General features: G+C 32.5%; 103 protein-coding genes, 1 tRNA gene and 2 pseudogenes (2 of these 106 running past the window's edge). 47 read left to right on the forward strand and 59 right to left on the reverse strand.

What is annotated here, in order from left to right; translation table 11 throughout:
• The 3 genes from ABD941_RS10090 to ABD941_RS10100 form a co-directional block, all read right to left on the reverse strand.
• Positions 1-1,741 carry the 5' portion of a ribonucleoside-diphosphate reductase subunit alpha gene (locus tag ABD941_RS10090; protein ID WP_345274008.1) on the reverse strand. Its footprint begins 749 nt before the window's first position, so only the first 1,741 of its 2,490 coding nucleotides appear in the window; the start codon lies at positions 1,739-1,741; its stop codon lies off the left edge, out of view.
• Between the two features lie 219 nt (positions 1,742-1,960).
• Positions 1,961-2,941, reverse strand: a complete 981-nt coding sequence (locus ABD941_RS10095) for a ribonucleotide-diphosphate reductase subunit beta (RefSeq protein WP_345274009.1) — start codon at positions 2,939-2,941, stop codon at positions 1,961-1,963.
• A 283-nt stretch (positions 2,942-3,224) separates the two neighbouring features.
• Positions 3,225-3,788, reverse strand: a complete 564-nt coding sequence (locus ABD941_RS10100) for a DUF3109 family protein (protein ID WP_345274010.1) — start codon at positions 3,786-3,788, stop codon at positions 3,225-3,227.
• A gap of 175 nt (positions 3,789-3,963) precedes the next feature.
• Between ABD941_RS10100 and ABD941_RS10105 the strand changes: the two genes are divergently transcribed.
• From ABD941_RS10105 to ABD941_RS10115, 3 genes are all read left to right on the forward strand, one after another.
• Entirely contained in the window at positions 3,964-4,551 is a 588-nt protein-coding gene (locus ABD941_RS10105; RefSeq protein WP_345274011.1) for a MarC family protein, read from the forward strand.
• Positions 4,552-4,614: 63 nt separating this feature from the next.
• Positions 4,615-4,818 carry a hypothetical protein gene (locus ABD941_RS10110; RefSeq protein WP_345274012.1) on the forward strand — a complete coding sequence of 68 codons (204 nt, stop codon included), beginning with the start codon at positions 4,615-4,617 and terminating at the stop codon, positions 4,816-4,818.
• An 18-nt stretch (positions 4,819-4,836) separates the two neighbouring features.
• The gene (locus tag ABD941_RS10115) at positions 4,837-5,445 is read left to right on the forward strand and encodes an NAD(P)-binding domain-containing protein (protein WP_345274013.1); all 609 of its coding nucleotides are present in this window, start codon (positions 4,837-4,839) and stop codon (positions 5,443-5,445) included.
• An 8-nt stretch (positions 5,446-5,453) separates the two neighbouring features.
• Here ABD941_RS10115 and ABD941_RS10120 read toward each other — a convergent pair whose 3' ends face one another.
• The 4 genes from ABD941_RS10120 to ABD941_RS10135 form a co-directional block, all read right to left on the reverse strand.
• A complete protein-coding gene (locus tag ABD941_RS10120; protein WP_345274014.1) occupies positions 5,454-7,043 on the reverse strand; it encodes a S41 family peptidase in 1,590 nt (529 codons plus the stop codon).
• Positions 7,044-7,475, reverse strand: a complete 432-nt coding sequence (locus ABD941_RS10125) for a deoxycytidylate deaminase (RefSeq protein ID WP_345274015.1) — start codon at positions 7,473-7,475, stop codon at positions 7,044-7,046. It lies immediately after the preceding gene.
• 294 nt (positions 7,476-7,769) lie between these two features.
• Positions 7,770-8,360, reverse strand: coding sequence for a HupE/UreJ family protein (locus ABD941_RS10130; protein WP_345274016.1), 591 nt, complete (start codon positions 8,358-8,360; stop codon positions 7,770-7,772).
• Between the two features lie 33 nt (positions 8,361-8,393).
• The gene (locus ABD941_RS10135; RefSeq protein WP_345274017.1) at positions 8,394-9,365 is read right to left on the reverse strand and encodes an NAD-dependent epimerase/dehydratase family protein; all 972 of its coding nucleotides are present in this window, start codon (positions 9,363-9,365) and stop codon (positions 8,394-8,396) included.
• 170 nt (positions 9,366-9,535) lie between these two features.
• Between ABD941_RS10135 and ABD941_RS10140 the strand changes: the two genes are divergently transcribed.
• Complete coding sequence (locus ABD941_RS10140; RefSeq protein ID WP_345274018.1) at positions 9,536-10,054, forward strand: hypothetical protein; 519 nt, start codon at positions 9,536-9,538, stop codon at positions 10,052-10,054.
• A gap of 12 nt (positions 10,055-10,066) precedes the next feature.
• On the opposite strand, the gene ABD941_RS10145 is transcribed toward ABD941_RS10140, so the two are convergent.
• Positions 10,067-10,780: a hypothetical protein gene (locus tag ABD941_RS10145; protein ID WP_345274019.1), complete on the reverse strand. Its 714-nt coding sequence runs from the start codon at positions 10,778-10,780 to the stop codon at positions 10,067-10,069.
• A 271-nt stretch (positions 10,781-11,051) separates the two neighbouring features.
• Between ABD941_RS10145 and ABD941_RS10150 the strand changes: the two genes are divergently transcribed.
• Positions 11,052-11,516, forward strand: a complete 465-nt coding sequence (locus tag ABD941_RS10150; RefSeq protein WP_345274020.1) for a CBS domain-containing protein — start codon at positions 11,052-11,054, stop codon at positions 11,514-11,516.
• 1 nt (position 11,517) lies between these two features.
• Here ABD941_RS10150 and ABD941_RS10155 read toward each other — a convergent pair whose 3' ends face one another.
• Genes ABD941_RS10155 through ABD941_RS10165 form a run of 3 tightly spaced genes read right to left on the reverse strand, consistent with a single transcriptional unit; the run spans position 11,518 to position 13,106 of the window.
• Positions 11,518-12,231, reverse strand: coding sequence for a hypothetical protein (locus tag ABD941_RS10155; RefSeq protein ID WP_345274021.1), 714 nt, complete (start codon positions 12,229-12,231; stop codon positions 11,518-11,520).
• 1 nt (position 12,232) lies between these two features.
• Entirely contained in the window at positions 12,233-12,583 is a 351-nt protein-coding gene (locus ABD941_RS10160; RefSeq protein ID WP_345274022.1) for a hypothetical protein, read from the reverse strand.
• 13 nt (positions 12,584-12,596) lie between these two features.
• Positions 12,597-13,106 carry a DinB family protein gene (locus ABD941_RS10165; RefSeq protein ID WP_345274023.1) on the reverse strand — a complete coding sequence of 170 codons (510 nt, stop codon included), beginning with the start codon at positions 13,104-13,106 and terminating at the stop codon, positions 12,597-12,599.
• Positions 13,107-13,308: 202 nt separating this feature from the next.
• On the opposite strand from ABD941_RS10165, the gene ABD941_RS10170 reads away from it, so the two are divergent.
• On the forward strand, positions 13,309-13,641 hold the full coding sequence (locus ABD941_RS10170) for a single-stranded DNA-binding protein (protein ID WP_345274024.1): 333 nt from the start codon (positions 13,309-13,311) through the stop codon (positions 13,639-13,641).
• A gap of 99 nt (positions 13,642-13,740) precedes the next feature.
• Here the strand turns inward: ABD941_RS10170 and ABD941_RS10175 are convergent, their stop codons facing one another.
• Positions 13,741-15,555: a hypothetical protein gene (locus ABD941_RS10175; protein ID WP_345274025.1), complete on the reverse strand. Its 1,815-nt coding sequence runs from the start codon at positions 15,553-15,555 to the stop codon at positions 13,741-13,743.
• Positions 15,556-15,852: 297 nt separating this feature from the next.
• Between ABD941_RS10175 and ABD941_RS10180 the strand changes: the two genes are divergently transcribed.
• Positions 15,853-18,444 (forward strand): phosphoenolpyruvate carboxylase, encoded by a 2,592-nt coding sequence (locus ABD941_RS10180; protein WP_345274026.1) that lies wholly within the window; start codon positions 15,853-15,855, stop codon positions 18,442-18,444.
• 156 nt (positions 18,445-18,600) lie between these two features.
• Positions 18,601-19,227, forward strand: coding sequence for an aminoacyl-tRNA hydrolase (gene pth, locus ABD941_RS10185; RefSeq protein ID WP_345274027.1), 627 nt, complete (start codon positions 18,601-18,603; stop codon positions 19,225-19,227).
• Between the two features lie 58 nt (positions 19,228-19,285).
• Here pth and ABD941_RS10190 read toward each other — a convergent pair whose 3' ends face one another.
• The gene (locus ABD941_RS10190; protein WP_345274028.1) at positions 19,286-22,321 is read right to left on the reverse strand and encodes a zinc-dependent metalloprotease; all 3,036 of its coding nucleotides are present in this window, start codon (positions 22,319-22,321) and stop codon (positions 19,286-19,288) included.
• A gap of 84 nt (positions 22,322-22,405) precedes the next feature.
• On the opposite strand from ABD941_RS10190, the gene ABD941_RS10195 reads away from it, so the two are divergent.
• The 21 genes and pseudogenes from ABD941_RS10195 (at position 22,406) to ABD941_RS10295 (ending at position 38,646) form a co-directional block, all read left to right on the forward strand.
• Positions 22,406-23,341 (forward strand): bifunctional riboflavin kinase/FAD synthetase, encoded by a 936-nt coding sequence (locus tag ABD941_RS10195; RefSeq protein WP_345274029.1) that lies wholly within the window; start codon positions 22,406-22,408, stop codon positions 23,339-23,341.
• Positions 23,334-24,650, forward strand: a complete 1,317-nt coding sequence (locus ABD941_RS10200; RefSeq protein WP_345274030.1) for an HTTM domain-containing protein — start codon at positions 23,334-23,336, stop codon at positions 24,648-24,650. The genes ABD941_RS10195 and ABD941_RS10200 overlap by 8 nt, the downstream gene beginning before the upstream one ends.
• A gap of 44 nt (positions 24,651-24,694) precedes the next feature.
• Complete coding sequence (gene serS / locus ABD941_RS10205; protein WP_345274031.1) at positions 24,695-25,966, forward strand: serine--tRNA ligase; 1,272 nt, start codon at positions 24,695-24,697, stop codon at positions 25,964-25,966.
• A gap of 553 nt (positions 25,967-26,519) precedes the next feature.
• Entirely contained in the window at positions 26,520-28,295 is a 1,776-nt protein-coding gene (locus ABD941_RS10210; RefSeq protein ID WP_345274032.1) for a tetratricopeptide repeat protein, read from the forward strand.
• Positions 28,296-28,299: 4 nt separating this feature from the next.
• Positions 28,300-28,812, forward strand: coding sequence for a GNAT family N-acetyltransferase (locus ABD941_RS10215; protein ID WP_345274033.1), 513 nt, complete (start codon positions 28,300-28,302; stop codon positions 28,810-28,812).
• Positions 28,813-28,814: 2 nt separating this feature from the next.
• Positions 28,815-29,138 (forward strand): DUF4286 family protein, encoded by a 324-nt coding sequence (locus ABD941_RS10220; RefSeq protein ID WP_345274034.1) that lies wholly within the window; start codon positions 28,815-28,817, stop codon positions 29,136-29,138.
• A 35-nt stretch (positions 29,139-29,173) separates the two neighbouring features.
• Entirely contained in the window at positions 29,174-29,968 is a 795-nt protein-coding gene (rsmA, locus tag ABD941_RS10225) for a 16S rRNA (adenine(1518)-N(6)/adenine(1519)-N(6))-dimethyltransferase RsmA (protein WP_345274035.1), read from the forward strand.
• 11 nt (positions 29,969-29,979) lie between these two features.
• A complete protein-coding gene (gene mgtE / locus ABD941_RS10230; RefSeq protein WP_345274036.1) occupies positions 29,980-31,353 on the forward strand; it encodes a magnesium transporter in 1,374 nt (457 codons plus the stop codon).
• 122 nt (positions 31,354-31,475) lie between these two features.
• A complete protein-coding gene (locus ABD941_RS10235; RefSeq protein ID WP_345274037.1) occupies positions 31,476-31,841 on the forward strand; it encodes a cupin domain-containing protein in 366 nt (121 codons plus the stop codon).
• A complete protein-coding gene (locus ABD941_RS10240; protein WP_345274038.1) occupies positions 31,842-32,777 on the forward strand; it encodes a 2-hydroxyacid dehydrogenase in 936 nt (311 codons plus the stop codon).
• A gap of 9 nt (positions 32,778-32,786) precedes the next feature.
• A complete protein-coding gene (locus tag ABD941_RS10245) occupies positions 32,787-33,197 on the forward strand; it encodes a response regulator transcription factor (RefSeq protein WP_345274039.1) in 411 nt (136 codons plus the stop codon).
• A 186-nt stretch (positions 33,198-33,383) separates the two neighbouring features.
• Positions 33,384-33,755, forward strand: a complete 372-nt coding sequence (locus ABD941_RS10250) for a VOC family protein (RefSeq protein ID WP_345274040.1) — start codon at positions 33,384-33,386, stop codon at positions 33,753-33,755.
• 17 nt (positions 33,756-33,772) lie between these two features.
• Positions 33,773-34,279 (forward strand): DUF4199 domain-containing protein, encoded by a 507-nt coding sequence (locus tag ABD941_RS10255; RefSeq protein ID WP_345274041.1) that lies wholly within the window; start codon positions 33,773-33,775, stop codon positions 34,277-34,279.
• A 7-nt stretch (positions 34,280-34,286) separates the two neighbouring features.
• A complete protein-coding gene (locus ABD941_RS10260) occupies positions 34,287-34,745 on the forward strand; it encodes a DUF1801 domain-containing protein (RefSeq protein ID WP_345274042.1) in 459 nt (152 codons plus the stop codon).
• Positions 34,746-34,748: 3 nt separating this feature from the next.
• Positions 34,749-35,134: pseudogene (locus tag ABD941_RS10265) on the forward strand (VOC family protein).
• Between the two features lie 33 nt (positions 35,135-35,167).
• The gene (locus ABD941_RS10270) at positions 35,168-35,932 is read left to right on the forward strand and encodes a sulfite exporter TauE/SafE family protein (RefSeq protein WP_345274043.1); all 765 of its coding nucleotides are present in this window, start codon (positions 35,168-35,170) and stop codon (positions 35,930-35,932) included.
• A 56-nt stretch (positions 35,933-35,988) separates the two neighbouring features.
• Positions 35,989-36,444, forward strand: coding sequence for a hypothetical protein (locus tag ABD941_RS10275; protein WP_345274044.1), 456 nt, complete (start codon positions 35,989-35,991; stop codon positions 36,442-36,444).
• An 85-nt stretch (positions 36,445-36,529) separates the two neighbouring features.
• Complete coding sequence (locus ABD941_RS10280) at positions 36,530-37,000, forward strand: NINE protein (RefSeq protein ID WP_345274045.1); 471 nt, start codon at positions 36,530-36,532, stop codon at positions 36,998-37,000.
• Positions 37,001-37,144: 144 nt separating this feature from the next.
• The gene (locus ABD941_RS10285; RefSeq protein ID WP_345274046.1) at positions 37,145-37,468 is read left to right on the forward strand and encodes an ArsR/SmtB family transcription factor; all 324 of its coding nucleotides are present in this window, start codon (positions 37,145-37,147) and stop codon (positions 37,466-37,468) included.
• A 52-nt stretch (positions 37,469-37,520) separates the two neighbouring features.
• The gene (locus ABD941_RS10290; protein WP_345274047.1) at positions 37,521-38,009 is read left to right on the forward strand and encodes a DUF6428 family protein; all 489 of its coding nucleotides are present in this window, start codon (positions 37,521-37,523) and stop codon (positions 38,007-38,009) included.
• A 28-nt stretch (positions 38,010-38,037) separates the two neighbouring features.
• The gene (locus ABD941_RS10295; RefSeq protein ID WP_345274048.1) at positions 38,038-38,646 is read left to right on the forward strand and encodes an arsenate-mycothiol transferase ArsC; all 609 of its coding nucleotides are present in this window, start codon (positions 38,038-38,040) and stop codon (positions 38,644-38,646) included.
• Positions 38,647-38,710: 64 nt separating this feature from the next.
• Here the strand turns inward: ABD941_RS10295 and ABD941_RS10300 are convergent, their stop codons facing one another.
• From ABD941_RS10300 to ABD941_RS10320, 5 genes are all read right to left on the reverse strand, one after another.
• Positions 38,711-40,309 (reverse strand): T9SS type A sorting domain-containing protein, encoded by a 1,599-nt coding sequence (locus ABD941_RS10300; protein WP_345274049.1) that lies wholly within the window; start codon positions 40,307-40,309, stop codon positions 38,711-38,713.
• Positions 40,310-40,336: 27 nt separating this feature from the next.
• Positions 40,337-40,906 carry a hypothetical protein gene (locus tag ABD941_RS10305; protein ID WP_345274050.1) on the reverse strand — a complete coding sequence of 190 codons (570 nt, stop codon included), beginning with the start codon at positions 40,904-40,906 and terminating at the stop codon, positions 40,337-40,339.
• Positions 40,907-41,598: 692 nt separating this feature from the next.
• Positions 41,599-43,428 (reverse strand): GNAT family N-acyltransferase, encoded by a 1,830-nt coding sequence (locus ABD941_RS10310; RefSeq protein WP_345274051.1) that lies wholly within the window; start codon positions 43,426-43,428, stop codon positions 41,599-41,601.
• A 26-nt stretch (positions 43,429-43,454) separates the two neighbouring features.
• Positions 43,455-44,726 (reverse strand): aspartate kinase, encoded by a 1,272-nt coding sequence (locus ABD941_RS10315; protein WP_345274052.1) that lies wholly within the window; start codon positions 44,724-44,726, stop codon positions 43,455-43,457.
• Position 44,727: 1 nt separating this feature from the next.
• Positions 44,728-45,207: a GNAT family N-acetyltransferase gene (locus ABD941_RS10320; protein ID WP_345274053.1), complete on the reverse strand. Its 480-nt coding sequence runs from the start codon at positions 45,205-45,207 to the stop codon at positions 44,728-44,730.
• A 123-nt stretch (positions 45,208-45,330) separates the two neighbouring features.
• Here ABD941_RS10320 and fbp point away from each other — a divergent pair, with 123 nt between their 5' ends.
• Positions 45,331-46,335: a class 1 fructose-bisphosphatase gene (gene fbp / locus ABD941_RS10325; RefSeq protein ID WP_345274054.1), complete on the forward strand. Its 1,005-nt coding sequence runs from the start codon at positions 45,331-45,333 to the stop codon at positions 46,333-46,335.
• 98 nt (positions 46,336-46,433) lie between these two features.
• Here the strand turns inward: fbp and ABD941_RS10330 are convergent, their stop codons facing one another.
• From ABD941_RS10330 to ABD941_RS10355, 6 genes are all read right to left on the reverse strand, one after another.
• Complete coding sequence (locus ABD941_RS10330) at positions 46,434-47,426, reverse strand: T9SS type A sorting domain-containing protein (protein WP_345274055.1); 993 nt, start codon at positions 47,424-47,426, stop codon at positions 46,434-46,436.
• Positions 47,427-47,433: 7 nt separating this feature from the next.
• Positions 47,434-48,567 carry a hypothetical protein gene (locus ABD941_RS10335; RefSeq protein WP_345274056.1) on the reverse strand — a complete coding sequence of 378 codons (1,134 nt, stop codon included), beginning with the start codon at positions 48,565-48,567 and terminating at the stop codon, positions 47,434-47,436.
• Positions 48,568-48,641: 74 nt separating this feature from the next.
• Entirely contained in the window at positions 48,642-49,580 is a 939-nt protein-coding gene (locus tag ABD941_RS10340; protein WP_345274057.1) for a hypothetical protein, read from the reverse strand.
• A gap of 16 nt (positions 49,581-49,596) precedes the next feature.
• A complete protein-coding gene (locus tag ABD941_RS10345; RefSeq protein WP_345274058.1) occupies positions 49,597-50,559 on the reverse strand; it encodes a DUF6175 family protein in 963 nt (320 codons plus the stop codon).
• Between the two features lie 21 nt (positions 50,560-50,580).
• Positions 50,581-51,102, reverse strand: a complete 522-nt coding sequence (locus ABD941_RS10350) for a hypothetical protein (protein WP_345274059.1) — start codon at positions 51,100-51,102, stop codon at positions 50,581-50,583.
• A gap of 22 nt (positions 51,103-51,124) precedes the next feature.
• Positions 51,125-52,429: a hypothetical protein gene (locus ABD941_RS10355; RefSeq protein WP_345274060.1), complete on the reverse strand. Its 1,305-nt coding sequence runs from the start codon at positions 52,427-52,429 to the stop codon at positions 51,125-51,127.
• Between the two features lie 304 nt (positions 52,430-52,733).
• On the opposite strand from ABD941_RS10355, the gene ABD941_RS10360 reads away from it, so the two are divergent.
• Together ABD941_RS10360 and ABD941_RS10365 are read left to right on the forward strand one after the other, a co-directional pair.
• On the forward strand, positions 52,734-54,743 hold the full coding sequence (locus ABD941_RS10360; protein ID WP_345274061.1) for a tetratricopeptide repeat-containing sensor histidine kinase: 2,010 nt from the start codon (positions 52,734-52,736) through the stop codon (positions 54,741-54,743).
• Positions 54,740-55,384, forward strand: coding sequence for a response regulator transcription factor (locus ABD941_RS10365; protein ID WP_345274062.1), 645 nt, complete (start codon positions 54,740-54,742; stop codon positions 55,382-55,384). The genes ABD941_RS10360 and ABD941_RS10365 overlap by 4 nt, the downstream gene beginning before the upstream one ends.
• 65 nt (positions 55,385-55,449) lie before the next feature.
• On the opposite strand, the gene ABD941_RS10370 is transcribed toward ABD941_RS10365, so the two are convergent.
• Entirely contained in the window at positions 55,450-55,614 is a 165-nt protein-coding gene (locus ABD941_RS10370) for a hypothetical protein (RefSeq protein ID WP_345274063.1), read from the reverse strand.
• A gap of 127 nt (positions 55,615-55,741) precedes the next feature.
• Here ABD941_RS10370 and ABD941_RS10375 point away from each other — a divergent pair, with 127 nt between their 5' ends.
• Complete coding sequence (locus tag ABD941_RS10375; RefSeq protein WP_345274064.1) at positions 55,742-57,601, forward strand: tetratricopeptide repeat protein; 1,860 nt, start codon at positions 55,742-55,744, stop codon at positions 57,599-57,601.
• Positions 57,594-58,340, forward strand: a complete 747-nt coding sequence (locus tag ABD941_RS10380) for a LytR/AlgR family response regulator transcription factor (protein ID WP_345274065.1) — start codon at positions 57,594-57,596, stop codon at positions 58,338-58,340. Before ABD941_RS10375 ends, ABD941_RS10380 begins: the two co-directional genes overlap by 8 nt.
• Positions 58,341-58,408: 68 nt before the next feature.
• On the opposite strand, the gene ABD941_RS10385 is transcribed toward ABD941_RS10380, so the two are convergent.
• Positions 58,409-59,875 (reverse strand): glutamate synthase subunit beta, encoded by a 1,467-nt coding sequence (locus tag ABD941_RS10385; protein WP_345274066.1) that lies wholly within the window; start codon positions 59,873-59,875, stop codon positions 58,409-58,411.
• Positions 59,876-59,877: 2 nt separating this feature from the next.
• The gene (gltB, locus tag ABD941_RS10390) at positions 59,878-64,392 is read right to left on the reverse strand and encodes a glutamate synthase large subunit (protein WP_345274067.1); all 4,515 of its coding nucleotides are present in this window, start codon (positions 64,390-64,392) and stop codon (positions 59,878-59,880) included.
• 499 nt (positions 64,393-64,891) lie between these two features.
• Here gltB and ABD941_RS10395 point away from each other — a divergent pair, with 499 nt between their 5' ends.
• From ABD941_RS10395 to ABD941_RS10410, 4 genes are all read left to right on the forward strand, one after another.
• On the forward strand, positions 64,892-65,935 hold the full coding sequence (locus ABD941_RS10395) for a porin (protein ID WP_345274068.1): 1,044 nt from the start codon (positions 64,892-64,894) through the stop codon (positions 65,933-65,935).
• 80 nt (positions 65,936-66,015) lie between these two features.
• Positions 66,016-66,354 (forward strand): P-II family nitrogen regulator, encoded by a 339-nt coding sequence (locus ABD941_RS10400; protein WP_345274069.1) that lies wholly within the window; start codon positions 66,016-66,018, stop codon positions 66,352-66,354.
• Between the two features lie 22 nt (positions 66,355-66,376).
• Positions 66,377-67,597 carry an ammonium transporter gene (locus tag ABD941_RS10405; RefSeq protein ID WP_345274070.1) on the forward strand — a complete coding sequence of 407 codons (1,221 nt, stop codon included), beginning with the start codon at positions 66,377-66,379 and terminating at the stop codon, positions 67,595-67,597.
• Positions 67,598-67,743: 146 nt separating this feature from the next.
• Positions 67,744-68,082, forward strand: coding sequence for a P-II family nitrogen regulator (locus tag ABD941_RS10410; RefSeq protein ID WP_345274071.1), 339 nt, complete (start codon positions 67,744-67,746; stop codon positions 68,080-68,082).
• A gap of 486 nt (positions 68,083-68,568) precedes the next feature.
• Here ABD941_RS10410 and ABD941_RS10415 read toward each other — a convergent pair whose 3' ends face one another.
• Entirely contained in the window at positions 68,569-69,204 is a 636-nt protein-coding gene (locus tag ABD941_RS10415) for a 50S ribosomal protein L25/general stress protein Ctc (protein WP_345274072.1), read from the reverse strand.
• Positions 69,205-69,251: 47 nt separating this feature from the next.
• The gene (locus ABD941_RS10420; RefSeq protein WP_345274073.1) at positions 69,252-70,193 is read right to left on the reverse strand and encodes a ribose-phosphate pyrophosphokinase; all 942 of its coding nucleotides are present in this window, start codon (positions 70,191-70,193) and stop codon (positions 69,252-69,254) included.
• Between the two features lie 147 nt (positions 70,194-70,340).
• Between ABD941_RS10420 and ABD941_RS10425 the strand changes: the two genes are divergently transcribed.
• Positions 70,341-70,422: transfer RNA gene (locus tag ABD941_RS10425), tRNA-Leu, on the forward strand.
• A 292-nt stretch (positions 70,423-70,714) separates the two neighbouring features.
• Here the strand turns inward: ABD941_RS10425 and ABD941_RS10430 are convergent.
• The 10 genes from ABD941_RS10430 to ABD941_RS10475 all read right to left on the reverse strand — a co-directional run bounded on the left by ABD941_RS10430 (position 70,715) and on the right by ABD941_RS10475 (position 88,683).
• The gene (locus tag ABD941_RS10430; protein ID WP_345274074.1) at positions 70,715-71,362 is read right to left on the reverse strand and encodes a T9SS type A sorting domain-containing protein; all 648 of its coding nucleotides are present in this window, start codon (positions 71,360-71,362) and stop codon (positions 70,715-70,717) included.
• A 223-nt stretch (positions 71,363-71,585) separates the two neighbouring features.
• A complete protein-coding gene (locus tag ABD941_RS10435; protein WP_345274075.1) occupies positions 71,586-72,632 on the reverse strand; it encodes a glycoside hydrolase family 53 protein in 1,047 nt (348 codons plus the stop codon).
• Between the two features lie 49 nt (positions 72,633-72,681).
• Positions 72,682-73,590 carry a glycerophosphodiester phosphodiesterase family protein gene (locus ABD941_RS10440; protein WP_345274076.1) on the reverse strand — a complete coding sequence of 303 codons (909 nt, stop codon included), beginning with the start codon at positions 73,588-73,590 and terminating at the stop codon, positions 72,682-72,684.
• Positions 73,591-73,617: 27 nt separating this feature from the next.
• A complete protein-coding gene (locus tag ABD941_RS10445; RefSeq protein WP_345274077.1) occupies positions 73,618-76,650 on the reverse strand; it encodes a polysaccharide deacetylase family protein in 3,033 nt (1,010 codons plus the stop codon).
• Positions 76,651-76,685: 35 nt separating this feature from the next.
• Positions 76,686-77,897, reverse strand: coding sequence for a glycosyl hydrolase 53 family protein (locus tag ABD941_RS10450; protein WP_345274078.1), 1,212 nt, complete (start codon positions 77,895-77,897; stop codon positions 76,686-76,688).
• Positions 77,898-77,904: 7 nt separating this feature from the next.
• Positions 77,905-78,645, reverse strand: a complete 741-nt coding sequence (locus tag ABD941_RS10455) for a GDSL-type esterase/lipase family protein (RefSeq protein WP_345274079.1) — start codon at positions 78,643-78,645, stop codon at positions 77,905-77,907.
• A gap of 72 nt (positions 78,646-78,717) precedes the next feature.
• Positions 78,718-79,896 (reverse strand): SusE domain-containing protein, encoded by a 1,179-nt coding sequence (locus ABD941_RS10460; RefSeq protein ID WP_345274080.1) that lies wholly within the window; start codon positions 79,894-79,896, stop codon positions 78,718-78,720.
• A gap of 52 nt (positions 79,897-79,948) precedes the next feature.
• Positions 79,949-81,502 carry a RagB/SusD family nutrient uptake outer membrane protein gene (locus ABD941_RS10465; RefSeq protein ID WP_345274081.1) on the reverse strand — a complete coding sequence of 518 codons (1,554 nt, stop codon included), beginning with the start codon at positions 81,500-81,502 and terminating at the stop codon, positions 79,949-79,951.
• An 18-nt stretch (positions 81,503-81,520) separates the two neighbouring features.
• Positions 81,521-84,463 (reverse strand): SusC/RagA family TonB-linked outer membrane protein, encoded by a 2,943-nt coding sequence (locus ABD941_RS10470; RefSeq protein ID WP_345274082.1) that lies wholly within the window; start codon positions 84,461-84,463, stop codon positions 81,521-81,523.
• A 176-nt stretch (positions 84,464-84,639) separates the two neighbouring features.
• The gene (locus ABD941_RS10475) at positions 84,640-88,683 is read right to left on the reverse strand and encodes a hybrid sensor histidine kinase/response regulator transcription factor (protein ID WP_345274083.1); all 4,044 of its coding nucleotides are present in this window, start codon (positions 88,681-88,683) and stop codon (positions 84,640-84,642) included.
• A 460-nt stretch (positions 88,684-89,143) separates the two neighbouring features.
• On the opposite strand from ABD941_RS10475, the gene ABD941_RS10480 reads away from it, so the two are divergent.
• On the forward strand, positions 89,144-90,028 hold the full coding sequence (locus tag ABD941_RS10480; RefSeq protein ID WP_345274084.1) for an alpha/beta hydrolase: 885 nt from the start codon (positions 89,144-89,146) through the stop codon (positions 90,026-90,028).
• 2 nt (positions 90,029-90,030) lie between these two features.
• On the opposite strand, the gene ABD941_RS10485 is transcribed toward ABD941_RS10480, so the two are convergent.
• Complete coding sequence (locus ABD941_RS10485) at positions 90,031-91,155, reverse strand: SUMF1/EgtB/PvdO family nonheme iron enzyme (RefSeq protein WP_345274085.1); 1,125 nt, start codon at positions 91,153-91,155, stop codon at positions 90,031-90,033.
• A 144-nt stretch (positions 91,156-91,299) separates the two neighbouring features.
• Here ABD941_RS10485 and ABD941_RS10490 point away from each other — a divergent pair, with 144 nt between their 5' ends.
• The 5 genes from ABD941_RS10490 to ABD941_RS10510 all read left to right on the forward strand — a co-directional run bounded on the left by ABD941_RS10490 (position 91,300) and on the right by ABD941_RS10510 (position 95,198).
• Complete coding sequence (locus ABD941_RS10490) at positions 91,300-92,157, forward strand: YicC/YloC family endoribonuclease (protein WP_345274086.1); 858 nt, start codon at positions 91,300-91,302, stop codon at positions 92,155-92,157.
• A 92-nt stretch (positions 92,158-92,249) separates the two neighbouring features.
• Positions 92,250-92,840 carry a guanylate kinase gene (gmk, locus tag ABD941_RS10495; protein ID WP_345274120.1) on the forward strand — a complete coding sequence of 197 codons (591 nt, stop codon included), beginning with the start codon at positions 92,250-92,252 and terminating at the stop codon, positions 92,838-92,840.
• Between the two features lie 11 nt (positions 92,841-92,851).
• Entirely contained in the window at positions 92,852-93,445 is a 594-nt protein-coding gene (gene nadD / locus ABD941_RS10500; protein WP_345274087.1) for a nicotinate (nicotinamide) nucleotide adenylyltransferase, read from the forward strand.
• 33 nt (positions 93,446-93,478) lie between these two features.
• Positions 93,479-94,360, forward strand: a complete 882-nt coding sequence (locus tag ABD941_RS10505; protein ID WP_345274088.1) for a hypothetical protein — start codon at positions 93,479-93,481, stop codon at positions 94,358-94,360.
• Between the two features lie 124 nt (positions 94,361-94,484).
• Complete coding sequence (locus tag ABD941_RS10510; protein ID WP_345274089.1) at positions 94,485-95,198, forward strand: FkbM family methyltransferase; 714 nt, start codon at positions 94,485-94,487, stop codon at positions 95,196-95,198.
• Positions 95,199-95,257: 59 nt separating this feature from the next.
• Here the strand turns inward: ABD941_RS10510 and ABD941_RS10515 are convergent.
• Both ABD941_RS10515 and ABD941_RS10520 read right to left on the reverse strand, forming a co-directional pair.
• Positions 95,258-95,398, reverse strand: a pseudogene (locus ABD941_RS10515) (peptidoglycan-binding protein LysM); the annotation flags it as partial.
• A 182-nt stretch (positions 95,399-95,580) separates the two neighbouring features.
• Complete coding sequence (locus ABD941_RS10520) at positions 95,581-96,519, reverse strand: nicotinic acid mononucleotide adenyltransferase (protein ID WP_345274090.1); 939 nt, start codon at positions 96,517-96,519, stop codon at positions 95,581-95,583.
• A gap of 131 nt (positions 96,520-96,650) precedes the next feature.
• Between ABD941_RS10520 and ABD941_RS10525 the strand changes: the two genes are divergently transcribed.
• Complete coding sequence (locus ABD941_RS10525; protein ID WP_345274091.1) at positions 96,651-97,652, forward strand: NAD(P)H-dependent glycerol-3-phosphate dehydrogenase; 1,002 nt, start codon at positions 96,651-96,653, stop codon at positions 97,650-97,652.
• Positions 97,653-97,676: 24 nt separating this feature from the next.
• On the opposite strand, the gene ABD941_RS10530 is transcribed toward ABD941_RS10525, so the two are convergent.
• The 4 genes from ABD941_RS10530 to ABD941_RS10545 all read right to left on the reverse strand — a co-directional run bounded on the left by ABD941_RS10530 (position 97,677) and on the right by ABD941_RS10545 (position 100,128).
• Positions 97,677-98,072: a hypothetical protein gene (locus tag ABD941_RS10530; protein WP_345274092.1), complete on the reverse strand. Its 396-nt coding sequence runs from the start codon at positions 98,070-98,072 to the stop codon at positions 97,677-97,679.
• Between the two features lie 86 nt (positions 98,073-98,158).
• Positions 98,159-99,178, reverse strand: coding sequence for a phenylalanine--tRNA ligase subunit alpha (pheS, locus tag ABD941_RS10535; protein WP_345274093.1), 1,020 nt, complete (start codon positions 99,176-99,178; stop codon positions 98,159-98,161).
• A gap of 90 nt (positions 99,179-99,268) precedes the next feature.
• The gene (locus ABD941_RS10540) at positions 99,269-99,679 is read right to left on the reverse strand and encodes a lipocalin-like domain-containing protein (protein ID WP_345274094.1); all 411 of its coding nucleotides are present in this window, start codon (positions 99,677-99,679) and stop codon (positions 99,269-99,271) included.
• A 92-nt stretch (positions 99,680-99,771) separates the two neighbouring features.
• On the reverse strand, positions 99,772-100,128 hold the full coding sequence (locus ABD941_RS10545; protein WP_345274095.1) for a hypothetical protein: 357 nt from the start codon (positions 100,126-100,128) through the stop codon (positions 99,772-99,774).
• Positions 100,129-100,202: 74 nt separating this feature from the next.
• On the opposite strand from ABD941_RS10545, the gene ABD941_RS10550 reads away from it, so the two are divergent.
• Positions 100,203-100,721, forward strand: a complete 519-nt coding sequence (locus ABD941_RS10550; RefSeq protein WP_345274096.1) for a CvpA family protein — start codon at positions 100,203-100,205, stop codon at positions 100,719-100,721.
• 47 nt (positions 100,722-100,768) lie between these two features.
• On the opposite strand, the gene ABD941_RS10555 is transcribed toward ABD941_RS10550, so the two are convergent.
• From ABD941_RS10555 to ABD941_RS10615, 13 genes are all read right to left on the reverse strand, one after another.
• The gene (locus ABD941_RS10555; protein WP_345274097.1) at positions 100,769-101,398 is read right to left on the reverse strand and encodes a carbonic anhydrase family protein; all 630 of its coding nucleotides are present in this window, start codon (positions 101,396-101,398) and stop codon (positions 100,769-100,771) included.
• Positions 101,399-101,414: 16 nt separating this feature from the next.
• Positions 101,415-103,280 (reverse strand): SulP family inorganic anion transporter, encoded by a 1,866-nt coding sequence (locus ABD941_RS10560; RefSeq protein WP_345274098.1) that lies wholly within the window; start codon positions 103,278-103,280, stop codon positions 101,415-101,417.
• A gap of 173 nt (positions 103,281-103,453) precedes the next feature.
• Positions 103,454-104,275: a universal stress protein gene (locus ABD941_RS10565; RefSeq protein ID WP_345274099.1), complete on the reverse strand. Its 822-nt coding sequence runs from the start codon at positions 104,273-104,275 to the stop codon at positions 103,454-103,456.
• Positions 104,276-104,288: 13 nt separating this feature from the next.
• Entirely contained in the window at positions 104,289-105,881 is a 1,593-nt protein-coding gene (locus ABD941_RS10570) for a SulP family inorganic anion transporter (protein ID WP_345274100.1), read from the reverse strand.
• 89 nt (positions 105,882-105,970) lie between these two features.
• A complete protein-coding gene (locus ABD941_RS10575; protein ID WP_345274101.1) occupies positions 105,971-106,273 on the reverse strand; it encodes a hypothetical protein in 303 nt (100 codons plus the stop codon).
• A 51-nt stretch (positions 106,274-106,324) separates the two neighbouring features.
• Positions 106,325-107,083, reverse strand: a complete 759-nt coding sequence (locus tag ABD941_RS10580) for a tetratricopeptide repeat protein (protein WP_345274102.1) — start codon at positions 107,081-107,083, stop codon at positions 106,325-106,327.
• A gap of 2 nt (positions 107,084-107,085) precedes the next feature.
• A complete protein-coding gene (locus ABD941_RS10585) occupies positions 107,086-108,861 on the reverse strand; it encodes a BatD family protein (protein ID WP_345274103.1) in 1,776 nt (591 codons plus the stop codon).
• A 91-nt stretch (positions 108,862-108,952) separates the two neighbouring features.
• Positions 108,953-109,795 carry a tetratricopeptide repeat protein gene (locus tag ABD941_RS10590; RefSeq protein WP_345274104.1) on the reverse strand — a complete coding sequence of 281 codons (843 nt, stop codon included), beginning with the start codon at positions 109,793-109,795 and terminating at the stop codon, positions 108,953-108,955.
• Between the two features lie 122 nt (positions 109,796-109,917).
• Positions 109,918-110,955 carry a vWA domain-containing protein gene (locus ABD941_RS10595; RefSeq protein ID WP_345274105.1) on the reverse strand — a complete coding sequence of 346 codons (1,038 nt, stop codon included), beginning with the start codon at positions 110,953-110,955 and terminating at the stop codon, positions 109,918-109,920.
• A 126-nt stretch (positions 110,956-111,081) separates the two neighbouring features.
• Positions 111,082-112,086, reverse strand: coding sequence for a vWA domain-containing protein (locus ABD941_RS10600; protein ID WP_345274106.1), 1,005 nt, complete (start codon positions 112,084-112,086; stop codon positions 111,082-111,084).
• Positions 112,086-113,720 carry a hypothetical protein gene (locus ABD941_RS10605; RefSeq protein WP_345274107.1) on the reverse strand — a complete coding sequence of 545 codons (1,635 nt, stop codon included), beginning with the start codon at positions 113,718-113,720 and terminating at the stop codon, positions 112,086-112,088. Before ABD941_RS10605 ends, ABD941_RS10600 begins: the two co-directional genes overlap by 1 nt.
• A 72-nt stretch (positions 113,721-113,792) precedes the next feature.
• Complete coding sequence (locus tag ABD941_RS10610) at positions 113,793-114,659, reverse strand: DUF58 domain-containing protein (RefSeq protein ID WP_345274108.1); 867 nt, start codon at positions 114,657-114,659, stop codon at positions 113,793-113,795.
• Positions 114,660-114,749: 90 nt separating this feature from the next.
• Positions 114,750-115,343, reverse strand: the 3' portion of a protein-coding gene (locus ABD941_RS10615) for an AAA family ATPase (protein WP_345274109.1). Its footprint extends 408 nt past the window's final position; 594 of the gene's 1,002 nt are visible here — the last part of the coding sequence; its start codon lies beyond the right edge, outside the window — the gene reads right to left on this strand; it ends in the stop codon at positions 114,750-114,752.

Raw genomic sequence — 115,343 nt, forward strand, 5'->3', positions numbered from 1 at the left:
CCCAATTACCACTTAATTCATCATCTTTAATATTCCAAAGATTGTGTTGAAAATCACCTTTGCTTATTGGAGAGCCTTCATAACTTTGATAAGGTCCATCTGCTTTTGCTTCTTCCATACTTGCTGTAACAGCGGCATAGTAAAGCGTTTCAAAAATATCTTGGTTTAGTTTTTTAGCTTCATCGCTTGTAAAAGGCATACGTAATTTTATAAACGTATCTGCCAATCCTTGTACCCCTAAACCAATTGGTCTATGGCGCATATTAGAGTTTTCGGCTTCTTTTACTGGGTAGTAGTTTCTATCTATAACCCTGTTTAAGTTTTTAGTAACGCGTTTTGTTATACGGAATAATTCTTTATGATCAAAGGCTCCGTTTTTAATAAACATAGGTAAAGCAATAGATGCTAAGTTACATACAGCAACTTCATCTGGCGATGTATATTCTAAAATTTCGGTACATAAATTTGAAGAACGAATGGTTCCTAAATTTTTCTGATTAGATTTACGGTTTGCCGCATCTTTATACAACATATACGGTGTACCTGTTTCAATTTGAGATTCTAATATTTTCTCCCAAAGTTCACGTGCTTTTATGGTTTTACGCCCACGTCCTTCGGCTTCATATTTTGTATATAAAGCTTCAAATTCTTCACTATGTATTTCTGGTAATCCTGGGCATTCATTAGGACACATTAAGGTCCAATCACCATCTTCCTGTACACGTTTCATGAATAAGTCTGAAGTCCACATGGCATAAAACAAATCACGGGCACGCATTTCTTCTTTACCATGATTTTTCTTTAAATCTAAGAAATCAAAAATATCGGCATGCCAAGTTTCAATGTATATTGCAAAACTTCCTTTACGTTTTCCACCACCTTGATCCACATAACGCGCCGTATCATTAAAGACTTGAAGCATGGGCACAATACCGTTACTTGTACCATTAGTTCCTGCTATATAACTTCCTGTTGCACGGACATTGTGTATAGCTAAGCCTATACCTCCTGCAGATTGCGAAATTTTAGCGGTTTGTTTCAGGGTATCGTAAATCCCTTCAATACTATCATCTTTCATGGTTAATAAAAAACATGAAGACATTTGTGGCTTTGGTGTACCGGAGTTGAACAATGTTGGTGTAGCGTGTGTAAAATATTTTTTAGACATCAGCTCATAGGTTTCAATAGCGGCATCTAAATCATTTAAATGAATACCTATTGATACACGCATAAGCATGTGTTGCGGGCGCTCGGCTATTTGCCCATTTAATTTTAAAAGGTATGAACGCTCTAAGGTTTTAAACCCAAAATAATCATATCCGAAATCGCGGTTATAAATTATGGTAGAATCTAAGCGATCCTTGTTTTCCATAATAACATTGTAAACCTCATCAGAAAGTAATGGTGCATCTTTTCCTGTTCTTGGGTTTACATATTTATGTAAATCTTCCATAACGTCGCTAAACGTCTTTTTTGTGTTTTTATGTAAGTTAGAAACAGAAATTCTAGCTGCTAAACGAGCATAATCTGGATGCGCCGTGGTCATGGTTGCAGCAATTTCTGCAGCAAGGTTATCAAGTTCGCTAGTCGTTACGCCATCATATAAGCCTTCAATAACTCGCATAGCTACTTTTAATGGATCAACCAATTTATTTAATCCATAACATAATTTCCTTACTCTGGCAGTAATCTTATCGAACATAATTTGCTCTTTTCTCCCATCTCTTTTTACTACATACATTGTTTTACACGGTTTTTAAATTTTCTGACACACCTTCAGAAAAATGGTTAGTTATTTATTCTAAATTTTATCTTGGTTTTAATAAGATGAAACTTAGTTGTTTAATTACTATTTGTTACTTTGTTTTACTTTCCTTTTAAGGGAAATGTCTTTTTAATCATGGCTTTAAAACGTTATTTTAAAGCTTGGGAAAAAGAATTCTTTTAAAATTCTTTTTGATTAAAAATCGGCATCAAAACTGAATTTATCTTTATCGTCTTCTTTATTAAGAACACCTGCTTTTTGATAATCTCCAACACGTTTCTCAAAGAAATTGGTTTTTCCTTGTAAGGATATCATGTCCATAAAATCGAAAGGGTTTGATGAGTTATAAACTTTTTCGCATCCAAACTCCCCTAATAATCGATCGGTTACAAACTCTAAATATTGTGTCATTAGCTTGGCATTCATTCCAATCAAACTAGCAGGAAGCGATTCTGTAATGAATGAGCGCTCAATATCTAAAGCGTCTGTTAATATTTGAGTAATTCTTTCTTTTGGTACTTTATTTACAATATGGTTTTCATGTAAATGCACTGCAAAATCGCAATGTAGACCTTCATCTCTTGAAATAAGCTCATTAGAGAAGGTTAAGCCAGGTAACAAGCCCCGTTTTTTAAGCCAAAATATAGAACAGAAACTTCCAGAAAAGAAAATCCCTTCTACGGCTGCAAACGCAATTAAACGTTCTGCAAAACTGGGCGAATCTATCCATTTAAGTGCCCAATCTGCTTTTTCCTTAATTGCTGGAAACACTTCAATAGCATTAAATAGGGCATCTTTTTCTTTATCGTCTTTTACATAAGTATCAATTAATAATGAATAGACTTCTGAATGAATATTCTCCATCATAATTTGAAACCCATAAAAGAACTTCGCTTCTGAGTATTGTACTTCAGATACAAAATTCTCAGCTAAATTTTCGTTTACAATACCATCACTTGCTGCAAAAAAGGCTAAAACATGCTTGATAAAATAACGCTCGTCGTCATTTAATTTATTATTCCAATCATTAAGGTCTTGGTGCAAATCAATTTCTTCTGCAGTCCAAATACTAGCCTCTTGCTTTTTATACCATTCCCAAATATCATGATGTTGTATAGGAAAAATAACAAAACGATCTTTGTTTTCTTGTAAAATGGGTTCAATAGTTTGAGACATTGGTTTGTGATTAGTTTATTAAAATTAGACGAAAAAATTGCTGTAATTTCAGGATAACAAAGATTGTAAAATGATTGACATCTTTTAAAATTTTTAATGAAACCTTTTCAACAAGTTTTTAACAATGAAAAAATCTTACAAAAAAAATGGTTTTACAAAAAAAATAACATAAGTAACTGACTATAAGTATTTTAAAAATAAAACATTAACATCCTTAAAACTGTCAAACAAAAGAAAGTTTAACATCGAAAACCCTATTTTTACAGTACTTTCGGCTTGTTTTTTAAAGGTTTTGAGCCACCTTTTCCAGCTCCAAATACCAATCTTCTCCAAACTTTCTAATTAGGGCTTCTTTTACAAATTTATAGATAGGAATTTGCAAGGCTTCACCTAATGTGCAAGCATCATCACAAATTTGCCATTTATGATAATTTACGGCCGAAAACTCACTGTAATCTTGAACTCTTACTGGGTACAAATGGCAGGATACTGGTTTTTTCCAAGAGACTTCGCCTTGGTTATAAGCTTCTTCAATAGCACAAAGAGCCACATTTTTTTCATCGAAGACAACATAGGCACAATCAGCGCCATTAATCAATGGGGTTTCTAACTCACCATCATCTGTTATTATATAAGCGCCTTGAGATTCTATAACATCAATCCCTTCTTGACGCAAAAAAGGCTTTACTTTTGGGTATATATCTTTAAGGATTTTGGCTTCATCTGGTTCCAATGGCGCACCTGCATCACCATCAATACAACAGGCCCCCTTGCATGCTGATAGGTTGCACATAAAATCTTTTTCTATAATGTCTTCTGAGACTATAGTTTTTCCTAACTGGAACATAAACCCTGTTTTAAAATAGTTTACAAAAATAGATAAACTTTGATTGAAAATTTTAAGATATTTAGATAAGAATGCTATATTTTTGCGGAAAATTTAAGAATTTATTGAAATTAAAAACATATGCTTTTTAGATTTCCATATTTATGAGAATTTTTAAATTTAAAAACCTTTAATTATGGAATTTAATTTTAAAGAAATATTTACAGTGTTCATGGTCTTATTTGCTGTAATAGATATTGTTGGCAATATTCCAATTGTTATTGATTTAAGAAAAAAAGCAGGACACATTCAAAGCGAAAAGGCCTCTATTATAGCTGGGGTTATTCTAATTTTATTTTTGTTTTTAGGAAAAAGCATCTTAAATCTTATTGGTATTGATGTAAACTCGTTTGCCGTAGCTGGTGCCTTTATTTTATTTTTTATAGCTTTAGAAATGATTTTGGGCATTACACTATACAAACAGGACGAAAACACATCTATGACCACGGCTGTATTTCCGTTGGCATTTCCATTAATTGCAGGGCCTGGTAGTTTAACAACCTTACTGTCTCTAAGAGCTGAATTTAGAATTGAAAATATTATCATTGCTGTTATAATGAATGTTATTATTATCTATATTGTACTAAAAACATCCTCTAGAATTGAACGTTTTTTAGGCCCTAATGGCATTAATATTATACGTAAGGTATTCGGTGTTGTTTTATTAGCTATTGCTGTTAAACTTTTTGCGCATAATATAAAAGCCTTGTTTGATATTGCATAACTAAAACCAAAAAAAAGGGGAAATACAAAATTTAAAAAAAACGATATTAAAATTTTAAAACACATGAAACTTTTAACGATAATACTTAGCCTCATTGCTTTAGGTTTAATTATATTTAATTTTACTAAAGTGAATTTTGACGCGCCTTTTGAAGGTGATAGTATCATTGCCGTAATAACTATTGTCGCTTCGCTTTGTGTTATTGTAATGATGGCTATTTTAAGAACCTCTAAGCGTATTGAGGAAAAAGTAAAAGCACGCAAATAAAAGACAAAACCAACAAACATGTATGATGCTTTAATTATTGGTGGTGGTGCCGCAGGTTTGTCTTGTGCCTTGGTGCTTGGCTCTGCAAAAACCAAACCTTTTGCCAAAAATAAAACCATTGGCATTATTACGCATCAAAAAACATCGCATTTACAAACAGCTTTATTTAATAATGTTTTAGGATTAACTCCGGGTACTACAGGTGCTTATATTTTAGAGAGCGGTAAAACACAGCTTTCTAATCTCTATCCGCATGTTAAGCAAATTGACAAAGAAAAAGTTTTAGCCATTTCAAAAAACACAAGTCATTTTGAGGTTAGAACTAATAAAAACACTTACCAAGCCAAAATTGTTGTTATTGCTGTTGGGTATACCAATTTAATGACTATAAGAGGTTTGGAACCATATATTGAACCGCATCCAAGAGCTGCTATTGAAAAAGACCGTATTTGGTTAAAAAACACAGACCATATTATTGAAGACCAGCTCTATGTTGCTGGTACTCTTGCTGGATGGCGTAGTCAGTTTGCTATTGCTTCTGGTAGTGGGGCACATGTGGCTACTGATATTCTAACACTTTGGAATGGCGGGAAACATATTAAGGTTCATGATAAAGTAGAAGAATAAGCACCTACTCACTCCCCATCACTCAATTTAACAACCTCATCAATCATAATATCGCGTTGATTGAAAACTTCTTCAAAAGCACCATTACCAAAAAGTTGATCGGCTAACGTAGCTTTAATGTATTGTTTTACTTCTTCATGATAAGCCACAAAGGTAATTTTAGAATCAGTTCTAAGGTTTAAGTAATCTTGAAACGCAAATACTAAATCGTCGCCCACTTCAAAAGTGTCTATAAAATCTTGTTTAAGGGTGTCCTCATAAACATGTCTATCTTTTTCCAATTCTTCAAACACAAAATTTCCGAAAAACCCGCGACGTTGTAAAAAGGAAAGGGTTTCGTTTTGCATACTATTATCAATGGGTACAAACACATCAGGAATAATACCACCACCGCCATAAACAATTTTACCACCAGGTGTTGTAAATTTTAAAGAATCGTCTACTTGTATTTTTTTTGGATCTAAAAGCTCGCCACTATCCAAACGTTCAAAATATTCATCGTAATAGTCTTTATTCCCATTTTTATAAGGCCGCTGTATGGAGCGCCCTGTTGGTGTGTAGTATCTGGAAACGGTTAAGCGCACGGCACTACCATCACCCAATTCCATTTCGCGTTGTACGAGTCCTTTTCCGTAAGAGCGACGCCCTACAATGGTGCCTTTATCATGGTCTTGTAATGCTCCTGCTACAATCTCACTTGCTGATGCCGAGTTTTCATCAATTAACACATATACTTTGCTATCTTCAAAATCACCAGCACTGGTTGCAAAACTTTTTTCTATACTGCCTCGCTTATTTTTGGTAAATAAAATCAATTTATCATCTTCAAGAAACTCATCAACTATCTGTTCTGCTATACCTAAAAAACCGCCTGGGTTATCACGCAAATCCAGCACCATTTCTGTAGCACCTAGAGCCTGTAGTTTTTCTATTCCTGCTTTAAACTCTTTATACGTAGATTCTGCAAAACGGTTAATTTTTACATAGCCTAGTTTTTTGGTTAGCATATAAGCAGCATCTACACTTTTAATAGGAATCTTTCCGCGTTTTATGGTAAAATCCAAAAGTTCTGGTTCGCCTTTCCGATATACTTTTAATTTTACTTTTGAATTTATTGATCCTTTTAGCTTCTTAATAATTTCGCCATCTTTTAAGCTATTTCCAAAAAGTGAATCGCCATTGGCCATAATAATCCTATCGCCACCTTTAATCCCTGCTTTAGCACTCGGTCCGTTTTCTATAGCTCTAATTACAGCAATGGTATCCTTGTAGGTGTAAAAACTAACGCCAATCCCTACAAAATCACCTTTCATTTCTTCGGAAACACGTTCCATATCTTCTTTTGGGATATAAATGGAATGTGGGTCCAAGTTTTCTAGAATACCATTAACAGTTACATCAACAATACTATCTGTATTAATCTCATCTACATAATCATATTCAATATAATCAATAAGCCTGTTGAGTTTATCTTTTTTGCTATTGGTTGAAAACAACCTATCGGGCGAGTCGGTAAAATTTAATTTCCCGCCTATAAAAATACCCATTGCTATTGCAATTCCTAAAACCAAGGGCAAATATTTTTTTTGATAAGCCATTTATGCTTTTAAATGTTCTATTAGTTTGAGCTCTATGCCTGCTTTTTTCAAAAATTTTAATCCTGAATTGTCTTTATAGGCTTGGTTATAAACGACCTTTACAATTCCTGCTTGGTGTATTAGTTTACTACATTCTTTACAAGGAGACATGGTTATATAAAGTGTGGCTCCTTTGCATGACTGTGTGGACGCTGCTACTTTTAAGATGGCATTGGCCTCTGCATGCAATACATACCATTTGGTATAGCCCTCAGCGTCTTCACAAAAATTTTCAAAACCTGATGGTGTTCCATTATACCCGTCCGATATTATCATTCTGTCCTTTACAATAATGGCTCCGACTTGCCTGCGATTGCAATAAGACAATTTCCCCCACTCTTGTGCAATTCTTAAATAAGCTTTATCGTACTTAAGTTGTTTGTTTTCTGGCATTAATATTTTTTTAGTCTAATAGTATTCTCCTTGATCCAATTACTTGATTAAACACTGAAATTATCCTGAGTACTGGTCCAAATAACGAATATAGTTCGTTCGTATTTTAATTACAACGTAAGTTCGTTAAAGTTTTACGAAAATTTAAACATAGCTAGAATCTGTGTTAGGGATTGAACGGCATGTTTGAAATCCCCTCCCGATAACTATCGGGAGATGGAGGGATTGAGTAGTGAAAGCCCGACCACTTGCCCTGGGCAGAGTTAAAGGATGTGGTAACGCTCAAATAAAAATTTAAGTTAAAAAATCGCTATTTAATATCATGGGAATTACCAAACCTACTACTATGGATGATACAACCATAATCCAATCGCGTTTTGTAAACCTAAATATAGTTTGTACCACATAGCCAAAAAACAAAACAATAAATACAATAATAACTTGGGCTAGTTCTATTCCTAAAGCAAACTCTAATAACAGGATTAATTTATTATCGGTATCGCCTAATAGCATTTTAAATTCGCGTGCAAATCCTAATCCGTGGACCAAACCAAAAAATAATGTTGATAAAAACAAAACGCCTATTTTTTCGCGTTGGGCCCCTTTTCCTGATGTAAATACATTAAAGAGTGCAACTATTATAATAGTAATTGGTATTAAAAACTCAACTAATGTTGCATTTACACTTACTACATTGTAAGCCGCTAAAATCAAAGACAAGGTATGCCCTAGGGTAAACACAGAAACAAGTAATAGCACCCGTTTCCAGTTTTTAAAAACATAAGGAACCGTTAGAACTATTAAGAATAAAACATGATCGTAGGCATTAATATCAAGAACATGATTAATACCATATTCGACATTGAACAAAAAATTTTGAAGCATATTAATTAGGATTTAGGGTTTTCAAATATACAACTAATCTGACTGCCTTAAAATACCGTTATATTTTTTGTTGAGCTGAAAAAGCATCTCTTCTGTAATATCTTCTAATGAAAAGGCGTGTTTCCATTTCCAATCATGTCTGGCATAGGAATCGTTAATATTTTTAGGCCAACTGTTGGCTATGTCTTGTCTATAATCTGGTGTGTACTTTATTTCAAACTCCGGGATGTGGTTTTTAATGGATTCTGCAACGTCTTTTGGCGTAAAACTTATGGCTGCAAGATTGTATGACGACCTAATTTTAATAGTGTTTGATTTGGCTTTCATAATATCAATTGTCGCTTTAACAGCATCATCCATAAACATCATTGGAAGCTCGGTATCTTCTTTTAAAAAACAATCGTAAAACTTATCGGTTATGGCCTTATGGTAAATTTCAACGGCATAATCTGTCGTACCTCCTCCTGGTAATGTTTTCCAACTAATAATACCTGGATAACGCAAACTCCTTACATCTACATTATATTTATTATGATAATATTCGCACCAGCGTTCTCCTACTTGTTTGGTAATTCCGTAAACTGTTGATGGTTCCATAACGGTGTATTGCGGGGTGTATTCCGTTGGGGTTGTAGGACCAAAAACCGCAATACTGGAAGGCCAAAACACTTTTTTAATAAACTTAGCTTTGGCAAGGTTTAATACATGAAATAAGGATGACATGTTTAAATCCCATGCTTTCATCGGGTATTTTTCACCCGTGGCACTTAGCATAGCTGCCATGAGATAAACAGTATCTATATTATATTTTTCAATACATGTTTTAACGCTTGCATAATCTTGGGCATCAACAATTTCAAAAATACCAGAATTAACAATTTCGGTATTGCTATAACTAATATCGCTGGCAATAACATGTTCATCACCATAAATGCTTCGTAACTTATATGTTAATTCCGAACCAATTTGCCCACAAGCACCAATGACTAATATTTTAGAACCCATTTAAAATTATTATTATTAAGGATTGTTCAAAAATAATAAGATTTTATTGATAATATCATATTTAAAAGCTTAAATATTTTTTATTTGATAATTAACTAGCCTTCACTTTTTCAATTAAAAAATAAACTATTACTATATCTTTGCATGATATCAATTTTAATTGAAAACCTATGCATATTAAAACCTTGATTGCAATAAGCTTATTTGTTTTATCCTTTTCATGTAAAAAGACTCAAGATAACATGTCTGATGTAGCTGTGGAGCAAAACAAGAGTAAGGATTTAACTGAAAAAGACATCGCAACTATAAAGTATGCTGAGTATGCTTTAGATTTAAAAACTGAAGACGCCATACAAGACTGGGCAGAATATTTTCAACTCCAGGATATTATTACAGAGGTTAAAAAAGGGGATTTAAGTTATTTTAGTGACAATGAAGAGGTTATTAAATTACTTGTAAAAGAATTTAAGAGCAATATTCCTGCACACATTAGTTCTCCATCTATAACTGCAAGAGTTTTAGTATTAGAGACCAAGCTTTATAAGCTTGAAAGTTTATCAAACTTATCCACAACTAGTAAGGAGGAACTTTTAAATACCATTAAGGCGTTTTTTGTGGCTTTTTCCAATCTCAACCTTCAGATGAATAAAAAGATAGAATTTGATAGTCGCTCTATTGAAAAACCATAAATAGCTATAGTATTAATTTTTAGGTTCTGCTGCTTCAGTTTGTAATACTTGTTTTTGTCTTAACAGCTCGTTTTTTGTAATCTGGATTAAATTAAAGTTAGGTGCCGTTTTTAAGGTAGCATCTAAAATATCAACCGCAGCATCAATATTTGCTTTTTTATCTTTATTATAAACATTTACTGCATTTAAATACATAAATGCTGATTTTAAAGGGACTTCGTAAGGGGTTTGTGTTTCATAAAAAGCTTTCTTCATATCATCTTTAGCATTTGTTAAACCATAATTAATATGTTTTTCGGCTTCGGCTAAATTCTGAATTTGCAAATTAAGTTCTGCTAATTCATAGGCTATTAGGGCATTTGGGCTTCTTTTAAATAACACTTCAAAAAATCCAATGGCTAATTTAGGTTGCTTAACAGCTTTTAAAGCTATAGCCTTAACCTCAATGGCTATATCTGAATCCGTAGCATTGTTTTCAATTCCAATCGTGTTAAGTGCTTGCATATATTTATTTTCATTCATATATATGTAAGCTAAAGTATCTTTTCTTGCTTGTGAAGGCGACAATATATTTAAATGAGTCATCCCATTTATAATACCTTGCACATCGCCTTGAGACTTCATTTGCTCGCAATACGCTTCATAATGTTTTAGTAATTCTGAGTTCGTTTGAGCACTCATCATAAAACCACTCACCAATAAAACCAATCCAAATAATTTTTTCATTTTAAATATTTATTTTTTTGTGGGCTAAATCTATAAAAAATTAACATTCTAAATTCATAAAACCATGCTAATTTTTTTTGAGTGTTGTGAATATGCTTATTTAATTAGAAACTAAAAAACCAAATATCTTTAATAATTTTAAAGGATTTTAAGCTATTGATAACCAGTTTACAAAAACCTGAACATCATAATTCACCAAGCTTAAAAGCCGACCTTTTTAGGAAATCTAAAAATAAATAAGTATATTTAAGATTAACAAATTTAATAAATTATGGGAATAAAAAGTTTTCAAGGGGCTAGAAGACAGCAAAACACAACTGATGACACCTCTTTAACAGTTAGTGATTATATGACAAGGGATTTGATAACATTTACTCCAGACCAGACTATTGAAAGTGTTATGCAAGCTTTAATTAATAATCGCATTTCTGGTGGTCCAGTAGTTAATGAAGAAAGTGAATTAATTGGAATCATTTCTGAAAGCGATTGTATTAAACAAATTAGTGAAAGCCGCTATTACAACATGCCCATGCAAGATATGACTATAGAAAAGTACATCACTAAAGATGTAGATACTATTGATGGAAATATGAATATATTTGATGCTGCCAGTTTATTTGCCAAAAGCCCTAGACGCCGATTCCCTATTGTAGAAAACAGCAAATTAGTTGGTCAAATAAGTCAGAAAGATGTACTTAAAGCCGCTATGAAGCTTAAAGGACAAACCTGGAAGTAATTTAAAGTCTATGATTTACATACAATAAAGCTTTTGGTTCGTCAGTAATTAAAAGCTTTTCTTTTTTTGTGCCCTCTAGTGTTACTATTTTCGAATACGAGTAGCCTTTTACAGCTTCATTTAAAACTTTCCATTTAGCAATTCCTTTTACAGCAATAGGCTCATTTAATTCTATAACTCCTTCTGTGTACCGAATGGTTTTATTTATCCCTAAAATACCGGTGCTTTTTTTATTATGTTGTTTTAAATAGGCTTCTAGTTTTCCATCAGCATCGTTTCTAAATCCAGAATTTTGTTTATAGTCTTTTACTAAAAAAAAGCGTCTCATACTTTTTTGTATAGCCGACATTTTAACAATTGCCATTTCTGAACTACTTTCAATAAAAAAATCCTGAGCGTTTTCATCGTTTATTATTTTGTTCCATCTTTTATCGCCTTTTATTTCTACAACCACATGATAGTATACACATAACCTACCACTTAAAGGCGCTGTTAAGGGTTCGTTTACATGTTTTGCCTTCCCTATAATTTTGGCATATTCGTTTTCTCTAATACGGCTAATAGACGTCTTTCTGCTTTTTTTGAACTCGCGGAGCATAATTCTTTTATTACTGAAATAATTGGCAACAAATGCGATTATTCCAAACGCTAAAAACATAGCTGCTGGAATTAAAACATTAGAATTTTCTTTTAGAATTGATAAAACATCTTCCATATTAGCTTTCTCGTTTTACTAAAGCATAATAATCCCCTTCTAAAGGCAAATACCCTTGATCATAAACAAAATAGTAAACAGTTCCTGCTTTTGTTGTATATATGCTTGTAAAATAATTAAAATCGAAACCCACCTCAATAAGCTTAGCCCTTGATGTTTTTGTTTTTTGATTTGGATTAAGCATTTCCAAAATTCTATAATTTTTACGAAGCCTGTTGTTTGTATTACGAATTAAGTTTTTACTATCCTTATTTACCTTATTATTATAAGCATTACGGCAGCCATCACTACAAAACTTTTTGTCAATTCTGCCAACAATTTTATCGTCGCACTCTAAGCATTGTTTTTCCATAATTATTTATTTTTTACCAGTCGCCTGCATACAGCAAACTTGTTCCACTTTTTCCTTTTAAGTAACCATATTGATATCTTAAAATTTGCCTTATATGCAAATAGTCATGTGCCAACCAATTTGTTAGAAATAATTTAGCAGAAAGTTCGCCAAGTTCCGGATGCTTTACAGCGTGTTTCCAATTTTTATTATTTAATGATTTTAGCCATTTTATGGAAGTATCTCGTTCCAATAAAAACGCCTTTAAGGTTTCTTCGTAATTTTTAGAAATATAGACACGTTCAACAACCCAACCTTCTGGGTTTATGGGTGTCAATGCTTTGGAAGGGGTTTCAAGAGCATGTTTTACACGAGTCCTAAAATCTTCACATTCTTCGTCCAATAAATGACAAACAATTTCTAACAAACACCATTTTTTAGGTTTTGGTCGCCATAAATACTGACTCTCAGTTTTATTACTAAGCAGATTTTGAAAAACTTTTTGATTGTTTTCCAATTGTTGTATTATAGCTTTTAATTCCATATTTCTCAATGAATATGGACAAAGGTATAAAAATATTATTCGTTTACAAACGACTACAAACATTTACAAACGATTTTAAATAAGTAACAACCGAATATATTTTGGTTTACATTTCATCTTTGCAATGTCGAAACATAAGAACTCGATAGTATTAACTGTTTAACATGTCTGCCGGCATAGGCAGACCTTAAAAATTAAAATTATGAACACACTTAGAAACAAAGTACAGTTGATTGGTAGATTAGGACAAGATCCTGAAATTATAAACTTTACCGATGGTAACAAAATGGCTAAATTTTCACTAGCAACAGATGACAGCTACAAAGACAAAAGTGGCAACAAAATTGAACGCGCTTACTGGCATAACATTGTTGTAAAAGGTGGTTTGGTAAATGTCGTTGAAAACTATATTGAAAAAGGCAAAGAAATTGCTATTGAAGGTAAATTAACAAATAGAAGTTACGATGATAAGGATGGAAATAAACGATACATTACTGAAGTTGTTTGTAGTGAACTACTCATGCTTAGTAAATAACATATTAGTATATTACTATTTTTAAGCGAGGCTTCTATTTGAAATAGAGCCTCGCTATTTTTTTACATTATCTACATCAAAACCGTTATGCAAAAAAAATCAGTGTTTAAGCTTTAATTTTAAATTCTGGATATCTAATTGAATTTGATTCAAGATAGCATAACTTTGCTCTAAGTCCTTTAAAATAGCTGTTTTAACATCTTCAAACGTGTTTTTAACCTCTTTGAACAAGCTTTGATAATACAAAACACCAGCTTTCATATTATTCGTAAACGTTTGCAAATATTTTTCTTCTTTCTTGTTCATAGAAAGTTTAGCGGTTTCCAATTTATCTTTTAAAAAATCGATATAAATGTATAATTCTTTAACAAATAAGTTTGGGCGATCTGCCCTAGACACCATATTGGCTCTTCCGTAAATATGATCGGTAATATTTGCCAGACTCATAACTTTAGAATAATAAGCCATATTCGGTCCAGGGCAAACAGAAACACCTTGGCCTTCAACTTTAGTGTCCATATTATATGCCAAGAGAGCAGAGGTTCCTAAGCCAACACAGGTGCACGATTTTACAATAATGTTGTTGTATTCTTTTTGATATTGATCAGGCGAAAGGTTTTCAAGCTCTAGGTTTTTTAGTTTTAAATGTTGGTATTCTCTGGATGCTGTACAAATCCCAGTTTCTTTAAACTCCTTATTTAGTGCTACAAACTTTTTTGGACAAGAGCTTCCTGGTCTCCCTTTGTCAATTAAAACTTGTTTTTCAGCATCTTTTGTATTGTCTCTGAGATTATTAAACGGCACACCTAATGGAGATACATCACTTAAATACAAGTCATTTTCTTTAGCCTTTGCTAATTTTTTTAGTGTATGCTCATCAACTGTTGTTGCTTCTGGAACTAATAAAAAAGGACTCCCCCAACCTACAGAATCTAAATTGTAATGATCTAATAAAAAGTTATGTTCCTCTTCTGTTCCCACACCACCTTGAGCTGTTATTTCAATAGACAGTCCATTTGTTGGGATAGCACGATTTTGATTTAAAAGTTCTTGATTTAACACCTCTTGAATCGTACCTCTCAACGCATTACGTTTTTCTTTAAATTCTGCTAAAACCGGACCTAAAAGATAACCATCTGTAGCAAAAGCATGTCCGCCACAGTTAAGTCCAGACTCAATTCTGTATTCTGAAACCCACAAGCCTTTTTTTGCTAAAAACTTTCCTTGAATTAATGCTGACCTATAGTCGCTAACCTTTAAAATAATACGTTTTTTAAAAGCTCCGTTCTCATCTGGAAAAAAATCATCAAACTGCCCCATATAACTATACAATCTCGGGTTCATTCCTGCCGAAAGCACTACTGAAGAATTTAATTTACTATTAGCAAACCCTCTTAAAGCCGCATGGGCATCATTATATTCTACAGCTAGTTTTTTGTCTTTCTTATAATTATCCTTATCAACTTTGGTCATAATATTAACATCAATATTTCCCATAGTTAAATTATTGATAGCCCATTTTTTTACATCAGAAAAATGAAAATCTTTTGATGTTAATTTTTTAAATTCCGACTTAATTTTAGAGTTACTAGGAAGCATATTAATATATGCGAATAGTTCATCACTTTTTTCAGAAGTCATATGCTTTAAAGACTCAAATTTTTTATCAGCTAGATCACTTATTAAATTTAAATACGATGTAATTCTTTTTGCTCTAAAATCATCTATCTTATCTGTAATTTCATTATATGGAATTTCAAATTTCTCGCTATACATTTTTCTTAATTTCTCTAGAAGAATATCATCGACTAATGAAATCACGGAATCCATACCATATTGCGCCACTTTTAAAGGCGTATCGATTGTAAAACCAATACCCATAACTGGAATGTGAAACGAATGTGCTTTTTTCATACTTACTAGTTTACGCCATTTAGTTTTCAATGGCATTAACCAGCAAAGATATTATGGCCAATAAGTATAGAACATGATAAATATCATACTCTGAATTATTGAATTCTGTATTAAAAAGCAAAAATCTTCTTTTTTAGCAGTGCATGCATTAGAAAGATACAGGGATAGGTGCTATTTTTTTTAATTATTCTTAATTAGAATTCATCAAACAACAAAAATTGACAAAACTTTAAAATGACTGCGCTCCTTAATTCAAGCTTCACTATTTTTATCGTTAATTTTCAATAGAACAATACCATGTCTGTAGAGCCAAAAATAAATCGATTTAATCAAAATGTGTTGTCAAAATATCAAATATACAACAGTATATTCATGACCTTACCTTTTGATTCTGTAACTAAAACCGGAGTTTTACTTCCTTTATTTCATGAAACTTGTAAAAAAGGATTTGAAAAAGGCGACGACCCTACTACCATTGTTGAATCCTTTTTTAAAAAATATCAGGCACGTAGAAATAAAGAAAGTCAAATAAACCTGCTTTTTAGGTTTATTCAATATATTGAAAGACAAGTGGTTTTGTTTGATGCCATTGAAGATGTTGCTTTTCCAATAGTAAACAACATGGATGGCATAGGTACTTTAAGAAACCTTAAAGGCAAAGCCATTGCGGATAACACATTAGAAGAACTACAAAATTATCTTGAAGAATTTAAAGTCCGTATTGTTTTAACAGCGCACCCAACACAATTTTACCCAGGATCTGTTTTAGGAATTATTACAGATTTAACAGCTGCAATAAAAGAAAACAACTTATCTGAAATTCATAATTTATTTGGTCAGCTAGGAAAAACACCTTTTTTTAAACATAAAAAGCCAACACCTTATGACGAAGCTAAAAGCTTAATTTGGTATTTAGAAAATGTATTTTACAAGTCGTTTGGAGAAATTTATAATTACATTCAAACCAATATTTATGCTGATGGCAAAAAGCATAATGAAATTATAAACATTGGATTTTGGCCAGGTGGCGATAGAGACGGAAACCCTTTTGTAAAACCAGATACCACATTAAAAGTTGCCAGAAAGCTTAAAAAAGCTATACTTAAAAAATATTATGCTGATCTAAAAAACCTAAGAAGAAAGCTTACTTTTAGAGGCGTTGAAGAACGCATTGTAAAATTAGAAACTATACTCTATAATTACAGTATAAATTTAAAAGCTAAAGATGCCATTACATCTAAAGAACTTATTTTAGAGCTACTAAGTATAAGAAACCTGATTGTAGAAGAACACCAGTCATTATATGAGAATGAAATAAATAACCTAATTAATAGAGTGCATCTCTTTGGTTATAATTTTGCATCCCTAGATATTAGACAAGATAGTAGAATTCATCATTCTGTATTTACTACGGTAATAGATTACCTCATTAAAACAGGAAATTCATCATTCCCAGATAATTATCATGATTTATCTGAAAGTGAACAAATTGAAATTTTATCAAAAGCAAATGATACGATTACAGATTTAGATGTGTTTAAAGATGAAATCGTATACAACACCTTAAAAACTATTTCTATAATTAAAGATATTCAAAAAAGCAATGGCGAATTGGGAGCTAATAGATACATTATTAGTAACAATCAAACGGCATTAAATGTCATGCAACTTTTTGCTATGCTAAAAATAGTGGCGTTTAAAGATGACTTAACAGTTGATGTTGCGCCTTTATTTGAAACCATTCCTGATTTAGAAAACGCACCTGGTGTTATGGAACAGTTATATACCAATCCAGAATACATGGCACATTTAAGAGCTAGGGGTAGCAAGCAAACTATTATGCTTGGTTTTTCAGACGGCACTAAAGATGGCGGTTATTTAATGGCGAATTGGGGGATTTATAAAGCTAAAGAGTTGCTTACCGAAATGTCTAGAAAATATGGTATTACTGCTATATTTTTTGATGGTCGTGGTGGACCTCCAGCTCGTGGCGGGGGAAAAACACATCAATTTTACTCGTCTTTAGGTCCAAATATTGAAGACAAAGAAGTACAACTGACTATTCAGGGACAAACGATTAGTTCTAATTTTGGAACTTTAGAATCCTCACAATACAACCTTGAGCAATTAATAAGTTCTGGTATTAATAATAGAATTTCTGGAGAGCGCAACAAATTGTCAGACGAAGACCGATTGGTCATGAATGACTTAGCAGAAACAAGCTACCAAACCTATAAGGATTTTAAAAGTCACCCTATGTTCATTCCGTATTTAGAACGTATGAGTACTTTAAAATACTATGCCAAAACCAATATAGGTAGTAGACCTTCAAAGCGTGGCAATTCTGATAGCTTGGTGTTTTCAGATTTAAGAGCCATTCCTTTTGTTGGGTCCTGGAGTCAACTAAAACAAAATGTTCCTGGATTTTATGGTGTTGGTACAGCTTTAAAACTATATGAAGATCGAGGGGAGTTTGATAAAGTTGAACAGCTTTACAATAACTCTAAATTCTTTAAAACCCTGTTAGAAAACAGTATGATGTCTTTAACCAAATCATTTTTCGATTTAACAAAGTACATGTCTAAAGATGAAGAATTTGGAGATTTCTGGAATATCATTCATACCGAATATACGACAACCAAAAGATTGCTCCTTAAACTAACAGGTTATAAAGAATTAATGGAAAATGAACCTTCAGGAAAGGCTTCTATTGAGGTTCGAGAATCTATAGTATTACCGTTATTAACTATACAACAGTATGCCCTTAAAAAGATTCAGGAATTAGAAAAAGCAGGTGTTGATGATGATGATGATGAAAAGAAGATTTTTGAAAAAATTGTAACACGTTCTTTATTTGGTAATATTAATGCCAGTAGGAATTCAGCTTAAACGATTTTTATAATATACATAAAGCAAGCCTTCATTTTATTATGAAGGCTTTTTTATTATACCATTAGATAAAAGCATTGCCACACCTAATGAAATATGATTAAGCATTTATGTATTATTCCAGATGCTTTTTTATTTTTACAAAAATAAAGGTTTATGTGTCAGTTTTTAACTCGATTATTTATAAAGAAAAAGCATTTAGAAGTACAAGATTCTATGAAAAAATATTTAATAGTAGGTTTGGGTAATATTGGCGAGACCTATGAAAACACACGCCATAATATAGGATTTAAAGTATTAGATTATTTAGCTGCGCAAGAAAGCTTATCTTTTGAAACCCAAAAACTAGGCGATATAGCGACTTATAAGTTAAAAGGCAGAACTTTTATATTATTGAAACCAAGTACATTTATGAACTTGAGTGGCAAAGCTGTACTATATTGGCTTACCAAAGAAAAAATTCCTTTAGAAAACCTATTGGTTATTACTGATGATTTAAACTTACCATTTGGAAGTATTCGTTTAAAAACAAAAGGAAGCGATGGTGGACATAATGGTTTAAAAGACATTCAAGATAAATTAAACACTACAAAATACAACCGTTTCAGATTTGGAATAAGTGATACTTTTAGTAAAGGAAGACAGGTCGATTATGTTCTTGGTACCTGGACCGATGAAGAAAATAAAAACCTGAAAGAACGCTTAGAAAAATCCATAGCACTTATTAAATCTTTTGCTTTAGCTGGAATTAATAATACCATGAATACTTTTAACGGGAAATAGGAACTAATAAAAGTGTTAAAAACACAAAACACCTTATTATCCTAAATAACGTTTTAGCTTACTTGATTACAATTTTCTTGGTGGATCGTCTCATACCATCACTTACAATTAAAAGATATAAACCTGATTGCACATTATTTAAAGCTATTTGCTCTTTAAAATCGCCAGTAGCTCCGTATCTAGTTTCATAAATAATCCGACCGCTTATGTCAAAAATTTTAGCCTGTATATCCCGTGATTTAGAACCACTAAGTTGTATTGTAAACGCACCAGAATTGGGATTGGGATAAACCATGAAATTTTCAAAACCAAACTCTTCAACCGATAATGTGGGCATAATGTTAAGTGTGTAATCCTCAACTTCTCCATCAAAACCACTTTCACAGAAAGCAGGTAGTCCATCATCTTTATATTTTGTAGATACTCGCATAACAGTATTTCCTAAAACAGCATCAACTGGAATAGTAATTGAAAATGGTGAATTAAACGTAGAACCATTTAAAACATCTGTCGCATCCCCTAAATCATATTCTTCACCAACATCATCAAAACTACAATTTTGATTCCAGTCTACCCATACTTTAGTGTTAGTTGTAAAATCACCATCTGTATTAACGTTTACAGTTAAATTGTATGCGCTATTTCTATTTACATTTGTTGGGCTTGAGGTATAATCGCTAAAACCAGAAGGTTTTCCGGAGGCCTGATTAATGGTGTTAAAATTTACCAATGTAGTACTGGTGTTATACTCTGTATTGGCAACAGAGAGACATTGCCCATTAAAGAAAGTTAATTCTACATTTTTATTTTTTACAACAGATGAAGGTATTGAAGTTCCTATTATGGAAAGTGGATAATTGCCTAATGCAACCCCATCTAAATTACTAATAGTCATAACAACGTTTCCAGAACTACTTAAATTTGTTGGTGAAAAAGAAACTGTTGAAGCTCCTGGTGTACCCGAAGCACTAAATACCGTGTTTTCGGAAAAGCCGTTAACGGCTACATATTCAAAATTAAAAGTAGCGCTAGTATCACCACAATCTATAGGTGTTAAAGTTTCTTCAACTATAAAAAAATCTGGATTTGATGAAATAGAGAAGTTAAAATCGGAAACATCATAAAAAATGTTATTAACCGCTTCTATTAATAATCTAGCATTACTTGTATCCGGCATTGCTGGCACTGTATAATTAAAAGAACCATCGTTTGGGGTATTAGATACAATAGTAGTTGGAAATGTTGCCCCGCCATCCGTCGATAATTTAATAGTTACATTTTGGCAATTTATTGTACCATTAGTGGTTTGTCCAACCACCCATTCAATAGTTTGCATAGCACCTTGAGCCCAAGATACAGGATTGGTCATGGTAAAAGGCATTACATCTTCCACCGTAATTTGCATCGTATCATAGCTAGATTGACCGCCAGTAGCTGATGATGGATCCCTATCTCTTACCGTTAATGCCCAATTTAAATTTCTTGCAACTGTAGATACTGTTTCCCAATCACTTCCTAATGCTGGATTGGTTTGGGTGGTAAGTCCCGCCAAAACACTACTAAATTTAGGAATATATCTGTCTGGTGAATTTGATGGTGGTAATGATCTGTTTGTTGAGCCAGAAGCTAATTCTGGACCAAAATTCAAGTAATTGGTTATACCGCTATCAATTTGTTCCCAGCAATAGGTTAGGTTATCACCGCCATCACCATCAGTAGCCGAACCTTTTAAAACATAAGCTGTTCCTTTAGGAATGTTATAATTACTTCCTGCATTAGCACTAGGAGGGTTATTAGATATAACCTCAGTAGTCTGGCAAGCTTTTGTGTCTACATTATCTAATATTTGCTTAATGCTATGATAATGAAAATAATCATCGCTATTTAGCTCAACATTATTAGCACCTTCAATTCCTGCATAAGCCATTACGGTTGTCCCACTACCTGGTTCCGAATTAACCCCTGTACCTTCGCTATCAAATGCCCATGTATGATTAGCACCCATTTGATGACCTATTTCATGGGCTACAAAATCTATGTCAAAGGTATCCGTTTCTGGAATACCATTTGAAGGCGACGTATATGCGCTTCCTTTTAAATTATCTTGACATACGCAACCTATACAACCCGCATTTCCGCCACCACCAGTAGCTCCAAAAAGATGCCCAATATCATAATTACTCTCGCCTATTACGTTAGTTAAAGTTGTTTGAAGTTCTGAGTTCCAAGCGCCATCAGCACCACTACTCGCTGGGGAATATGGATCGGTACCAGCATTATTATATATAACTAAATTATTATTGGCAATAAGCTCAAAAGTAATTGCCATATCGGTTTCAAAAACCTCATTAACTCTATTTATTGAGGCATTTATTGCCGCTAAAGCATCAACTATAGCATTGCCATTTCCAGCATTACCATCATCATGATAAGCGGTATATTCAGAAGTTGTGGAAACAGCTAATCTAAATTTTTGTAAGGTTTGATTATTTGCACCACCTTCATTGACTTTTGAACTCCTACTATTACTTTTGTTGAATGTTTCGTTTAGTTTATCTAAAGTTTTACACTCAAACCTATTCGCTATAGAACTTCTAGCACTTTTATTGTAAAGCACATATGTATTTGAACCTTTTGCAACAGGTTGCATAAACACAGTTGGTTTCCCTACACTAGAAATCATAGTTTGAACACCTTGTGGTGATACACTCATACGTAAACGCATACCTGAATTATTTGTGCTAACACCAACATATGATTTTATCTGCGGGTACTTTGCAGCAAGCTCTGGAGCAAATACAGAAGTCTCATAAATTTTAAAAGATTCCATGTTTCCATCAATTGCAGGAATGGAAACAATTGTGCTTGCCTTTTTAATTTTAGCACCTCTTAAGGTTGCTGAAGCAGTGCTTTTTTTAAACGACAATTGGTCTAGTTTAAAAACATGCGCTTTACTTTTGTCTATATAAAATTTTGATAAATTTTCGATTTTTTTTGTGCTTTCAACTTTCTTCCATGTAGAATTTTGGGCAAAACCTGAAAATACGAACAAAAGCATTGCAATTGTTAAAACATAATGTAGTTTTGTTTTCATAAACAACTATTTTGGGGCGATTTATTAAGTCAAATATAATAAATCTAATTTTTTAAAGTCAAATTAAACAATTTAAGCCATTAAATGAGTCAAGTAAAAAAAATAGAAGCTTACAAATCCATTAATCCAACTGTTGTAACTATTGGCACTTTTGATGGTGTTCATATTGGGCATCAAAAAATCATTAAACGCTTGATTAACAAGGGAAAACTTGAAGGTTTACAATCTGTAATACTAACCTTTTTTCCACATCCGCGTATGGTATTACAAAAAGATTCTAACATCAAATTAATTAATACCATAGATGAACGCCATGACATTTTAGACGATTTAGGCTTAGATTACTTACTTATTAAAAAGTTTACTCATGAATTTTCAAGGCTTACTGCTGAAGATTTTGTAAAACAGATTTTAGTGGATAAACTTAACGCTAAAAAAGTAATTATTGGCTATGATCATAGATTTGGTAGAAATAGAAATGCTGATATTAATGATTTAAAAGATTTTGGTATAAAGTATAATTTTGAAGTTGAAGAAATAACAGCTCAAGATATTAACGATGTAGCCGTTAGTTCAACAAAAATTAGAAATGCTATAAATCAAGGTGATATAAGAAAAGCAAACATCTATTTAGGGTATAATTTCATGCTAAACGGTCTTGTAACTAAAGGGAAAGGTTTAGGCAGGCAATTAAACTATCCAACGGCAAATATTGATATTAAAGAAGATTATAAAATCATTCCAAAACAAGGATCATATATAGTTAGCGCTACTATTAAAGGGACTCTAGTTTATGGCATGATGAACATAGGCATGAACCCTACCGTTAATGGTAACAAACAAACTATTGAGGTTCATTTTTTTAATTTTGATGAGGACATTTATAACGAAAACATTCAAATAGAATTATTGCATCGTATTCGAGATGAAAAAAAATTTGAATCTGTTGAAGCCCTAAAGTTACAACTCGCAAAAGATAAAGAAACAGCATTAGATTATATCACTAAACACCATGCATAATCATTGGTTTTTTAAACATATTGACAATTCATCATTAATAGTTTTCAGGATTATTTTTGGATTGCTATGTTTTTTAGAATCGATTGGTGCTATTTTTACTGGTTGGGTAAAACGCACACTTGTAGCTCCCGATTTTACCTTTTCATTTATTGGTTTTGAATGGTTACAACCACTTCCGGGCAACGGTATGTATTACTATTATGCCATTATGGGCGTTTTTGCAGTGTTTATAATGATAGGTTATAAATATAGATTGACCATGATTAGTTTTACGCTCATGTGGTCTGCAACGTATTTGATGCAAAAATCATCCTATAACAACCATTACTATTTGTTGATGCTTATTAGCAGTATTATGGTGTTTCTTCCAGCTCATAAATACGCTTCAATTGATGTAAAACAAAATCCAAAATTAAAAAGTATATCCATGCCCCAATGGTGCAGGTGGGTTATTGTGCTACAACTTTTTATTGTTTACACTTATGCTTCTGTAGCTAAGCTTTATCCAGATTGGTTAGACTCTTCGGTTATAGAGCTCATGATGAAGACTAAAAAAGATTATATCATAGTTGGTAACTTACTTCAGAAAAAATGGTTGCATTACATATTATCATACGGTGGTATTTTATTTGATGGTTTAATTGTACCGTTATTGTTATTCAAACCAACAAGAAAGTATGCCTTTATAATATCTATTTTCTTTCACTTGTTTAACTCGTTTATATTTCAAATAGGTATTTTTCCTTATTTATCATTGGCATTTGCCTTATTCTTTTTTCAACCAAAAACCATTCAAAAGCTATTTCTAAAAAAGAAACCATTTTATAATGCCGAAGCGGTTATTGTTCCTCCATTAAAAGCGCCTCTAATTTTAGTGTTTTCAATTTATTTTATAGTTCAAATAGGCTTACCGTTACGCCATCATTTTATAGAAGACAATGTACTTTGGACAGAAGAAGGCCATCGCTTATCATGGCGCATGATGCTAAGAGTAAAAGGTGGTTACACCTCATATTCGGTGGAAAACAAAGAGACTGGCAAACGCTTTTCAATTAAAATGAAAGATTATTTATCATCAAAACAAGTACGTACAGCAAGTACAAAACCCGATATTATTTGGCAGTTTAGTCAACGTTTAAAACAAAAATTTAAGGATGAGGGTCAAGATATTGCCGTATACGTAAATTGTAAAGTAAGTGTAAACGGAAAACCTTATAGAACATTAATTAATCCAGAAGTAGATATCGCAAATGTAGAATGGCATGCCTTTAAACATAGTGCTTGGATTTTACCTTCAAAACAGGAGTGATTATCTACACAATTCATTAAATTTGTCCCTTAAATTTTTAAGTCATGTTACAAGTCCCTTTTATTAGAGAAAACAAAGCCTTAGTTATTGAACGCTTAGAAAAAAGAAACATTGATGCAACACAAATGATAAATGATGTGATTGCTTTTGATGAGGATAGAAAGCGTATTCAAACAGAATTAGATAATACTTTGGCTGAATCTAATACACTATCTAAAGAAATTGGCAACTTGTATAAATCTGGAGAAAGCCAAAAAGCAAATCTTCTTAAAGAGAAAACCACGCAGTTAAAAGAAGTTTCAAAAGAACTTACCGAAACACTTAATAATAAAGTAGACGCTTTAAAAGAATTGCTTTACAAAATACCTAATGTGCCAAATGAATTGGTGCCATCTGGCAATTCTGAGTTGGATAATGAAGAAATCTTTAAAGCGGGAGAAATTCCTAAATTACACAATGACGCATTACCACATTGGGAACTGGCCAAAAAATATGATATCATAGATTTTGAACTTGGTAATAAAATTACAGGAGCAGGGTTTCCAGTTTACAAAGGTAAAGGCGCTAGGTTACAACGTGCCTTAATTGCTTATTTTTTAGATAAGAATACGGCTGCGGGTTATACTGAATATCAATTACCACTTATGATAAACGAAGCTTCAGGTTTTGGAACAGGGCAACTACCAGATAAAGAAGGACAAATGTATCATGTTACTGAGGACAACTTATATTTAATCCCAACAGCCGAAGTACCAGGAACCAATATTTTTAGAGATGTTGTTTTAAATGAAAGCGAACTACCTATCGGGATTACAAGTTACACACCATGCTTTCGCCGAGAAGCAGGAAGCTATGGCGCCCATGTAAGAGGATTAAATAGACTACACCAATTTGATAAAGTTGAAATTATTCGCGTAGAGCATCCAAGTAAATCTTATGAAGCCTTAGATGGTATGATTGACCATGTAAAAGCTATTTTAAAAGAATTAAAATTACCTTATAGAATTTTGCGTTTATGTGGAGGCGATACCTCTTTTACATCAGCTTTGACTTATGATTTTGAAGTGTTTTCAACGGCTCAAGATCGATGGCTAGAAATATCTTCAGTTTCAAATTTTGAAACCTTTCAGGCCAATCGTCTAAAACTCCGATTTAAAAATAGCGAAGGTAAAAATGAATTAGCCCATACACTGAACGGAAGCTCGTTAGCTTTACCTAGAGTATTAGCAGGTATTCTTGAAAATTATCAAACAGAAAACGGCATTGTAATACCTGAAGTTTTACAACCTTATACAGGGTTTAAACTTATTGATTAAATAGTAAGTTAAAACCTATAAATAAATAATTTTTATTCATTTTTATCGATTAAGTGCACGATAAACAAGTTGTTTGACGATTTTATTTGGTTTTTCTTTGGTTTTCCGAATTTATTTATCAAGTTTGCTTTATCAAATCTACTTAACCTACTTAATCATGAAAAATGTTAAACGCATTGTACTTCTAATTACTCTGATTTTTTTCGCAAGTAAAGTATTGTCTTCAGATTTTGAATTATTAAAATCCGAAGATCATAAAACAACCATTGCGAGTAAATAGGGATTTTCAATATAAATCGCTTGATGCAATCAAAAAAGATTTTTTGAAATAGTCATTTCCGTGTATGCGGAGATTTAAAACTGTCCCCAATCGAGTATTTAATTAACAGTAGTTAATAGAACATTTATTTTTGGTTGGTTAGTGCCCGAATTGTATTCGGGCATTTTTTGTAAAACTCATTTTTTTTAATCTGGAGCATTAAAAACAGTAAGTTGAACTCAAAAAAATCAAATTACTACAATATCAACACCTCACATTTGTTATATTTACACTATGAGACGCTTCCTAATCTTATGTGTATTTATATCGACTTCAGTATTTTCGCAAAATGGTATTCTTGCTAAAGAATATTTTAAAAATGGTGAGTTTGAAAAAGCATTGCACGCCTATAAAAAATTATATACCAAGTCGCCTTCCAATATAAACTATATCAATCAAGTTATTGCCTCACACCAACAATTAGAACAATATGATGACGCCGAGAAATTCATATTAAAATTAATGGAGCGGGTTAAATACCCTGCATTTATTGTAGAGTTAGGCTATAATTTTCAACTTAAAGGCCATATTGAAAAAGCAACCGAAAACTATCAAAAGGCCATTACAACAATTGATGATAAAGCAACTAATGTTTTTGCAGTAGCTAGAAGTTTTCAAAACCATTCACTTTTAAATGAGGCTACAACAGCTTACGAAAAAGCAATGGTACTAAATCCAGATTTTAACTTCAACATACAGTTGGCACAAATTTATGGAGAACAAGGCAATATTGAGAAAATGTTTAACAGTTACATCAATTTTGTCGAGTTTAATCCAGTCGTTTTAAATGATGTTAAAAGGGCTGTTAATGATTTTATTAGTGAAAAGAGCGATAACGAAAACAATATTTTATTTAGAAAAATTCTTTTAAAAAAAATACAACAAGAGCCTAACTTACTTTGGAACCAATTACTAAGTTGGTTGTTTACCCAACAAAAAGATTTCAATAAAGCATTCACCCAAGAAAAAGCAATTTTTAAAAGACAACCTGAAAGTTTAAACAGAATTAAAGAGTTAGCGTTAATTTCAGCAAACGCTAATGAAAATGAGATTGCAAAAGACATCTTCAATTATATTATAGAGACTGCTCAAGATTCAAATACCATATTAGAAGCCCATCAAAACTTACTTCAGTTAGAAATCAAAGAAAGTCCAAAGGAAAATTATACAGCTATTAACACCAAATATTTAGAGTTAATAAAAACGTTTGGCACATATACCCAAACTTTGAATTTACAAATGTCTTATGCACATTTTTTAGCATTTTACATGAATGAAACAACTAAAGCCACAGCGTTTTTAGAAGACACTTTAAAATTACCTTTAACCGAATTGCAAAAAGCCAAAGTCAAATTAGAATTAGGCGATATTTTAGTACTGCAAGAACAATTCAATAAAGCCCTGATCTATTACACACAAATTCAACGTAACTTAAAAAACAGTACCATTTCGCAAGAGGCTAGATATAAAGTTGCCAAAGCCAGTTATTATAAAGGCGATTTTAAATGGGCTGAGTCTCAGCTTAAAATTTTAAAAGCCTCAACATCGCAGCTTATTGCCAATGATGCCTTAGATTTAAAATTGCTTATTACAGATAATAAATATGAAGACTCCCTACAAACTGCATTAAAGCTTTATTCAAAAGCAGATTTACTGGCCTTTCAAAACAGAAATAATGAAGCTATAACCCTATTAGATAGTATTCTTAACAATCATAAAACGGAACCTATAATAGCTCAAGCCTTATACAAACAAGCAGCATTATTCCAAATAAAGGGCCAGTATGAAAAAGCCAAAGCTAATTACGAATCTATAATAGCCAATTACCGAAATGGTATTTTAATAGACGATGCTCTTTTTCATTTAGCAAAAATTTATGAAACCATTTTAAGCCAACCAGAAAAGGCAAAAACATTATACGAGCAAATTATTTTTAATCATGCCGATAGCATTTACTTTATCGATGCTAGAAAACGGTTTAGGGCTTTACGTGGCGATGCTATAAATTAAACTTATGATTATAGCAGAAACAGACCGTCTCCTTATATCGAAATTCAATACTAAAGACGCGCCCTTTTTTTTAGAATTGGCAAACGCTCCAAATTCCAAAAAATATATTGGCGATAAAAACCTCAAATCTGTTGAAGATGCCAAACAATATTTAACCAATAAAACCATTAAGAGTTATAAAGATTTTGACTTTGGATTTTATAAGTTAGAACTTAAAGAAGAGAATAATAAGCCTATAGGAACTTGCGGTCTTGCAAAACGTGAAGAACTGGAATTTGCAGATATTGGCTTTGCATTTTTACCACAATATGAAGGTAAAGGCTTTGGTTATGAAGCTTCCATTGAAATTTTAAAGTTGGCAAAAAACAGGTTTAAGCTTAGTAAAATTACAGCAATAACAGTTCCATATAATAAGAACTCCATTAAACTATTGGGAAAATTAGGCTTAACTTTTGAAAAAAAAGTAAAACCTTTTGAAGATGATGAAGAGCTCCTGTTATTTACAAAAAATTTATAATTATGATTATATATAATGTTACCGTTAATATAGATGAAACCATTCATAACGAATGGTTAACGTGGATAAAAGAACACATTCCTCAAGTATTGGCCACTGGAAAATTTGAAAAAGCAACGCTCTCCAGAGTTTTGGTAGAAGAAGATATGGGAGGTGTTACCTATTCTATTCAATACCGTTCCTATTCCAGAGAAGCCTTAGAAGCCTATTATAAAGAAGATGCCGACAAACTAAGAAACGATGGTATGAAAAAATTTGCAGATAAAATGCTGGCGTTTAGAACCGAACTACAAATTGTAGATGAATATACGGTAAATTTTAAATAGCTTACTTTGTCTAACAATAAAACAACCATAAATTCGTGTCATATAAACCCAACCAACATCAAGTAAAAGCAAAGAAACATTTAGGTCAACATTTTTTAAATGATGAATCTGTAGCAGAAAAAATAGCAGATACCTTAAGCCTAAAAAATTATAAAAATGTTTTAGAGATTGGTCCAGGTATGGGCGTGCTTACTAAATATTTACTCAAAAAGAACACCACCACTTATGTTATTGAAATTGACCCCGAATCGGTTGAATATTTACAATCCAACTACTTAAACCTTGCTCCTAGAATCATAGAAAAAGACTTTTTAAAATATGATTTAAACGACGTTTTTAAACAAGAACCTTTCGCTATAATTGGTAATTTTCCATATAATATTTCAACCCAAATCGTTTTTAAGACTTTAGAAATGCGCGAGCAAATCCCTGAATTCTCCGGGATGTTTCAAAAAGAAGTAGCACAACGCATTTGCTCTAAAGAAGGCAGTAAAGTCTATGGAATCCTATCCGTATTAACACAAGCATTTTACAACGCAGAATATTTATTTACGGTACCCCCAAATGTTTTTAATCCACCTCCAAAAGTAGATTCGGGGGTTTTAAGACTTACCAGAAAAATAGAATATTCTTTGCCTTGTAATGAGAAATTCTTTTTTAAAGTCGTTAAGGCGGCTTTCCAACAACGCAGAAAAACACTTCGTAACAGTTTAAAAACATTCAATTTATCTGATAATTTAAAAGCAAATAGTATATTTGGCAAACGTCCTGAACAATTAAGTGTTCAAGCTTTTATAGAGCTGACACAATTAATAGAAAAAGACGTTTAAAACTTTTCCGTTTGTCAGAAGAAATAGAAAACATACAATTTCAACTCACTAATGAACTCATTGAGCAAGTCGAGTTATTTATCGAGGAAAAAAACGATAAAGAACTTAAAAAACTATTAGATGAGTTTCATTACGCTGATATTGCCGAGATTTTAGATGAATTAAATCTAGAACAGGCCGTATATATTATAAAACTTCTGGATTCTGATACCACCTCCGATATTTTAACAGAGCTGGATGAAGACAATCGAGAAAAGATTTTAAAAAACCTTTCTGCTAAAGAAATTGCCGAAGAAGTTGAAGAATTAGATACCGATGATGCTGCCGATATTATTTTAGAATTACCTGAAGCACGTCAGCAAGCTGTAATAGCTCAAATTGAAGATGAAGCGCACAAAGCGGAAATTGCAGAACTTCTTACTTATGATGAAAATACTGCAGGTAGTCTTATGGCAAAAGAGCTTGTAAAAGTATACGAAACATGGACCGTTGCCGGTTGTATGCGTAGAATTCGAGGTCAAGCCGAAGAAGTCACAAGAGTACATTCCATTTATGTAGTAAATAAAGAAGAAAAACTTATAGGCCGCCTGTCATTAAAAGATTTGATTGTTGCTAAAAACGAGCAAAAAATTGCAGATATCGTTAAGGTAAATGTCGATTATGTTAATGTTGAAGAAGATGTAGAAGACGTTGCAAAAATCATGGCAAAATATGATTTAGAGGCTATTCCTGTAGTTGATGAAAACAAAACACTTTTAGGTAGAATTACCATTGATGACATTGTAGATGTTTTAAAAGAAGAAGCTGATAAGGATTACCAAATGGCAGCAGGTATTACAGGCGACGTCGATTCTGATGATAGTATTTTAGAACTTACAAGAGCACGGTTACCCTGGTTGTTTTTAGGTTTAGTTGGAGGTATAGGGGCATTTCTAATCATGGAAGGTTTTGAAAGTCTTTTTACGGGAAAAGCAGTAATCCTATTCTTTTTTACACCACTTATTGCAGCTATGGCAGGAAATGTTGGAGTTCAATCCAGTGCCATTATTGTTCAAGGTTTAGCCAATGATGATGTTCGAGGTAGCGTTAATAGCCGATTGATAAAAGAAATGTTACTGGCCGCTTTAAACGGTGTTATATTAGCCATATTTCTCTTTTTATTTGTATGGGCTTTCAAAGGCGAATTAAATACCGCTTTAGCCATTTCTGTATCTTTAGTAGCTGTAATTATCGTTGCAGGGCTCATTGGTACGTTTGTGCCATTATTTTTAAACAAACGTGGTATAGACCCAGCTATCGCTACAGGTCCATTTATAACAACAAGCAATGATATTTTAGGAATCTTACTTTATTTTTGGATAGCAAAAATGATTTTAGGCATTTAACGGCAAATAGTCAGACTTGTGTTTTCCTAATTCGAGTTAAAGGGTTACAACCTTTTTTCCTCGTACCCTACAAAAAAGATATCCTCTGCAATCCCTAACACAAAACTTCGTAATTTTATAGCATGAAATCAATCAATATTAAACAAAAGCTTTCCAAATTCAACAAAAATTGGCATCCACATCAAATAGCTGTTGTAGATAACATGCAAGTTATCCTGGCAAAATTAAAAGGCGAATTTGTATGGCATAGTCACGATGATGAAGACGAGCTTTTTCAAGTCATCAAAGGCACATTGTATATGCAATTTAGAGACCGAACCGAAGTTGTTAACGAAGGTGAAATTATTGTAGTTCCAAAAGGCGTAGAACATAATCCATACACCAAGAATAATGAAGAAGTTCATGTTTTACTCTTCGAAAAATTAAGTACAGCACACACAGGAAAAGTAGAACATAAAAAAACGCAAACACATTATCCAAAAATTTAAATGAAAGTATTACACCTCGATACAAATCACGACTTATTAATCAATCAATTAAACGATTTAGGTTTCACAAATCATGAGGACTATTCATCATCAAAAGAAGCCATTGAAGCCAAAATTCATGAGTACGATGGTATGGTTTTAAGAAGTCGTTTTACCATCGATAAACAATTTCTAGATGTCGCAAAAAATCTTAAATTCATAGGTCGTGTTGGCGCTGGATTAGAAAATATAGATTGTGATTATGCTGAACAAAAAGGTGTCTATTTAATATCCGCACCAGAAGGGAATAAAAATGCAGTTGGCGAACACACTTTAGGCATGTTGTTGTCGCTTTTTAATAAACTCAACAAAGCAGATAGAGAGGTTAGAGCCGGGAAATGGCTTAGAGAAGACAATCGTGGTATAGAATTAGACGGAAAAACAATAGGCCTTATTGGTTACGGAAACATGGGGAAAGCTTTTGCCAAAAAGTTACAAGGTTTTGATGTTACCGTTTTATGCTACGATATAAAAAACAATGTAGAAGATGCCCATGCAAAACAAGTAACACTCACCGAATTTCGAGAAAAAGTAGATGTTGTTAGTTTACATACACCACAAACACCATTAACATTAAATATGATTAATGATGAGTTTATTAATCAATTTAAAAACCCATTTTGGTTTTTAAATACCGCTCGCGGTAAAAGTGTTGTGACCAAAGACTTGGTTTCGGCATTAAAATCAGGAAAAATTCTAGGCGCAGGACTTGATGTTTTGGAATATGAAAAAGCATCTTTTGAAGATTTGTTTTCTTCAGAAATGCCCGAAGCCTTTAAATACCTTATAAAATCTAAAAAAGTATTATTATCGCCACATGTAGCTGGCTGGACTATTGAGAGTAAAGAAAAATTGGCTCAAACTATTGTCGATAAGATTACAGCTAAATTTTGTTAATTTTAATACATGAAGAAAACCATTTTAGTTTTTTCAGGCTTAATTCTAGCATTGATACTACTTTTTCAAATTAGCACTTTTTCCATACATTCAGGACATTTAAAAATAGAATTTATCCTAGCTATCATTGCTATTGTATTCTTAATTATTGGAATTTACATTAATAAAAAAAGTCTTCACAATAAAGTAAAAGATTCCAATGAAATCAATCATCAAAAATTAAAGGATTTAGAAATTACTCCAAGAGAATATGAAGTCCTTCAAGCTATTTCAGAAGGGTTATCCAATAAAGAAATAGCCACTAAATTATTTCTTTCAGAAAGCACTATAAAAACTCATGTTTCGAATGTGTTGTTAAAACTAAACGCAAAACGCAGAACACAAGCATTGCAAATAGCAAAAAAGTATCATATTATTTAAAAAAAGACTCTAAAATATATCTAGAGCTTCAAATGCCGTTGTCATTTTCAAAATGTTGAGAATTTAAAGTTCTTGAATTTTTCATACATTTAGATTTAAATACTATTTATTTGGTACTTTAGTATGACCCTCCTTTTCTAATCTATTCCTAGCTTTGTGTTACATTAATCATCTAAATTATATCATATGCAACTAGGAGCATTCTCAGTAAGTTTAGCAGTAAAAGACATTAAAACATCTAAAGCATTTTATGAAACTTTAGGGTTTCATGTTTTTGCTGGCGACATACAAAAAAACTATCTCATCATGAAAAATGGAAATGCTTTAATAGGTCTTTTCCAAGGTATGTTTGAGCAAAACATTTTAACCTTTAACCCTGGTTGGGATGAAAACGCCAATACATTAGAGTCTTTTGATGACATAAGAGCCATTCAAAAACATTTAAAAAACAACGTGATAACATTGGAACGCGAAGCGGATGAAAACAACTCAGGGCCTGCAAGTGTTGTGCTTTATGATCCTGATGGCAATACTATTCTTTTAGACCAACATGTGTAATATTAAAAATCAAACTAATGAAAAATACAATTATTAAATATGGGCTTTATGGCTTTTTTACAGGTTTAGTCATTTTTTTAGCCACCATTTTATTTGGCAAGAACTTAAGTTATTCAGCACAAGAAATTATTGGCTATACCTCTATGGTCGTATCGTTATCGTTTCTGTTTTTTGGAATAAAGTATTATCGCGATCATGTAAACAATGGAATAATTTCATTCGGGAAAGCCTTAGCCATAGGGGTTTTAATATCAGCTTTCGTTGGCATTGGTGTTGGCATTGCGGATTATATTTATACCAGTTTCATTAACCCAAACTTTGCTACAGAATATTTAGAAACGACATTAAAAACCATGGAAAATACTTTGCCAGCAGAAGAATTTCAAACTAAAAAAGTAACACTTACCAAACAAATGGAAGATTATGGAGGTTCTGGTTTTATGGCTTTTTTAATGTTTTTTACAGTGGTACTTATTGGGTTTGTTATCTCTTTAATATCAGGATTAGTCCTTCAACGTAAATAAATTCATTATGCAATACAAAGCAAGTTCACCCGAAGATTATATTAGTCAAGTTCCAGAAGAACGTCAACCTATTTTAAAAAAACTACGTGCCGTTATCAATCAAAATCTACCGGAAGGCTTTCAAGAAGGCATTCAATATGGTATGGTCGGTTATTTTGTACCACATGCTATGTATCCAAATGGATATCATTGTAAGCCTACCGAGCCTTTGCCTTTTATGAGTTTTGCGTCTCAAAAAAACTCAATTAATTTATACCATAGTGGTATTTACGCTAATCCAGATTTAAAGCAATGGTTTGTTAATGAATATCCAAAACATAGTAACCTTAAACTGGATATGGGTAAAAGTTGTATCCGGTTTAAAAAAATTGAGGCTATTCCTTTCGAATTAATAGCTGAATTAGTCAAAAAAATGAGTATTCAAGACTGGATAACACTTTATGAATCAAATTTAAAAAAGTCATAAAACATGAAACGCCGAGTAACAGGAATTGCAGGCTTATTTTTAAAACCAAAGACCCTAAAGCATCAAAAGATTGGTGCAAAAAACATTTAGGATTTAATACCAACGATTACAGCTGTACTTTTTGGTAGAAAGATAAACAAGGACATGATTGCTCAACGTAGTGGAGTCCATTTCCTCAGGATATCAAATATTATGAGCCTTCAAAAAAGGGCTTCATATTTAATTATCGTGCTGAGAATTTACATGAACTACTTAAAGTTTTAAAAGAAGAGGCCGTAACTATAGTTGGTGAAGGTGAAGAATACGAATATGGCAAATTTGGATGAATTTTAGATAACGATGGTAATAAAATTGAGCTTTGGGAACCTATAGATACCGCTTTTTTGTAAATTAGTTTCTAATATTTTCAATACAACCAACTATTGACTTATTTAGAAACCCTTCAATCCTATCATTTAACTGCAATACAATGGATCGCTATTGGATTTGCAGTTTTTTTATTGGGCTTATCCAAATCTGGTATTAAAGGAATCGGTATCATTATCGTAGTTATACTGGCTTTTGTTTTTGGCGAAAAAGCGTCAACGGGCATCCTGCTTCCTATGCTAATTTGTGCAGATATTTTTGCAGTTATTTATTATAACAGGCATGCGCATTGGGGAATTATAAAAAAACTAATCCCATGGATGATTGTTGGCGTTTTAGTTGGGGTTTGGATTGGTAATGATATTTCTGAAGTCATTTTTAAAAGACTCATGGCAATCATAATTATTGTTTCAGTACTCATTATGTTTTATACCGAACAAAGAAAGTCCAATAAAGTGCCGACCCATAAATTATTTTCAACCTTAACTGGATTTCTAGCTGGATTTACAACCATGATTGGCAACCTTGCAGGCCCAATTTCTAATATTTATTTCTTAGCCATGCGTTTTCCTAAAAATGAATTTATAGGTACCGCAGCTTGGCTATTCTTTATAATTAATGTATTTAAACTCCCCTTTCATATTTTTGTTTGGAAAACAGTTACCAAAGAAACCCTTATTTTAAATTCAGTTTTAATTCCAACAGTTATTATTGGTTTTTTTCTAGGCGCCTATATTGTTAAACTCATTTCCAATGTAAATTACAGAAGATTTATACTCATTATAACTGCTATTGGAGGTCTTATCATGTTATTTAGATAATCCTATTTTGTAACATTATTTAAATTTCATAGTCCTATAATTAAAACACATGCACTATGCCAAAAGAAACAAATAAAACTTCCGAAAACGATATGGTATATCAAGCTGAGGTGATAGAAGGAGGAACCTATGATCATAAAGCAAAATTTAATGATACCGTTGATAAATTAAAAGTTGAAGCAATAGAGGCTTATTATAATGTAAAGGAAAAAACGAGTACATTAGCTAGTGAAACCCATGAAAAACTAGAAGATTTCACAGGCTTAGCTAAAGAAAAAGTAGATAAGTTTAGTGATGAAGCAAAAGAGACTTTTGAAAAGGCTAAAATTGCAGCAAAAACATATACAGAAGATACTGAAGAACAGCTCGATAAAGCTGTTAAAAAAGCAACAGAATTAACTGATGATGCCAATGAAAAACTAGAAGAACTAGTCGTAGAAACCAAAGAAAAATTTACAGAAGTATCTAAAAAAGCAAAAGGCTTTCTAAAAAAACTTTTGGATAAGCATTAATACTATAACTATTTGTTAATAAGCATTATAAAAATTAATTCGTTTTTTTAGTACCTTTATATCCTAACCGAAATATTATAAAATTATGTCTGATGAAAAAAATTTAAGCGACGATCTAAATGATATGTTAGACGATGCTAAAGATGGTGCAAAAAAAGCTGCCGATAAAGTAAGTGAAAAAGCAACAGAATTAGCAGGTGATGCTAAAGAAAAAGCTAAAGGTTTTGCAAGTGAAGCCAAAGAATCTGCTTCTGAGTTTGCAGATAGTGCTAAAGAAGCATTCGCTTCTAATGAAAATAAAAAAATACTAGCAGGCATTTTAGGAATATTATTAGGAGGACTAGGTGTGCATAAATTTATTTTAGGATATAATAAAGAAGGAGGCATACTTTTAGGAGCTACATTAGTAGGTATTTTATTGTCTTGTGTTGGTATAGGAATATTATTTGTATGGATTCCTGGTGTTATTGGATTAGTAGAAGGTATAATCTACCTTACTAAATCTGACGAAGAGTTTTATAATACATATCAAGCAGGAAAAAAACCTTGGTTTTAATATAGTGGAACTCATTTAAACAAAAAAGTTTAAATGAGTTCCTAGTTATAAATTCTTTTTAGGTAATAAAAAAGTCAAAAAAAATACATTTTGACTTTTTTATTAAAAATTAACATCGTAATATTGCAATATATAAATAATAAAATGGGTATTACCAAAACACAAATATTTACAGAACAACAAAACGATTTGGCACAATTCTTTAAAGTGTTGGGGCATCCAGCACGTGTAGCAATATTACAATATATTAGTAAACAGAATGCATGCATTTGTAATGACTTAGTTGAAGAAATCGGGTTGGCACAAGCCACAATATCACAACATCTCAAAGAGCTTAAAAGTATTGGTTTGCTTAAAGGTGAAGTTGAAGGAAAACGTATGTGCTACTGTATAAATATTAAACGTTGGACTGCCATTCAAAAGCAATTAAACATATTTTTTAATACCACTAAATCCAATTGTTGTTAATCTTTAAAGACAATTAATTATTTCACTCAAGTGAATAAAAATTTTAAAAATCATGAAAACACAAGAATTTTTTTACGTACTCGAACAGCATAAAAACAAATCTTTATTGTTTGAATATGCTCCAGATTTATTAGTTGGTGCTAATTATCATATTACAGAAGTAAAGCATCTTACAATTGATTCTGTTGATTGTGGCTCGCAAACTGATGCATGGAAAGAAACCATTGTACAACTTTGGGAGAGCCCAAACGAATTGGACAAAACAGAATATATGACCGTTTATAAAGCATTGGCCATACTTAAAAAAGTAGGCACTATGAAACCTTATACTTTAGATTCTGAATTAAAATTAGAGTATAGCAATGCAAGCTTTCATACGGCACAACTATTTGTTAACGATTTTGAAATACAAGGCGACCAATTAATCGTTAAATTAGCCATCGAAAAAACCGACTGTAAAGCAAAAGAGCTTTGTGGCGTTCCTGAAAAAGAAGTTGAAAAAGCAGAAGCTTGTTGCTCACCAAGTTCAGGTTGTTGTTAATTGATACATAATTATTAATAATAAAATAATGTTTGAAACTATTTCTAATACTATAAATACACTAGAAATCACTGAAATTTCAGAAGAAAGAAAAGCGATACTAAATCCTTTAATAAGCTATATAAAAGATAAGGTTAAAACGGACTCGCCTATTCGTTTAAATTTTATTTGCACACATAACTCACGCCGCAGTCATTTGTCACAAATATGGGCGCAAACCATGGCGACACGTTATAACGTCAGCAAAGTTTCATGCTATTCCGGAGGGACTGAAGCTACGGCTATGTTTCCAAAAGTAGGAGAAACTTTAGCTAATCAAGGGTTTCAGATTATCAAGCTTTCAGAAGAAGACAATCCTGTTTATAGTATTAAGTTTTCAGAAAATGACCCTGCTGTTATAGCGTTTTCGAAACAGTTTAGTGATGACTTTAACCCTGCTTCAGAATTTGCAGCTATTATGACTTGCTCATCAGCAGACAAAGGTTGTCCTATGGTTTTTGGATGCGATACCCGTATAGCCATAACTTATGAAGATCCAAAAAAATCTGACGGCACACCTCAACAGGCAGAAACATATTTGAACAGGAGTTTAGAAATAGCAACAGAAATGAAGTTTGTATTTTCTAGTTTAAGGTAGATATATAAAGCCCTTTATACTAAAAAATAAAGGGCTTTATATATCCAAAAAAGAAAATCAACTATTAATCTATTATTAATGTTTTACTTTCATTAATACCACCAGAAGAGGTTACTTTAACAAAGTAAGTTCCTTTTTTTAATCTTAGGTTACCAAGAGACATTTTTTCTGATTTATAATTGCCAGAAAACTTTTTCATACCATAAAAGTCATAAACCTCAACATGATATTTTTTTACTTCTGTACTCAATAAAGCATTAGTAGGGCAAGGCTCTGGATTGGGCACTAAATTTACAGTAACACCAATCTCTTTCCCTTTATTTGGATTTGGAGAAACCCGTAATGAAAAGTTATTATTGCATGGTTCGTTTAAACTTTTAACCGTTACAAACTTTTGCCCAATAGATGTTGTACCACAATCATTTTCTGCCCAACAAACCACAGAATATGTTCCTGGGCAAGCCCCCCAATTTACTTGAACGGATGTACTAGAAGATGTGTACGGATTCACATTATTTATAGTAGGTCCTGAACCTGCACTACAACCACCAGCAGGGGTAATCCACCAATAATAAGAGCTAATACCCGACACAGGACTAGCAGACAAATAGGAAACACTGTTTACATACACGCTACTACTGCCACCATTTATACCATGGTTGTTAACAGTTGGCGAGCCTACTCCAATATTGTTTTTTGTTATTATTGCCGTTTGCCCACAAGCATTTGTTAAAGTTGCTGAAACCGTAATAATACCATTACCAACAGCGGTTAAAACACCTTTATTTTTACTATTTGTGGTCATGGTAGCAACGGCAGGATGTGAAGACGTCCAAGAACTTAATGTCGTACCAGCAGGTAAATTGTTTACAGAGTATGTAGCCGTTGAACATAATTGATTACTACCAGTAATTTGGTAGACAGGATTGTAACCACCCCTTGTTACTGTAGCCGTTTTAGTAGGGTAAGCAACACCATTTAAACTTGTGGTTACACTTACATTTGATGGTAAAGAGTTTGGTGAGTTTGGCTCTAAAGTAATACTATTAGTAGTGGTTGTAAAGCTACCACTTACAGGGCTACCATTACGTTTCCATCCAGAACCTACATTCCAGCTATAACTTAATGTACCAGGTGAGTTATAAACATTGTTTACGGTAAATGTTCTCGAACTTGTAGAACCACAAGATATAGTATAAGAATCATCATCTAATTCAAATGTTGGTATTTGTGTTTTAATTAATGGGTATTCACAGCTATAATAAAAGCCCCCTCCTGTTACAAACTCTAGAAAGACTGTACTTCCAGAAACTTGGATTTCACTTGCCTGTATATCTGTTGTAATAGTACTTGAATACATTTCTGAATCATTCCAGAGTGATGATGCTATAGTGGCCGATGTTTTAGTGTTTGCATTCACATTACTACTATATTTTAGCTTAACACGAATCTCTCCCTCAGAAACTGCCTGATTTTGTGGTTTCTCCAAAGTATAATAAAACACCAAATTATTATTAGCCGTTAAACCAAAATCAACAGTATTGCAATTTTGGATTGTAGTTTGGCTATTTAATTGAATTTGATCTAATTCTAAAGTTATTTGACTAAATGATTTTGTTAAAATTAAAAGACATATGATTGTAAAAGTTGTTTTAATATTCATAATTTTTAATGTTTAGAACATCAAAAATTACTTTTCTAAATGTATTTGAAAACCTATGTTAAAGCTTATTCTATCAAATATGATTTCACTGCCAGAACTAGAGTTTTGGTTGTCGTTTTTATAACTTAAAGTTAACTCTAAACCAACGCTGCTGTTAAAATATAATACAGGACCCATTTTGAATTCAAACGACTTTAAATCCCCTGATGCCCCTGACTGATTCTTGGTTTTAGCTAAAAAATAACTAGTATGAGCAAACAAATTGATTCTGTTTTCTGTTTTCAGAAAATAGTATCTCATAAAAGGACCAATACCATAATTCGTTACATTGTTATTTGCTCCATCAGGATTAGATAAACCCAAGAACGGACTAACACCTACAGCAAATTTATCAATGATAAAATAGCCTATGTTAGGGGTAACACGTAAGGAGAAAGCTTTAGTTGTTGAAGTAAAACCACTGCTACTAGTCCCTTCTGATTTATCAATATTAAGACTAGCATCACCTCCAACCATCCAATTGCCTTTGGTTATTTGAGCGTTAACAGTACATAGTGTTGTAAATACAATAAAGAAAAATAATGTTAATGTTTTCATGTTGTTAATATTAAATAGGTTAAAAATTAGCAATAGCTGTTTTTACCCTGTAAATAAAGCTGTTATTTACAAAGCGCAATAACACTGCATACAAATAACCTAAACGTTTTTTGTCTATGCAGTCTATAAAAGTCTATGTGGTTATTGGTTGTGGTTAGTCAGTCTATGAAAAATACAGCAGTCTAAAACTGTATTTGCATTAATAAAAAACTAGCGCTAGCTATAGAGTACTCAATTTGTTCTTAACATCTTTTTTGTATAGACTAAACAATAAATTTGCTTTGAACTATACAAATATGAAAAAAAAAAAACATAATTAGCAACTTTTTCCCACAGATTTTTAAAGAATTTTCATTTTACGGATTACCTATAATTATATTAAGGAAAAGTATTACTTTTTGAGTTTTTGCAAACAAAAATTTAAACAAACAAAACCTCTACACATACTATAAATATATCAAAATATAAAAGGCTAGTTTTCCCCTTATTAAGAGGAATAAAAGAATTCCTTGAAACCAACAGCCCTCAAGGCAAGCCACAGATGTATTTTGCTGGTTTTATTTTGACCTTATGGTCAAAAAATCGAAATTCTGTTATTTAGATTTCCGTTTTCACGGGAATGACAAGTTCAGCGGAAAGCCCGACGCTAGCATCGGGGAATTCTTTTCGATTAAACAAATTCATACAAGAAATTAACTTTCATTATTCTCCATAAACTTACGTTCCAATTCTGCTTGAAACTCTTCCATTACTGGTTTTACAGTACTTTCAGGTAAGTCGGCTATGCGAATGTACATCAATCCATCAACAGAGTTATTAAATAAAGGATCGACATTAAAAGCAACTAGGCGCGCATTTTGTTTAATGTATTTTTTTAGTAGCACAGGTAAGCGTAAAGCGCCTGGCTCTATTTCATCTATAAATTTATCAAATTTGTTTAAATCTGCCTCGGCTTCATCAAAAACAAAATCTTTATCGGCGTCTTTTAATTTGACTTTAAACTCTTTTTTAGGGTGCACGTATTGCGCTATATAAGGGTCGTAGTAATGCGATTTCATAAACTCAACCATCAATGATTTTGAGAAATTTGAAAACTGATTACTAATACTTACACCGCCTATTAAATACTTGTGTTCAGGATGTCTTAAAGTCGTGTGTACAATACCCTTCCAAAGTAAAAATAAAGGCATTGGTTTTTGTTGGTATTCGTTGATAATGAAAGCACGACCCATTTCAATAGACTCACTCATCATTTTATAGAGTTCCGGCTCAAATCTAAATAAATCTTGCAAGTAAAACCCATCGATACCATATTGTTCAAAAATCTTAGAGCCTAAACCCATTCTATAGGCGCCAGCCAGTACATTCTTTTCATTATCCCACAAAAACATATGGTGGTAATAATTGTCAAATGTATCTAAATCTATCGCTTCATTGGTTCCTTCACCAACTTCTCGAAACGTAATTTCACGCAAACGCCCTATTTCTCTAAGAATATTGGGCATTTTACTGGCTTGTGCCAAAAACACCTCATAGTTTTTACTCTCCAAAAGCCTAGAACCATCTTTTCTAAGCGCTTTAACTTCTTCAATCATGACCCCATTATCAACAGGTGTGACAATATTTTTAGGTGCTTTTGGCGTTTTTAATGTAGTTGAAATATTATCTAATATTTTTGGTTTATCTTCAAAAGCATGAGACAACATATATGTTTTTCGCCTTAAAAATTCCGTAAATTCTTCAAGTGTTCCATGTTCTTTTTGGTCATTTACCGAAATAGGTTTTCCAATTCTAACCTTTATGGTACGTCGTTTTTGGGTGAGTAATTCTGACGGCAATTTTGCCGTTCTAAACGTATCACTTAGTTTTGAAAGCTTATAAAACAACTTACTGTTTTTAGCATGAAAATAAATGGGAACTACCGGCACTTCTGCCTTTTTAACCAATTTCATGGCGGCTTCTTCCCAAGGTCTATCAACTACTAATTTTCCATCGCGATATGTGGACACTTCCCCAGCAGGAAAAATACCCAATGGGTGTCCGCCTCTTAAATGCAAAATTGAATTTTTAAACCCTGTAAGACTTGACTTTACATCTTTTCTGTCCTCAAACGGATTTACAGGCATAATGAATGCTTTTAAAGGCTCAATTCTATGCAATAAAAAATTAGCGATTATTTTAAAATCTTTACGTTGCTCTAGCATTAATTTTAAAAGTAAAATACCATCAATTCCTCCAAGCGGATGGTTTGAAATAGTAATATATGCACCCTTTTTTGGCAAGCGTTTTAAATCTTCTTCCGGAATTTCAAATTTTATTTGAAAATCATCTAAAATACCATCTAAAAAAGGTAATTCTTTAAGATGTTTATGGCGATTATATATTCTATTAAGCGTAGATATTTTAAGGACCTTCATTAAAATCCAACCTATAAAAGTTCCTATAAAGCCATATTTATCTAGCTGTATGGCTTTGGCAACTTCTTTGGCCGTTACTAACCCGGTGTCTTGTCGTTTGGTCATGAGTGTAAATGTACTAAATAAACTATTTAGTTGCTACTTGTTACTACTTGAACGGTTTCTTGAGTTAATTGTTTTAACAGCACGGTTTTACCTGTTTCAATTTGATTTATAGCATTTTGATCGTAATGTCGGATAGTGTAAAGTGATACATTTTCAATGCATGTAACTTTAAATTTTGCCTTCAAATGGTGTAACAATTTGTCTAGGTTATTGTAAATATTGTCTATGCAAACCGAAAAACTTATAGCTGAGTTTTGGATAACATCTACCTTCATTTTATATAAATGTAATAGATTGAAAATCTCGCTGATGTTTTCTTCAACTATATATGAAAAATCCAATGATGATAGTGAGATCAGGGCTTGATTCTTTTTTACAATAAAACAAGGCACCATAGGATCTAAAGTTACGTTTTTACCAATTTTAGTACCTGGCAATTCTGGGTTTAAAAAAGATTTGACATATAATGGAATTTCTTTTCTCTGCAAAGGCTGCAAGGTTTTTGGATGAATCACGGAGGCACCATAAAAAGCTAATTCTATAGCTTCTCTATAGGATATATTGTTTAGCAATTGTGCATTTTCAAAATACCGTGGATCAGCATTTAAAACTCCAGAAACATCTTTCCAAATCGTTACACATTCTGCATTTAAACAATATGCATAAATGGCTGCTGTATAATCACTACCCTCTCTACCAAGAGTGGTGGTAAAATTATTGGCATCACTGCCTAAAAACCCTTGAGTAATGTTTAAAACTGAGGTATTAAAATTAGACTCGATTAAGCGTTTGGTATCGCTCCAGTTTACATTGGCACGTCTGTAATAGCTATCTGTTTTTATTTGATTACGGACATCAATCCAATTATTTTTTATGCCTATAGAATTTAAATATTCACTAATAATTGTTGTAGATACGAGTTCCCCATAGCCTATTGTTTGATCATACACATAATTGTAATCGGGCGATTTATTGGTTTTAAAAAAGCGGCTTAGTTCATCAAAAAAAGCAGCTACTTTTTTAAAAGATGGATGGTTTTCATTCTGATAGCTATCGGAATCAAATAAGTCAAACAAAATTTCATTATGGTATTTTTTAACTTCTTGAAGCGCGCTTTGCAATTCAGATTTATTTTCAAAATAATTTTTGATTACGCCTTCTAAAGCATTCGTTGTTTTTCCCATAGCAGAAACCACAACTAAAGTGTTTTTATAACCTACCTTTTTTAAAACCGAAGCTAAATTTTTTACACCATCGGCATCTTTTACAGAAGCACCCCCAAACTTAAATACTTGCATATTATAATTTTGCTATATAATTTTTAATGCCTGTTTCGCTTAACTGAACCACATCCCAATCTCGCATAACATTTGCTCCTTTTTTTTCATAAAAGGCAATGGCTGGTTCATTCCAATCCAACACTTCCCAATTGATACGTTTAACGCCTAAATTATGTGCATATTTAATAACTTCATCTAAAAGCGCCGTACCTATTCCTGAACCTCGCATGGATTGACTGACTATTAAATCTTCTAAGTGTAAAATTTTACCTTTCCAAGTAGAATAGCGATTATAAATTAAAGCAATACCTTCAATTTTTGAATGGCCTTCGGCTACAAAACAATGAAATGCTGGATGCTCACCAAAACCATCGTTCTCTAAATCCTTAACTGTAACCTCAACGGAATCAGGTTCTTTTTCAAAAACAGCTAATTCTTTAATTAAATCAAGTACTTGAGGCATATCCTCTTTTTTTGCATTTCTAATTGTAAAGCTCATAGTAATTTATAATTAAGTCAAATATAGTTCAAAGTTCATTATTTAATAGCATTTATCTTTGACGAAAACGATGTAGTTAGTTAAAAATTATAGATATTTGCACAAATTATAACAAACATTTTTATGTCGCATAAAAAGCAAACTTTAGGAGAGTTTATTATTGAAAACCAATCATCATTTAAATTTTCATCAGGCGAGTTATCAAGCCTTTTAAATTCAATTCGATTAGCAGCTAAAGTAGTAAACCATGAAGTTAACAAAGCGGGGTTAGTAGATATTATAGGTGCTGTTGGAGACACTAATATTCAAGGTGAAGATCAGCAAAAACTAGATGTTTATGCCAATGAAAAGTTTATCCAAACGCTTACCAAAAGAAATATTGTTTGCGGAATTGCTAGTGAAGAAGAAGAAGATTTTATAGCCATTAATAGCCAAGACGAAAACCACCAAAATAAATATATTGTTTTAATTGACCCTTTAGATGGGTCTTCGAATATTGATGTTAACGTTTCTGTAGGTACTATTTTTTCTATTTATCGACGAGTAACACCTATTGGGACACCAGTAACTCTTAAAGATTTTTTACAAAAAGGAAGTGAGCAAGTTGCGGCAGGCTATGTGGTTTATGGAACATCTACCATGTTGGTTTATACAACTGGGCATGGTGTTAACGGATTTACATTAAACCCAGCCATAGGGTCGTTTTATTTATCGCATCCAGACATGCAATTTCCAGAGGATGGAAATATTTATTCGGTTAATGAAGGAAACTATATTCACTTTCCCCAAGGCATTAAAAATTATATTAAATATTGTCAAAGAGAAGAAGAAGACAGACCTTATACGTCACGATACATAGGATCACTAGTATCTGATTTTCATAGAAATATGATTAAGGGGGGTATATATTTATATCCGCAGAGTTCAAAAAATCCTAATGGAAAACTACGTTTACTTTATGAATGTAATCCTATGGCCTATTTAGCAGAACAAGCCAACGGAAAAGCCTGTGATGGGTTTACAAGAATTATGGATATCGAGCCTACAGAATTACACCAACGTGTGCCGTTTATTTGCGGAAGCAAAAATATGGTTGAAAAAGCTGAGGAGTTTATGCGAAATGCTTAGTGCAATTTAATCTTAAAATATGATATAAAAAATGCGAACTTTTCAGTTCGCATTTTTATTATTCCCGACTATAGCAGACAATAGCTAGGAATAGCAACTTACTTCTTTATGATTTTGAAAGAGGCTTTGCCTTGATTTGATGAAAGCTTTAAAAAATACATCCCTTGAGGTAAAAACCCTAAATTTAAATGGGTTGAATTTGTATCACTCTTATAAACCATTTTTCCTAAAGTATCATAAATTGTGATGGCTTCAATTGATAAATTTTGAGTCGAAGCTATTTTTATGTTTTCTTGAAAAGGGTTCGGATAAATAACCGTTGATTTAAGCAAATGCTCTTCAGTGCTTAAGATTCCTATTTCATCAAGAATAGTTGTAATGGACCAGTTATCGTTTGAATCCTTCACTCTTACAAAAAGTACATCGTCAAAACTATAATTTCCTGCTGGATATGGCACATTAAAACTCCAAGTGCCTTCTGCTTCTGGCGCACCTATGTTAACTATAGCATTATTCCCGAATTCCAAATCGGAATCATCATCAAAAAAGTATTCTATTTCTACAATATTGGTTACAGGGTTTTCATATACTTCTATGTTTTTTCTGAAGGTATGACTCCAATTTCCATAGGAATCTTTTACCCTACCATATAGTTTGTGATAGCCAAGAGGCGTATTAGCCAGTATTTCGGCAGTAAACGCTTGTTCAATATCTCCTTCCTCTGGATTGATAGTAAAAGTATTTGCTGTTCCTACCTCTAGATCTTGGTCAATAAAATACTCACCCATAACTATATTGTTTTCAACAACGGGAGCAAATATTTCAATATTCTTTCTAATTGTTTGACTCCAATTATCACTAGCATCTTTTGCCCGGATATAGAGTTTGTGATAACCAATAGACGTATTAGAAGGAATATCTGCTAAAATGGTTTCAGTTATATCTACATCGGGTGATGCAATATTTAGAATCGTATTCAGTCCAACACCACTATCTACATCTAAAAAATATTCTACTTGTACAGTATTGGGTTGGGCATGAATGCTTATTGTTATAGCCATAAAAATGGCTGTTAAAATAATCCGTTTCATAACCATATTAATTATTGGTTCTTGCTTTAACAGTAACTGATAGCCCTGTTCCTGGTTCAGACACTCCCGTTGTGGTTACATCGTAAACAACTGGAATAGCACCAAGACCAGAAAGGTTATAACGGTTAGTGACTACTGTACCTCCAAATGCACCACGCTCTGCACCGTCACTTCCTGGATCGTTATATGTAGAACCTGGCTGTAATTGATAGCGACCATCTGTAGTACCACTATCAACAAATAGCAAAGCCATACTTGGTGCCCAAAGGTTGCCTGTTGTTCCTGAAAATACACTTGAGTTGGAAACCGTATTATACTGTACGTTATTATTAGTGCCACTATTTATGTTGGCAGTAATACCAGCTGCTTTTAGAATATTATTTTGAAACGAACCTGTATTGAATTCCAAATTCAATTCATTTGCCAGACCATCAAAAATGTTGTTATTACATTCCATTATCGAGGCTCCTACTCCCCAAAATCCACCTGTCAGTATTAATTTTTTTTGACAAATATTATTGTTAAACACAATGTCTTGAGGGGCAACATAAGCACTATTAGAAGCAGTTATTAAAGCATTGGTATTATACGTATTGGGGAAAAAGTTTTGAAGAACATAAACACTTGCCAACAGGGTTTCTAAATAAATAGACTTTTCAATTCTACAACGCTTAACAGTTATATCATTTACATATATATAGATTACTCCATGTGTACTATTTGTTCCACTAACAATTACGTTCATTCCAATAACTTGAGAGAACTCAGAACCAGAATTAAAGTTTATCCGACCTATTATAGCATCATAGGTGTTGTTGGAAACTTTTGGGTTTTCAGTTAAAAAATAGCCAGGGCCAATAATTACTAATTGTTTTGTAATAGTCGCATCATTGTATCTTAATGGTGACCCTTCGATATGTAAAATATCTCCATCCACTACATTGGGGTATGCAACGGCTTCATTAATTTCACTAAATACGGGAAAACTTGGTGTACCTCCATAATTATCTCCGAACAAACTTGTACCATTATAGTTAGATTGATTATTTACACGCCAAGTTTTGGCTTGTAAAACAGATGTTAACAATAAAGCAGTGCATAATACTGCTGTTTTTAGAAATAATAGTTTTGTTCTTTTCATTGTTTTTGATTTTAAAAAATTAATTAATAGCTATTTAAAAAAAATATTTGTTGAAATAATTAAAGGTTAATATTTTAATACCACCCCCTTATATTGTAAGTTGGTTTTTGATTTAAACCATAAGCAACACCTATATCTCTTGCGGCTTGAATTCTGGATTTTTCAACATCTAATTCTATAAGTTTATATTGCCATTTTCCTTCTATAAGTTCTTTGGCTTTAATGCGTTCTGCTATATTTTGGTATAGTGTTTTTACATCTTCAAAACAGGTGGCTTGTGGTTCAATAGTTGCTAGAATGGCTCCTGCTTCATTTGCAGCATTTAAATCTTGATTTGCGGCCCAAATACTACTAGCTTCATTCAGTTTACGTTTACAGCTAATATTTATAGCTTTAATATAAATAGGATTTATTTTGTTTTTAACTTTATCAAAACAAGTACTGACTTGGGGAACACTAGCCAAAGTAGCTAAAGCTTCGTTATACTTATTTTGAGCACTTAAAGCATCCGCTTTTTTAAGCACTAAATTGCAATTTGCATTGTAATATTCTATAACTCGTTCTTTTCCTTTTTTTACAAAGTCTTGAAGTATAGGGTTTCTAGGTTTTATTTGTCTTATAGCTGCTATATATGCTTTGTTTTCGTTTGTTCCAACGCCTTTTACATTTATAGTTTCGCTTCCAAAAACAGTGCTTTCAATACCATCTCCTATATAAAATGTAACTTCTAAGTTTAGAGCAATTTTAGGTGGTGCGCTTGCTACTATATCTTTACTTAATACCATTACATTAGGCGTTATGATAAAACGAGAATTAAAACTGTTATCACCAATACCTTTATTGGTTATCATTTGAGTTAGCTTATTCCCTAACATTTTTTTTGCAGATTGAGGAATGGATTCAATTTGAAGAGGCACATACGCCCCAATAAAAATGCCGTCGTAATTAATATCGTCTTGTGCAACTAGTGTTATTGAACTAATTAGCATTACGCAGTATATTATTTTTTTCATCCTTTTTGATTTTTAATTATTTACCGCCTAAAATTATAGTGGCTCTACCCAGACCTTTCATAACTAATTTGTTAGGTATATTAAAAGGTGCATTTTTTAAATATTTGCTAAGTCCGTTAGTATAACGTCTAGCATCTATGGCTCTATTTTTTTCATTGTAAAGTGGTATTCTCACTTGTTCAAACAAGGCCATATTATCAGTAATATCCGTAGTGCTAAACCTGCCTTTTACTGTGTTATCGGCTAACCAATCTTCGATAATATAACCGAGTTCTTCGTCGTCATCTCCATATTCGGTTTCTAAGTCACCATCCCAATCATCCCATTTTTGAATTCGAATAATAATTTCCCTGCCGTTTTCAAACATATCATCAAAATGTGCTTGTAAGCGTTCCGTAAATTTATCCATGTGCGACAAAACTGCTTCTGATAGTAAAACAGGTAATTCAGCAGAAAAAGATTGAGCGCCAGTACCAGCAGCCGTTGCTATTTGCTTATCGGTATACGCATCAATGCCTTGTAGGTTAAAGGTTATCGATTTTTTGGGTCCCATCTTATTAACAACCCAAGTAAGCTGCATGATAATATCTGCTTTTGCTACTTTTTTTAGAGCATCAATAGGGCTCTCGTTTATTCCGCTACCCGTATTTTTAGAAGTTCTTAAATTGTCTTCTGCCGAATTAGATTTTAAGGTTTTAATAGCAGATTCCATATTTTTAAGTGGAAAACCTCTGTCGGCCATCATTCCGTTTATCTGGCTAATAACCAAAAGCACATCAGTATCTTCCTGAAATGCCTTTTGATAGTCTGGTATTTTAACCATGGTACCTTGGTCATTAAAATTTAGAACATATCCATTTTTAATACACCAAGCGTCACTAGGCACTACCATAAGTGTTGGTTTTTTGGCTTGGCTATAGGCAACTGTGGCTATTAGTAGGTAACTTAATGAAAGGACTAATTGTAAATGTTTTTTCATAATGATTTAATTTTTAATTTATCAAAACCCAGATGTTAAGCTTCTAACGATACCTTCTCTTTCAAGGCGTTTTCTTAATTGATCGGCTTGAATATTAACAACAACACCAATTTTATATTCGCGTTTACTGATTTTTAAGCGATCTCCCGCTGCTATACTTCCATCTGTAGCAGCTGATACATATTTAAGATACTCGCCCCCATCTGCAAAAAAAGCATCAAAAAATTCTTGGAACTCACCTTCTGTTTCAGCAGATTTTACCATAGGACTAAATGAAGTACAACCTTGTCCTCCTCCAGCATAGCCTTTAAAAATAATACCATGCACGGCATTCTTCATCGATCTAGATATAGCATGCTTAGGGTTTTTTGAATAGGACCATACCTTAACCAATTTAGATCCTAGTTTAGCAATACCTTCGCATTCCAAATCATATCGCCATATTTTGGTGTCTTCATTGGCTTTGTTTTTTTTCCATTGGGCGTTAGCATGAGTTCCCATGACTAGTAATACAACTAACACTAAAATGTTTTTTAAGTTCATATTTAGATTATTTAAGATTCTATTAATTAATTTGTCTAATAAGCATGCCTGCAAAGTATTTTTTCTTACCACCACTAAATGTTGTATACTTTATATTGGATTGATTTTCTTCATCGGCATTAAATCTATTGTCCCATATCAGATCTTTTTCTACTTTAATAACACCTAGGCGTTTAAATTTTGCAATTCCATTTTCATCAAGCATTTGCTCTAAAACTTCATACTTATCACCTTTTTCCAAACCTTCTTTTAAACCTATTTTGGCCGCTAAGGGCTCTGAACTTATAAGTGGTGTTTTGGTCCTGAACACTTCATGTTTTCTTTGTAGTTTGGCAATAACATTATCAATAGCCTTTATTGTAGCGTTGCTTATTAAATCTTCGTTGGTTTTTGTTGTTAAGGTTGTGCTTTGTATATCTGCCCATGAGGTTTCGGTGCCTATATACTCCAGTTTAAAAATATCGGTTTCATCATAGGCTTTTTTCTTTTCTAAATCTATGTTACTATCTTGATTCCAAAAATCATTGTAAAAGATAGAGGCAACTTCATCATTCCAAATAAGTTTGTATAAATGGGCCCTAGTTTTAATAACATACCCTTTACCTACAACGCCTATAACCTCTGAGGTACCTTCTGCTGCAAGCGCTATATTTGAATTACCATATTGAGAAGCTACAGATGTAACATTACCAAGAATGCCTTTTGCTTTTTTTGCAACCTCCTCTTTATTGGTGTAATTAAAATCGTTTACAATTACAAATGTGTTTTTAATTAATGCTTCGCCTGCGTCTGCTAACAGTGCAGTACCCCGTTCACTATTATTGGCTATTTTAACATCTAAATCTGAAGCATTATAAAAACCGCGTGCTGCAATTAAATCCATATTGAACCCTCCTAATTCACTTCTGTTAAACCATTTAGAAACCATGGTTTTTGCTATATTATTTGTGTTTAAATAGTTTAGAGCTGCTAAATACTGATATTCTTTTTCCTCTTTATTACTATTCATATTTAACTCTTCTGATATTTTTGATAAAAGCCCACTCTTTTTTGGTGTATCAACAGGTGGCGTGTAAACAAAAACAGAATCTGTTTTAGGAATCATTCTAAGATCAACAATATGATTATTAAACTTATCAATTAATGGAGCATTAATAAAAATATCTTGTATGGCTTTACTATGCTCTCTAGTATCATCAGATATCATGAGCGTGTGGAGAGAACTCCTTTTATATTTAATAGCTATGGTGTTTACGTTTTCTTGAGAAAAACCTTTACCACAAAAAATGAGTATTAAAAAAAGTACAAGTCTTTTTTTTACTTTCATATGTTTATATTTTTTGTGTAACACCCTATAATCATTTCCTGTACAACTAATCCATTTACAGGTTACGGGTATTCCATTGCGCTTGATTTAATGCGTTAATAACAATCTGCAAAACAATAAGAAAAGCAGTAAAACGGAAGATTTTGGGGAGGCAAGTTGAAATCCTGTGTCTAGCTCGATTTCTGATATCAATATTACTATAACTACATAAGAAGCACAATCCGTAAATTCCCGTATTTTTATAATTGCCCATTTTTAAACTTGATATTTTTTATATCTTGTTGTGCGGTAACCCGTTTAGTTTATGAAACACCTTTTAGGTATTCTTTTTTTTATATTATTTTTTAATTTTTTATCTGGGCAAAACAAAAAAGATGTTATTGACATACAAATAACAAAAGGAGATAGCCTAAATAAATTAAAACAATACACTGCTGCTTTAGCGCCTTATGAACTAGCATTAGCCATAGCTTTAGATAAAAAAGATAAAGAGCAACAGGCTACTTTATATAAAAAAACAGGAGTACAATATTATAGAATAGCACAATATGATATTTCCGAAAACAGATATCAAAAAGGATTGCGTTTAGATAGTATTTCTAAAACAGCAGCTGATTTATATTTTAATTTATTCCTAGTAAAAAGAAAACTAAACCAACAAGATAGTACACTGCTATATTTAGAAAAAAGCCTTAACTTATATAAAACATTAGAACAAGACAAATCAGCTTACAACGTTTTTTTAAGTGCCGGCATTGTTTATAAAGAAGTACAATTATACGACAAAGCTTTACTGTATTTAATCGAGGCTTATAATGGCTTTACCCGTTTAAAAAATGAAAACAAATTGGCCTATGTATGTACAACTATTGCTAATATCCAAAATCGTTTAAAAAATTATTATCAAGCTTTAAACTATCATAAACAAGCCTTAAAGTTGCATAAAAAACTCAATAATCCTCAAGGTATTGGAAGGTGTTATTCTAATATGGCAAATGTGTATGGCAACTTAAACCTTGTAGATTCTGCAATGGTTAATTTTCAAAAAGCACTAAGTTTTACTAAGGAAAAGAATGGACAATACGCTATTGCTTTGAGTAATTTGGCTAATACTTATAAAAAAACTGGAGATATAGATTTAGCGAATAAATCTCTTAAAGAATCTATTGAAATTAATACATCTTTAAAAGACACCTTATCGCTATTATATAATTATAATGGCATGATAAGTTTATTTTTGGAACGCAATAATCTGCCTAAAGCTAAATATTATATAGATAAGGCTGCTTTGTTAGTACCTTCTGTTTCAGACAATATTGCTATACTCAATTATTATGAAAGTGAAGTTGAGTATCATCAAAAAAAGAAAAACTATAAAATGGCTTTAGCGTATCAATTAAAATATTCTACGCTTTATGAAACTGTTTATGATATTGAACAAACAGAAATTGTTCAAAATTTACAAGCACGATTTGATTATGAAAAAAAGGAAAATGAAATCCTAAAACTAAACTTAATTAACAAGGATTCCCAACTACTGCTCGCAGAAAAAAATGAAAGCATTAAAAGCAAAAACCTAACACTTATCATATTAGCTATAATAATGATCTTGTTAATTGTAACCTATTATCTTTTTTCACAAAAACAAAAGGCTACCATACAAAGTGCTAAAATAGAAAAGCTTGAAGCCATATATGAAAGCCAAGAAACCATTAAAAAACGAATAGCTAGAGATTTACACGATATTATTACCACTAATTTTGATGGACTTAGACTTAGGATTTTAGCACTTAAGCCCACATCAAAAAAACCAGAATTAATAGATGGCATTACAACCGATATTAAAAATGTTAATCGCCAAATACGGGTGGTTTCACATCGTCTGTATCCATTAGAAATGCAAATGGGTAATAATCGAAAATTTAAAGATATTGTAAAATCCAGATTAACCGAGTTTCAGTTATACGGAAACATTTTTGTTGATTTAGAAGACAGCTTACCGGAAGCCATTAATGATCTTAACTTATCTACTCAAAATAATTTTTATGGCATATTACTAGAAGTTTTAAATAATATTGAAAAACATGCACATGCTACAAAACTTACCATAACATGTTACACAGATAGCAAAGATTATATACATTTTGTATTTTTAGATAATGGTATTGGCATAGAACATCATGCAAAAGAAGGCATTGGGCTACTTAACATTAAACAACGATGCGAGATTATAAACGGGTCTTGTAACATCCAAAAAGTTGACTCTGGGACAGAAGTGCATATCAGTTTCCCACTTAAAAAAAATGAAACATGATAACAGCAATAAATATATTAATAGTGGATGACTCTGTAATTTTTTCTCAAGGCTTAGCCTCCTTATTAGAGCAATATCCTAAATATGTAAAAAGTATCAAGATTGCCCACAATTACAAACAGGCCATGACAGTTTTAGAGCATGAAAAAGTGGATTTATTAATACTTGATCTTAATTTTGAATCTGAAGACTATAACGGCTTTAGTATTGCAAAAAAAGTAAAAGCCTTATATACTAAGGTTAAAATAATAATCCTTACACAACAAGCAAAAATAGACAACTATGAAATTCTAATTAATGATATTGATGTTGATGGGTATTTAGATAAACAATTAGGCATTGAAGAAACATTAGAAGCTTTAGAGTGCGTTGCTAAAGGGGAAAAGTATGTTGACAAAAACATAAAATCGATGTTAGAAATTGGTAAGTGGCTCGATATTTCCAATAGAGAAAAGGATGTTATCGGTCTGCTCTCAAAAGGTTTTACTCAAAAGGAAATTGCCGACAAACTATTTATTAGTAGCAGAACCGTAGAAACGCATATTAAAAATTTAACTAATAAAATTGAAGCAAAAAACACAACACAATTAATCGCCATTTACACAAAATATAAAGAAGGGAATAGAGAAAATACGTATTAAGAAGAGGTTATAAAACTAACCCATTTTAGAAATTAAATGAGTTAGTTCTAAAATAGGTATGATGTTTAATTATTAGGATCTAATGGTGGGCTTGCATCTTGGTCGGATGGATCTATTAAAATAGGATTAATAGAATCATCAGTTAAGATATCTTCTTCTACTGTACAAGATGTTATTGCAAGGCTAAATGCAAAAAATGACAAATAAAATAGTTTGACTAACACTTTCATAATTATTAGGATTTTTAATTAATTGTGTTATAAACCTAGTTTTAAAGCCCTCTAAAAACTATAAGCGATTATTATTTGCTAGTGTTGATTTATTATTTGTGGAAATGTGATAAAAAACTGATTACATATGGATTATTCTAAACCCTTTTGTCTCGATATGAGCTTGTTTTATCTTGCTGTGTTTTTTATAACATTAAGTTTTTCGCAACCACAAAAGGAAATAGACTCTCTAATACTTCTATTAGAAAACAATACACAAAGAGATTCGGTTAGAGTTAGGTTACTCCTTACTACATCATTTAAATTGAGGCATAAAGATTTGAACGAAGCCCGTAGCTTAGTAGATGAGGCATTAGACATTTCATCTGAGCTTAAATGGATTAAAGGGAAAGCTTTATCATTAAGGCAAAGCGGAATGATTTATTATAGAGAAGGAAATAGTTTAAAAGCCGTTGAAGTCTGGTATGATGCTCTAAAAAAGAGTAGCGCTATTAAAGAAGCTAAAGATTTTGAATTAACTATATATGGCAACTTGGCCAATGTGTATGCAGATTCTGGAGAATTTGAACAAGCTTTGGATAATTATAACAAATTCTTGGAATTAGCTAAAAAGTTAAATAATAGAAAATATCAAATTCAAGCATTAACTAATATTGGAACATTACTTACGGAAAAGGAAACTCGGATTAAAGAAGGCATTCAGACTTTGGAAAAAGCCCTTGCTATGGCTAAAAAGGAAAACATACAACAATATGTTGTTAGTATATTATTAAATATTGGGCTTAGTCATAAAAGAAATGAAGATTATTCTAAAGCTTTAACATATTATCAGCAAGCCAATAAATTATCAAGGAAAACAGGAGACAAATATGTTGAGCTTTTAACACTTAATAATTTATGTAATGTAAACATTTCCCTGTCCAATTATCATGAAGCAGAAATTTATGCTAAAAACACCTTAAATATGTCAAAAGAAATGGGGTCTATTGAATGGCAATCTAGTGCATGGGAATCGCTTTCACATATATATGAAACCAAAAATAATAGTGAAAAAGCTTTAAATGCCTATAAAAAGCATATAAAACTTAATGATAGTTTTGCGTCTCTACAAAACAAAGAGAAAATAGCCAAATTAGAGGCAGAATATCAATACAATCAAGAAAAAAATCGCTTAAAAGCTGAAGCTGATAAAAAACAACTTTTAGCTCAAGAAGAAATTAACAGACAAAAATTAATGACAAATACATCAATTTATGCTGGAAGTGGTATTGTATTAGCTTCAATAATTGGATTTATATTATACAGGCGTAAGCAAGATGCGGTTGTAAAATCTAAAGAAGCCGAATTTAAGACCAAAGTGGCAAATACCGAATTGAAGGTTCTGAGAGCTCAAATGAATCCACATTTTATCTTTAATTCATTAAACTCTATTGGAAGTTATATTTTGAATAATGATACCGATGCTGCTAATAATTATTTAACAAAGTTTTCTAAGTTAATGCGTCATACCTTAGAAAATTCAGAAAGAGAAGAAATATCGCTTGAAAAGGATATTGAACTATTAAAAACCTATTTAGATATTGAAAAAAAAAGATTTTCTCAAGGATTTAATTATGACATAAAAATTGACGATGCTCTAGATACTAAAAACACACTAATCCCACCTATGATTCTTCAACCTTTTGTGGAAAATAGTATCTGGCATGGTATAAGTAAATTGGAAGGTAACGGAACTATATCTATTGAAGTTAAAAAAAATAAAAATGTGATTATATATTCCGTTGATGATAATGGTATAGGAAGGAAAAAGTCTAGAAAGTCCAATCCCTCTAAAAAAGAATCCTTAGGAATAAAAATCACTAAAAACAGAATAGATATTATAAATAAAAGAAAAAACGTCAATGCCAATTTAAAAATAATCGATAAAGAAAACGGAACAAGAGTTGAAGTTACATTACCTTTAGAATTAGAATTTACAAATGATTAAAACGATAATAGTTGACGATGAGCAACATTGTATTGATGCGATAATAAAGCTAACATCAAAATATAAAACTGTTTTTAATGTTATTGGTTGCTACAAAACTGTTACTGACGCCATAGTTGCTACTAAAATCTTAAACCCAGATTTAGTGTTTTTAGATGTTGAAATAGATAATCAAACAGGGTTTGATTATCTAGAACAAATACGGGATATTAATTTTCAAGTTGTATTTACTACCGCCCATAATAAATATGCAGCAAAAGCTTTTAAATTTAGTGCATTACATTACTTGTTAAAACCTATTGATATAGATGATTTTGGTGAGGCTGTAAAACGAGTTACAAATGGTTCAACTCTAAAAAATTTAGAAGAAAACATTAATGTACTCATGCACAATTTAAAAATGAAAAATGCTGAAAAACGAATAACTATTAATACAGCTACTGATTTTAGGGTATTAGAAGTTTCAGAAATTTTGTATTGCCAATCCGATATAAATTATACCGATATCTTTACTATAGATCATGAAAAAATAACGAGTGCTAAAACATTAAAATCATATGATGATTTACTAACAGACTGTAATTTCTATAGAGTTGATCAATCCTATTTAGTCAACCTAAAGTATGTAAAAAAGTACACTAGAGGCAAACCAGCCTATGCTATCATGTCCAATGGTGCAAAAATTAAGGTGTCTTTAAATAAAAAAGAAGGGTTTTTAAAAGCATTAACAGGCTTTTAGGAATTAAATAAGCATAAAAAAATGCGAACTAAAAAGTTCACATTTTTTATTATATATATTGACACGTATTAATGTACACCCAATAAATCACCTGATGCGTTTTTAGTTGGCAAATCAGATTTGCCCATCAAGTAAATATCGACTTGACGTGCAGCTTCTCGACCTTCTGAAATAGCCCAAACAATTAATGATTGTCCACGACGCATATCACCAGCAGTAAATATGTTAGGCACATTAGTTTGGTATTTACCATAATCTGCTTTATAGTTAGAACGCGCATCTCTTTGCAATCCTAATTGATCCGCAAGTGTATTTTCAGGTCCTGTAAATCCAAGTGCCAATAATGCCAAATCGCACGGCCATGTTTTTTCAGTACCTTCAATTTCTATTAATTTTGGACGCTCACCAGGAATCATTTCCCATTCAACATTAACTGTTTTTAGCGCCGTAAGTTTCCCGTTTTTGTCGGTTACAAATTCTTTAGTATTTATTAACCAGTTACGTTCAACACCCTCTTTATGGGATGATGATGTTTTTAACTGTAATGGCCAGAAAGGCCAAGGTGTCGTTGGAGAACGATGTCCAGGAGGTTTTGGCATAATTTCAAAATTAACGACCGATTTGGCCCCTTGACGGTTTGATGTTCCAATACAATCTGAGCCTGTATCACCTCCTCCAATAACAATAACATGTTTATCGGTTGCAAGGACTTGATCTTTTACCTCTTTACCAAAAACCACTTTAGTTTGTTGGGTTAAAAAATCCATAGCTTGCACCACACCATCGGCATCAATACCTGGTGTTGGTAAACTTCTTCTTTCTGTAGCACCTCCACAAAGAACAATAGCATCAAAAGCTTTTAATTCTTCTACAGACACATTAACACCTACGTTAGCATTTACTTTAAAACTAATGCCTTCTGCTTCTAAAATAGCTACACGACGGTCTATGATCCCTTTTTCCATTTTGAAATTAGGAATCCCATAGCGTAATAATCCACCAATAGCATCATCTCTTTCAAAAACAGTAACGGTATGGCCTGCTCTATTTAATTGTTGCGCAGTGGCTAAACCAGCAGGTCCAGAACCAATTACCGCAATGGTTTTTCCTGTTCTGTTCTTTGGTGGTTGTGGTTTAATCCAGCCTTCTTTAAAGGCACGCTCCACAATATTTTTTTCAATATTTTCAATAGAAACGGGGTCTTCTATAATCCCCAAAACGCAAGCTTGCTCACAAGGTGCTGGGCACAAACGTCCTGTAAACTCCGGAAAATTATTGGTAGAGTGTAGTATCCAAGATGCTTTTTGCCATTCACCTTGATGTACCATATGATTAAAATCTGGAATTAAATTCCCAAGTGGACAACCACTATGGCAAAATGGAATACCGCAATCCATACAGCGAGACCCTTGTTCTGTAATGTCTTTATCACTTAAAGTTACTGTAAATTCATTATAATGCTCTACGCGCTCTTTTACGGGCTTGTATGCTTCATCTTTTCTTTCGAATTCTTTAAAACCTGTTACTTTCCCCATTGTTATACTATTTCTAATTCTTCAACCATGACTTCCCCTTTTGCTAAACGTGCTAACGCTTTCTTATATTCAGTTGGCATAACACGAACAAAATTCTCTAAACTGTTATCCCAATCAGCTAATAATTTCTTACCTAATTCACTCTCTGTATATAAAACATGCTTTTCTATCCATCCTTTTAAATCGGCAGCATCTTCATCTAAAATAGCTTCAAAATCAATAGTTTCTGTATTACATAATCCATTTACGAACTTATTTTCTGGATCGTAAACATAGGCAATACCACCACTCATACCAGCAGCAAAGTTTCTACCAGTACCTCCTAGTACAATGACTTTTCCGCCTGTCATATATTCACAACAGTGATCACCTACACCTTCAACAACTGTAGTTGCTCCAGAGTTACGAACCGCAAAACGCTCGCCTGCAATACCATTAATGTAGGCCTCACCTTCTACAGCACCAAATAAGCATACATTACCTACTATAATATTATTTTCTGCAATAAAATCGGCTTGAGTTGGTTTCTTAACAATCAGTTTTGCTCCAGATAAACCTTTACCTAAATAATCATTGGTGTTTCCTTCTAGACTAAACGTCAATCCATGTGCACCAAAGGCGCCAAAACTTTGCCCTGCTGAACCTGTAAAGTTTATATTCAATGTATTTTCAGGTAAACCAAGATGCCCGTGTGCTTTAGAAATTTCATTACTAATAATAGCGCCAACGGAACGGTCTACATTACTAATAGGAAATTCTAAAGTTGTTGGTACTTTATTTGCAATAGCAGTTCTAGAATGTTTTAAGATTGTAAAATCCAACACCTTATCTAAATTGTGGTCTTGTTTTCCTGTATTCTTAACGGTCATCTCTTTGTAAGCTGTAGGTCGGTGTAAAATCGATGATAAATCCAAGCCTTTTGCTTTATAGTGCGTAATGGCTTTATTAGCATTTATTTTATGGGTCTGACCAATCATTTCATCCATGGTTCTAAACCCTAACTGTGCCATAATCCCTCTTAATTCTTCAGCAATATAGAAGAAGAAGTTAATAACATGCTCTGGTGTGCCTTTAAAGTTTTTACGTAATTCTTTATCTTGAGTTGCAATTCCTACGGGGCAAGTATTTAAATGACACTTACGCATCATAATACAACCTGAGGCAACTAATGGTGCTGTGGCAAATCCGAATTCTTCGGCACCTAATAAGGCGGCAACTGCGACATCGCGCCCTGTTTTTAATTGACCATCACATTCTACAACTATACGGGAACGCAAATCGTTTAATACTAATGTTTGTTGTGCTTCTGCCAATCCAAGTTCCCATGGAAGTCCAGCATGTTTTAACGAGGTTAGCGGCGAGGCTCCTGTTCCACCATCATAACCAGCAATAAGTACAACATCAGCTTTTGCTTTGGATACGCCAGCAGCAATTGTCCCTACACCGACTTCCGATACTAATTTTACATTAACTCTAGCTTCACGATTGGCATTTTTTAAATCGTAAATTAACTGTGCTAAATCTTCAATAGAATAAATATCGTGATGTGGTGGTGGCGAAATCAACCCTACAAAAGGTGTTGAGTTACGTGCAGCAGCAATCCATGGCAATACTTTTTCGCCAGGCAATTGCCCACCTTCTCCAGGTTTTGCACCTTGAGCCATTTTTATTTGTATCTCTCTAGCATTAGATAGGTAGTGCGATGTTACACCAAAACGACCGGAAGCCACTTGCTTAATAGCCGAGTTACGGCTATCGCCATTAGCATCTGGAATAAAGCGTTTTCTGTCTTCTCCACCTTCACCTGAATTGGATTTTCCTCCAATTCGGTTCATAGCTATGGCCAAATTTTCGTGGGCTTCTCTAGAAATAGATCCGTAAGACATCGCTCCCGTTTTAAAACGTTTAACGATATCTGTCCAAGGCTCAACTTCATCTAATGGAATCGGGTCTAAATTATCAAATTCAAATAAACCACGAATAGTCATTAAGTTTTCAGCTTGATCATTAACCGCTTTTGCGTATACATCATAGCTGGCTTGATCACTCAATCTAACGGCTTGTTGTAATTTAGAAACCGTTGTTGGGTTGAACAAATGACGTTCTCCATTTCGTCTCCATCTGTAATCTCCACCAATATTTAAACCTAAACGTTTATGAATGTATGTATCTGGATAGGCGTATTTGTAACGCTCACTAATTTCTTTTTCAATTTCGTATAACCCAATACCTTCGATTCTTGATGCGGTATACGGGAAATATTTTTCCACAAATTGCGAGTTGAAACCAACAATTTCGAATATTTGAGAACCTCTGTACGAGTGTAAGGTCGAGATTCCTATCTTGTTCATTACTTTTAAAATACCTTTCCCGATAGCTTTGTTGAAATTATCAACTGCTTTTTGCTCGTCCATACCAGTAATGAAGCCATCTTTTACTTGCATTCTGATAATTTCGTTTACCATATATGGGTTAATAGCGGATGCGCCATAACCAAATAGGGTTGCAAAATGATGCGGCTCACGAGGTTCTGCAGATTCGATAATAATATCGAAATAAGAACGCTTACGTAAACGGTTCATTTGGTGGTGTACATAAGAACAGGCTAATAGAGAAGGGATTGGAGCAAACTCTTTATTTACACCTCTATCGGATAAGATAATGATGTTTGTTCCTCTTAATAGGGCTTTTTCTATTTGTACTATAATATCATCTAAAGCGTCTTCTAGTCCATTAAGCCCTTTTTCTTTAGGGTAAAGCATCTCAATAGTTTCGGCTTTAAAGCTTTCTACAGAAATACTTCTAATTTTTTCTAAATCGGCATTGGATATAACAGGGTTTTGAATTTTTAATTTTCTGCATTGTCTTTCTGTAATGCTGAATATGTTCCTGTCTTTTCCTAATGATAAACTAATATCGGTAACAATTTCTTCACGAATCCCATCTAAAGGAGGATTGGTTACTTGAGCGAATAATTGTTTAAAGTAGTTTGAAATTAATTGTGGTCTATCCGATAAAACAGCCAAAGGCGTATCGATGCCCATAGACCCTAAAGCTTCTTTACCAACAACAGCCATTGGCGTAATAACTTCTTGAATATCTTCAAAAGTATAGTTAAATAAGCGCTGTCTTGTTTTTATATCGATGGTTTCAATAGGACAGGTTTCATTATTATAAGGAATGTCCTTTAAATGTAATCTTGTTTTATCAAGCCATTCTTGATAGGGTCTCTCGGAAACAATTTTACTTTTAATTTCTTCATCGTTAATAATACGTCCCTCGTTCATGTCTACCAAGAACATTTTTCCGGGCTCTAATCGACCATGACTTTCTACATCTTCTGGGGCAACTTCTACAACACCGATTTCTGAAGACATAATCAGTTTACCACTTTTGGTAACGGTATATCTTGATGGTCTTAACCCATTACGGTCTAATAAGGCTCCTATATAATCGCCATCGGTAAATGGTACCGAAGCAGGTCCATCCCATGGTTCCATAAGGCAAGCATTGTACTCGTAGAATGCCTTGCGCTCCTTAGACATTGTTTTATGTTTTTCCCAAGCTTCAGGAATCATCATCATCATCACTTCTGGTAATGAACGTCCGGTATGCGTTAATAATTCAACTACCATATCCATAGAAGCAGAATCTGATTTTCCTGGTAATATAATTGGGAATAATTTATCTATTTGAGGTCCAAAAACGTCACTTTTCATAATCTCTTCTCGAACACGCATCCTACTTACATTACCACGTAAGGTATTAATCTCGCCATTCTGACACATAAAACGGAATGGTTGTGCTAATTCCCATGCGGGCATAGTGTTGGTCGAAAAACGTTGGTGCACTAAAGCTAAGCGTGTCACGAGATCTTCTTGTTGTAAATCCGTAAAATAAGGCCCAATATCTTCAGGCATAATTATACCTTTATATATTAAGGTTGTATTTGATAAACTTGGCAAGTAAAAATAACTGCTTTGAGACATTTTAGATTGTCTGATAGCATGTTCTGTAATTTTGCGCGCTGCATAAAGCTTGGCTTTAAAAACAGCTTCGGTAATAGCTTCTGTTTTACCAATAAAAACTTGTTCAATATTGGGTTCGGAAGCTAAAGCTATTTCTCCTAATTGTGAAGCATCCACAGGAACCTCTCGCCATCCTAAAACAGAAAGGCCTTGAGCTTTAATTTCTTCTTCAAAAATATTTTTACAATATTGGTATTGGTTTTCAACTTTAGGTAAAAACACCATACCAACAGCATATTCTCGTTGTTCAGGAATATTGAATTCGCAAACACGTTTAAAATAATCGTGAGGAATATCAATCAATAAGCCAGCACCATCTCCTGTTTTTCCATCTGCGCTAACACCACCTCGGTGTTCTAATTTCACTAAAATTTCTAGCGCATCATGAATGATTTGATTTGTTTTCTCTCCTTTAAGATTACAAATAAAACCAGCGCCACAATTTTCATGTTCAAATTCTGGTAAATAAAGTCCTTGTTTCTTCAGCATAATCGTTTAAAAACTTGAGTTGAAAGGTAAAGATAGGCACTAGTACTTGAATTTCAACAAGGGCTATTTCATTATTTCGATTATTGAAGCGAACGCGAGTTAAAAATAATTATATATCAATATTATACTGGTTTTTTAATAAATATTCAATCCTAATTTTTTAGTAATAAATAGCAATATGTGAATTAATTCTAACAACTGGTTGAAATAACGAAAAAAAAAGTATTAGAATATAGAAAATACTGACAATAATTCAATTAAAGTCATTGTTAAAAAACCAAAAAATGTTAAAATAAACTTAATACCTCTAAAAAAATAGGGTAAATTATGGAATATTGACAAAAGTAACCTAAATACCCCTATTTTTTATGGGGGTTAAAAGTTTTTGATATAGTTTTGGCTCGTTCTTAAGGAAAGGTTAGATCTAAAAAATAACTAAAAAAACAAAAACTAATCAAGTTTAGATCTAATAAACTAATAACTTAAAATGAAAACAATTATGAAAAAACTTTTTACACTTTCAATGCTTTTTGTAGCAACTGCATTATTTGCTCAAGAAGAAGTAACAGAAAAAAAACTTTCAATTAGTGGTAGTGTTGATGCTTATTATAGAGCAAACCTAAATGCTCCTAATGATGAGAATGCTATTGCACCAGGATCTTCATTTGCTCAATTACCAGGCTTTGCTTTAGGTATGGCAAACGTTGTATTAGGTTACGAAGGCGAAAAAGCTGGTTTTGTTGCCGATTTAGTATTTGGTCCAAGAGGTACAGATGCTATTTTTAACTCGCCATCTTATTCAGCGACTGGAAATATTATTAACCAATTATATGCTTACTGGAATGTTAGTGAGTCTGTAACATTAACATTGGGTAACTTTAACACCTTTTTAGGTTATGAAGTTATTTCTCCAACGGCTAATTTTAACTACAGTACATCGTATTTATTCTCTTATGGTCCTTTTAGCCATACTGGTATTAAAGCCGATATTGCTTTATCTGATGATTTTAGCTTAATGTTAGGTGTTATGAATGATACAGATGTAACCGAATTCAATACTACTGGTGATTATGCTTTTGGTGCTCAATTAGGGTATTCAGGTCAATTCCTAAATGTATTGGTTGATCCTTCTTTCTTTGAAATAGATTTTACTGGTGGATTTGATTTATCAGATGATTTCTTCTTAGGAATAAATGCAGCTTACTTAAAAAATGAAGATGTAGGCCCTATAGACGGTGGTGCTTTTGCTGGTGTGGCTTTATATCCTCAATTAGCGACTTCTGATGCCTTTACTATTGGTTTAAGAGGAGAGTATTTTACTGAAACTGACGGAGGTGCTGGAGCTATTGGAGCTTACGATGCTGATGGTGATTCTTCAGTATTTGCTGTAACACTTACAGGTAGCCTTGCTGTTGAAAATTTAACGATCAAGCCAGAACTAAGATTAGACTCTGGAAGCGAAGATGGAACTTTTATAGATAACGATTTAATGCCATCTAAAAGCTTAGGTTCTTTTGTATTGGCTGCTATTTATTCTTTTTAAATACCCACATAAAACATTCCTAAACGATACGTTTAGGAATGTTTCTTATTTTAACTAATCAATAAAACCATATATATAATATGAAAAAAATTGAAGCAATTATTAGAAAATCCAAATACAGCGCGGTTAGAGATGCCTTGCATAATGTTGGAGTAAATTTCTTCTCTTACTGGGATGTAACCGGTTTAGGAAATGAAAAAGAAGGACACGTATATAGAGGCGTATCATATAGTACAAGTGATATTCAACGTAGACACTTATCAATTGTTGTAAACAATGATTTTGAAGAGACAACCATTAAAGCTATCCTTACTGCAGCTGCAACTGGGGAAGTTGGAGATGGAAAAATATTTGTTTCGGATATCAACGAGTGTTACAGAATACGAACAGGAGAAAAGGGTGGCGACACTTTAAAATAATAACATTAAAATAATTTAAATTATGGAAGGATTATTTACAGCTAATAACGTATGGATGATGGTCTGTACAGCACTCGTTTTCTTTATGCATACAGGTTTTGCATTTCTTGAAATTGGGTTAACAAGACAAAAAAATACAATTAATATTTTATTCAAAAACATTTTTATCATTACAGTTGGTCTATTATTATACTATTTAGTAGGTTTCAATTTAATGTATCCTGGTGAATTTAACGGATATATTGGATCTATTGTTCCTGGTATTGGAGCTCCAGAAGGTGGAATGACACCAGACTATGCTGATGGTGGTTACACATGGTGGACAGACTTCTTGTTCCAAGGTATGTTTGCTGCTACTGCTGCAACAATTGTTTCAGGAGCTGTTGCTGAACGTATGAAAATTGGACCATTTATGATATTTACAATAATCTATGTAGGATTAGTTTATCCTATTGCAGGTTCTTGGAAATGGGGTGGTGGATTCTTAGATGAATTAGGATTCTACGATTTTGCAGGTTCTACTTTAGTACACTCTGTTGGTGGATGGGCTGCTTTAGTTGCCGTTTACTTATTAGGGTCTCGTATCGGGAAATTTAAAGAAGGTAAACCACAAGCTATTCCAGGACACAACATACCGTTAGCTACTGCAGGTGTTTTAATACTTTGGTTAGGATGGTTTGGATTTAATGGAGGTTCTGTACTTTCTGCTGATCCAGAATTAACATCATTAACTTTGGTTACTACATGTTTAGCTGCTGCCGCAGGTGGTGTAGTTGCTGCCTTAGTATCATTCTTAAAATACAAGAATTTAGATTTAACTATGTTCTTAAATGGTATTTTAGGTGGTTTAGTTGGTATTACAGCTGGTGCAGACGTTATGACTCCAGAGAGCGCTATTATTATTGGAGCTATTGCTGGAGCTATTATTGTATTTGCGGTAAGTCTTATAGATAAATTAAGATTAGATGACCCTGTTGGGGCTATAGCAGTACACTTAGTTTGTGGTATTTGGGGAACTTTAGCTGTTGGAATATTTTCAACTAACCCAGATCATAACTTTATGGCACAATTAACAGGTGTTGCTTGTTATGCTGTATTTTGTATTGTAACATCATTCATTATCATATTTGTGCTTAAGAAAACTGTAGGTATAAGAGTTTCTGAAAAAGAAGAATTAGAAGGTCTTGATTTACATGAACACGGTATGAGTGCATACTCAGATTTCCGAATGAACGAGCATTAAAAACTTAGTTTAGTTAGTAATTAAAGGGTGTTATACATAAAGTATACACCCTTTTTTTGTTATTGGGTTTACTTGAACTCTGCTTATTCTTTAAAATGTTATTTTTATTCTTTATTTTTATAGAAACGATCAATAATTACATTATTATGAAGAAAATAGAAGCCATTATAAGAAAGTCAAAGTATAAAGCCGTTAAGGAAACCCTTCATAACGCTGGGGTTAATTTTTTTTCCTACTGGGACGTTACGGGAATAGGGAACGAAAAGGAAGGTCATGTGTATAGAGGTATTTCATATAGCACCAATGATATTCAACGCCGATACCTTTCGATTGTAGTCAATGATGATTTTGAAGAAGCCACCATTAAAGCTATTATCAGTGCTGCTGGTACCGGTGAGGTCGGCGATGGCAAAATTTTTGTTTCAAATATAGAAGAATGCTATAGAATTAGGACAGGCGAAAAAGGCAAAAACACGCTGAATTAAGCTGAGTTTGACCTAAGTTATATTGAAAAAAAATCCACTTGTCATATCCATGTCGACAAAGCAAAGCATGAGCGACGAGACACCTTACTATGATAAGGTTCCGTGTCTGCTGAAAACTACGCTGTACTCACATACTTAAAGCACAACAAATACACGAATAGTTTCTTAGCATCATTCTTCTGTCCTAGTCTTTCGTCATTTGACAGAAGCTTTATAATATTGATTTTCTAGTAATATCCTCGATAAGCCATAAACTATATCATGGGTTATGACTATCGATTAGTGTCCTAGGTATTCTTAGTGCTTTATTCCGAGAGCTCGGAACGAACAATTCATGAAGTTAAATGATGGGAGTCCAAGTGTCATCCCACACCATTTCAAACAAAAAAACTGAACAATATTAATATTGTTCAGTTTTAAATATTTTAACTAGCATACGATTACCTCGATTGATTATTTAAGACTAGTCATATAAGGATTTAGCATCTATTCTTGAGTTGCCTCAGCTGCTGCTGGTGCTTCTGCACCTTCAGTATCCTCTGCTCCTTCTTCTTCTTCTTCTTCTTCTTCAACCGCTACTCTAGATGTGCTAACTCGACAAACTACGGTAGTATCTGATTGTAAAAATGTATAATCTCCAGCAGGTAAATCCCCTACCGCTACTTTATCACCAATTTTTAAAGGCGTAATATCTATTTCGATAAAATCCGGTAAGTTTATTGGAAGTGCCTTAATACGTAATTTTCTATTGTTTCTTCTTAAAACTCCACCGTTCTTAACACCTCTTGAGTTCCCTACAAGGTTAACCGGAATATTTAAAGCAATTTCTTTATCTTCAAATAATTGATAGAAATCAACATGTAAGATTCTATCTGTTACTGGGTGGAATTGAATGTCTTGAAGTACTGCATTTAAAGTTTCTCCATTGTCTAACTCAATCACAACTGTATGCGCATTAGGTGTGTATACCAGTTTAGAGAATGCTAATTCAGCTGCTGAGAAATGAACTGGCTTATCTCCTCCGTATAATACGCAAGGAACCTGACCAGCATTACGTAAAGCTTTTGTTGATTTTTTGCCCACGCTTTCTCTTTGAGATCCGTTGATTGTAATTGATTTCATAATTGTTATTTAATATATAATTTAATTAATATTCTTTTTTAAGTGACTTACATCACAAATTTTGAACTAATCGATTGGTTGTTATGTACTTTATCCATAACCTGAGCAAATAAATCTGCACAACTTAAAACCTTAATTTTATCACTTAAAGGCTTAACAGGTATGGAGTCTGTAACTATTAATTCTTCTAATTTTGAATTGTTTATATTCTCATAAGCCTTCCCTGATAATATAGGATGCGTACATATAGCCCTTACGCTTAATGCGCCACGCTCCATCATTAAATCGGCCGCTTTTGTTAATGTACCTGCTGTATCCACCATATCATCTACCAATACAACATTTTTTCCTTCTACATTACCAATAAGTTCCATATGGGAAATAACATTGGCTTTTGCACGTTGCTTATAACAGATTACTACATCACTTTTCAAGGCCTTAGAATAGGCATAAGCTCTTTTAGAACCTCCCATATCTGGTGAAGCAATGGTCAAATTATCAAGGTTTAAATCTTGCAAATAAGGCAAAAAGATTGTTGATGCAAATAAATGATCCACTGGCTTTTCAAAAAATCCTTGAATTTGATCCGCATGCAAATCCATCGTTATAATTCGGGTTGCACCTGCAGCTTCAAGCATTTTTGCAACTAATTTTGCTGCTATAGGAACCCTTGGTTTGTCTTTTCTGTCTTGCCTTGCCCATCCAAAATAAGGAAGTACTGCTGTAATATGTCTTGCTGAAGCTCGTTTTGCAGCATCTATCATTAACAACATTTCCATTAAGTTTTCCGGACCAGGATTAGTCGAACCAATAATAAAAATCCGTGTACCTCGTATAGACTCCTCATACGATGGTTGAAATTCACCATCACTGTAAGTCGACGTAATAACATTCCCTAATTTAGCACCAAAAGCCTTAGCAATTTTTTCACCTAGAACTTTACTCCGTGTACATGCAAAAATTTTGGCTTCTGTTATAACAATTGGCATAGTTAACTTGTTGTTTTAGAGTGCGCAAACACCACGTGGTTTTTAACGAGGTGCAAATTTATACATTTATTTTAACCTAAAAAGTATATTGACGGGTATTTTTATGTTTAATATCGAAAAAAACTATATTTTTGCTGTCCGAAATATGCTCAAGTGGCGGAATTGGTAGACGCGCTGGATTCAAAATCCAGTTTCTTCGGAAGTGTGGGTTCGATTCCCACCTTGAGTACAAAAGGCTTTAACAGAAATGTTTAAGCTTTTTTTTATTCAGGTACAACAATCAGTTTATACAGATAACTTCTAAAAACACCAATATAGTTAAAAGTTTTATCAAAAATCAGCGCCTTTTTATGTCCTAATCAGCGGTTTTTCTAAACGATCTAGTCATTATAATATTAAAAGCACTTGCTCCAATGCTTGCATAATAGAATGTAAAAACCGAAGGTTTAATAATCTTCGGTTTTTATGCTACTAATCCTAATTGAAATCATATAAAAAGTATGCCTAATTAATTTGTGATTTTAGTTTATCAATATTTTACTTGACTTAACACCCTTACCATCTACCTTTATTTTGGCAATGTAAATTGCGGATGACAGATTTACAAAATTATTTTCTTTAGTAATGTTTTGAACTTCACGTCCGAACAAATCATAGATTTTTAGCTCATATTTCTCTGAAGCATTAAGGCCTTTAATATGAATTCTATTATTTGAATATAAGACATTAATGTTATTCATTAATTCAGAGTCTTTAGTTGATAAGGCAGCATTTTGCAGGTTAATTTGAGTAGCAGGATAATCCCCGGCTAACCAATTCCATCCAGCATCACTTAATTCAATTACTAATTTATAGTTAAACGGACTTGTCAGATCTGCAGTTTGCGTAGTTCCTGGTGGTATTGTAAAGTCAAATGAGCCTGTTACATTGGTTCCTGCTGGAGCAGGACTTAATGACCCATCTGCAACCATTGCAGACCATGTAAAGTCATTATATAAATTTATAGCACAGTAAATATTCCCATCGGAAGGAATGGTATATTCATAGTTAATAGTAACTGTGGTTCCAATTTGAGCTTCAGATAATGTGGACGTAAAAGTAATTGATTGCGCATTAAAGGCTTGTAAAAAGCTAACAAATGCAAATAATACTAGTAGTTTTGTTTTCATAATATCATATTTATTTAGTTAATTATGTAAAATTACAATGTGTTGTATGACAATAGGGCCTATAAAAACGTTTGTATTAGGGGTGTAAATTCGTTTTAAATTTATGCTTACGTGCTAAAGCTATTTTATAGATGATTTATAGGTATTATCTTCTCTCTAAATTTCTTTTAGGGTTTTATTTGGATTACTTTTAATAGTATTAGAAAGGGTTTGCTATAAAAATTTAATGTCTAGTATATTTATCAAAAACACTTATAACCGGCATTACATTTCCTTCTTTATCAAAAAATGTTCGTGATTCAAACCCTCTATTTGGTGCAGCAGGTTCCCACCAAAATACACCTCGTCCTCTTCCATTAGGAACACTTAAGATTATAGTATTAATTTCTTCTAGAAATTCTTTTTGCCCTTCTGGAGTTTCAGGAAATGGAGCTTTGCTATTTTTATATTCTTGTAACCTGAAGTTATATGCTGCCTCAACAACAATAATATCTTTATTGTATGATTTTGATGCAAAATTTAAGCATTCACGCAAATCCAATAAACTACCATGCCACCAAGGATAATATGATTGACCAATAACATCATACTCTATATTATAGTTTTTAATCTTATCAAAAAAATATTTTGTGAAATCCTTATCTCCTCCCTTATCTATATGAACCATAATTTCAGGGCATGGGTTATTTGCGCAACTTGCCTTTACACCATTAATTCCGGCTTTTAATAACGCTGCAAAATTGTCCCAATTATCAGGTAATTTACCTATAGGCCAAAGCATGCCATTACTAATTTCATTTCCTACTTGCACCATATCTGGAAAAACATCGGCCTTTTGAAACTCCAACATAGTAGAGCGCGTGTATTCAAAAACGAGCTGTTCTAACTCTACAGGAGATTTCCCTTCCCAGGATTTTGGGATAAATTGCTTGCCAGGGTCTGCCCAAACATCAGAATAATGATAATCCAGTAAAAATTTAAAACCTAATGTTTTAGCTTTTTTTGCCAAAGCGATTGTATATTCTAAATTATTTGGCAGTTTGTATTTTTTATCTAATTCAGGACTATGAAATAACCTTAAACGTATCCAATTATAACCATGATCTTTAAATATTTGAATGCATGGTTTAGACTTGCCATTTTCCTTAAAAACGAATCCGCTATCTTCTGCTTCTTTGACAAAAGACAGGTCTGCACCGACCATATAATCTTGTGAGTATATAGTTTGAAATACTAATAGTAAAAAGGAAAGTAGCACTAGATTTTTCATTTCTTTATTGTTATTTTATTTGAATTATTTTCTTCTCAATGTTTATTAATTAATCATGCAATCCTTTTTTCTTTAAATAATCAACCATCAATTTTGGATAATCTGTTTGGATAATAGCTGGTCGCAAAAGCAACAAGCTATCTAAAGAATGCGTATTGCCATTAATGAAATCAATATCTTCATCCCAAAGGGTATTAATAAAAACGCTTACACCATTATTATTTGCCCAGTCCATATTACTGAATGAGTAATTTTTTTCTGTAAAATGCTGTAAAGGCGATTGATAACGTTCTAAATTTAATTGCATTTCTTTTTTATTTTCCGATAATGGCAAAACGGCATATGTAGCATCTATTTTAATCAATTCTTCAATGGTTTCTTTATTCCATATAAATGAAATTACTTTATGCTCCATATCATATGATTTAAGAAGCATATAAAAATGAAATGGCTCAATATTTTTTAAATCTAAATTTAAAATAATCTTGTCTTTCGCTAACAACAACACGTCGCTTAACTTCGGGATTTTATATGATGTTACTGAATCATTTATCTTCAAATTAAACTCTTGTAATTGACTATAAGTATAATCTTTCAAAAGCCCTTTGCCAGTTGTTGTTCTATCAATATAATCATCATGCATTAGCACTAAAATACTATCCTTGGTGGTTCTAATATCTACTTCGGCTATATCAATACTGGCTTCTATAGCATCTTTAATTGATTTTAATGAATTTTCGGGGGCATTTCTATAAAATGCTCTATGGGCACAGACTAAAATATTACTATCAGATTCTTTTATAATCTTTTCGATTACTTGATTACTGGTTATAGCTTCCTCATTAACATGAGATAAATCTACTTCTGTCTCATAATTTTGTCCATATGATAGTTGAATAGTGAAAATTAGAATACTAATATTTCTAACTATCCTTAAATAATCTTCAGTTATTATCATAATTAAGTTATTATATTTAAACTACTGTTAAATAGCCTCAATATTTACAAAATTAAACCCAATGGATTTACCATAAATTATCATTTTTTCTAAAGCTTTTAATTTTGCTTTCGAATTACCAAAATCAAAATCATGTAAAAGCACAATCGCACCTTTATGAAGATGATTTTTAAATTTTTTAAATAATTCATCTTCGCTGTTTTGAGTTTTATCCCAGTCCATTGTTGTTATAGACCATAATACAGTTGTAATGCCTTTGCTTGCTAAAAAGTCTATTTGATCTTGAGTGATTGCACCATAAGGTGGTCTGTAATATTTAGGCTTTGCTGTACCATTTAACTTAAAGGTTTCAATAGACTTTTCAACTTGATTTTGCCATAAATTTTCCTTTGATAGTTCCCAACCGTTTTCATGATCCCAACTGTGATTAGCAATTATATGCCCCCCTTCTTTTACTTGTTTTATGATGTCCTTATTTTCTTCAAGATTCTTACCTAACCAAAAAAAAGTTCCTTTAACATGGTGCTTATTTAAAATCTCAATAATTTTTAAAGACAAATCTGTAGGCCCATCATCAAAAGTTAGTGCTACTTGCTTTTTTGAAGCATCGCCATTAACCATGCAATAAGCTTTGCTTTTATTTTGATGTTCTAAAAAAAGTTTTGGAATTAATGGTAAACTATCTGGATTATTCTTTTGTGCAACAACCTCACTTTTTTGATTGTTTCTAGATGATATTAAAAGACTTTGTGAACTAGCAGTAATTTTAACGTCGCTTATATCTACACTTGTTCTAACTAAAATTGAAGCAATTCCTGCAGAACAATTTGTTGGATTTTGACCTATTAGTTCTGCTTTACCCTCAATACTAAAAGCAACTTCTCCTGTATAATCAGGGATGACTGTTCCGTTTGTATCTGTTATGTAAGCGTGCACAAAAAACAAATCGTTGTCTTCTTTTTTTAAATTTTCATAATCACTATCAATTACAATTTTAATTTTGGATGGTTTTTCCGGTGTTTGTCTAATATCTGATATAACTCGTTTACCATCAATATATCCTTTAGCTTCTAATTTCCCTTCTTGAAAATCGTCTAAAAGAAATGTAAAAGGGGGATGTTTTAAGTTTATTGATATGCGGTTTTTATCTGGTTTTTGACGCCCTAAACTATACCCATTCAAAAACAACTCTACTTCATCACAATTACTAAATACACGAACGCATAACGGGCTATCTTCTTGCCAATTATTAGCAATATATATCATGGGCTTTCCAAATGGATCATCTGCATCTCGTTGACTCTTATAGAAATAATAGGATGGTTTTGGAAGTCGGAAAATATCCATAATTCCAGAAGCTTCTAAATCATCTGCATACCCTCTATTATAATCATACATGACCCAGTAGCCATCTGCAAACGCAGGAGTGTTTAAATTATCATTATGAGCTTCTTGTATATTAGTTGCTTGTTGTAATAGTGCTTTTTCTCCTGCGCTTCTTAATTGGCGACTTGAGCGCTCTTCTTGCAGTAAATTGCTCCAAGTATTTTGATCAAGACCTGCATTCATAGCATAGTATTCCCAATCGCCATACTCTGAAACGTTGTATGGTTTTTTTAAGTTTTCATCATAATGATTTAAACGATGTTGACGGGCTTGCAAGTAAATGTCGTATCCATAAGATTGCCAACCAGCTGTAAAGCATTGATCACCTGGATATTCCTGATGTGCTATGGCTGTTAGTGAATCTATAAAATGTTCTGGCATCCATGATTCATTTAATGATACTTCCCAAGCCAAAACCGATGCATGGTTTCTATCTCTTCTAATTAAATCTCTTGCTGTTTGTAATACATGTTTTTGAAAGGTTGAATCTTCACTAAAGTACTGCCATCCTAAAATAGCATCAATAGTAATAATTCCTAACTCATCGCAAGCATCCATAAATGACGTTGCCTGTGGATAATGTGATAAGCGTACATAATCAAAACCTGCATCTTTTATTTTTTTTGCATCTCTATAGTTTGCATTATCGGAAATGGCGTAGCCAACATGTGGATATTCTTGATGGCGATTTACGCCTTTAAGAAAGGTTTTTTTACCATTTAAATAAAAATCCTGACCTACAAACATCATGGTTTTTATGCCAATTCGCGTTATTTCCTGATCTATGGTAATTCCATCCTGAATTATTTCTGTTTTTAGGGAATATAGATTAGGAGTGCTTGGAGACCATAATTCTGGATTCTCAACTTGCATTTCTGCAACTACTTCTTTGGTTGTATTTGTTCCTAAATCTTGATAACAACTTAATTGATTTAAAATGATATCGGTCCCTTTTAGTAGCGTGTTTTTAACTTTGAATGATACCGAATTATTATACGCATTCTTGATATGCGTTTTAACTTGTATTCGGGCTGTTTTATTTGACACTTCTGGATATGTTACAAAAACACCTCCACTGGCTGTTTTATTTGCTCCAACTGGGTCTGTAATATGAAGCGGATCTTTGGCAATAAGCCATACATTTCTATAAATGCCACCATAGGTATTAAAATCTAAAATTTTAAGTGGTTTTGGTCCCGTAACTGGATTATCAGTATTATTCAATTTTACAGCAACACTATTTTCTTGATTAAAATTTGCGACATTAGTAAAGTTCACAATAAATGGTAAATACCCACCATGATGCTCAATTAATTTTTGTCCATTTACCCATACTTCAGCAATATTCATGGCACCCTCAAATTTAAGAAAGAGTTGTTTACCCAGTAAACTATTAGGTAGGTTAAAGTTTTTACGATACCAACAGATACCTTGCCATTGATTGTTTACTATTTTAGGTTCAATTTTTGGTGTATGTGGTAATTGTACTCTTTCCCAATTATTATCATCTAATTTGTTTTGAGAATATGTACTGTCAACTTGCATGCCTTTTAATAATTTAAAAGTCCAATCCTTATTGAAATTCTGTTTCTCAACAAAAGTAGTTTCATTTTTACTACATGCTAGTAATAATAAAAAGATACTAGATATTACAATACATTTGAAATTATTCATTTACTTTAAAAATATGTTTACATTCATTCAACAGTCTATTGTTCAACAATTTCATTCATCCAATTAATGCCATCATGCAGGTTATAGTTAAAATCCCAAAAGGCTTTATTTTCCCAAGATGAGCCAGCGCCAAATTCATCTGGAAAAATCAGTGTATTGGAACCAACCCATTCGCCTCCCCAATAGATTAAACCTAATCCGCCAGCATCATATAATTCTTGTGCAAAATCTTTTAAATATTCTTTTTGAGTATCTGTGGTTGCTGGGTTATCATAACCAATAGGAATGTTGTCAATACCTAAAATATCAACATGGGCATCATTACCACCCGTTCTAAAAAGCTGGGCAGTTTCCATAATTAGAAAATCTTTATCGTACTTTCTTTTAACAAGATCTACGACATCGGTCCAGCTACTAAAGCTGCCTAATGAATGCCATGCATGATAGTGAGACAAAGCCATGATATCAAAATCCAATCCATTTCTTATATGGGTTTTCATCCAAGTTTCTAAAAAAGAAGCCTCAAATATATGACAGGCTATTTTGATGTTTAGTCCATATTTTATATTTAAATCTCTTACGGCTTTAGTGCCTGCATTTAATAGTTTTACGGTTCTAACTACGCTGTAATCGGGCAATTCACTTTCGAGCATGTTGGGTTCTAAAAACCTTTGGTTGGTTTCGTTTCCAATAGAAACAATTTCTGGTACTAAATCCGTATTAATAAAATCTTCCAATACTGTATATGTCTGTTGGTATAAAGCATTCTTTAGCTTTTCAATATCTGATGCAATCGTTTGCCATGCTAAAGGAGCAACGTATCGATTTAACTTTTGATGATCTTCTAAAGCCATGGATTGGTATCCAAATGTTAACAGCGTTTTTAGACCTGCGTTTTTAGCTCTTTGCATCTCAATTTTCACTTTCTCTGGCGAACCAAAATCCACATCGGCGTAACCAGCTGTATAACTGCTCCGATATGGCGGGTTATCAATTCTAAGCCTAACCATGTTTGCACCATGATCGGCAAGACTCTGAAAAGCATCTTTTGCCACACCATTTTCTTTAAATATTACATTGCCAAAGGTTTCTTGATGGGCAACATAGGCCATATAGCTCCCTTTATAAAATACATCTTGAGATTCAAGAGGACTCCTATCTGGAGTTCGAATAGGGTTTTCGGTTGTACAGTTGAATAAAAAAAGTAAACTAAAAATCACTAAAAGCCTTAAGGGGTTATGTGTCATATTTATATTATTTATCAATTAAATTTTTTATGTTTTTTACCCATAGATTGTACCCGTTTTCATTTAAATGAACACCATCAACAGACATTTCCATATTCATAGCATTTTCTTCTGTTACAAAATGGGTGTATAATTGAATGAGTTCGTATGGCTGATCAGACTCAGATTTATCAAGCATTTGGTTTGTTAACTGTATTTTTTCTTTTATGTTACTTGTTGTCGTTGGTAAGATGGTTTGTACATAGATTTTTGTTTCGGCAGAACCATCGTGAATTTGATTTACTATACTTAATATGTTATTAAAAACCATACTGGCAGTCATGTCGTCCCTAAACAAATCATTAATACCTATTAAAATAAATACGTTCTTAGGTTTAAAATAAATTATCTCAGCTAGCCTTCCTAAGACCCCTTCTGTGGTATCTCCAGAAATCCCTCTGTTCCTTGCCTTAGAATTATTTACCCGTATGCCCCAATCACCACCTTGCTCGGTAATACTGTTTCCTAAAAACACAATCTCGTTAACATTTAAAGGATTTTCCTTAAAAGCCTTTATGCGCTTTGGGTAGTGCGATCTTGTAAAATCTGTGTGGGTTGATATAACGATATTACTATCAGGATAAATGTTATCCGGAATTTCTGAATCCATTATGTTTTCTGGACCTTCGCTCCTATCAACAACATTATTGCAATGGCACAACAAGAGAAATAAAAGTATAGCGGTACAAGGTTTGAAATTCTTATGCATGAGATTGTTTTATGAGCCTTTAGATGAACTTTTATGGCATCCAATTGCCAGTTATTCGTTTTGAATCGAGATTTATGGCTGTAAAATATATGTGCCTGATTTAAAATCTACTTTAATCGTATAAGTTCCTGTTGTTGGTGCTACAATATCATTTCCTCCCCAAGCGGGTGTAGTCGCTGAACCTGAAGCTATAAAATCTCCACCCGATGCATCCTGAGAAGTCGTTTTAGCTTTATAAGCAGGGTCGCTATACGAAGTGGCCGTAATAAATGCAAACGCTCCACCTGCTGTGAGCGGTATGGTAATTTCGAAAGTGTGTTCGTTTATTTTTCCAAACTGTTGAGTCGCATCAACATTTGCTGCCCATCCAAGCGGTGTGGCATCACCAATAATGTACAAATCTGCTGGAGGAATCAAAATAGAAGGCTCGGGAGTTGCTGTGTATTTACCCGAAGTAAAATCTAATATAACTTTATAAATGCCTGTGGTTACTGGTGAGCTCATAGGACTTCCACCCCATTGAGGCACTGTTGCAGAACCGGCTGGTCTAAAATCCCCTTCTGCTGCTGGTTGCTGCTCATCTATGGCCACATAAGCTGGGTCTGACCAAGTTGTTGGAGTTGTTATAGCTGCATAATTTTTACCACCAACCAATTCTGTAATGAGTCCAAATCTATGGTTGTCAATCTGTGTCATTTTTTGAGAATCAGGCAAGGGTGTCCCCCAATTAGATGGTACAGCATCTCCCTGAAGGTACAATTCTACAGGCATATCATAGAGTAGAGTAAGCGTGTCATAGGGTGTAACGGTTATTGTTATAGCATTCGAATACGATTCTAAGGCATTATACTTTAAGCTTGTTTTTAACCTTAACTTAATATCTCCTTCAATATTAGAAGCCAACCCAAAGTCTAATGCATAAAAATTTAAGTCTGCATGGGTAAACGATTTCTCATTACTACTCACGGTAAAAGTTCTTGGACTAGAAAAATTACCTTCTTTTAAATCCATTTCCAAAGTATATGTTGCTGGGGTATCAACACCATACGAAGGAATTTCCCAATTAAAAGTTATGGCTGTTTCAGTTTCTGCATTTATCTCATTTAATAGAATACTGGTCGTGCTTGAGGTTATTTCAAAAGAACCATTTTCTGGTGCTGATGCTATGTATAAAGTGTCACTATCTGTACATGAATTTAAAGACATTGTTGCTAATACAATTGTCAACATCATTTTAAAAATACTTTTCATAATATTTGTTTTTTTAATCTTATGTTATCGTCTAGGAGTATTTAAACATGTTTTAAAAACCTTCTATCTGATCTAAATTAGGGTTTGCCAATAAATCTGCTGTTGGGATTGGAAATAGATTATATTTATCATCAACTGCTCTACCGCCTTCTACGTTTCCTTTCCAAGCCCATAAATAATCTCCAGTAGTCAATTTGTTATGCCTAATTAAATCTGTTCTACGATGGGCTTCCCAATATAATTCTCGAGCTCTTTCATCTAATATAAAATCAAGTGTTAGATTTGAACTTATAATATTTCCAGCTGTACTAGAAGGATCATTAGCATAGGCACGCCCTCTTATTTGGTTTACGTAATTAACTGCCATGGCTCTACTACCACCTGCACCACCTCTTAAAACAGCTTCTGCGTAGGTTAAATAAATCTCTGCTAGACGAAATACTGGAAAATCTATATCTGAAAGATTTCCAAAATTATTATTTTGTTCAATTGGATTTCCATCTCGATCTTTATTTCTGTATTTGTAAGCGGAGTAACCATCGGTACTCGTCGTAATAGAATTTACCTCTAAATTTTGTCCATTTGTGTAAAATAAAGCGCGTTTATCAACAGAGGGATCTACTGTTGGAAATAAGGCCGGTATTTGTTGCGTAAACCTAAAGGCATTCCAACTACTAGACATACCGTTTATAGACCCTGGAATGCCTGCAGGACCGAGTGCTAAAAAGTTTGTAGAGAACCAAGTTTGATTGGTATTATCATAATTTATGGTAAAAATAAATTCATTGGTATTTAAATTATTATCGCCTAGCATTAACCATTCATATTTAGACTCCAAAGCATATCCTTGGTCTATTATTTTACTACTATAGCTAATAGCTTCTGTATAGTACTCTTTTCCTGTATATGTTTTTGCATTCAAATACATTCTGGACAAAAGTGCCCATGCAGCAGCTTTATCTGGACGTCCTCTTTCGTTGGTTCTGGCATCGGCTAATAGAGGTTCTATGGTTTTCAATTCTTCTTCAAGAAAAACAAACAAATCGGCACGTTGAATTTGAGAAGGAGGCGTTGTTCCTAATGTTTGTTCGGTAGGGAACGGTGGGTTTCCATAACAATCCATGAGGATCCAAAAGCAGTAAGCTCTTAGAAATCTAGCTTCGGCTTGAAATTGTTCTATTTGAGCAGCTTCTGTATTAGAAAACCCTCTTGAATTAACACTCCCAGCCGATGCCTCTTTAACATAATTATTACATAAAGTTATCATGTTAATTGCTGCATTGTAAACATTTGTAATGGCAGGAGAGTCTGCACTCCACGCTAGTTCATGATAAACGCCATCACCGCCATCGTTCCAAGTGCTCACTGCCATATCGGTAGAATATTCTTGCATACTCCAATAAAACCTCAAGAATGTGCTATAGGCAAGGTTAGAATAAATAGACACTAAACCTTGTTTATACCCATCTATATTATTGAATTGTTTATCTGCCGTTATGATGTTGACAGGTGTTTTTTCTAAATCATCTGTACAGGAATTAAAATTTAAAGTAAAAACCAATAGTAGTATTACTAATAAAAATCTTTGGTATCTTATTTTTTTCATAGTTTTATTTTATTTTTTTTAAAAATTCAGGTTTACACCTAAGGCATAAACTCTTGGTACTGGGTATCCATTTTCACTACCACTAATAGCTTCAGGATCAATACCCTTATAATTAGTTATTGTAAAAACATTCTGAATGGAAAAATTCAAACTCATAGCAAGCTTGGAATTTGCCAGTGTCTTCCCAAAATCATACCCTATGTTTAGGTTATCCATTCTCAAAAAAGAAGCGTTTTGTAAATAAAAATCACTGTATCGCTGAGCTTCATCATTAAAATTAAAAAGAGTGTCGTAATAAAGGGTATTTAAATTTTGTGACACTTGAAAATCTGTAATAGCAACCGTGCTATTGTAGGGTTGAAAAAATAAATAGTGGTCTAAATTGGCATGAAATGAGGTGCTGAAACTCCACTTTTTATATTCAAAACTCGAACTGAAACCTAATAGGTATTTTGGTAAGGTCGATTTATTGGTTATGTATCTATCCTGAGCATTTATCATACCATCATTATTAACATCCAACATTTGTCCTTCTATGGGCATACCATTTGCATCATAGACTTGATGATATAGATAAAATGTATTACGTGGGTAACCAACTGTATTTACCAATGTGGCATCACTAAATAAACCAACTCCTGAATCATTACCGTTGGTTAACTTAGTTATTGTGTTTTCATTATAAGTAGCATTGAAATTTATGTTCCAAGACACATTATCCTTTTGCACCAGTATAGTATTTAAATTAAACTCCACACCTTTATTTTCCATCGTTCCAATATTAAGAAGCAATTGATTATTAAAATTAACGCCTAAAGGAACAGTTGTTAAATTTAATAAGTCCTTAGTGTCTTTCTTGTAAAGATCAATACTTCCTGATATTCTGTTATTTATAAATCCAAAATCCAATCCGATATTAAGAGATTCTGTTTGTTCCCATTTAAGATCTGGATTAAAAGCTTGAGGTGTAACCGTTGTATAAGGTGTATCGCCAAAAGTATATTGATTACTCAAATTGCCTGTATTATAACCTGTTTGGTAATAGTAATTTGCTATTCCATCTTGTTGCCCTGTAACACCATAACTTAACCTCAATTTAAGATTTGATAAAGATTTACTGTTCTTAAAAAAACGTTCCTCTTTTATTTTCCATGCCAATGCAACTGATGGGAATGTTCCCCATCGATTATCTTCTGAAAACCTAGAAGACCCATCACGACGTAAGGATGCGGTTAATAAATATTTGTTATTAAAACTATAATTAAGACGACCATAAAAAGAGATTATGGCATTACTTGGTTTATCGAAAAGAAATGGAGGGTCACTATTTGGGAACTGAGCACCAGTATCTGCGCGGTATGTTGGATAAAAATAGTTGGTTGTTAAAAAATCATTATAGGAATATCCTGCAGTTACGTCAAATTTACTTTTTATAGATTCTACTTCTTTGCTGTAAAACAGGTAAGATTCGAGCAATAAGTTCTTAACTTCACGAGAAGGGTTTGCGTAATAAATATACCCACCAGACAGATCGTTTGGAAAATAATTTGGTTGCACTTCATCTGTATAGGTTCCTTGAGAAATATCATACCCTGCATTTACATTAACATGTAAATCTGGTAAAAAGTGTAATGAATAGTCTAACTGAATATTACCTACACTTCTTTTATTTTGATTGGTTTGCCTACGTTGCTCTAACATACTTACGGGATTCGTTAAGGCTATGGCTGGATTATCTGCAAATTGGGTGTATTGAAAATAGCCGCCGTAGGTTTGATCTTCTACATATACAGGCTGTGTAGGGTCAAAGGCTGAGGCAGTCCAAATGGCATTTTCATTAGCGATACGGTCATCTTCAAATGAGCCTTTTAAATTTAAATTTATTTTTAAATGATCATCAAAAAACTTTGGACTTAAATTTAACAAAGCGGTAACCCTTTTGTATTTCCCTGTTTTTAAATTTCCATCTTGTTCAAGATATCCCACAGACGCTCGATATGGCAATGAATTAATTGCTCCACTTATGCTAATATTATGTTCTTGAGCAAATGCTATTTGAAAAACCTCATCTTGCCAATTCGTACTTGCCTCACCAAGCGGTGTTCTACTTGTTCCTATATCATTGACAACCGACCTATATTGATCTGCTGTTAATATTGAAGCATTTTGTATAATCGTTGAAACCCTTGTATTTGAGGATATATTAACTTGAAAATCGTTTAAACTCCCTTTTTTAGTTGTAATAATAACAACACCATTAGATGCTCTCGATCCGTAAATAGCAGAAGCCGATGCGTCTTTTAATACCGTAAAGCTTTCTATGTCATTTGGATTTAATTGACTTAGAATACCAGGGCCATTATTAGAGCCTTCAATAGGTACGCCATCAATAATAAACAAAGGGTTATTAGTTGCACTTAATGAAGAACCGCCTCGAATTAAAATAGAACTCCCTGCTCCTGGTCTACCACTAGAGGGTGTTATTTGAACTCCAGGTAATTTATTGGCTATTAAGCCCTCTACGTTCGTTACTGGCACGTTTTGAAAATCTTTAGCACTTACTGTAGCAACTGAACCTGTTAAATCTTTCTTTTTTTGTGTTCCGTATCCAATTATAACGACTTCATCTAATGTACTCACATCTTCTACGAGGACAATCGTTATGGTATTTTGATTATTAAATTGAACTTCTTGAGAAATATAACCAATATATGACACCACAATTATGCCTCCATAAATTGATGATGTATCTAAGTTAAATTGACCATCGAAATCAGTAATTGTTCCCAGTGAGGTGCCTTTTAATAATACGGTTGCTCCAGGTAGGGGCTCATTAGATTCATCTGTTACAACACCTGATATGCTTTGTCCAAAAAACAAAAATGGGATTAAATAAAAAAGCGTAAAACAACTTAATCTATAGAGCATAAGCTGTTTAATTCTTAATTGTTTTTCATTCATACTAGTTTAGTTTTAGTTTAGTTTAAAATCAATCTTTACAATGATTTGTTTTTGCTCTTCGGCAGAGCACAATACGTTGCAAGTAAAGATTTATACAGAAAACTTTAGGGACAATAATTCTTTTAATAAGGGGGGGTGTTTTCGTTTTTAGATTTAACACCCAGATTCAAATAAAATTACTTGTTTTTATTAAGGTATTCTGAAGGCACTTTACCAAAATGGTTTTTAAATAATTTACTAAAATATTTTCTATCGGAATAGCCAACATGATAACTGGCATCTAACACTGAAAAATGCTGTTCTTCAATTAGTTTTTTTGCCGTTTTTAGTTTGAAGTCTCGAACAAATTCCACATAACTCATATTGGTTAAGCTTTTGATTTTTTTATAGACTACCGAATGGCTCATCCCTAGTTCATTACAAACAAAATTTACATTGAGTTCAGATGAGTTTAAATTTTCTTCTAAAATCTTCATTAGTTTGGACATGAACGCTTCGTCGGACTTGTTAAGGTTCAATTCACTTATTGGTATAAGTTCTTTCATCCAAAATTTTTCATGTAATAAATTCCTGTTTTTTAATATGTTTTTAATTCTACTTCTTAACAATAATTCATTAAATGGTTTTGTTATATAATCATCTGCCCCAATTTCAAACCCTTCAATTTTATGAGTAAACGAAGCACGTGCCGTTAGCAATAAAATGGGGATATGACTTGTACGTATGTTTGTTTTCAATACTTTTGTTAAGGTTATGCCATCCATTATGGGCATCATGACATCACTTATAATGAGATCTAAAGGGTTATCAAAAACCAATTGTAATGCTTCCTCTCCATTTGAAGCTTCAATGATTGTATATTCATTTGCCAAAATACCAACAATATAATCACGGATATCCTCATTATCCTCAACAATTAAAAGGGTTGGGTTTTTAGTGTTATCATTCCCATTTTTAATAGTTAATTCCTTATTTGTTTGATGTTCTTTGGTTTCTTCTGTAAAATAATTGGTTAAAAATCCATTATTGGTTTCATCTCCATTAATTTGTTTTTGAGTAAAATGGTTTTCACCTTTTTTTAATTTAATGATAAATTCTGTGCCTTTACCCTTTATGCTATCTACAACTATTTCGCCTTGATGCATATCAATTATTTCTTTTGAAATGGATAAACCAAGTCCAAATCCATTAGTCTCCGTCTCGCTTTTTGTTTGGTAAAAACGATTAAAAATTTTATCAAGTTGACTTTTAGATATCCCTATACCTTTGTCTTTAATATGAATCTCTACAACAGCTTCTTTCTCAAAAAGAAAAAATTCAATAGTACCAGAAGCTTTTGTGAATTTAAATGAATTTGATAACAGGTTATACAGTACTTTTTCTAACTGATTTTTATCAAACCAAACTAAGACTTCATCTGTGTTTGTCTTAAAAATAAATTCAATTCCTTTTTCTAATGCCATCTCTTTAAAAGACAGATAGATTTCTTCGCAGAATTCCACTAAGTTTCCATGAACTATATGTAACTCCACTTTATCAAATTCAAGCTTCCTATGGTCTAGTAATTCATTAACTAAATTCACTAATTTATTACCATTCTTTTTAATGGTTTCTATGGCGTTGGATAGGTCCTCATTTACCTCATCTTTTCCACGTAACACTCTGTTTATTGAGCCTAAAATTAAAGTTACTGGTGTTCGGATATCATGGGATATGTTTGTAAAAAATTGTTGCTTAAAGTTGTATAGCTCTATGTCCTTCTCATGAGTGAGTTTTTCTAATTTTAAATTTGTTTTTAACTGTTCCCATGCCACGGTATACTTTCTAAAAAGGTATAAAATAAATAATGTGAATAAAATGTATATTACAATGGCCCACCATTCCAACCAAAATGGCTTTTGAATATAAATATTCATTGAAGTAAAATCATCTCCCCATTTGCTACCAGCTTCTTTACTTCTTACTTTAAAGTTATAATGTCCTGGTGACAGATTTGTATAGGTCGCTGTACGATCTGTTCCTATATTTCTCCAATCTTTGTCGAATCCTTCCATTTGGATGGCATATTCACATCTATCTGAAAATGGAAATTGTAATGCCGCAAATTCAAAGGTTAATACGTTTGAATCATGCTCTAAAGTGATATGATTTGTTAAATTGATATTCTTGGTTAGGATTTCGCTTTTACCTATTGGCAAATCTTTATTAAACAGTTTAAAATTTGTTATTTTTACCTGTGGCTGTATATTCTCATATAAAATATTTTTTGGGTTAAAACGTAAAACCCCATCAGAACGCCCAAAATACAATAGCCCAGCTTCATCCTTAAACACTGCATTTATTCGATATGATCCTGCAAAATTTGGAAAACTTATAAAATCATTAATATCATAATCATATTTCCCAACACCTTTTTCTGTACTAAACCATATATTTCCATTATCATCTTCTATAAGTGCTACTTCAGATTGGTTATTTAACTCATTATTAGTTTCAAAACGGTTAAACATTTTTGTTTCAAAATCAAAACGATTGATTCCTCCTTCAGAATCTCCAATCCAAATGTTTCCTTTTGAATCTTTCAGTAAGCTCAAAATATTATCACTATCAATTGAATTATGGTTTTTATCAAGATTTTTTAAACGTGTTGCTTTTTTGGTTTCTGTATTAAAAAGATTAATTCCCCCGCCATAGGTACCCAGCCATAGGGTTTTTCCATCTTTAATCATTGTAACTATATTATCACTACTTATTGATGTTGTGTCTTTTTTATTTTCCCGAAAAGCGGTAAATTCATTACTACTTGTATCGAAATAATTAAGACCACCACCCCATGAAGCTAGCCATAAATTACGTTTATCATCTTCAATAATACTCCTTACATCGTTAAAACTTAATGATTTGTGATTATCTGCTTCATGTTTATATTGTATAACTGATTTTGTTCTTGGGTTAAACTTAATAATACCGTTTGCATAAGTTCCCATCCAAAGGGTTTTGTCTTTACTCTCATATATACATTGAATGTAATCACCTCCAATAGAGTTATTAAAGGCTTTATTAAATTGGCTTACTACATTTGATTCTGTATTAAGTAGTGTTAAACCTTTACCATCTAGACCTAAATACAAGTCTTTTTTATTTTTAAAGATAGATAATACTGGAATTGGATTTAACCCCAGAATATCACTTGGTATCAATTCAAAATTATTTTTTTGTGGTAATATATTAATCCCATTCCATGCTGTACCTACCCATATATTAGATTGGTTATCTTCTATGATATCATAAACAGCATTTCCTGACAAAGAAGAATCTAATTGGGACCTATGAGTAAAATTGTATATTTCTGGGTTTAAACTGTTGGGATTTTCAATCTTTACGATGCCATTTCCATCGGTCCCTATCCATAAATCCTTTTTTTTATCAATATATAGTGAACGTACTATGGTTAATTCTTTACTTAATTTATTTGATTTTTTAAAAAAATTTTCAAATTTATGTGTCTTGAAATCAAACCTTAGTAAACCACTACCACTAGTTCCTACCAATAATACATCTTCATTAAGTTGAGAAATGGTATGAACAAAGTCGTTAAAAATAGAAGTATCAGATTCGATATATTTAAACATTTTTGTTGCCATTGAAAATTTATTCAATCCGCCTCCAAATCTACCTATCCATAAATCCCCTTGAGTATCTTCATAAATACTGGTTACTATATTTTGACTAGTATTATTATCATTATTTTGTTGATGATAGGTGATAAATAAATTTGATGCTTCGACAAAGAGGCATAATCCATTTTCGGAGCCAATCCATAAATTTCCATTTGAGTCTTCAAAAAGTTTATATAATTGATTTGAAGGTAGCGAGGTTAAATCTTTGGAATCGTTTTTAAAAACGACAAAGTCATCAATTAAATTATCGTATAAATTCAAACCTCCACCTAAGGTTGCAACCCAAATTCTGCCTTTACTATCCAATAGCACATCGCTTATATTATTTGAACTAATGGAACTATTCTGACTATTATAAATCTTGAATTGTTTCCCATCAAACCTATTCAATCCATTCTCTGTTCCTATCCAAGCAAATCCATCCTTTTCTTTTATAATACCAGTAACTCTATTACTTGAAAGTCCTTTAGATTGATTTAGTTTATTAAAAATGACTTGTGTTTGAGCAGAACAATGTATTGCGCCAAAAAAAGCGCACATAAAACAAATACATATTGTGTTTAATAGCCTCATTACAAATTGTTACAATAAAATAGGTGTTACTTTTAAATTTATTGAAGATATATATTTAAAATTAAGATTTAACGGTTTCTGTTTCAAAAGTCAATATTGAAGTTTAATTAAAATTCAATTATAAACATAATCGATATTTGTATAAGGGTATAAATCCGTTAATAAAAGGGGGGGTGTTTTATTGATTTGCACATCAACTTTAACCTTTTTGCGATTTATAGATGCCTGTTTTAATTCTTTATGATATGAGACCATACAAATAAAACCTCCAACAGAAAAAGGTTTGAAGGTTCTTATATTAATTGCATCTAAAACTAAACTCATCAATACAACATAACTGAATAAAAACTAACTTTATTATTATACGTCTTCTATGACAAAACATTTAACTATTCTAAAATTTATTAGATTTGTTGAAATCAATTTTATGAAATATAAGCTTCTCGTTTTCTTCTTTTGTATAAGTTACTTTATGTTTTCTCAAAAAAAAACAACCTATACTTATGCTATAAAAGGCTTAGACTCTTTAAAGCTAGATGTATATACCCCTAGAAAAATTAAGAAAAAGGAACGCTTACCTGCTATTCTTTGGATGCATGCAGGTAGTTTTTCTAGTGGAAAAAGAGATAGTTCTGACGAGGTAAAACTAATGAAATATGTTTCGCGTAAAGGTTATATAGGCATTTCAATGTCTTATCGCTTATTACGGAAAGGTACTGAAACAGGTTTTGGCTGCGATTGCCCTAAAGCAGATAAATTAGAAACGTTTAAACAAGCTACCATCGATTATTTAGATGCCGCTAAATTTATTTTCAACCATAACCACCAACTCCAAATAGACCTTACAAAAGTTATTGCTGGAGGTAGTAGCGCTGGTGCCGAAGGTATTTTAAACGCTGTATACTTAAAACCCTTTTTTATTGATGATTTAGCAAAATACACCAACATTAAGTTTGCAGGTGTCCTAGCTTTTTCCGGGGCTCTGGTAAACGCAGAATACATTACCAAAACGAATGCAATCCCGACCGTTTTATTTCATGGTTCTGACGATACTGCCGTGCCATATGGTAGTGCACCTCATCATTATTGTAGTCCAGAAAGCCCAGGGTATTTATTATTAGATGGTTCTCATACTATTTCTAAAAAATTAGATGACCTTGGCGTTTCTTATTATTTCAATAAGGTTCTCGGCGGTGGTCATGAGTTACACCAAATCCCTTTTGACCAATTAGATATCATATTACAGTTTTTTGAAAAAACAGTATTTGATTCTGAAACTATTCAAACAAAACGAACGATCATTAAAAACTAATTTTAATTGACTAACATATCTAGTGTAACCACAGTTCTAAACCCAACATGTTCAGCCGAAGAGTCTAAACTTGTTCCCATTCTAGAAGATATTCTATAACTAGCACAATATGAATCACTACATAAAAAAGACCCACCTTTTATGACTTTTTCTTGCAAATAAGGCTGATTAGGGTTATAGGCCTTGTCGGCACCTTGCGGATTAATAACCAAGGTTTTATTTGCTGCTAATTTCTGATAATAATTAACATTATACCAATCGGAGGTAAACTCCCAAACATTACCAGCCATATCATACAAACCAAAATCGTTTGGCGGATAGGTTTTTACAGGGGCAGTTCTTTCAAAACCATCCTCTAAAGTATTATTTACAGGAAACTCTCCTTCCCAACTATTAACCATTTTTGAAAGTTTAGACCTATCATCACCCCAAAAATAAATAGTGCTCGTTTTTTTTCCTCTAGCAGCATATTCCCATTCTGCTTCCGTTGGCAAACGTTTTCCTGCCCATTTGCAATAGGCTTGAGCATCTTCATAACAAATATGGACTACAGGATAATATGCTTTCCCCTCTAAAGTACTTTCAGTACCACTTGGGTGCCTCCAATTTACACCAATAGACCATTGCCACCATTGCGAAAAATCATATAAATTAGGAACTGAAGACTTTGTTTTTTTAAATAGTAATGATCCAGGTTGCATAATACTATCATGTGGTTTAGCAGAGCCTTCAGGAAGTTGTTTTTTTATGTCTTCCCAATCTATAGCACGTTCTGCAACCGTTATATAGTTCGTTTCTTCTACAAATTTTGAAAACTCAACATTTGTTATCTCAGTAATATCCATAAAAAACCCATCTACAGAAACTGAGTGTTGTGGCTTTTCATGGTTCATTGCCATGTTATCTTGAGGCACCGCACCTTGCAAAAAAGAGCCTGCAGGAACCCATACCATGCCATATGGGGGGTTAGCAATAAGACTATCCTTAACTTTTTGAGAAATACCTTGATTTATTTCAGTTTCATCAACGACCTCTTCAGTAATCTTGACTTCAGATTTTTTGTCTTTGCAAGACAAAATAACCAAGACCCAAATAATTGCAGAACCTATATATTTTATATAACCCATTAATGCTATTTAAAAAATTATTTCCGTAAAAGTATTTATTTAATCCCCTATTCCACACATTTAAAGTATTTTTTTAACATATCATATATCTATTTTCTATACATTAGGTTTTAATTACCTTTGCATTACTTAAAACAATCGTTTATGATTTATTCAATGACAGGTTATGGAAAATCTGTTTTGCAATTGCCCACAAAAAAAATAACTATAGAGCTTAAATCACTTAATAGTAAAAATTTAGATTTAAATGCTAGAATGCCTTCTATTTATAGGGAAAAGGAATTAGCTATAAGAAAGATTCTTGCCGATAAATTAGTGCGAGGAAAAGTAGATTTTTCTATTTATGTAGAAGCTACTGCCGAAGATACCTCTACACAAATAAACACACCTGTAGTTAAACAATATATTGAACAATTAAAACATGTAGTGGATGGTGATGATATTGATTTCCTAAAAATGGCGGTCCGTTTTCCTGATGCTTTGAATACCGTTCGTGAAGAGATTGACGAGGGGGAATGGAAAACTATTGAAGCAGAAATAAAAACAGCTATTGCCGATTTAATCAATCATAGATTAGATGAAGGCAAAGTTCTAGAAGAAGATTTCAATAACCGTGTTAGAACCATTAGTAACATCCTTGAGCAAGTCATAGCCATGGATCCTGAGCGTGTTGAAGGTGTTAGAGAACGATTACTAAAAGGCGTTCAAGAATTAAGAGAAAAACACGACGAAAATAGATTTGAACAAGAGCTGGTATACTATATTGAAAAGTTTGATATTACTGAAGAAAAAGTACGTTTAAAAAACCATTTAAATTATTTTACAGAGTCCATAAACTCTAAAGATTCAAATGGAAAAAAACTTGGTTTTATCAGTCAGGAAATAGGAAGGGAAATAAACACCATTGGTTCTAAAAGTAATTATGCGCCTATGCAACAATTGGTCGTTCAAATGAAAGATGAGCTAGAAAAAATTAAGGAACAATTATTGAATGTTCTTTAAAATAAAACAGCAGAAAGAGTCTAGATAACAGATAAATAAAGTTTAAAATATCGCACTGAGTTTAGTCGAAGTGTCTTAAATAACAACATATTATATTGAATCAAAAAAATAAAAAACAGGGTAAACTCATCGTGTTCTCAGCGCCATCAGGCTCAGGAAAAACTACCATTGTAAGACATTTATTAGGTATAGACGATTTGAATTTAGAGTTTTCTATATCAGCTACCTCTAGAACCAAACGTGGTAAAGAAATAGATGGACAGGATTATTATTTTTTATCTGCCAAGGCATTCAAAAATAAAATCAAAAACGATGAATTTTTAGAATGGGAAGAAGTATACCGTGATAATTTTTACGGCACATTAAAAACTGAAGTTGAACGCATTTGGGCAAAAGGGAAAAATGTAATTTTTGATATAGATGTTTCTGGAGGACTACGTATAAAACGTAAATTCCCAGAGCAAACACTAGCCGTATTTGTAAAACCCCCAAGTATAGACGAGCTAAAAATTCGTTTAAAAAAGCGTAAAACTGAAAGCGAAGATAAAATTAATATGCGGGTTGCAAAAGCATCGGCGGAACTAGCTACGGCACCTTTGTTCGACACTATTATTGTAAATGACAACTTAGAAAAGGCACTTGTTGAAGCAAAAAAACAGGTTAGTAGTTTTATAAATTCTTAGACTTTAAAAGGATGAAAATCGGTTTGTATTTTGGCTCATTTAATCCCATCCATATTGGGCATTTGGTTATTGCTAACCATTTGGCTGAATACAGTGATTTAGATCAGGTTTGGTTTGTGGTCACACCACATAACCCCTTTAAAAAGAAAAGTAGCTTATTGGATAACTATCAGCGTTTAGAAATGGTATATCGTGCCACTAAAGATTATACCAAGTTAAAACCAAGCGATATTGAATTTAATTTATCACAACCTAATTACACTGTAAACACACTTGCATATTTACAAGAAAAATATCCTTATTATGAATTTGCTTTAATAATGGGTGAGGATAACCTAAAGAGCTTCCATAAGTGGAAAAACCATGACGTTATTCTTGAAAACCATCATATTTACGTGTACCCTAGAATTTCGAAGCACAATCCCGATAACCATCAGGATAAAACACAATTTGATGGGCACAAAAAAATACATCTTGTTAATGCTCCAATAATGCAACTTTCTTCTACATTTATTAGAAAGTCCATTAAAGCTGGTAAAAATGTACAACCTATGTTACCTCAGCATGTATGGGAATATCTAGATGAAATGAATTTTTACAAATAACTATTTTTTAACACTTCACTTTTAAAATTAATTATGCCACATATACTTAAAAATAAAAATTTAGAAGTTCGTATAGATCTTCCAGATGAAAACTATAATTTTTCAAGATTTGACTGGACAGGAAAAATAGTTGAGGTAAAATTTAAAGACATTTTAGTATCAAGTATAGAGAGCAAAGTCTGTGAAAATGAAAATCATTTTGGAAAAGGGTTTTACAATGAATTTGGTATTGATAATGCTTTCGGCTTTGATGAAACTGAAATAGGAGATTGGTTTCATAAAATAGGCGTTGGTTTATTAAAAAAAGAAGATGACAACTATCTGTTTAGCAAAAATTATGACATTAAACCTGCCAAATTTAAAATCACTTCTGATTTAAATAGCATAGTAATGACTTGCACATCTGAATCTGTAAATGGATATGCTTATATTTTAAAAAAAGAAATTCAATTACATGAAAATGATTTTACCATTATATACAACTTGCTAAATACAGGTGAAAAAGATATTATATCTAGTGAATATGTTCATAATTTCACAGCCATAAACAACGATTTAATAGGATGTAACTACGTATTAAAATTTCCATTTGAATTAAAACCAGAATGTTTTAACGATACTGTAAATCCAGAACAAAAGGTTGATATTGGACAAAGGGATATTACATTTAATGGCACTCCTAATGCCCAATTCTTTTTTAGTAATCTAGCTGGTAATAATAACATTCATTCAAAATGGGAATTAACAAACCTAAACAACGATATTACGATTAGTGAAACGGGTAGTTTTAAAACTAAAAAAGTAAACCTTTGGGGCTGGAAACACGTTATTAGCCCTGAATTGTTTTTTGATATTTTTGTTAAACCTGGAGCGTCTACTACATGGTCAAGGACATACAGCTTCAATAAGGTTTAGTAAGTTCATTAAAAACTAATTTCGAATATTACATAAATCTGTTGTTAAAGTTATATTAGTATATTACTAAGCTTAAAAATGGTATATTTAAATTTTAAGATAACAAACTTCCCTCTAAAATATTATGATAGACTATTTAAAACCCATACTTAGCCTTATAGGGTGGCTGATAAAACTCTTAAACATTCCTATTAAGCAAGGTGGTTTTAAAATAAAGTATCCAAAATTAATGGCTAATTGGGAACGTGGGTATTTGATTTTTGGCAAATATGAATTACATGAAAGAAAACTAATAACCAAATATATCAAGCCTAACGATTCCGTTTTAGAATTAGGGGCTTGTATTGGAGTCGTTGCATTAACAATTAATGAAATTTTATCAGACAAAACAAAACAAGTTTCCATTGAGCCTAACCCACAAATGCATGACTATTTATATGAAAATAAAACCACCAATAATGGTTTATTTAACATAGAAACTTGTATTATCTCAAAATCTTCAGAAGTTGAATTTTACATTGGAGGAAAAGCTTTTTTAAGCTCTAGTACCCTAAGTGGGCATAAAAAAGTAACAATTCCCGGAAAGTCATTGGATGATATCATTAATCAATATTTTCCATTTACGGTTTTAGTCATGGATATTGAAGGTGGCGAATTAGAATTTTTTAGGTCTTTTGATTTAAAAAGTTCCAATATTCGACTCGTTATATGGGAAACACATGTACTGCCTAATATGCTCACTAAAAAAGAGCTTCAAGAATGTTATGCCCTCTTAACTGATCAAGGTTTTTCTTTAAAAGAAAAATCCAGTAATGTTGAAGCATGGACTAAGAATTGAATTCATAAAAAAAGCCAACTTAAAAAGTTGGCTTTGAACATACTTACTATAATTAAGTTCTAATCTAAAACTGGGTTTCTTAATACTTCCTCTGGACAAATCTTATCCGGATAAGTAAGCATAGGCTTATTAGCTTCAAAAACAACGTGGTATTTCATAGCATTCCCATAATATGTTTTTGCAATTTTTTCTAATATATCACTTTAGCTCCCACATTTTTTATGAATGGAAATAGTCCTGTTTTATTTTCTGTTTAACGATTTATACTTTTAAGACACCAAACATATAAATTAGTCACATACAATATTTTACAAAAAAAGAAACCACCTAAAGCGAAGTGCTTTAAGCGGTTTCTAAACTAAATAACCAACCAAAATTTTTATTAAACCCTCATGTTTTCTCTTGGGTTTGCTACTTTATCTTTTCTAAACTTTCGTTTTTTATCTTTTAAAACTTTTGCTTTTCCTTTTGTATCTCCTGTTTTTAAATACTGAATGTAACCTATACCTTCAAATTCATAAACCGTTTCGGATGCAGGGTGGAATAATTCTATCTTACTGTCATTTATAACGCTCAATTCAAAATATTCATTGCCTAACAAATCATAATCTAATGTTAAAGTTTTTAAATGCGTATTTCCATTTACATCTCCTATACCATAAATTCCTGTATAATGCCATATAAGATTGTTTATATTTGTACCATTTACATCCTGAGAGCTTCTAAACGTCGAATCGTTTCCACCGGCTAGAAACTGTAAATAATTCTCGTTATCAAATTCATTAAGCGCCCCAAAATCACTGGTATAGGTTTTTTCCCAAGCTTCATATTCCTGTAGAAAATAGTGGATATTATCATAGAATACAAAGTCATAATCAAAATTACGACGTTGGTAACCATCTAAAAAATACGAGGTGTCGTTATTGGGGTTATACAATTCAATAGTATTGCTATCTACTTGAAAGACATCAAATGTTTCAAACCCGTCAATATCATGACGTACATCTAAAATCATATCGTAAGCATCATACTCCCCTACATCAATACCAAAACCATTACCATTAGCGCCTAATCCCGCTATATTATTGTTGGCATACACCACACCATTAATAAATGAAATAGTAAACGCCTTTTGTAAAAAAGGGGTTTCTCCAAAACCCTGGGTAGTATTAATATCTATATACCACAGCTCATAATCGTTTAACAATTGATTTAATGAAATTGATGGTTCATCAAAATCATTAACGGCCACTTCTGTATAACAAGAAGTAAAAAGAGTTGCTGTAAGTGCAAAGCTTAAAAGTATTTTTATCGTCTTCATAATCCAAACATTTTAGGGTTCTTGATTATTGGAATTCAAAACACGTGCCAAAAAAGATACAGTCAATATTTTATTGTCTTAGTATTGATTAATATTTTGCTTATTTTTGAAATAGTAAACATGATTTATATATGGACAAACCTTTAAAGTACGCGGTTTTTGGTGCAGGAAGTTGGGCAACAGCAATAGTAAAAATGCTTTGCGAAAATTTAGATGAAATTGGTTGGTATATGCGCAGTGTTTATACTAAAGAACATTTATTAAAAGAACAGCACAATCCTAATTATTTAAGTTCGGTTGAGTTTCATTTGGAGCAATTGAAAATAAGTAATGATATTAATGAGATTGCTAATTATGCCGATGTTTTAATATTTGTTATTCCTTCTGCTTTTATTCATAGTGAATTAGAAAAACTAAACATTGATATTTCAAATAAAACCATTGTATCTGCTGTTAAAGGGATTATGCCTGAAACTGGGCTTTTAGTAGGCGAGCATTTTCACGAAATCCACAAAGTACCTTACGATAATATAGCCGTTATAGCAGGACCTTGCCATGCAGAAGAAGTGGCTTTGGAACGTTTATCATATTTAACTATTTCATGCTCTGATGCCAAAAAAGCCAAAACTATTGCCAATACCTTATCTAGCGATTATATAAAAACCAAAATAAGCGATGATATTATTGGTGTAGAATATGCCGTAATGCTTAAAAATATTTATGCTATTGCTGCTGGTATAGCACATGGTTTAGGTTATGGCGATAATTTTCAGAGTGTCCTTATGAGTAATGCTATTCGAGAGATGAAACGTTTTATTAAGAAACGACATAAAATGAAACGCAATATTAATAATTCGGCATATTTAGGCGATTTATTGGTAACAGGATATTCGGTGTTTTCACGTAATCGTATGTTTGGAAATATGATTGGTAAAGGGTATACCGTAAAATCTGCACAAATGGAAATGAGTATGGTTGCCGAAGGGTATTATGCTACTAAAAGCGCCCATTTACTTCATGAAAAGAATGCCAAAAAAGCTCAAATCCCTATTATAAATGCGGTTTACGAGATTTTATACGAAAACAAAAACCCTAAAAAAGTGTTTAAGAAACTAACAGATAAGTTGAATTAGTTGTCCGTTTTTCAAAGAATTTTGCTATTTCACCAAAACTCCTTTTACTTCCATTAAAGGTAAATCCTGTAAAGCTTTTAAGTTAATCGTATTTTTTCTAAACAAATACGTTTTATCAAACATTTGGTTACCTTCAAAAAAGCTTACTTTAAATGTGTTATTGAGTGCAAATAACCCTTCTTGCATCAATTCTACCTTGGCATAGCTTTTTTTAGGAAGTTTGTCTAATTTTTTTCTAAAAACCGAAGTTATTTTGTTTTCAGAATAGCCACTGGTAACAATAAGAATCATATCTAAATCAACATCCTTATCATTAATGATGTAAGCGTTCCAATCTTGGCTTTTATAAATATGGTTATATTCGTTTACTATGGCAATGTAAACACCTTCTACTTTTGGAATTTGGATATCTTTTTTCATAGTTTGTCATTCCTGAAAAGACAGAAAACCTTTTTCAATTGAAGTTAAAACTGGATCCCATATCAAGTGTGGGAGAACAAATTTATTTACAAAGCAGATTTAAACTGCTCTAAAAACCTAACATCATTTTCACTTAACAACCGAATATCGCCTATTTGGTGTAACAACATAGCAATACGGTCTATACCCATACCAAATGCAAAACCAGAATATTCTTTGGAGTCGATACCGCAATTTTCAAGAACATTAGGGTCTACCATACCGCAACCCATAATTTCTAACCAACCTGTACCTTTAGTAATACGGTAATCAATTTCGGTTTCTAATCCCCAATACACATCAACCTCTGCACTAGGTTCTGTAAATGGGAAATATGATGGTCGTAATCGAATTTTGCTCTTGCCAAACATTTCTGTTGTAAAATGTTGAAGGGTTTGTTTTAAATCTGAAAAGCTTACACCTTTATCAATATATAAACCTTCAACTTGATGAAAAAAACAATGTGAACGTGCCGAAATGGCTTCATTTCTATAAACTCTACCAGGTGAAATAGTACGAATGGGTGGTTTATTATTTTCCATATAACGGACTTGCACAGAACTGGTATGTGTACGCAATAAAATATCCGGATTAGTTTGTATAAAAAACGTATCCTGCATATCGCGTGCAGGATGATATTCTGGCAAGTTTAAGGCTGTAAAATTGTGCCAATCATCTTCTATTTCTGGGCCTTCACTAACATTAAATCCTATACGCGAAAAAATATCAATAATTTGATTTTTTACTATAGAAACTGGGTGGCGTGCTCCTATTTGAATAGGAATTCCTGGACGTGATAAATCGCCATAAACACCTCTCACCTCTTCATTGCTTTCTAACTCAGCTTTAAGAGTATTTACCTTTTCTTCAGCTGTTTTTTTAAGCTTATTTATGGTTTGACCAAATTCTTTTTTCTGGTCGTTTGCTACATTTTTAAATTCAGCAAAAAAATCATTTAACAATCCTTTTTTACCTAAATATTTTATACGGAATGCTTCGACTTCTTCCTTAGATTGCGCTTTGAATGCTTCAGCTTCAGCTATAAGTTGGTTTATTTTATCTATCATGATCTATTACAAAATGATCGCAAATTTAATAAATTATGTTTATAATAGGGCCCTTAACTAAAAGCCTCTTAAAATATATGTTAGTTAAACTTAATTTCTTATATAAACTTCTCTATAAGTATTTGTACCTACTATCTCTTCAAAATAAAATGTATCGTCTTCAAAAGTTATTACAAGAATAGACCTAACGGCTTCAAATATAAACAAATATGAACCATTTCTATTATTCACCCATGTACCTATGCCCGAATCTAAAATTTTACAAATATCGCCAGAATCATTAGTATACACGGTAAAACTGGAGGTCCCATCAGGATTTACAATAAGTGTCTCTTTTAAATCACAGAATTCAGAAGGAACTTCTACATCATTATCAAAACTTTTGTAAAAAGTCCAAGTCCCTATTAAAGGATCGATTGATTGCGAATCATCATCACTACTACAAGCATTTATGAAAAGTATTAAGATGCTAAAAAATAATATTCTTTTTTTTATTATCATTTGTAAAAAATTGAGGCGCGAATATATACTATTCATACTAAACAAAAAGACCTATTATGATAATTTTGTAGATATTATTAATGGTATAAAAACTACATTATATACTCCGTCTCCAAAAAGTAGTTTACGATGGCTTCTTTCATTAAAACACTCTGTTCTCCAGCTTTTAAATGAGGTAAGACTTCTAGTGTTTTGTAATGTGGCCAACCCTCATCATCAACAAAATCAAGTTCATAGTAACCATAAGGTGTTAGCAATTTGCAAATGGCAATATGCATAAGGTCTAGTTTCTGGTCTTTTTTAAAAGCTCTCTCTAATTGACCTAGTTCCTGTACACCAATAAGATAAATAATAGCATCAAGGTCTAATGGGTCTCCATCAGCAAATTGGTTGGATAGTTTTTGTACTATCATCTTCCATCGTTCTTTTAATTGTTCGTCTCTAGACATAATAATTTTAAAGTTGCAAAGTTAATAAACCATATTGTGACTATTATTTTATATTTGTTGAAATTGTTAAGTATATGGGCATTATTGATATTGTTTTAGGAGCTTCGATTCTATTTGGACTGGTACGTGGACTTATGAAAGGACTTTTTGTTGAAGTGGCTTCTTTAGTTGCATTGGTTGCCGGAGTTTATGGTGCTATCCATTTTAGCGATTTTGCTGCCGATTTTTTACAAACTAAAACGGAATGGAATGAGAAAACCATTAACATTACAGCTTTTGCCATAACTTTTGTAATTATTGTTTTAGCCATTGGACTTGCAGGTAAAGCATTAACAAAATTAGCTGATTTTGCTGCTTTAGGCATTATAAATAAGCTTGCTGGAAGCGTTTTTGGCGCATTAAAAATTGCTTTGATTTTAAGTGTGGTTTTAAATGTTTTTGATAAACTGAATAATACCATCTCACTTTTAGAGGATGATACAAAACAGGAATCTATACTTTATAAGCCTGTGAAATCTTTAGTCCCAATGATTTTTCCAAATCTACTAAATTCTGAAGAAGATGATTCTTCTGTAAAAACAAATGAGACATAAAAAAAGCCACTAAAAAGTGGCTTGATATTTAATAAATACGTTTATTTTTAAAGCATTTCTACTTTTCCTGTAGATAACATATAAACACCTCCCACGATTTGAATATCTCCAGCATCTTCCATGTCTTTTAGGATAGGGCTACGCTCTCTAATACGCTCTATAGTTAGCTTTACATTGTTCTCAACTGTTTTAGCAACAAAAGCTTTATTTGTTGAGTTTAAATCCCCATCTACTTCATTAGAACTTTGTTTTACTGCTGGTAAAATATTTGCCAACATATCTGTAATGTTACCTAATTCTACACCATCGCAAGCGGCTTTTACTGCTCCACAGCTTTCGTGACCTAACACTAAAATTAACTTACTACCGGCAACCTTGCATGAGTATTCTAAGCTTCCTAAGATATCTGTATTTTCAAAATTACCAGCTACTCTCGCTACAAAAATATCGCCAATGGCTTGATCTAAAACAGTTTCTACCGGAACCCTAGAATCAATACATGATAACACAACCGCTTTTGGGAATTGCCCTCCTGTAGTCTGATTTACTAAGGCTGAATTATCAACTGTTTGCATATTTCCGTTTACAAACCTTTTATTTCCTTCTAATAAATCATCTAAGACATTTAAAGGCAATAGGTTCGTTTGTTCATCTTTTGTAATTGCTATGTTTTTCATAATAATTATATTGTTATTAATATTCGTCTTTTATGTTTTCATTTATCCATACCATACAATCGTGGAAGGTTTTAAATATATGTTCATTAGGTACAAAATCTGGAATAATGTCAATACGCTCCATCATATAACGTGGTTGTTTTAACAATCCAACAAATAACACCTCTACATCATCATTCTTCTTTAAATCTTGAAGCATATCTTCCATCGCATATAGACCCGATTGATCCATGTACTGCATACGCCCAAGTCTTAAAATAACTGTTTTTGCGGTATCTGGTATTTGTGCTGCGAGTTGTTGAAAATCACTAGTAGACCCAAAAAACAATGGCCCTTTTATATGTTTAATAAAGACCTCTTCTTTTAAGTTTGAAGGAAACTCCCACTCATCGGCCCAAGCCTCTTCTTTAAGTGGTTTAACATCAGACCGCTCTGCAGTTAAATCTCCAATCTTTTTCATAAACATTAAAGAGGCAATGATTAAACCTATTCCTACAGCGTAAACTAAGTTCCAAAATGTAGAAAGTAGTAATACAATTAGCATAATCAACACTTCAGAACTCATTTTTAATGGTCCAAGTTTAATATCTTTTGGAAGTGTTGGTATAGCTTTCAAGCCTTTGTAATCCATAACGCCAATACCTACTGTAATTAATATTCCAGCTAATACAGCTGCTGGAATTTGGGATGCTACTGGTCCTAAACCTAAAAGAATCACTAATAGCATAATCCCAGCAATCATTCCTGATAATTTTGTTTTTCCTCCCGAAGTAATATTTACTACGGTTCTTATTGTTGCTCCTGCTCCTGGAATGCCTCCAAAGACAGCAGCAATACTATTACCAATACCTTGTCCGACAAGTTCCTTGTTTGGTTTATGTTTTGTTTTAGTCATGTTATCTGCTACCACACTGGTAAGTAAGGAATCTATGGCCCCTAAAAGCGCTAAAGTTAGTGCCGTAAATATGTAAGGTGTAATACTACTTAAATTAAAACCAGTGATAATCTCTAAATTTGGAATAGGCAATCCACTTGGAATTTCCTCAATGGGTCTATAATTTAATCCGAATCCAACTGCTATTCCTGACATCACTACTAATGCTACTAAAGTACTAGGAATGGCCTTAGTAATCCTCTTAAAACCATAGATAATAAAGATTGTTCCTAAAGCTAAAATTAACTCTAACCAATTAATATTCTGTAAAGCCTTAGGAAAGGCCTTTATAGCACCTAAGGCTCCCGAAGTCTCCTTTGTTGCTAAAGTTTGTGATTCTTTTAAAATAGCATCTTGAGAAATCTCATGGGCACGATTTATAGTTTCTTTAAAATCTTCTAAAACCAAAATGCCTTCTCCAGCTTCTTCTTTTAAAATATTCTCAAGAATAACCTCCTCTGCTTGAGGTTTAAAGGTATTTACAAACTCCATATCTTCTTTTGGGTAATACCCCAGAGATGGTAAAATTTGAGTCAATAAAATAATAACACCAATAGCTGTCATAAAACCAGATACTACTGGATATGGAATGTATCTTATATATTTACCTAAGCCCAAAACACCTAAGCCAATTTGCATCAATCCTGCTAATAAAAATACTGTGAGAATAACAGGTAAAGCTTTATTAACGTCGCCATCATTTGTGGCTATAATACCAGCTATAACAACCATACTTACAGCAGTCATTGGAGCTGTTGGTCCTGATATTTGTGTATTTGTACCACCAAAAAGCGCTGCGAAAAAACTTATAAAAATGGCACCATAAAGTCCAGCTGTTGGTCCTAAACCAGACGACACTCCAAAAGCTAAAGCCAGAGGCAATGCTACAATGCCTGCTGTAATTCCTCCAAAGGCATCCCCCTTTATATTTGAAAATAAGTTTTTCATATATGCTTTTTAACTTTTTTCTAAATTAACTTAAATTTTAAAAAATCAAAAATTGTAGCTCCTCTTTTATTAGAAACTAACAAACGCTATTAAATTAATTTAGACACTAAAAACGCAAAAAACAAGACTAAAAATATTACAGACTATACTTTAAAGGTTTCATATTTAATCTATTAATGAGTCTGTTTTTGTTCACTATCAGTTATTAATAAAGACACGTTAACTTCATCTATTATATCATTAATCTCAGACTTTAAAGCCTTAGATTTTTTTTTACTTTTTCCTCTGTTTACACATAATAAATTTACCTTATTTTTAACTAGATAATTTGATAAGTTTTTAATAGCATTATCATTTTTATCAAAAACATAATCTACTGTTTTTTCAGTAAGAGGAGTATTATTTTGTTCATTAAGAGCATTACTTTCTATAATGTTAAATGATTTTAAAGGCTTTTGCGTTTGTGCTATTAAATTTTCTACAAAGGTCATTTTAAAGGATTCTACTTTACCATTAAATAGCCCTAAGTTAAATTCCTTTTTAGGTTCCAAAACATTTTCACTTGATGCTATCATTATAGCTCCTTTATGTGTTTTTAAAACAAAATCCGTAATATTATCTCCAATAAATCTCATAGTCTTAGCTTTTCTTTTTCCTAAAACAATAATATCTGGTTTAACTGTTTTTATGTGTTCTTTTATTTCATGTTTTATATTACCAAAAGCAAACGTAAAATTTATGTTTACGTCATAACTTTTAGAAAAAGGGTCTAGAAACTCTTGTATTTTCTTTTTTGTTCCTAATTGTTCTTTATTTATAACTCTCATTGCAGATAATTGACTTTCTCGCTCTACAATATCTATAGGTTTTTTTACATGAAAGAAATCAATTTCTGCATCAATCATTTTTGATAAGCTAACTGTATTTTTTAAAATACTATCTGTATTTTTATTTAAATCTGAAAGTACTAATATTTTATATTTATTTGTCTTCATGACTTTTTTCTTTTTAACTTAAACTTAATTTTGATTTTGGTCTTGTATCAAAAAACTCCTTGAAACTTGATGGATTTTCTTCAACACCACGTTTAGAAACTAACTTAATATCTATATGCCTTTCTTTGGCTTTAAAAGTAAAATCATCTAAAATTTCAATAATATCGTTATCTAAATATCTAGTTTTTAAAAGGTTTAACTCTAGGTAAGTATCTCTAGGCAAGCTCTCTAATTCTTTTAAAATAGCACCTTTATTGAAAAAAGTAACCTCTTCGGCTAGCGTCATTTTAATTTTATGTTTTCCATTACTCTTATCTTCAATATGAAGGAAATGAGAATTTTGGTAACTTTTTAATAAAATAACCACAATACCCACAACTAGTCCTAAACCTATTCCCCAGAGTAAATCGATAAATACGATACCCAAAACAGTTGTAAAAAATGGTATAGATTGCTTCCAACCTAAATTATACATTTTTTTAAATAATGAAGGTTTAGCTAATTTAAATCCGACTATGAATAAGATTGCTGCTAAAACAGATAATGGTATCATATTTAACAATCTTGGAATTAATATCACTGAAATTAATAAAAAGAAACCGTGAATAATGGCAGATGCTTTACTGCGTCCTCCGGATTGTATATTAGCTGAACTTCTAACAATTACCTGAGTAATTGGCAAACCTCCTATCATCCCGGAAATAATATTTCCTGTACCTTGAGCTAATAACTCTCGGTTTGTTGGTGTTACATTTTTATGTGGATCTAATTTGTCAGTCGCTTCAACACATAATAGTGTTTCTAGACTAGCTACTAAAGCAATTGTAAAAGCAACGATCCAAATGTCTGGATTTGATATCGCACCAAAATTGGGAAAACTAAACTGACCAAAGAATGATGCTGCATCTTCAGGTATTGGTACACTTACTAAATGTGATTGATTAATACCAAGTGTTTCATTTGATTGTGTTAGCACATAAAAAATTATACCTACTACAACTGCAACTAAAGGCCCTTGTACTAATTGAAAAAATTTCCCTTTTTTCGATAGTACTTTATCCCAAAATAATAAAATAGCTAAACCGATAACACCTATCAAAGCTGAACCTGGGGTAATATGGTTTACTGCATTTATTATTTCTGAAAAGGTATTTTCTCCATCAACTTGAAAGAACGCGAAATCACCTTCAGGATCTGCATCATAGCCAAAAAAGTGAGGGATTTGCTTTAGAATAATAATAATACCTATACCTGTAAGCATTCCTTTTATTACTGAAGAAGGGAAGTAATAACCGATAACACCTGCTTTTAAATACCCAAATATTATCTGGATAACACCTCCCAATACAACTGCTAATAAAAAGTTTTGGTAACCGCCTAAGGTACCTATAGCGGTTAATACAATGGCTGCTAATCCTGCTGCAGGACCACTTACACCAATTTTGGAACCACTTAGGGATCCTACAACAACACCGCCAACAATACCTGCGATTAATCCTGAAAAAAGTGGAGCTCCACTTGCTAAAGCAATACCTAAACATAATGGTAGTGCAACAAAAAACACGACTATACTCGCTGGCAAGTCATTTTTAATAGTTTTAAACATATTACAATAATATTTTTGCTCTTGGTGTATATAATTACCAAAAGCTGTTAAAAATGAATCTAGACTTTTAAAAGTCTATAAATACTAAATTATAATGTATTGAACTCGGGAGGCGGGCAAATTAAATTTAAATGGGGCTTTGGATAGTTTTTAGAATAATATCTTAAATTATTTTCTGCTTCAGAAAACACAAAGTCTAAATCTGTATGGCTTAATTCAAAAAACAAGAGTTCTTTTTCTTTGTTTTTCTCATTTCCTTTCTCTTCTTCTTCTGAGGATGCATAAAAAAAAGAAATGTCAATCGAATTATCTACCAAAGTAATTATTGTTGGTGCTGCTAAAAAACCCAAAAACATTAATGATAAACAAATAGAAATTAACTTTCTTGACATTTATTTTAATTTATAAGAGTTGTAAATATAGTGCTTTGTCTTAAAAAACAATCAAAAAGCATTCAATAATTTAATATCATCTGAAATAACCCAACCTGTTTTTCCATCGGATAATTTTATTTTTTTCCAATCGTTATAGGTTTCAATTACTTGTACTTTTGTGCCTTCATGAAGCCTAAAAGACTCTTCACTCCTATTGTTAGGATCACTTTTTACTTTGCTTTCTTGTGTAAACACAATAGCTGGGTTGTCTTTTTTATCTAAATTGTACTTATGAAATGCAAAAGCTAAAGTTATGCAGACTAATACAAATGCTGTTAAACTACCTATAAACGCTATTCTTTTATTGATAGTTGAATAGGTGAAATAATAGATTAGAAACAAAATAACAAAACAGAATACTAAACCAACTGACGTTTTTGCCCAATTATCAAAAGACATTTTATTTGCTGTGGTTTTTAATACTTTAGAAAATCCTGCATCTGGAATAACATCAATAGCATCTATAGTCATATTTCTAGCAAATGCTATATTGTTCTTTATATCGAAATCATTTGGGGCTAATTGCAATGCTTTTTCATAAAAATAAATACTTGGTGCTATATTATTTAATTTATAATGGGCATTAGCTAAATTATAATATAAATCTGCAGAATGATTCCCGTTATCTAATATGCTATTATATATATCTATAGCTTCGGCATATTTTCCATCATTATACAAGGTATTTGCTTTTTCAAACAAATCTTGATTTTGAGCAAATGACCCTATGCTGAAAAAAAACAATAGTATGTAAAATACAGTCTTCATTTTTAACGTGCTTGTTTATCTATTAAAGCAATTGTTTTTGCTGCTTTTTTATAATCTTCTTGCATAGTTACGATATCTATAGGGGTGTAACGTGCCAGCTCACAATTTTGTAATATGCTACCAAAACTTTTAATAACCTCATTGTTTACCTGCTTTTCTTTTAGTAAACTATTAATCTTATCTTTACTTAACTCATTGGTTTCAATATGCAATTTTGCTTTTAAATAATTGTGTAATGCTTTCTCAAGAGCTACATAGAATACTTCTTTTTTGCCCAAAGATTTTTTTGCACTGCTTAAATATTTTCTAGCTAGTTTATCTGCTTTTCTGATTCTGTTTCCATAAACATCGGCATCTCTACTTGCTTTTTTTCGTCTAATAACAATAGCTAATGGAATTGCTAAAAACGGTAATAATAACAAGTTCCAAAACAAACTCGTTTTAAAGAAATGGCTTGGCTTGATGGTTTGAAAATCTGTTTTTGTTTTAATAAATGCAAACTGGTCATTATTTAAAACCACGGGTTGTTTATTATTATTTGAAACGGCACTTACCTCACTAGTATTTGTACTATTTGAAGGTCCGTTTAAAACATTAATGACAATTTCATCAGAAGATAAACGTTTATATGATTCTGTTTTTAAATCAAAATAGGAAAAAGAAATGCTCGGTATGGGATACTTTCCTTTGTACTGAGGCACTATGGTATAACTGTCTGAAATACGACCTTTCATACCTGTTAAATTTGTTTTTACACTCTCTTTATGCTCTGGTTCATAAACTTCCAAAGAACTTGGTAGTGATATTTTAGGTAGTTTAAAGAGTTTTAAATTTCCATTTCCTGTTGCACTTACTTTTAACTGTAAAGATTCTGATGCATCTAATTCTGTTTTTGAAGCCGTGACATCAAAACTAAAACTCCCTACAGCTCCTGTAAAATCTACTGGTTTACCAACTTCTGGCAAAGGTTTTACTTGTATTGTTTTATTTCCTGCTGATACGGTTTTGTTAACACGTGTCATTAAAAGACTTCCAAAAATATCCCGTCTTTTTGTTGGTACTCGTAATGCTATATTTAAACTTAACGGTTCTATGTTTAGCTTGCCTATTTTTTGAGGATATAATACGGCTTTTCGTAAGACTAAATAGCGATAATCTTGACCATTATAGGTGCCATTTTGAACCTTTTGTCCTTGTGTGTTTATGGCCTGGCTCCAAAAATCGTTGTATCGTGGGCTATCTATTTCATTCCAATTATCAACTGCTATTTTAGGCGACACATATAGTTTATACACTACGGTTATTGCTTCGTTTAAATATGGGTTTGTTTTTGAAACCTCAGCAACTAAATGAATGTTTTCTGATGCCAAATACGTAGGGTCATTGGGGTCTTTTGGAATATCAACGGCTCCTGTAACTTGAATTTTTACTGGTGTTGTTTTAAAACTTTCCCCATCAATAGTTATAGTTGCTTGGGATATTATAAAGTTTCCTCGCTGTTTTGGTGCTAAAAAATAACTGTATGTTTTTTTGTATGTACGAACTCCATTAATCCATGAATTACTTACGGATTGATTTGGTCCACCCACAACTGTAAAACCCGAAAAACTTGGCGGATTGAAGTTATCACCATCTTGATTCATTTCAAAATCAACACGCAAACGTTCATTTATACCTAGCTTTTGCTTACTTACTTTAGCTTCAAACTTTACTTGTGCTGAAACCACACTTGTAGCTAGTATAAATAGTAATAGGGTTATGTGTTTTATTGTTTTCATTTTATTTTCAAAGTGGATTCTTGCCTACGCAGGAATGACAAAATGATTATCTTTTTTCTTCAAACTACATTCTTCAAGCTTCAAACTTTTATTACCAATCTTTTTCAGTCTTTATTTTAACTCCTTTTTGTTTTTCAGCATTCATTTTTTCTTGAACTTTCTGCTCTTGATTATTCATGGCTTCTAACAAACTTTTTATTTGTTGTGGTGACAACTGACCAGGTTGTGGCTTAGGTTTTTGTTGCTCTTTCTTTTTCTCTTCGTCGCTTTTATCCTTTTTTTCATCTTTAGGCTTACCTTCATCGTCCTTTTTTTCGTCTTCTTTCTTTTCTTCGTCGCCTTTATCCTTTTTATCCTCTTTATCGTCGCCTTCTTTATCTTTATCTTGATTTTCCTTTTTGTCTTCGTTTTCTTTATCGTCTTTATTATCCTTGTCCTCTTTATCTTTATCGTCCTTATTTTTGTCTTGTTTGTCTTCTTGTTCTTTCAACTTTTTCTTAGCTACAGCCAAATTGTAACGCGTTTCTTCATCTGTAGGATCATTTCTTAATGCATTTTTATAAGCTTCAACAGCTTCTTTATATTTTTCGTTTTTCATAAAAATATTTCCGATATTATGAAATACTTTATGCTTTTCTGCTTTTGAAGTAGATGCTTCTACAGCTTGCAGATGCCTGTACAACGCTTCGTCATAATTCCCTTTTTCGTAATAGGAATTTCCTAAATTATAGGTTCCTGTAACAGTAGAAGGTTGTTCTGAAATGGCTTTTCTATAGGCCATTTCTGCAGAAACAAAATTGTCATCTTCTTTTAATACATTTCCTTCGTAAACATAATTATTAGCTTTTTTTAAAGCTTGTAATTGTGCCTTATTTTCTTGGGCAAAAGAAAATAAACCGAGAAACATTACTATAAGGTATACTATATTTTTCATTTTTATTTTATACTAAATTCTAAGATATAAAACTTAGATTTTTTGTTCGTTAAAGAATTTATAAAAATTATTAATTGTTTCAACTTATTAAGTTTCTGTCTTCGCAAGAATTCCATTTTCAATTAAAAATTCTCATTAAATAAATTCAATTTTTTTAACCATGCTGTTTTTCGTTCTAGCAAGAAAACATCTAATAGTAAAAAGAAAATACCAAATCCTAAAAACCATTGAAACTGATCTTTAAAATCTGCAAATTGTTTTGCTTCAAATTCTGTTTTATCCATTCCGTTTAAAATCTCACGGATGTTTGCTACAACATCTTTTGTGTTTTTTCCATTAATATATGCCCCGTTGGCTTCATTAGCAATATTTTGAAGCGTTTCTTCATTTAGCCGCGTGATAACGGTTTCGCCTTGATTATCTTTTTTATAGTTTAAAACAATTCCATTTCGTTTTTCTGGTATGGGTCCGCCTTTTATGTCTCCAACACCTATTGTAAAAATTCTAATGCCTTCTTCATGGGCTTCTTCAGCAATGGCTGCTGCTTCTTCGCTATGATCTTCGCCATCTGAAATAATAATAAGCACGCGATTTGTTTGCTCTTCATCATCAAAATAGGTTTTAGCCAATTTAATGGCCTCGTTTATGGCAGTTCCTTGTGATGATAGCATATCGGTATTCATGCTTTGTAAAAACATTTTAGCCGATGCATAATCGGTTGTTATTGGTAATTGTGGAAATGCTTTTCCAGCATAGGCAATGATGCCTATACGGTCACTTGCTAAATTATTAATGATTTGGGTAACAAGTTGTTTTGATTTTTCTAATCGGTTGGGCGCAATATCTTCGGCTAACATACTTTTAGAAACATCTATTGCAAAAACAATATCTACGCCTTCACGTTTAACGGTTTCTAATTTTGTTCCAATTTTTGGGTTTATAAGGGCAATTGTTAAACAAAGAAAGGCTAAGCTTAAAACAAAGACTTTTAGGGCGCCTTTGAATACAGACCTATTTGGGCTTAATTTTTTTAGTAATTGTTTGTCCGCAAATTTATTTTGTGTTCTGTATCTCCAAAATTGAAGTATCAAAAAGAGTAGGATTATTACTGGAATAATTCCTAATGTCCAAAGCCATATTTTTTCTTCTAATTGATACATTACTTATTTATTTGTTTTTCATGGAACTGTTTATTTGTTTACCACGCACCTTATTTTTATTCTATGTTCTTATTTCTCTTTTCAAATTATGAGATTTTCGTTTTCATAAGAATGAAAAAACTTAACTTATACGAAGCTTCTGAAAATAGTATTGCGTAACAATAATTCCAGTAGTAATAATAAGCCTGCTAAAATGACTAACGGGCGATATTTTTCTTCGTAATTATAGAACTTAAATTCTTCTATTTCTGTTTTTTCTAACTTGTTTATTTCATCGTAAATTTCTTCAAGTTTTTTATTGTTTGTTGCTCTAAAATATTTGCCTCCTGTAACTTCTGCTATTTCCTTAAGTAAAGTTTCGTCAATCTCTACTTGTATGCGTCCGTACTGAAAGTTACCATTGGGTAAAATTGCAACGGGAGATAATGCCATTCCGTTTGTTCCTAAACCGATAGTATACGTTTTGATACCATACTCAACGGCTAATTCACTGGCTATTTTTGGGTCTATAAACCCTGAGTTATTTACCCCGTCTGTTAATAAAATAATAACTTTACTTGTGGCTTTACTATCTTTTAATCTATTTACCGATGTTGCTAAACCCATACCTATAGCGGTACCGCCTTCTATTATTGTATTGTACTTTATACTTCTAAGCGACCTTAATACAATAGATTTATCACTAGTAATTGGTGTTTTGGTATAGCTTTCTCCTGCATATTCTACCAGTCCTATTCTATCATTTGGCCTGCCTTTTATAAATTCTGCTGCTACTTTTTTTAAGGCTTCTAATCTATTTGGTGATAAGTCTTTAGCCAACATACTAGCCGAAACATCTATTGCCATAACGATATCTATTCCTCGAGTTGTTTTTGTTTTGGTAGATACATCAACAGATTGTGGTCTTGCTAATGCTATAATAAGTAAGGCTAATGCTGCTAGTCGTAAAACAAATAGAAGATGTCTTAATTTTGGCAACCAGGAATTGGTAAGCTTAAAGCCTTTTAAACTTGATATTTTAAGTTCTGCTGTTTGTTTTTTGTATTTTAGAATATACCAAAGTACAGCCAATGGAAGCGCCAACAGCAACCAGAAAAATTCTTTATTTAAAAATTCTATGCCCTCAAACATTATTCTTCTAGTTCTTTAAGTTCAACTGAATTTAAAATACGTTCTACTATTTGATCTGCATAAACATCGTTTTCTTTCCAAGCAAGTATAATTTGCTGTACTACATTTTCGGCTGTGAATGCTAGAATGGTATACTTGCCTTTTTCAACTTGATCGGAGTTAGGAACCGCCATGTCCAATGTTCCATATACCTTTAGTCCTTCTGCTCCATTGGGTGTTTCAAACTTATCTTTTTTGGTAATAATATTTTGTGCACCTGCTGTTTCAAATGTTTTTAAATTCCCATCTATAGCTTGTTGTAGGTCAATTTCTTTGTCTCCTAAATTTTTAATCTTTGTGGTTGAAACGGCTACATTAAATTTATCAATCAAACTACCATAGCCAAATACTGTTAAGTCTATTTGTTGTTTCATCTCCTCAGGCAACTCTGGAGTCACTCGTTTTAAAACCTTAGGTGTTGTGATAGTTACTGGTGGAAAGCCGTAAGCACTAGTTACCCATTCTCCTTCTAGGAGTTCTTTACTGTCATGTCCTATAATCGTGTCCTTCACGTAACCAAATCCATATTTTAATGAAAACCCAACAACCGTTACTATTAATAAAAAGATGCTTAAGGCTACGGTTAATATAACTTTGTTGCGCTTCTTTTTACGTTCTTGCGCTTCTCTGTATTTTTCATCTAAAAGCTTTTCTTCTTCTGTTGGCTCAGGCAATGCTTCTTTTACATGGTCTATTTCTACATCAATAGTATCTCTATCAATTTTTGCGAGTTCTATATCTGGAGCAGACTTTGCAAATTTTACTAAATCGGCTCGTTTTAAAATGCTTTCTAGGTTTTTAATATCGTCTTTACTTAAATCGACTTGATTGCCTTCTTTTAGTAAATTAAGGCGATTGATTAATTCATCTGTAGTACTTTCTAAAGCGTGGTCGTAAACTTTCTCATCAAGATACTTTCTAATGATGAATGTAAGTTCTGAATAATAATCTTTTAAATTTTCGTGTTCTAAATAATGGCTTTCGTCTAATTTCTTAAGGGCTAGTTTAGCTCTATCATAAGGTGGCAGTAAAGCTATTTGTTCTTCTTCAGATAATGGCTTTTTTCTCCAAATAAACCAATACAATAAAAACCCTATGGCTCCAATTATTACTAAAACATATAGTAAATATATCCACCAGTTACTACTTGTTTTTTCTACAGCTATAATAGGTTTTATATCGTAAATCCCTTTTGTAGTATCTACAACAACGTCATTTATCTCAACTTTTAACGAATCGGTAAAAAATGTTTTATCGCCAATTATAATTTTTTGTCTTGGTATGGTATACGATCCTGAGTCAAATTGTGTCAAGCCATATTTTCTTATCAGGTTATATTTGTCTTTATTTTTTGTAGTATCTATTTTATAGGCTTCTACAACCTCTAAAGGCAAAAAGGTTTGTCCTTCTGGAAAAACAACTAGTTTTGTTGTATCTGCTTCAACTTGAATCTGATATGTAATCTGTTCACCAATTTTTATAGACATTGAATCTATAGTTGATGATACTTGAGCGTGTAAAGCAAAAGTAAAAAGGCAGAAGGCAAAAGTAAAAAAGGTTGATGAGCATCTATATCCAAAGACAAATAGCTTCATTCTATTAAAATTTCTATTTTTAAACTTTATACTTATCACTTTTAACTTTTAACTTTTAACTTTTAACTAAGATTAACCTCTTTTTTTAAAATATCCCAATAGCTTTTTTACATAACTTTCATCAACACGACAATCAATAGCGCCAGCTCCAGATTTAGTAAAACTCTCTTTGTAATAGTTCACTTTTTCAATGTAAAATTTACCATAATTACGCCTTACTGTTTTTGAAGATGTATTTACCAACATGAGTTCTCCTGTCTCTTCATCTTGCATTTGTACCATGCCTAAATTCGGAATTTCTTCTTCATATTTATCATAAACTCGGATTCCTGTAACATCATGCTTACCGGAAACAATTTTCATGGTTTGACGATAATCGTCGGCAATAAAATCAGACAGCACAAATACTATGGCTTTTTTCTTGATTACATTTTGCATGAATTTTAAAGCTTCTGCTAAATCGGTTTGTCTACTTTCGGGCTGAAATTCAATCAATTCACGAATAATACGAAGTACATGCGAACGTCCTTTTTTTGGCGGAATGTACAATTCTACTTTATCTGAAAATAAAATTAGCCCTATTTTATCGTTATTTTGTGTTGCTGAAAATGCTAAAGTTGCAGCAATTTCGGTGACCACTTCGTTTTTAAATTGCTGTACTGTACCAAATAATTCAGAACCTGACACATCAACCATAAGCATCATGGTTAATTCACGTTCTTCTTCAAATACTTTGACATAAGGTGCGTTATAACGTGCTGTAACATTCCAATCTATGTTTCTAACATCATCACCAAACTGATATTGACGTACTTCACTAAAAGTCATACCGCGTCCCTTAAAGGTTGAATGATATTCACCTCCAAAGATATGATCAGACAACCGACGTGTCTTAATCTCTATTTTACGAACTTTTTTCAGTAATTCTTTAGTGTCCATTTTTCAATTTACGATTGAAGATTTGTGATTTACGATTTCTTTATTTAAAGAAATCACAAATCGTAATTCGTTATTCTTAAATCTAAAATCCTATGGTACCTCTATCTCGTTTACAATTTTGTTGATTATGTCTTCTGAAGTTACATTTTCGGCTTCGGCTTCATAAGTAATGCCTATTCTGTGCCTTAGCACATCGTAAACTACGGCACGAACATCTTCAGGAATAACATACCCGCGACGTTTAATAAAGGCATAGCATTTGGCCGCTGTAGCTAAATTGATACTTCCACGCGGTGATGCGCCAAATGAAATTAATGGTTTTAAATCTGGCAATCTATATTTTTCAGGATAACGTGTAGCAAATATGATATCCAATATATACTTTTCAATTTTTTCGTCCATGTACACTTCACGAACAACTTCTTGAGCTTTTAATATTTGAGATACTGAAACCACAGGATTTACTTTATCCCAAGCACTTTTAAGGTTGGCTCTCATAATAAGTTGTTCCTCTTCAATTTTAGGATAATCTATAACGGTTTTCAACATAAAACGGTCTACCTGTGCTTCCGGTAAAGGATATGTTCCTTCTTGCTCAACTGGATTTTGGGTTGCCATTACTAAAAATGGCTTGTCTAACTTAAATGTTTCATCGCCAATGGTTACTTGTTTTTCCTGCATAGC

The sequence above is a fragment of the Flaviramulus aquimarinus genome (genome assembly GCF_039543205.1).
Lineage (GTDB): Bacteria > Bacteroidota > Bacteroidia > Flavobacteriales > Flavobacteriaceae > Flaviramulus_B > Flaviramulus_B aquimarinus.

Bases quoted from the DNA above. Each gene is read 5' to 3' on its own strand.
- ABD941_RS10250 (WP_345274040.1), top strand. From the start codon at position 33,384: ATGCAACTAGGAGCATTCTCAGTAAGTTTAGCAGTAAAAGACATTAAA.
- ABD941_RS10465 (WP_345274081.1), bottom strand. From the start codon at position 81,502: ATGAAAAAAATAAGATACCAAAGATTTTTATTAGTAATACTACTATTG.
- ABD941_RS10530 (WP_345274092.1), bottom strand. From the start codon at position 98,072: ATGAAAAAAGATATCCAAATTCCAAAAGTAGAAGGTGTTTACATTGCC.
- ABD941_RS10165 (WP_345274023.1), bottom strand. From the start codon at position 13,106: ATGGAATTAAAAGCTATAATACAACAATTGGAAAACAATCAAAAAGTT.
- nadD (WP_345274087.1), top strand. From the start codon at position 92,852: ATGAAAATCGGTTTGTATTTTGGCTCATTTAATCCCATCCATATTGGG.
- ABD941_RS10385 (WP_345274066.1), bottom strand. From the start codon at position 59,875: ATGGGGAAAGTAACAGGTTTTAAAGAATTCGAAAGAAAAGATGAAGCA.
- ABD941_RS10180 (WP_345274026.1), top strand. From the start codon at position 15,853: ATGTCTGTAGAGCCAAAAATAAATCGATTTAATCAAAATGTGTTGTCA.
- ABD941_RS10410 (WP_345274071.1), top strand. From the start codon at position 67,744: ATGAAGAAAATAGAAGCCATTATAAGAAAGTCAAAGTATAAAGCCGTT.
- ABD941_RS10335 (WP_345274056.1), bottom strand. From the start codon at position 48,567: ATGAAAAGAACAAAACTATTATTTCTAAAAACAGCAGTATTATGCACT.
- ABD941_RS10470 (WP_345274082.1), bottom strand. From the start codon at position 84,463: ATGAATGAAAAACAATTAAGAATTAAACAGCTTATGCTCTATAGATTA.
- ABD941_RS10140 (WP_345274018.1), top strand. From the start codon at position 9,536: ATGCATATTAAAACCTTGATTGCAATAAGCTTATTTGTTTTATCCTTT.
- ABD941_RS10245 (WP_345274039.1), top strand. From the start codon at position 32,787: ATGAAGAAAACCATTTTAGTTTTTTCAGGCTTAATTCTAGCATTGATA.
- ABD941_RS10430 (WP_345274074.1), bottom strand. From the start codon at position 71,362: ATGAAAACAAAACTACTAGTATTATTTGCATTTGTTAGCTTTTTACAA.
- pth (WP_345274027.1), top strand. From the start codon at position 18,601: ATGTGTCAGTTTTTAACTCGATTATTTATAAAGAAAAAGCATTTAGAA.
- ABD941_RS10110 (WP_345274012.1), top strand. From the start codon at position 4,615: ATGAAACTTTTAACGATAATACTTAGCCTCATTGCTTTAGGTTTAATT.
- ABD941_RS10595 (WP_345274105.1), bottom strand. From the start codon at position 110,955: ATGTATCAATTAGAAGAAAAAATATGGCTTTGGACATTAGGAATTATT.
- ABD941_RS10370 (WP_345274063.1), bottom strand. From the start codon at position 55,614: ATGAAAGTGTTAGTCAAACTATTTTATTTGTCATTTTTTGCATTTAGC.
- ABD941_RS10260 (WP_345274042.1), top strand. From the start codon at position 34,287: ATGCAATACAAAGCAAGTTCACCCGAAGATTATATTAGTCAAGTTCCA.
- ABD941_RS10490 (WP_345274086.1), top strand. From the start codon at position 91,300: ATGATTTATTCAATGACAGGTTATGGAAAATCTGTTTTGCAATTGCCC.
- ABD941_RS10510 (WP_345274089.1), top strand. From the start codon at position 94,485: ATGATAGACTATTTAAAACCCATACTTAGCCTTATAGGGTGGCTGATA.
- ABD941_RS10200 (WP_345274030.1), top strand. From the start codon at position 23,334: ATGCATAATCATTGGTTTTTTAAACATATTGACAATTCATCATTAATA.
- pheS (WP_345274093.1), bottom strand. From the start codon at position 99,178: ATGATAGATAAAATAAACCAACTTATAGCTGAAGCTGAAGCATTCAAA.
- ABD941_RS10305 (WP_345274050.1), bottom strand. From the start codon at position 40,906: ATGAAAACATTAACATTATTTTTCTTTATTGTATTTACAACACTATGT.
- ABD941_RS10095 (WP_345274009.1), bottom strand. From the start codon at position 2,941: ATGTCTCAAACTATTGAACCCATTTTACAAGAAAACAAAGATCGTTTT.
- ABD941_RS10195 (WP_345274029.1), top strand. From the start codon at position 22,406: ATGAGTCAAGTAAAAAAAATAGAAGCTTACAAATCCATTAATCCAACT.
- ABD941_RS10150 (WP_345274020.1), top strand. From the start codon at position 11,052: ATGGGAATAAAAAGTTTTCAAGGGGCTAGAAGACAGCAAAACACAACT.
- ABD941_RS10120 (WP_345274014.1), bottom strand. From the start codon at position 7,043: ATGGCTTATCAAAAAAAATATTTGCCCTTGGTTTTAGGAATTGCAATA.
- ABD941_RS10100 (WP_345274010.1), bottom strand. From the start codon at position 3,788: ATGTTCCAGTTAGGAAAAACTATAGTCTCAGAAGACATTATAGAAAAA.
- ABD941_RS10290 (WP_345274047.1), top strand. From the start codon at position 37,521: ATGAAAACACAAGAATTTTTTTACGTACTCGAACAGCATAAAAACAAA.
- ABD941_RS10455 (WP_345274079.1), bottom strand. From the start codon at position 78,645: ATGCATAAGAATTTCAAACCTTGTACCGCTATACTTTTATTTCTCTTG.
- ABD941_RS10115 (WP_345274013.1), top strand. From the start codon at position 4,837: ATGTATGATGCTTTAATTATTGGTGGTGGTGCCGCAGGTTTGTCTTGT.
- ABD941_RS10395 (WP_345274068.1), top strand. From the start codon at position 64,892: ATGAAAAAACTTTTTACACTTTCAATGCTTTTTGTAGCAACTGCATTA.
- ABD941_RS10590 (WP_345274104.1), bottom strand. From the start codon at position 109,795: ATGAAAAATATAGTATACCTTATAGTAATGTTTCTCGGTTTATTTTCT.
- ABD941_RS10540 (WP_345274094.1), bottom strand. From the start codon at position 99,679: ATGATAATAAAAAAAAGAATATTATTTTTTAGCATCTTAATACTTTTC.
- ABD941_RS10405 (WP_345274070.1), top strand. From the start codon at position 66,377: ATGGAAGGATTATTTACAGCTAATAACGTATGGATGATGGTCTGTACA.
- ABD941_RS10485 (WP_345274085.1), bottom strand. From the start codon at position 91,155: ATGGGTTATATAAAATATATAGGTTCTGCAATTATTTGGGTCTTGGTT.
- ABD941_RS10240 (WP_345274038.1), top strand. From the start codon at position 31,842: ATGAAAGTATTACACCTCGATACAAATCACGACTTATTAATCAATCAA.
- ABD941_RS10285 (WP_345274046.1), top strand. From the start codon at position 37,145: ATGGGTATTACCAAAACACAAATATTTACAGAACAACAAAACGATTTG.
- ABD941_RS10125 (WP_345274015.1), bottom strand. From the start codon at position 7,475: ATGCCAGAAAACAAACAACTTAAGTACGATAAAGCTTATTTAAGAATT.
- gltB (WP_345274067.1), bottom strand. From the start codon at position 64,392: ATGCTGAAGAAACAAGGACTTTATTTACCAGAATTTGAACATGAAAAT.
- ABD941_RS10445 (WP_345274077.1), bottom strand. From the start codon at position 76,650: ATGAATAATTTCAAATGTATTGTAATATCTAGTATCTTTTTATTATTA.
- ABD941_RS10235 (WP_345274037.1), top strand. From the start codon at position 31,476: ATGAAATCAATCAATATTAAACAAAAGCTTTCCAAATTCAACAAAAAT.
- ABD941_RS10105 (WP_345274011.1), top strand. From the start codon at position 3,964: ATGGAATTTAATTTTAAAGAAATATTTACAGTGTTCATGGTCTTATTT.
- ABD941_RS10560 (WP_345274098.1), bottom strand. From the start codon at position 103,280: ATGAAAAACTTATTTTCAAATATAAAGGGGGATGCCTTTGGAGGAATT.
- ABD941_RS10605 (WP_345274107.1), bottom strand. From the start codon at position 113,720: ATGAAGCTATTTGTCTTTGGATATAGATGCTCATCAACCTTTTTTACT.
- ABD941_RS10435 (WP_345274075.1), bottom strand. From the start codon at position 72,632: ATGAAAAATCTAGTGCTACTTTCCTTTTTACTATTAGTATTTCAAACT.
- ABD941_RS10565 (WP_345274099.1), bottom strand. From the start codon at position 104,275: ATGAAGACAAATAAATATAAAATATTAGTACTTTCAGATTTAAATAAA.
- ABD941_RS10355 (WP_345274060.1), bottom strand. From the start codon at position 52,429: ATGAAAGTAAAAAAAAGACTTGTACTTTTTTTAATACTCATTTTTTGT.
- ABD941_RS10215 (WP_345274033.1), top strand. From the start codon at position 28,300: ATGATTATAGCAGAAACAGACCGTCTCCTTATATCGAAATTCAATACT.
- ABD941_RS10340 (WP_345274057.1), bottom strand. From the start codon at position 49,580: ATGAAAAAAATAATATACTGCGTAATGCTAATTAGTTCAATAACACTA.
- ABD941_RS10310 (WP_345274051.1), bottom strand. From the start codon at position 43,428: ATGACCAAACGACAAGACACCGGGTTAGTAACGGCCAAAGAAGTTGCC.
- ABD941_RS10315 (WP_345274052.1), bottom strand. From the start codon at position 44,726: ATGCAAGTATTTAAGTTTGGGGGTGCTTCTGTAAAAGATGCCGATGGT.
- ABD941_RS10505 (WP_345274088.1), top strand. From the start codon at position 93,479: ATGCCACATATACTTAAAAATAAAAATTTAGAAGTTCGTATAGATCTT.
- ABD941_RS10210 (WP_345274032.1), top strand. From the start codon at position 26,520: ATGAGACGCTTCCTAATCTTATGTGTATTTATATCGACTTCAGTATTT.
- ABD941_RS10525 (WP_345274091.1), top strand. From the start codon at position 96,651: ATGGACAAACCTTTAAAGTACGCGGTTTTTGGTGCAGGAAGTTGGGCA.
- ABD941_RS10345 (WP_345274058.1), bottom strand. From the start codon at position 50,559: ATGAAAAAACATTTACAATTAGTCCTTTCATTAAGTTACCTACTAATA.
- ABD941_RS10440 (WP_345274076.1), bottom strand. From the start codon at position 73,590: ATGATAATAACTGAAGATTATTTAAGGATAGTTAGAAATATTAGTATT.
- ABD941_RS10190 (WP_345274028.1), bottom strand. From the start codon at position 22,321: ATGAAAACAAAACTACATTATGTTTTAACAATTGCAATGCTTTTGTTC.
- ABD941_RS10175 (WP_345274025.1), bottom strand. From the start codon at position 15,555: ATGAAAAAAGCACATTCGTTTCACATTCCAGTTATGGGTATTGGTTTT.
- ABD941_RS10375 (WP_345274064.1), top strand. From the start codon at position 55,742: ATGGATTATTCTAAACCCTTTTGTCTCGATATGAGCTTGTTTTATCTT.
- ABD941_RS10320 (WP_345274053.1), bottom strand. From the start codon at position 45,207: ATGAGCTTTACAATTAGAAATGCAAAAAAAGAGGATATGCCTCAAGTA.
- ABD941_RS10420 (WP_345274073.1), bottom strand. From the start codon at position 70,193: ATGCCAATTGTTATAACAGAAGCCAAAATTTTTGCATGTACACGGAGT.
- ABD941_RS10415 (WP_345274072.1), bottom strand. From the start codon at position 69,204: ATGAAATCAATTACAATCAACGGATCTCAAAGAGAAAGCGTGGGCAAA.
- ABD941_RS10480 (WP_345274084.1), top strand. From the start codon at position 89,144: ATGAAATATAAGCTTCTCGTTTTCTTCTTTTGTATAAGTTACTTTATG.
- ABD941_RS10610 (WP_345274108.1), bottom strand. From the start codon at position 114,659: ATGGACACTAAAGAATTACTGAAAAAAGTTCGTAAAATAGAGATTAAG.
- ABD941_RS10295 (WP_345274048.1), top strand. From the start codon at position 38,038: ATGTTTGAAACTATTTCTAATACTATAAATACACTAGAAATCACTGAA.
- ABD941_RS10350 (WP_345274059.1), bottom strand. From the start codon at position 51,102: ATGAACTTAAAAAACATTTTAGTGTTAGTTGTATTACTAGTCATGGGA.
- ABD941_RS10360 (WP_345274061.1), top strand. From the start codon at position 52,734: ATGAAACACCTTTTAGGTATTCTTTTTTTTATATTATTTTTTAATTTT.
- ABD941_RS10555 (WP_345274097.1), bottom strand. From the start codon at position 101,398: ATGAAAAACATAGCAATTACAAAAGATGAACAAACGAACCTATTGCCT.
- ABD941_RS10460 (WP_345274080.1), bottom strand. From the start codon at position 79,896: ATGAAAAGTATTTTTAAAATGATGTTGACAATTGTATTAGCAACAATG.
- ABD941_RS10145 (WP_345274019.1), bottom strand. From the start codon at position 10,780: ATGAAAAAATTATTTGGATTGGTTTTATTGGTGAGTGGTTTTATGATG.
- ABD941_RS10600 (WP_345274106.1), bottom strand. From the start codon at position 112,086: ATGTTTGAGGGCATAGAATTTTTAAATAAAGAATTTTTCTGGTTGCTG.
- ABD941_RS10365 (WP_345274062.1), top strand. From the start codon at position 54,740: ATGATAACAGCAATAAATATATTAATAGTGGATGACTCTGTAATTTTT.
- serS (WP_345274031.1), top strand. From the start codon at position 24,695: ATGTTACAAGTCCCTTTTATTAGAGAAAACAAAGCCTTAGTTATTGAA.
- fbp (WP_345274054.1), top strand. From the start codon at position 45,331: ATGTCGCATAAAAAGCAAACTTTAGGAGAGTTTATTATTGAAAACCAA.
- ABD941_RS10580 (WP_345274102.1), bottom strand. From the start codon at position 107,083: ATGAAGACTGTATTTTACATACTATTGTTTTTTTTCAGCATAGGGTCA.
- ABD941_RS10275 (WP_345274044.1), top strand. From the start codon at position 35,989: ATGCCAAAAGAAACAAATAAAACTTCCGAAAACGATATGGTATATCAA.
- ABD941_RS10400 (WP_345274069.1), top strand. From the start codon at position 66,016: ATGAAAAAAATTGAAGCAATTATTAGAAAATCCAAATACAGCGCGGTT.
- ABD941_RS10475 (WP_345274083.1), bottom strand. From the start codon at position 88,683: ATGTGCGCTTTTTTTGGCGCAATACATTGTTCTGCTCAAACACAAGTC.
- ABD941_RS10585 (WP_345274103.1), bottom strand. From the start codon at position 108,861: ATGAAAACAATAAAACACATAACCCTATTACTATTTATACTAGCTACA.
- ABD941_RS10255 (WP_345274041.1), top strand. From the start codon at position 33,773: ATGAAAAATACAATTATTAAATATGGGCTTTATGGCTTTTTTACAGGT.
- ABD941_RS10545 (WP_345274095.1), bottom strand. From the start codon at position 100,128: ATGTCTAGAGACGAACAATTAAAAGAACGATGGAAGATGATAGTACAA.
- ABD941_RS10550 (WP_345274096.1), top strand. From the start codon at position 100,203: ATGGGCATTATTGATATTGTTTTAGGAGCTTCGATTCTATTTGGACTG.
- ABD941_RS10520 (WP_345274090.1), bottom strand. From the start codon at position 96,519: ATGAAGACGATAAAAATACTTTTAAGCTTTGCACTTACAGCAACTCTT.
- ABD941_RS10170 (WP_345274024.1), top strand. From the start codon at position 13,309: ATGAACACACTTAGAAACAAAGTACAGTTGATTGGTAGATTAGGACAA.
- ABD941_RS10280 (WP_345274045.1), top strand. From the start codon at position 36,530: ATGTCTGATGAAAAAAATTTAAGCGACGATCTAAATGATATGTTAGAC.
- ABD941_RS10135 (WP_345274017.1), bottom strand. From the start codon at position 9,365: ATGGGTTCTAAAATATTAGTCATTGGTGCTTGTGGGCAAATTGGTTCG.
- ABD941_RS10160 (WP_345274022.1), bottom strand. From the start codon at position 12,583: ATGGAAAAACAATGCTTAGAGTGCGACGATAAAATTGTTGGCAGAATT.
- ABD941_RS10575 (WP_345274101.1), bottom strand. From the start codon at position 106,273: ATGTCAAGAAAGTTAATTTCTATTTGTTTATCATTAATGTTTTTGGGT.
- ABD941_RS10130 (WP_345274016.1), bottom strand. From the start codon at position 8,360: ATGCTTCAAAATTTTTTGTTCAATGTCGAATATGGTATTAATCATGTT.
- ABD941_RS10570 (WP_345274100.1), bottom strand. From the start codon at position 105,881: ATGTTTAAAACTATTAAAAATGACTTGCCAGCGAGTATAGTCGTGTTT.
- ABD941_RS10330 (WP_345274055.1), bottom strand. From the start codon at position 47,426: ATGAAACGGATTATTTTAACAGCCATTTTTATGGCTATAACAATAAGC.
- ABD941_RS10300 (WP_345274049.1), bottom strand. From the start codon at position 40,309: ATGAATATTAAAACAACTTTTACAATCATATGTCTTTTAATTTTAACA.
- ABD941_RS10220 (WP_345274034.1), top strand. From the start codon at position 28,815: ATGATTATATATAATGTTACCGTTAATATAGATGAAACCATTCATAAC.
- ABD941_RS10450 (WP_345274078.1), bottom strand. From the start codon at position 77,897: ATGACACATAACCCCTTAAGGCTTTTAGTGATTTTTAGTTTACTTTTT.
- ABD941_RS10155 (WP_345274021.1), bottom strand. From the start codon at position 12,231: ATGGAAGATGTTTTATCAATTCTAAAAGAAAATTCTAATGTTTTAATT.
- ABD941_RS10380 (WP_345274065.1), top strand. From the start codon at position 57,594: ATGATTAAAACGATAATAGTTGACGATGAGCAACATTGTATTGATGCG.